We start from the raw sequence: 115343 nt of genomic DNA on the forward strand, positions 1-115343 counted from the left end.
GTTGTTTACGGAAAAGAGGATGTGATTGTTGTTTGATAGTGGAGAGGTAGTGATCTACTTCATTGAAATTCGTATAATGAACATTACCAAGTGCACGAAGGTAGATATCACTTTTCATACCATCATATTGCGTTCCATCAAAAATATCATTCCAATAATGACTGACCGTAATCAACTGTTCAGCTGGTCTGTAGTAAGAATGGAAAGCGAACTGAACTTCACTCTCTAGATGACTCAGTGTTTCCGCGAGATCAGATAAACTTAGATGAAGAAACGGATCAGTCTGATTCTCAGCAAAGTTTAGAAACTTCATTTATGATTTCTCCTGATAACGTCCGAAAATTGTTTCTGCGATGTTTTCCACTGCAGCTTTTTCACGCTCATCTTCAAGCTTATCTGTAATCGCTCGTTTAATCGCGCGTCTCGCTTCCATAAATGTTGTTAAGTCACAAGCGTCTAGAAGTGAACGAGGAGAGGCGGCTTCCTCTGAAATTTGACCATCTCTTACTTTTGATTGAAGGTCAGCAGATAACGTAACAAACTGATCCAGCTGTTTTGAATCATCTAAAAGCGATTGTTCACTTAACATTTCTTTTAAAGCTTCTCCCTGTAGGTAAGGTACTTCTATCACGATAAAACGATTTTTTAATGCTTCATTTAATGGTGCTGTTCCAATATATCCTTCATTAATTGCAGCAATGACGCCAAAGTTCTCTTTTGCCCGAACCGTTTCTCCTGTGAAAGGGTTTAGAACCATACGACGATAGTCAAGTACACCATTTAGAATGGGAAGTGTTTCTGCTTTAGCTGTATTAATTTCATCAATATAGAGAAGTTCGCCGTTTTTCATCGCGTTTTCTACTGGTCCAGGAATGAATGTAATATGAGCATTGTTTTGTTCGTCATATGTTAACGTTTTATACCCTAGAAGCGCTTCCGCATCAAGGTCAACAGAACAGTTAATCGAGTACATTGGCTGGTTAAAGAAGTAGCTAATTAGTTCGGCAAGTTTTGTCTTACCAGCACCTGTTGGACCTTTAAGAAGCACATTTTTACCTAGAATCAAAGCTGTGACGGCATCTTTTACGATCGACATATCTGGTGCTGTATAGCCTTCAGATCCGATGAGATAGTGCTCTGGATTGGAGTTTGCCTCGCGTCTTGCTTCAATACGGTCTTGTATTTTATCTGGAATATCAAACGTTTCATATAATTGCATCTTTCATACCTCCGAGTTTCGAATTCATGTCTATTCAAAAGTTAACTATAACGGAAAAAAACGGTCTCTGTCTAATGAAAGTCGTTCTAATGCCAACGTCAATCATTTTACCAGGCGGAATAGATGAGCTATACTAGTTCTAGCAAGTAGGCCTAAGAAAGAAGGGGGCATAAGAATGAAGCCTATTCAAATAGAAAAAGTACAAGAAATCCTTGAAACATTTGAGAACAAAGAACTGTATTTTCACTTAGAAACAACGAGTGGAGCCTATGCTGCTCAAGATAAAGAAAAGCTTGCGGTTGGAGCTTACATAAGAAATGGCTCAATCAAATTCACCAATGTCAAAATGGCAGGTAGCGGTCCATTCCGCGTTGGGTTTAAATTAAATGACGGTTGGATGTATGCTGAAGGCTTAACGGATTATCAATTGGATGATGGTCGTTTATTAATGGCAGGTCATGATTCGAGCGGCCGTTTAGCAGTAGCTGTTCAATTAAGCTATACACCATTCGACTAAGGAGGAAACGATTATGGAGAAACAAGTCCTCGTTGTTTTCCCGCATCCGGATGATGAAGCTTTCGGAACTGCAGGGTTGATAACGAAATTTGTAAATGAAGGCGTGCCCGTCACTTATGCATGTGCAACGCTCGGAGAAATGGGACGCAATATGGGGAATCCATTTTTTGCGACAAGAGAAACACTTCCAGAAGTACGAAAGAAAGAATTACAAGATGCCTGCAACGCTATGGGCGTAAAAGATCTTCGCATGCTCGGGTTTAGAGACAAGACGCTTGAGTTTGAAGACCCTGAACTGCTTGTTTCTACAATTGGAGAGCTAGTTGATGAATTAAACCCATCATTAATTATTACATTTTATCCAGAATACGGTATCCATCCGGATCATGATGCTTGCTCTGCAGCTGTCATAGAAACGTTAAAACGGATCCCGAAGGAAAAACGTCCAACGGTTTATGCTTTACCAATTACTCCGGACCGTGAAGTGGTACTTGGTAAACCTGATAAAGTTTTTGACGTAACGGATGTGTTAGAAACGAAGATCAAAACCATTGAAGCTCACCGCTCCCAAACAGAGGCGATGGTGGCAAGACTTGAAGATGGTTCAATGGATCCGAATTCTGAAATGATGTCGTTTATTAAACAAGAATCCTTCTGGATCTATCCATTTGATGAATAAGATCTGTTGGGTTCATATCTATTCCGTGTAGAACATGTTATAATTTGCACTATATTACGATAGATGGAGGAATACGACCTAAATGATTACAGTTACAGATGTCGGCTTACGATATGGTGATCGTAAGCTTTTTGAAGATGTTAATATTAAATTTACTCCAGGAAACTGTTATGGACTAATCGGTGCTAATGGTGCTGGTAAGTCAACGTTTCTTAAGATTTTATCAGGTGAAATCGAACCACAAACTGGCGATGTTCATATGGGACCGGGAGAACGACTTGCCGTCCTGAAACAGAACCATTTCGAATACGAAGAGTATGAGGTTCTTAACACCGTAATTATGGGACATGCACGTCTTCATGAAGTGATGCAGGAAAAGAATGCGATCTACATGAAAGAGGATTTCTCTGATGAAGATGGTATGAAAGCTGCAGAGCTTGAAGGTGAATTTGCTGACCTTAACGGGTGGGAAGCTGAATCAGATGCAGCTGTATTGCTTAGAGGACTTGGTATTTCTGAAGATCTTCATGATAAGAAGCTTGCAGACCTTACTGGTTCTGAAAAAGTGAAAGTACTTCTTGCACAGGCTCTTTTTGGTTCTCCTGATATTCTTCTACTGGATGAGCCTACGAACAACCTTGATCTTGGCGCAATTCAATGGTTAGAAGAGTTCCTTATTAACTTTGAGAATACCGTTATTGTTGTGTCCCATGACCGTCACTTCCTAAACAAAGTATGTACGCACATGGCTGACCTTGATTACGGTAAAATCCAAGTGTATGTGGGTAACTACGATTTCTGGTATGAATCAAGCCAGCTTGCTCGTACGATGAAAGAGGATGCGAACAAGAAAAAAGAAGAGAAAGTAAAGGAACTTCAAGCGTTTATCCAGCGCTTTAGCGCGAACGCGTCGAAGTCTAAACAGGCTACGTCACGTAAGAAGCTTCTTGATAAGATTACGCTTGATGATATTAAGCCTTCTTCAAGAAAATATCCTTACGTAGCCTTTACACCAAATCGTGAAATCGGAAACGACGTGCTTCACGTTGAAGGTTTAACAAAAACGATTGATGGTGTAAAACTACTTGATAACGTAAGCTTTATGCTAAATAAAGACGATAAAGTGGCACTCGTAGGTCGTAATGAAATTGCGAATACGGCGCTCATTAAAATCTTGATGGGTGAAATGGAAGCAGATAGCGGAACGTTCAAGTGGGGTGTTACCACTTCTCAAGCTTACTTCCCTAAAGATAACTCTGATTACTTTGAGGGTGTGGATACGAACCTTGTTAACTGGCTTCGTCAATATTCCCCAGAAGATCAAAGCGAAAGCTTCCTACGCGGCTTCCTTGGAAGAATGCTTTTCTCTGGTGAAGAAGTATTGAAGAAAGCGAGCGTTCTTTCCGGTGGCGAAAAAGTTCGCTGCATGCTTTCAAAAATGATGCTTAGCGGTGCGAATGTTCTTGTACTTGACGATCCGACAAACCACCTGGATCTTGAATCAATTACTGCACTCAACAACGGTCTTATGAATTTCAAAGGTGCAATGATCTTTACATCTCATGACCACCAGTTCATTCAAACGATCGCAAATAGAGTAATTGAAGTAACACCTAAAGGGATTATTGATAAAGAAGCAACTTATGATGAGTACCTTGAAAACACTGAATTACAAGCAAAAGCACAAGAAATGTACAAGTAATACAAAAAGCGGCACCCTTCTGGGAGCCGCTTTTTGTTTATATAATTCTTCCGACTCTTTGTACGTGACGGAGACGTAGGAAGAGCGTAATAGCAGCAACGAAAAGTCCCGCACTAAGCCCAACCCAGTAGCCGTATGGACCGAACGCTGTGTATTTCGCTAGTAAGTAGCCTGAAGGAAGGCCAATCACCCAGTAAGAAATGAGACTCATAACAAGCGTTACGTTAACATCTTTATATCCTCTGAGCGCTCCTTGTATGGGAGCAGCAACGGCATCGGAAAGCTGAAAGAAGATGGCGTAAATAAGGAATACTTTAATTAAATCAAACACTTCCATGTTGCTTGTATACCAACTCGCGACGGTGTCATTGAAGAGAAATAAACAAAGAGCTGATAGTAAGGCCATTAGAACAGCAAAGACAATGCCCATATAGCTGTATTGCTTTGCATCCTGTAATCTTCTTGCCCCAACCTCAAATCCAATAGCAATTGTTAACGCCATTGATATACTAAGGGGGATCATATATAGAAGAGAAGCAAAATTAATGGCTGCCTGGTGAGCAGCGATCGTTTCGGTTGTATACGTGCTCATTAAAAGTGTAACGGCCGCAAAAATACTGACTTCAAAAAAGATAGAAAAACCTATCGGAACACCGATTTTTAGCTGTTCTTTCCAGGTAGAAAAGGATATTGGATAAAAACGTTTGAAAATCCTATACGCTCGGAATGGCCTTACTCTAATGACAACAAGTAAGGCGATTAAAAGAATAAACCAATAAGTGATCGCTGATGCATATCCAGCACCAACACCTCCTAATTGGGGGAATCCCCATTTACCGAAAATCAAAACATAATTGAAGAATACATTGATTGGAAGAGACGTGAGCGTGACTAGCATCGTCGTCCTTGTTTCTCCAAGTGCATCAAAGAAACTCCTTAGAACGGAATAAATAAACAGTGGAATAATCCCGAAGGAAAGTCCGATGAGGTAATCTTTTGCAATTTGAGCAACTTTGTTATTAAGATCCATGGTGTTTAAAATAGGGTCTAATATAAAATAACCAACAACTAATATACTAACGGAGAGAGCAACCGAAAGATAAATGCCCTGAAGTACTGAAAATGAAACCCGATCTTCCTGCTTTGCACCGATATAATGCGAAACAATCGGAGTGATGGCAAGCAATATGCCACTTAATCCTGTAAATACAGGAACCCAGAGACTTGAACCAATGGCAACTCCTGCAAGATCATTTGCTCCAGCTCTTCCACTCATAATCGTATCTACGAAATTCATTGAGTAGAGACCAACTTGAGTGATTAAAATGGGATAAAGAATGATGACTAATAATTTGATCTTTTCCTTGATCGTTTTAGTTGGATACATGGTGCAACATCCTTGCTATGTAGAATACTGAACATGGAAATTATAGCATATTCCCCATCTTAGATTATAAGTTATGATATACTTAGTATGTGAAGTAATGAGCATGTTTTAAAACGAGGTGAATGGAACAGTGGATACAACCAGAGAATCGAAAACAAACGTTATTCTTTTTGATGGGGTTTGTAATTTATGCAATGGATTAGTGAAGTTTATGTTTAAGTATGACAAAAAAGCTGTATTTTCTTTTGCCTCCCTCCAATCGGAGACGGCTAAACATCTCCTTCATGACGCTGAACTAACAGACATTCCGGATAGTGTGATTGTCATTAAGGATGGAAAGGCACTCGTTAAATCAGATGCAGCTCTTTATATTGTAAAGCAGCTAGGAGGCTTTTTTAGTCTTTTTCTTGTACTCCGACTTTTACCATTAAGGCTAAGAGACAAAATTTATGACGGCATTTCGAAGCGCCGTTACAAATGGTTTGGGAAAAATGAAAGTTGTATGATTCCATCAAAAAAACAAAAAGAAAGGTTTCTATAATTTTAGGTCTAACTTTTTAATAGTTATTGTTAATTATCGTTAATTCCCATTAAATCTTTCTATATACTTCTCCAAAGCAATGAATGGCGAACGATTTTATTAAAAATATAGTTAATGTTCATGTTTTAGTTGTGATGATCAAGAATGTCTGTTATGGTATTAAAGTACTAACTTAATCATTTCTTACTCGTATATTCTCAGAAATATGGTCTGAGTGTTTCTACCCGGTTCCCGTTAAAGTACTGGACTACGAGTTGAAGTATGCATGTAGCTGACTTAACATTTAGTTTTACTAATAACTTTGGCAGGGATATTTGACGCATATTTTAACTTTCGTAGGTCTGGACGGTAGAACATCTTCTACAAAATCCTGGCCTATTTCTTTTGATTTTAATACGAGAATCACATTCTAGAAAGGGAGAATGACGACAGAAGAAAAGTTTACTATTGTCAGTCACAAATCACGTATTTGATGAAGAAGAGTGTCCGAACTTACATACTAGGGAGAGAAAATCGATGAGGAAACCATTTTTTAAAAAATACGCTACATCAGCTATGATGACTTTACTTTTGTTAGTTGTTTTGTCAGCCTGTAACTCTGCATCAGAATCTTCAGCTGAACAAGAGAAAACAGAAAGACCAATCATTGTACAGGGACCAATGCCAATTGAAGCAGAAGAGTTCGCACAAAAATTAGAGAACGTAACAGAAGAAAATTCAGGTTCATTCGTTTTTTACAAAGGAACGGTGGATGATTATCCTGTTATCGTTACAAAAACAGGTAAAGGAATGGAAAATACGGCAGCTGCCACTGCACTAGCAATAGAGAAGTATAACCCGATCGCGATTATCAATCAAGGAACATCAGGAGGACATGATCCTGAATTGGACGTATTTGATATCGTATTAGGGCAAAGAACCACAAACACGGGTTCATTAAAAACAACTAATCTCGAGGAGAATGAGGGTATTAAGCCAACGGAATGGAAACCAATGGACTTAATGGCGTCTGAAGGTAGCGCAGGAGAAGATCCAGATGCAGAAAATATCCGATACTTTGATGGAGATAAGGACTTACTTGCTGCCGCGAACGCCCTGAAGGATGAATATACAAAAGGAAAAGTTGTGGAAGGAACAATTGGTTCAGCGGATGTATGGAATAATGAAATTGATCGTATCAAGTGGTTTCATGAAAATTATGGTACATCCGTTGAAGAAATGGAAGGTGCTGCAGGAGCACAAATCGCTCAAGCTTTCGATGTGCCTTTCCTAGGGATTCGTATTCTTTCAAATAATAAAGTAAATGGAGGAGAATACAACCCAAATACTGCTGAAGCAAATCAGGAGTATGTTTATAAGGTCGTTCAACAATATATTAAGGATCAAAAAGATAACTAGCATCCATGAAGTGTCTAGTAATCGTAGACCATAAATACAACCATGGGATTTAACAAAAACAGCTTAAGTAGTAAGTGCGGAGAGAGCCGTACTTCACTTAGGCTGTTTTTTTGATCCATCTTCTTTTAAAGACTCGCGACAGAATGCTAGTTTTTTGTACATTTTATTTTACATTTTGTATAGTGCATGGAGGAAATGAATCTTCTACACTTTTATTAGAAAGAAAATTCAGTTAACTAATGTGAATAGGAGGGCATACATATGGCAGATTCAGTGAAAATTGGCCTAATTCAGGCAAAAAATGATGTGGAAGGTAGTGAATCAGTTGACCTTCACAAAGAAAAAGCCATTGAAAAACATATTCACCTTGTAAGAGAAGCAAGTGAAAAAGGAGCTCAAATTGTTTGTCTTCAGGAGATCTTCTATGGACCGTATTTTTGTGCAGAGCAGAACACAAAGTGGTATGACGCTGCAGAAGAGATCCCCGAGGGTCCAACGACAGTGAGATTTCAGGCGCTTGCTCGAGAACTTGGTATTGTCATTGTTCTACCTATTTATGAGCGAGAAGGCATCTCAACCTATTATAATACTGCTGCTGTTATTGATGCTGATGGTTCTTATCTTGGTAAGTACCGGAAACAACACATTCCACATGTAGCAGTTGGAGACAAAGGCCACGGATTCTGGGAAAAATACTACTTTAAGCCTGGTAATCTTGGTTATCCGGTATTCGACACGGCTTTCGCAAAGATAGGCGTGTATATTTGTTATGATCGTCATTTTCCAGAAGGAGCAAGACTGCTTGGTTTAAACGGCGCAGAGATCGTTTTTAATCCTTCTGCAACGGTAGCTGGACTTTCTGAGTACTTATGGAAGCTAGAGCAGCCAGCTCATGCTGTTGCGAACGGTTACTATCTTGGAGCCATTAATCGAGTTGGAACAGAGGGACCTTGGAACATGGGTGAATTCTATGGACAATCTTATCTTGTTGATCCACGAGGCAATTTTGTAGCGATGGGTTCAAGGGATGAAGATGAAGTGATTATCGGTGATGTAAATAAAAAGATGATTCGTGAAGTTCGAGATACGTGGCAATTTTATCGCGATCGCCGTCCTGAGACTTATGGGGAAATGACTTCACTATTGCCTTGATGGGAGTGAAAGCAGGTGTGGCTTCGCCGCCTGCTTTTTCATTTAAGGATCTATTAGTTTATCAAGCGGTAATGCGTAATTTAAACAGGGGGGACGAATATGAATACAAGCGAACCAGCGATCCAAAAGGAACTGCAGAAAAGGTTTACTGAAGTTGTTCCACCTCTCACGAATCAGGAAGCGTTTCAAGAATCTCAAAGATGTCTTTATTGCTATGATGCTCCTTGTATCAAGGCGTGTCCAACCGGCATAGATATACCAACTTTCATTAAAAAAATCGCTTCAGGAAACATGAAAGGGTCAGCAAAAACAATTATGACTGCAAACCCAGTAGGAGCGAGCTGTGCGAGAGTATGTCCGACAGAAGAACTATGTGAAGGTGCATGTGTGTTAAATCATTCAACAAAACCAATTTTAATTGGTAATCTGCAGCGCTACGCTACAGATTGGGCAATTAAAAATGATCAAGTACTATTTAAAGAAGGACAACCAAATGGGAAGAAAGTTGCCATTGTAGGAGGCGGACCAGCCGGTCTATCAGCTGCTCGCGAACTGGCGCTACTTGGCTATAGCGTCACAATCTATGAAGCTGAGAAACGGGCAGGTGGACTTGATACGTATGGTATCGTGTCTTTTCGGTTACCAAAAGCCATTTCACTCTGGGAAGTGGAGCAAATTGAAAGGTTAGGCGTCACCATTAAAACGGGTGTGAAAATAGGCGTTGATCTTCCATTTGAAGAGTTAGTTTCAACAAATGACCGCGTTATTTTAGCAATTGGTATGGCAAATGTTCCAGATCTTCAAATTTCAGGGGAAGAAGCTGAGGGTGTTTACGATGCCATTGAACTCGTCAAAATGACAAAGAATGCGCCATTTCCAACTCACTTAAAAGGAAAGAAAGTTGTCGTGGTAGGAGCAGGGAATACAGCGATTGATGGGGCCACCTGCTCTGTTCGACTCGGTGCAGAAAACGTCAAAATACTATATCGTCGATCTGAACAAGAAATGACTGCTTATGACTTTGAATATGAATTTGCCAAGCAGGATGGCGTTGAGTTTCGCTGGTTAACACAGCCGGTTGAAATAATGACAACTGAAACTGGCGATGTAGAAGGAATGAAATGCGTCAAGATGAAGCTTGGAGAACCGGCTGAAGATGGGCGAAGGAGGACAGAACCTATTCCTGATTCTGAATTCCTTATTGAATGTGATGCTGTGGTGAAAGCGATTGGCCAAAAGCGGCATCTTCCATTTATAGAAGAGCTTGGTCTTGCTCATAAAGACGGTGTCATTTTAATTAACCAAGAAACGATGGAAACATCGAATCCCAAAATCTATGCGTGTGGAGATGTTATTTTCGGAAAAGGACAGGGAGAAGCCATGGTTGTTTCAGCGGCTCAACAGGGGAAAACGGCTGCTTATCATATGCATGAAAGCTTAAAAGCAACGTACTCAGCGTAAGAGGAGAAAGGGGAATATCGATGGCAGATCTTAGAACGAATCTTGCGGGTATCACTTCACCGAACCCATTTTGGTTAGCATCCGCTCCGCCTACCAATTCCGGGTACCAAGTACAACGTGCATTCGAAGCGGGATGGGGAGGAGCTGTTTGGAAAACGCTTGGAGACCCGATCCTGAATGTTTCTTCGAGATACGCAGCCGTTCATTTCAATGGCCAAAGAGTAGCGGGTTTTAATAATATCGAGCTAATTACAGATCGGCCACTTGAAGTGAATTTGAAAGAAATCTATGAAACGAAGAAAAAATTTCCTAACCACGCCGTTGTCGCTTCATTAATGGTTGAGCCTAATCAGGAAGCATGGCATGAAATCGTTAAAAAGACGGAAGCAGCTGGCGTTGATGGCCTTGAGCTTAATTTTGGCTGTCCACATGGAATGGCTGAACGGGGAATGGGCTCTGCTTCAGGGCAGGTCCCTGAGCTTGTGGAGAAACAAACTTTTTGGGCAAAAGAAGCTGCAGAAACTCCAGTCATCGTTAAGTTAACGCCTAATATTACAGATATCACAGCGACGGCTGAGGCAGCTGTTAGAGGCGGAGCTGATGCGGTGAGTATGATTAATACAATTAATAGTCTTGCTGGGGTTGATATTGATACATGGCTACCGATTCCGCATGTTGGCGGAAAAGGAGCGCATGGAGGCTACTGTGGTCCAGCGGTTAAGCCGATTGCGCTAAATATGGTAAGTGAATGTGCGAGAAACAGCCGTATTAACGTGCCGATTTCTGGAATGGGCGGTGTATCTAACTGGCAAAATGCAATTGAATTTATGTTGATGGGGGCAAGCAATGTTCAAATTTGTACAGCCGCCATGCATCACGGCTTTCGAATTGTGGAGGATCTTATCGACGGATTGTCCTCTTACCTTGACGAACGAGGCATTCTTTCGGTCCAAGACATCATTGGGAAATCTGTTCCAACCTTCTCTGACTGGGGTAATCTTGATCTTAACCATAAAGTGGTGGCGCGTATTAACAATGACGTTTGCATCAATTGCAATAAATGCCACATTGCATGTGAGGACACCTCGCATCAATGTATCGATATGCTAAATGACCCAAATGGGCATGCGATTCTTCAAGTAAGAGAAGAGGATTGCGTAGGCTGCAATTTATGTTCCATTGTTTGTCCAGTTGATGGAGCAATCGATATGATTGAAGTACAAAATGATTTGCCACAAATGACCTGGAACGAACGTCAATCTCTTATCGGTTCGCTTAAAGATATCAAAATATCCAAATAAGTAGGGGGATTTTAAATGAAAAAAATCATTCGAAATGGGACCATTGTAACGGCCAGTGAAACGTACCACGCAGATATTCTAATATCTGATGGCATTATTTCTTCAATTGGTAAGAACATCGAAGAAGAAGGAGCTGAAATCATTGATGCGAGTGATCGTTACGTATTTCCTGGAGGAATCGATCCACATACACATCTAGAAATGCCTTTTGGTGGTACGGTCTCAAAAGATGATTTTGAAACAGGGACGATTGCTCCAGCTTTTGGAGGCACCACATCTGTCATCGATTTTTGCCTTACTGAGAAAGGAAAGCCTCTATCAACAGCGATTAAGACATGGCACGACAAATCAAAGGATAAATCGGTTATTGATTATAGTTTTCATTTAATGATTAGCGAAATAAACGACAGTGTTTTAGAGCAGCTTCCTGATGTGATCAATCAGGAGGGGATCACATCTTTCAAAGTTTTCATGGCTTACAAAAACGTTTTTCAATCAGATGATGAAACCCTTTATCGAACTCTTTTAGCAGCTAAAGAACTCGGAGCATTGGTCATGGTTCATGCTGAGAATGGTGATGTGATTGAATATTTAACGAAGGAAGCGCTATCGAAAGGTCAGACTGAACCTATTTATCACGCATTAACGAGACCACCAGAAGTGGAAGGAGAAGCAACAGGTCGTGCGGCCCAATTAACTGGTCTTGCTTCTTCTCAACTATATGTTGTTCATGTTAGCTGTCAGGAAGCGGCTGATAAAATTGCTGAAGCAAGAAAGAAAGGCTATGACATCCATGGCGAGACTTGTCCGCAATATCTTGTTTTAGATCAAACCTACTTAGAGAAACCGAATTTCGAAGGTGCAAAGTATGTATGGAGTCCGCCACTTCGTGAAAAGTGGAACCAGGAAGCTCTTTGGACGGCTCTTCGAACTGGACAGCTTGAGACGATTGGTTCTGATCAGTGTTCATTTGATTTTAATGGTCAAAAAGACCTCGGTCGAGATGATTTTACAAAAATCCCTAATGGCGGTCCAATGATTGAAGATCGGTTTAGTATTCTTTTCTCGGAAGGAGTACTGAAAAGAAGAATTTCATTAAACCAGTTTGTTGATATTACTTCAACAAAATCAGCGAAGCTATTTGGATTATTTCCTAAGAAGGGGACAGTATCAATTGGAGCAGATGCAGATTTAGTTATATTTAACCCTGAAACAAAACGCAAAATCTCTGCTGAAACACATCATATGGCTGTAGATTACAATGCTTTTGAAGGAATGGAAATTACAGGTGAGCCAGAGACAGTTCTTGTAAGAGGAGAATTCGTAATTAAAAACAAACAGTTTGTAGGTACACCGGGGTCAGGGAAGTATATGAAGCGAGCAAAATATGGCAAGCTAAAAAACGTCACTGATAAGCCGATGATGATTCAGTAACAGACCGAAAAAGGGGATAGCTGAATGAAAAAAGATGAAAGCTATTTAAAGTCACCGGATCTTTTGCCCATTGCTCATAAAGATAGAAAGATAGGGACGGGCGGATTTGCAATGATGTGGGTTGGGATGGCTGTTGTTCTTGCCGCGTTTGCAATTGGTGGAGCCGGTGTTCAATCACTGTCACTTACGTGGGTTGTAGCGGCAACGATTATCGGAACCCTTGGGATTGGTTTATTTATTACAGTTATAGGTGATATCGGTATTGAACATGGTCTATCCTTTCCGGTATATATGAGGGCACCTTTTGGTACGATCGGTACACACATTCCTTCCATTGTGAGAGGACTTGCTGCTTCATTTTGGTTTGGAATCAATACGTATTTTGGTGCAACGGCAATGAATGCAATTCTAAATGTACTTTTTGGATTTGATAACTGGTTTGTGTGTTTTCTGATTTTCGCAACGCTTCAGCTCGTAAACACTGCACTAGGTATCAAAGCAGTTGAACGATTCGCAGATCTCGCTGCACCAGTGATCATTATCATCTCTGTATGGATGTATGCTTCATTATCCGATCAGGCAGTTGCACAGGGGCGAGAAGTATGGGCGTGGATTGAAAGCCCTGTGACCGGTGGAGCGGCAGTTACTGCTTTTCTTGTCGTTATCTTTAGTAATATGGGATTTTGGGCAACCATTTCAGCGGACATTCCTTCTATATCAAGATTCATCAAGGCTCCTAAATTCGAGCGGAATTGGGTGAAGCGTAATAAAGGAACGTTAGTAGGTAGTATGATTGCGCTACCGATAACGCAAACCTTTATGGTTATTATTGGTGGTGTATCCTACATTGCTGTTTCGAATTATGATCCAGTCGTTGCACTGCAGGAAGCCGCCACTGGTTTAGTTCTCGGCATTTTATTATTAATGATCGTTCTTGCTCAATGGTCAACTAATGTATCTGCCAACCTAGTACCAGCTGCCACAATTTTCTCCAATGTAGGTGGACCTAAAGTTCCGTTCTGGGCAGGTGTATTTATTGCAGGTATTATAGGATCAGTTGTTCAGCCGTGGAGCTTATTTAATATTCTCATACCGATCTTGCTCATAGTTGGTGGGATCTTATCTGCGATTGTTGGAATTCTTTTTGCTGACTATTATCTTCTAAGAAAGCGTCGCGTCAACGTTCCAGATTTGTATGAGCAAAACGGTCAGTATCGTTATATGAATGGGGTAAATGCCGCTGGATTTATCGCCTGGGTTCTCGGAGGATTAGCTGCTTATTTTCTCTCAAACTATTCATTTCTTGTAGGCTTTATTGTAGGTGCTGGAACTTACTTTGTCTTAGCAAAATACTGGTGGTTTAAGAAATATGAACAAGCTGAAATGATAGACCCAAGTGATGAGAAATACCTTGGGATAACAGTTGGTCGTGATTGGACTATCATGAGTGACAGTGAATCTCATGCTGTTCAAGAAGTGGGGAGTGCACTTGACGAAAGGAGCTAAAGAAATGAGAGAACATCAGCATTATTTAATCGAACGCGAGAAGGTCGACTATTTTATTGACCGTGGATATCGAATCAATGGTATTACCGAGAATTTAAGTGGGGCATTTATAGAGTTTATTCATAAAGACATGAAATCTGATGAAATTACAAAGGAAATTCTTCATATTCAAACCGCTGATGGGAGAAAATACTTCTCAGCTCTTCTTTTAAAACAGATGCAATCCGTTACTTAGAGAGGAGGAAGCTCATGGAGTACACTTTATATTCGAAGGATAGCGCTTATCCATGCGAAGTAACGATTGATGAAGAAAATGGTCGTTATATGATAAGAAAGGCGGATACGAGCGGAGAGATTTTCAATTCAGCAGCTGAGTTAACGCTCTGGATTCGATCAAATTGGAAAGAGACGGACTTCCGGAGTAAGAAACAATATTATTATTTAATGGAGTTATTAGACGAATACGAATGGGAAGTAGACACTGGGCAGTAGTTGCCCAGTGTTTTTTTACTTTTCGTGTACTGATGCAAATGATACCATACGAAAAATTTCATATACCGTAATGTAATGTAAAATATTTAAGTAATTATGACTAATAATGTCATTATTTAGAGAATACCTAGAAATGATTTTCACGATGTAGTAAAGTTATCCTCACAATATGTAAGCGTTATCATAAATGATGATTGAAAGATTATGTGCCGTAAAACCCCTGAATAGCAAAACTTCATGATTAGATTAACCATATAATCTTCAGAAGAGGAAGTGGTAGGATGCTGCGAATGACTAGTTTAACGGTCCATGAAGTGTTAGAGAGAGAACATTTTCATCATGCTACTGTCTTAGCTGGAAAAAACGGATTAGATCGAAGAATTAAGTGGGTTCACGTTATGGAAGTAACCAGTGTAAAGCAGCTATTACACGGTGAAGAATTGATTTTATCCACAGGATTTGTTTGGAAAGATAACATAAGTGTTTTTCGCTCTATTGTGCAGCAATTGATACAAAGTAAAGCTGCTGGTCTTTGCATTGAAATAGGTACATACATGGATCATATCCCTTCAGAAATAATCGAACTTGCCGATCAGTATCATTTCCCCATTATTGCATTTACAAGAGAAGTTCGATTCGTTGATATCACACAGGACCTTCACTCCCTCTTAATTGCCCATCACTATCAAATGATTTCAGATCTGGAGCAGTTTTCACAGGAACTCAATAACCTTCTTCTTGTACCAGGATGTTTAACAAAGATTTTAACGCTACTTTCCATAAAAACAGGTATGCAGGTGATTTATAACCCTAAAGAAGCTGAGCCTATTTTTGCACCTGAAGCAACGGAAGAAAAAAAGGATACGTTTTTGCATTTTCTTACGATCCAACCAGAGGGTAAAGGCCTCGTGCTCCAACATGTTCGTGCAATGGATTATCACTTTGCGAATCTCATACTTGTCCCTGCGCAACATGCTTCGATTTCTGATTACGATATGCTACTACTTGATCGAAGTGCTACGGCAATCGCTCAATATCTTTTACGAGAATTATATATTGAAGAGAAGAAGCGAGCTCTTGAAACTGAATGGTTATACGATTGGATTGAAGGAAAGCATTCTGAAGAAAGAGTTTTATCCTATCTTGTAGATGTGGATGAAACACTTATTCCACGAGGTCTTCATGTATGCACGTGTAAATTCAAAAAACATCATGATACCTACACTTCTTCTCAGATGACATACTTTATGCTTCTCATGCGGTCTGTTTTTGAACAGGAAGGTTTCTTTGTATTATCGTTAACATCAAGGAATAAACTGATAATCATCATTCTAAATCGTCGATCTGAAGCAGATGTTGATCACCGTTTACGAGAGGCCTTTGAACGTTTTCTTCAAAGCGACATCTTACAAAAAGAGTCTGTACCAGAAGTGGAGAAAATAGGAGTAGGTAAACATGTCCACCTCTTAAAAGACATGCATAAAAGCTATGATTCATCTCTTGAGACACTTGTCATGAATGAGAAACTATTCTCACAATCATCTATAGTGACCTACTACAATGACTTCCATATTTACCGTATGATCTTCCAACTAGCTAAGGGGAGAGAACTTAATGAATTTATGTTTGATTATTTAGACCCCGTTATGCAATATGATTCGAAGAATAACAGCAACTTACTAAATACGTTGAAAGTCTACATGTGTTGCAATGGATCAAAAAAGGAAACGGCTGAACAGCTTTACGTTGTACGACAGACCCTTTATCATCGGTTAGAAAAATTGGAAGAGTTACTTGGGAGTGATTTTATGTGCTCTCCTAAGCGGCAAGCTATTGAATTCTCGTTACATGCATACGATTATTTGAAACAAAATGGATAAAATGTGCAACGTGTACAATAGGCTCCTCATCCATGTTACGTTTTGTCTAATGTATGAGTGCCATTACATCCCCTACAATAAAGATATGAACGAATCAAAGGAGGGCATGTAATGACAGTTGTAAAGAAGGAAACGGCCGTATTAAAAAACTTTGTTAATGGGGAATGGGTAAACGCCAAAAGTAAAGATACGCTTGACGTCCCAAATCCTGCAACAGAAGAGAACCTCGCATATGTGCCACTATCGTCAAAAGAAGACGTTGATCTTGCTGTTCATGCTGCGACCACTGCATTTGAAACATGGAGCAAAGTTCCTGTTCCAAAAAGGGCACGAGTATTGTTTAAGTATCATTCCCTTCTAGTGAAAAACCACGAGGAACTAGCTGAGCTCGTTGTTAAAGAAAATGGAAAGAGTTATAAAGAAGCATATGGAGAAGTGCTTCGTGGTATTGAATGTGTGGAGTTTGCGACTGGAGCACCTTCTTTAATGATGGGAGACAATCTGTCTACGATCGCTGAAAGTATAGATTCAGAGATGTTCCGCTATCCTGTGGGTGTTGTTGGGGGAATTACTCCATTTAACTTTCCAATGATGGTACCTCATTGGATGTTTCCTCTTGCCATTGCCTGTGGGAATACGTTTGTTTTGAAGCCTTCTGAACGTACGCCCATTCTTGCTAACCGTATGGCGGAACTGTTAACAGAAGCTGGTTTACCAAAAGGTGTATTTAATATTGTGCACGGTGCTCATGACGTTGTAAATGGATTGATAGAACATGAAGAAGTAAAAGCAGTGTCATTCGTAGGCTCTCAGCCCGTTGCTAAATATGTCTATGAACAAGCGGCATCACGAGGTAAAAGAGTGCAGGCGCTATCTGGTGCCAAAAATCATCATATTGTGATGCCTGATGCAGATATCGAAAAGGCTGTTCAACAAGTCATTAGTTCGACATTTGGTAGTGCAGGTCAGCGTTGTATGGCTTGTAGTGCCGTGGTTATTGTTGGAGACGGTGAAGCGTTTATTTCTGCTTTAAAAGACAAAGCAAATGAATTGAAGATGGGGAATGGATTAGATGAAGAGGTGTTGCTAACGCCAGTCATTCGAGCATCACATCGTGAAAAAGTTCTTGGATACATCGATAAAGGTTTAGAAGAAGGAGCAGCGTTAATTCGTGATGGACGCAGTGACATGAAAGAGCATGAGCAGGGGAATTTTATTGGACCTACTATCTTTGATGAAGTGACACCAGAGATGACGATTGCAAAAGAAGAGATTTTTGCACCTGTTCTTAGTTTATTACATGCTGATGGGATTGATGGAGCGCTTGGTATTCTCCGCAAATCTCGGTATGGTAACGGCGCAACAATTTATACGAAGGATGCAGGGGCGATTAGGAAATTCCGTGAAGAAGCCGATGCTGGCATGCTTGGCGTAAATGTTGGTGTTCCAGCACCTATGGCTTTTTTCCCTTTTTCAGGATGGAAGGATTCTTTCTATGGAGATCTTCATGCAAATGGAAAAGATGGTGTGAATTTCTATACAAAAAGAAAAATGATTACAACTCGCTTTGACTACTAGAGGGGAGTGAAGAGTATGCATACTGCTCACGAGAATCTTGCAGGAAAAGATGAGAAATACGTCTGGCATGCGATGCGTCCATATGATCCAAAGTCTACTATGGTGATTGAGAAAGCAAATGGCGCCTGGTTAACTGATTACGAAGGAAATCAATTTCTCGATGCTATGGCTGGACTCTGGTGTGTCAATGTTGGGTACGGTCGAGAGGAACTGGCTCAGGCAGCTTTTGATCAGCTTAAAGAGTTATCTTATTATCCGTTAACGCATACACACGCCCCGGCTATTAAGTTAGCAGAAAAGCTAAATGAGATGCTTGGTGGAGGGTACGTTATCTTTTTCTCTAATAGCGGGTCTGAAGCAAACGAAACAGCTTTCAAAATTGCGAGGCAATATCATGAGCAAAAGGGAGAAGGAAGTAGACATAAAATTGTTTCCCGCTATAGAGCGTATCATGGTAATACAATGGGTTCATTAGCTGCAACAGGTCAGGCGCAACGGAAATACAAATATGAACCACTTGGTCAGGGTTTTTTACATGTACAGCCACCAGATACGTATAGAGAGAATCAAGATCATCAAGGACAACTACCTTCGGTCAAAGCCGTTGATGACATTATGACATGGGAGCTTAGCCAAACAGTCGCCGCTATGATTATGGAACCGATCATCACAGGTGGAGGTATTATTATGCCTCAACAAGAGTACATGAAATCCGTGAAAGAAATATGTGAAAAGCACGGCGCTCTGTTAATTTGTGATGAAGTGATTTGTGGCTTCGGAAGAACAGGAAAAGCATTCGGCTTTATGAATTATGACGTAAAGCCAGATATAGTGACAATGGCAAAAGGTTTAACAAGTGGTTATCTCCCATTATCTGCAACAGCTGTTAAAGAAGAGGTCTACGAAGCATTTAAGGGGAAAGATTCTTATGATCATTTCAGACATATCAATACATTCGGCGGCAACCCAGCTTCATGTGCACTTGCCCTAAAGAATTTAGAAATAATGGAGCAGGAGCAGCTTTTTGATCGGTCACATACATTAGGTGATAAGCTAAAGAAGCAGTTAACAGAGCGGTTAGCCACTCACCCGAATGTTGGTGATGTTCGAGGGAAAGGATTATTGGTTGGCATCGAGCTCGTCGAAGACAAGAGCACTAAGAAGCCGTTAGAGGTCAGTGAGCTAAATAAAGTAATCGCCTATTGCAAATCGCAAGGTGTAATTATAGGGAAGAATGGTGACACGGTAGCAGGTTATAACAATGTTTTAACGATGGCTCCTCCTCTAACAATCAAAGAAAAGGATGTCGATTTACTTGTTCAAACCGTAATTGAAGGTCTCCTACATTTATAACAGTGCGCCGAGGGCGCACTTTTTATTGCGGGGGAAGTGGGATCAATTAAAAAAGATTGAATATTTGAATATCTTGTATTATAGTGAAAGTGTTACATACTGACTGGTTAGTTTAAAGGGAGGAATTATAATGAAAGCGATCCAACTGAAGGAATTTGGTGGACCCGAAGTTTTACAACTCATTGACATGGATGTTCCGGAACCAAAAGGTCATGAAGTATTAATTGAAATTCAAGCTATTGGAGTAAATTACGCTGATACAGCGAGAAGAGAAGGGCAATATGTTGTTGAAACTCCGCTTCCTTACGTTCCAGGCTCCGAAGTAGCAGGTATAGTGAAAGCTGTTGGAGAGAAGGTGACTTCCGTAAAACCAGGATCATCTGTTGTGACGTTACTAGGCACGAAAAATGCGACGGGTTATGCAGAATTTACGCTAGCTGATGAAAGAGGGTTGATTGCCATTCCTGAAGGTGTTGAACCTCAATATGCTGTTGCGTTACCGCTACAGGGCTTGAGTGCTTACCATACACTCAAAACAATGGGACGATTTGAAAATGGGGAAACTGTCTTAATTCATGCGGCTGCAGGTGGCGTTGGAACGATAGCCGTTCAACTCGCAAGACTATGTGGAGCTAAAACGGTTATTGGAACAGCGAGTAGTGAAGAAAAAAGAAACCTTGCTGCTGATATGGGTGCAGATCTCACTGTGGATTATACGAAAGAAGGATGGGAGCAAGAAGTTTTAGATGCAACAGATGGTAATGGAGTGGACGTTATTCTGGAAATGGCAGGCGGAGACGTTTTTAGAAAATCGTTGAAGTGTCTTGCTCCATTTGGACGACTCGTTATTTATGGCGTGGCGAGCGGAGAACAAAGCCGCTTCTATCCATCCTCTCTAATGGAGAAAAATCAATCAGTGGTTGGTTTTTTCCTGCCACAAATGATGCGCAAACCAGTCCTTTATCAAAAGAGTCTCGAAGAATTGCTACATTATATGCAAAGTGGAGAATTGAAATTAACAATTGGTGGTGTATTTAATTTAGAAGAAGCAGCTGACGTTCATCGTATGCTTCACGGGCGTCAAACGAAAGGAAAACTAATCTTAACACCTTAATTCAACATAAACAAAGCCGACCTATAAAGGTCGGCTTTGTTTAGTTATAGCTGATATTCGTTTAGGTAAGTAGTACTTCGCTTTTCCACATACAACTAATTTTTAACGAATCCTATAGGATGAATGAAATAAAATGGACCGCATTTCGCTCGTATGACACTAAAGAAATAAACCGCTGTAAATATTCATTGGTAGAAAATCGATATTAGCTATTCACTATGGTAACACTTTGTGGTAATTTAGTATTGCACTGTGTTAATATTCGAAAAATTTTTTAGCTTTTATCATTGTTCGTTGAAATTTTTTTCGAGAATTTGCTTGAAAGTTTTGTGAGCAGTCTAAAATTATGCTAAAATATCAATGTAAGCGTTTTTTTAAATTGAAGGTTTCAAATCGCGAAATGAGTGTAAAGAACAAGTAAGAAACCATGCTTAAAGTGGTGTGCAATTAGACCATTGCACTAATCGAGTTTAAACCCAGCAGGGAGGTAGCATGCTTTGAATACCAAACAGTCCAGAGTGGAACACCCATGGCAAGAATTTTATGGACCAAACCTTGGCTATGCCATTGAATTATATGAAAAATATCAAGAGGATCCTGAATCTGTTGATCCAGACATGCGTCAAAAATTTGACCAGTGGGGACCCCCACCTTCTTCACAAGAAGTAGTTGAAACTTCAGGTCAGCCAGCTAATCTCAAAAAGGTTATTTCTGCTGTTAAATTAGCCGACAATATTCGTACATACGGTCATTTAGCTGCGGCGATCAACCCGCTTTCTAATGAAAAATCTGATCAGGATTTCATGACACCACAGAAATACGGTCTCTCTGATGAAGACCTGAAAGCGATTCCTGCACAAGTGATTTGGGAAAATGCTCCTGATGAAGTAAACAATGGATTGCAAGCGATTCAAAAATTGCAAGATCTTTATACAAAATCTATGTCTTATGAGTTCACTCATGTTCATTCAGACGATGAGCGTAAATGGCTAGATGAAATGGTAGAAAACGACTCTGTAAGTCGTACACTTACGAATGATGATCGTAAGGAGCTTCTACGCAGATTAACGGAAGTAGAAGGATTCGAGAAATTCCTTCATAAAACATTTGTTGGTCAAAAGCGCTTTTCAATCGAAGGCGTTGATGCCATGGTGCCGATGCTTGACGATGTTATTAAGTGCGGGACAAGTGATGGTGCAAAGAACGTTATGATTGGTATGGCGCACCGAGGTCGTTTGAACGTTCTAACACACGTATTAAACAAGCCTTACGAGAAAATATTCTCTGAATTTCACCATGCACCAAATAAGGAACTCGTTCCTTCAGAAGGTTCAATGGGAATTAACTACGGTTGGACTGGTGACGTTAAATATCACATGGGGGCAGACCGGAAATTTGAAGAGTCTGATACTGCTAAAGCAACGGTAACACTAGCAAACAACCCGAGTCATCTTGAATTCGTCGATCCTGTTGTAGAAGGTTATGCTCGAGCTGCTCAAGAAACACGTGAAGAAAAAGGTGAGCCAAAGCAGGACTTCCGTAAATCGTTTGCTATCTTAATTCATGGCGATGCGGCCTTCCCAGGTGAGGGAGTGGTTGCTGAGACGCTTAACTTAAGTCAGCTGAAAGGCTATCATACTGGTGGAACGATTCATATCATAGCTAACAATCAGCTTGGATTTACGACTGAAAGCACGGATTCTCGCTCTACAAAGTACGCAAGTGATCTTGCTAAAGGCTACGAAATTCCAATTGTTCACGTTAATGCGGATGATCCAGAGGCGTGTCTCGCTGCTATGCACCTAGCATACGAATACCGCATGAAGTTTAATAAAGACTTTCTAATTGACCTCATCGGCTATCGTCGATTTGGCCATAATGAAATGGATGATCCGGCTGTAACGCAGCCGCATTTATATGAAAAGATTAAAAACCACCCTACTGTTCGAGCGAGCTATGCGAAGTATCTTACTGAGCAGAAAGTCATCGAAAGTGGTGATGGCGAGAAATATGATGAGGAAATTCTTGCACAGCTACAAGAGCAATACGATAAGGTGGCTAAGGGTGGCGAAGCTGATACAGATGTAAAAGAACTGCAGCCGCCTAAAGAAATCGTTAAAGGAATACCAACTATTGATACATCTGTTCAACTTGAAACATTGAAAGATATTAATGAGAAGCTTCTAATTCGTCCTGATGGCTTTAATGTATATCCAAAGCTTGAGCGGATTTTAAAAAGAAGACTTGATATGTTGGAAGAGGGCGGAAAAGTGGATTGGGCCCTTGGTGAAACGCTAGCATTTGCTTCTATTCTAGGTGATGGAACTCCAATTCGTATTACAGGTCAGGACTCACAGCGTGGTACATTCGCGCAACGTCATCTCGTTCTTCATGATAAAGAAACTGGAGAGACGTTCTGTCCGCTACACGAAATACCGCAGGCAGAGTCTTCCTTTGCGATTCATAATAGTCCACTATCTGAAGCGTCAGTTGTTGGATTCGAATATGGATATAATGTTTTTGCTCCAGAAACACTCGTTATTTGGGAAGCACAATATGGTGACTTTGCTAATGCTGCTCAAGTTATATTTGACCAATTTGTTTCTGCTGGAAGAGCTAAGTGGGGACAAAAATCAGGAATGGTTCTTCTACTTCCTCATGGTTATGAAGGTCAAGGTCCTGAGCATTCAAGTGGTAGAGTTGAACGCTTCCTTACTTTAGCTGCAGAAAACAACTGGACAGTTGCGAACCTTACTAGTGCGGCACAATACTTCCACATATTGCGAAGACAAGCTGCGATACTAGAGAAACAAGAAGTTCGTCCGCTCGTTATTATGACTCCTAAGAGCCTACTTCGTAATCAACGTACATCATCACCTGGTTTCGAATTTAGTCAAGGTCAGTTCCTAAGCGTTGTTGAACAAGCGGGTCTTGGTGAGAAGAAAACGAAAGTCGAACGTATTGTTTTATGTACTGGGAAAGTAGCTGTTGATCTTGCAGCTGAAATTGAGTCATCTGATGAAAAGTATGACTGGCTACATGTTTTAAGAGTGGAGCAATTATATCCATTCCCTGAGGATGAAGTGAAGAAGATTTTTGAACGGTATTCAAATGTGAAAGAAATCATTTGGTTACAAGAAGAACCAAAGAATATGGGAGCATGGAATTATATCGCATCTCGAATTCACGATTCAGCACCTGATGGAGTTTCCGTTACCTATGTAGGACGTCCTGATCGTTCAAGTCCTGCAGGTGGAGAGCCTAACGTGCATAAGAAAGACCAGGAAAGAATTATTCAAGAAGTATTAGAACCATCCAAAACTGTTTCCCATCAAGGAGGTAATCGTCGTGATTGAAGTTAAAGTACCAGAACTAGCAGAATCCATTACAGAAGGTACCATTTCTCAATGGTTAATCAAAGTAGGCGACAAAGTTGAAAAAGGTGACAACCTTGTTGAGCTTGAAACAGATAAAGTAAACATTGAAGTGAGCGCAGAAAATGATGGCGTGATTGAAGAACTTCTTAAAGAGCCAGGAGATAATGTTGAAGTAGGCGAAATTATTGCTTATCTTGGCAGCGGAAGTGGAGAAAATAGTTCTTCTGAAACAAAAGAAGAGAAATCCACTGAAAATGCGGAAGCAAAACAGGAAGAAAAAGAAACACCTGAGGATGCGAAGTCAGAGCAAGAATCTAAAGCACATACAACTGAATCAAGTGAAGAAAAATCCGAGAATGGTCGCACTGTTGCTTCACCTTCTGCGCGTAAGCTTGCCCGTGAACTAGGTGTTGATTTAAACAATGTTGAAACACGCGATCCATTAGGTCGTGTTCGTCCAGACGATGTGAAGGCACATGCAGATAAAGCGAACCAGAAAGAAGCACCTAAGCAAGAAAAGAAACAGGAGACTCCGAAACAAGAAAAGAAATCTCCTGATGCAAATGAAGGCAAGCCAGTAGAGCGTGTGAAGATGTCACGTCGTCGTCAAACGATTGCTAAGCGTCTTGTTGAAGTACAGCACACGGCTGCTATGTTAACAACGTTTAATGAAGTTGACATGACAGCAATTATGGAACTTCGTAAGCGTCGCAAAGACAAGTTTCTAGAAGATAATGATGTAAAGCTCGGATTTATGTCATTTTTCACGAAAGCGGTTGTTGGCGCACTGAAGAAATATCCACGTCTAAATGCAGAAATTCAAGATACTGATATTGTCTTGAAGAAGTTTTATGATATCGGTATTGCAGTTGGAGCAGAAGAAGGACTTGTCGTTCCTGTCGTTCGTGATGCAGATAAGCTATCTTTTGCTGGAATCGAACAGGAAATTGGTAACCTTGCAAAAAAAGCTCGTGATAATAAATTAAAGCTTGATGAACTTCAGGGTGGTTCATTCACTATTACTAATGGTGGGATTTTCGGATCAATGCTTTCGACACCGATTTTGAACGCTCCTCAAGTTGGTATTCTAGGAATGCACAAAATTCAATGGCGTCCTATGGCAATTGATCAGGAAAGAATGGAAAACCGTCCGATGATGTACATCGCCCTCTCATACGATCACCGTATTGTTGATGGAGGAGAAGCGGTTAGCTTCCTTGCTAAAATTAAAGACCTTCTTGAAGATCCAGAACAGCTACTTCTAGAAGGGTAATGTATTGAAGAACCTGAATCTTTCTGATTCAGGTTCTTTTCACATGAAGTTAGTTGGTGATTCCACGATTAACTTGTTTGAAAAGGAATAGATGATCTTCCTTTATCTTATTGGTTCTGTCATGTAAAATAAAAAGAAAGTTGAAAGGAAGTGAAACAAGATGATTCATCATTCATGGAAAGAAGCACCTACTATTAAAAATGTGAAGTGTGTACATACAGATGCAAAGAAGTATATGGTCAATCGCGTATTAACAGAAGGTAAAACATATGAAGTTAAGAATGAAACAGAAGAGTTTTTATTTGTAGTTGATAATAGTGGAAAAGTTGGCGGATTTTATAAAGAGTATTTTGAGGAAATCTAGTATTCCATATCGTTTAGACCAGATCGTTAATGACCTGGTCTTTTTATTATACGCAATGATTTTTCACCATTATGAAGGGCACTGGATATTATCCAGTGCCCAGTTACGTTAGCAAAATTGATCATCTTTTTTAGGATTTTTCAAACCGAATAGTGGTCTTAAATAAAGCGCAACATATGAACCTGCGAGAGCTACAATCATCCATACCCAGCCGTGAAGGCTAAAGGATGCAATCCCGCCAAAGTATGCCCCTATGTTACAGCCGTAGGCGAGACGAGCACCGTAGCCCATTAATAAACCGCCTATAATAGAAGCAGCAGCTAACTTCAATGGAACTCTTCTCATAACGAATGCGCCCCCAGCACCTGCTGCTACAAAAGCACCTAAAATGACACCGAAGTTCATAACGCTAGTTGAATCTGTAAGGATTGATTGTTCAAGAGCAGCAGCTTTTCCTCCAGACCAATAACCCCATTGCGTAACATCTATGCCAAGAAACAGCGCAATCTTAGATCCCCATAGAGCAAAAGCTGACGTAATACCCCAAGGATTTCCACGCGAGATAAGTGTTAATGCATTTAGGATACCGAGCGCAATGGCAGCTGTCCAAATCGGCCATGAGCCGCGGAAGATCCGTTTCCATCCAGTTGATGTCGGCAAAGGTTTCATCTTAGGGGGCTTTCGTTTCTTTGCAATGCTTCTTACAACAATGAATATGATAGCAAATAAGAATAGTTGGGCAATCCAAGCACCAAAATATCCTAAGCCTGTGTCTTCTGCTAACGAGATTGCCTCAAAGGATGGCATCTGATTTACCCAGAAATCAAAGTGCCAGGCACCAATGACAGATCCAACAATGAAACCAAATAACGTTAGCAGCATTTCAGACTTTCCCCATCCAACTGTATAGAGTGTCCCAGAAGCACATCCTCCACCGAGTTGCATGCCTATACCAAATAGAAAAGATCCTACTACAACACTAGTTCCCACTGGAAAAACATATCCTGTTGGATTTGTATCAAATAAACCAAAACCATTTGCGAGTATTGGCGCAAACAACGTACTAGCCACAGCTAACATAAGCATATGTGATTGAATAGCTGTCCCGTTGCCTACACTAAGAAGTTGTCTAAAGGCGGAAGTGAATCCAAATCTTGCATGTAAGAGGCAGTACCCAAGTAATAGGCCTAAACCAAATAGCACAAATTGTTGAATGCCTTGATCCAGCCACAGAATTAGTGCTAGTAAACCAATAACGATAAAGCCACCTGTTAACACAGGTTTTTGTGGCGCTTTTAAAAACGGTAATTGTAAATTTGTTTTTGAACGATGAATCGGCTGTTCCATAGCCATATATAATGCACCTCATTCCGATGTATTTAGTATGAATTGATTCGTACATCCTACATGATATTTCCCTTTCTGTAAACAAGTACGTGTTCTTTCCTAAAAGCTATCATAATGAACGGCTTCACTTGGATGAACAAAACAATGAGGTATTAACAATATAAAGAAACATCGCTTCTTAAAACCGATCGTTTGATATGTACCATTCGTCCTATATAGAAGGGGTGTGATATAATATTTCTGTGCAAAATGACGTCTTTTCATAGGATTAATAGAACGATATTCAGCTTAAGATCAGGTGTTACAACCGTCTCAGGCTATTGGAGGTTGAGACAATGGAAAAAGAACAATTATTAGATAGTGCTTATGACTTTGTCGATCAAGCTTATTATGAATTAAACAAAGATCCAGCCGAATTAATAAAACGAAAAACTGAAATAAAAAGAGAAATTACCGATACAGGATCCTATACTCATACATATGAAGAGTTAGTTCAAGGTGCAAAAATGGCTTGGAGAAATAGCAATAAGTGTATCGGTCGCCTTTTCTGGAATACGATGACTGTTTTAGATGCTCGATCGGCTTGTACTGTAGAAGAAGTATCTGAAGCATTAATAAATCATATTCGAATGGCGTCTAATGGAGGTAAAATTAAACCTTCCATCACCATTTTCGCACCTGGTAAAGTGCAAATTTGGAATCACCAACTCATACGTTACGCAGGCTATGAAACCGAGAATGGCATCATTGGTGATCCTGATTCAATATCATTTACTAAGAAAGTAATGGAACTGGGTTGGAGAGGTGAAGGGACGCAACACGACGTTTTACCGCTTGTTTTTTGTATAGATGCTGGAAGTCCAAACGTCGTCGAGATCCCTGCTAATGAAGTTATCCAGGTACAAATTAAGCATCCGGAATATGATTTTTCTCCTTTAAATGTTAAGTGGTATGGTGTGCCTATCATATCAGATATGCGATTAGAAATCGGAGGGATCCATTACAATGCAGCCCCATTTAATGGCTGGTACATGGGCACAGAAATCGGTGCTAGGAACCTTGCAGATAAGAATCGATATAACCTTCTACCAGAAGTCGCTAAAATCTTAAATCTCGATACTCTTTCGAATGCGACGCTTTGGAAAGATCGCGCTTTAGTTGAGTTAAATCGTGCTGTTTTGTATTCCTATCAAAAGAATGGCATTAGTATCGTTGATCATCATACTGCTGCAAAACAATTTCACAAATTTGAACAAAATGAAGCGAAAGCAGAACGAGAAGTAACGGGTAATTGGACTTGGCTCATTCCACCTGTATCACCTGCTACAACGCATATTTTTCACAAACCATATAAAAATAAAATTGTAACTCCTAACTATTTTTATCAAGACAAACCATACTAAAAGAGTCTTGAACGTAAATATGGGGCATTGATATTTGATGCTAACTTTAAAAACCACTTGTCGGTGGTTTTTTCTTATGAGCATTAGACTATACAAAAGTCTTAAAAAGCAGTATCCTTTAATATAAATATATTCCTATAAGAAAGGTTGGTATTAAATTGCCTTCATCTATACCTAGACCTCTAGTGAGACTAAATCAATCGTTTATTTTTATATTTGCTACGTCATTTGTCTTTTTTAATCACTGGTTATTTCTTATTATTCCTCTCATTGTTGGAATAATGGGGCTACTTATGAACTTTAATCCAGTTATGAAGGCGGGTAAACTTTTCTTAAAGAGGCCTGTTAATCAATATATTCCTGAAGATAAAGATCAACAGCAATTCAATCAAAAAATAGCTGTGACGTTGTTGTCTGTTTCATTAATCGCCTATTACCTTAACGTGAACTGGTTAGCGATCACGTCTGCCACTATGGTGGCACTTGCTTCACTAATTGCTATTCTTGGTTTTTGTATCGGTTGCTTTGTTCGCTTTCAATGGAAGCAGTATCAATATCGTCGTTCTCAACATTCTTCTTAAAAACAGCCTAATTAGGCTGTTTTTTTAGTTTTGAATGGTATGTTCAAATTGCTCATTAATCTCTCGCTTTTTAGAAAAAACAGATAATAGCATTTCTGGTATAATAAAAGGAGATAATAGATGCAAGAAGAGAAAGGATAGGATTGGATGAAACAGAAAGTATACGATTTAATTGGTGTTGGGATTGGACCATTTAATTTAGGGTTAGCTGCTTTGATGGATCCAATTAAAGAAATGGATACACTTTTCTTTGAGCAGAAAGAACAATTTAATTGGCATCCGGGAATGTTGATTGAAGGGACGCGGCTCCAAGTACCTTTTATGGCGGATCTTGTCACAATGGCTGATCCAACTAATCCGTATAGTTATTTAAATTATTTAAAACATCATAATCGTTTGTATCATTTTTATTTTCTACAGCGTCTTGAAATGCCACGTAATGAGTACAATCATTATTGTCAGTGGGCAGCCAATCAATTGGAAAGCTGTCAATTCGGCTCTAAAGTATTAGCTGTAGTTCCAATAGGTAAACCAGTCGAGCGTTATGAAATTACGGTTGAAAAGCTTACCACTGGTGAAACAGAAACATATGTAGCTAAAAATATTATCCTTGGAGTAGGGACTATTCCGTCATTACCTAAGGCGTTGCAGGATTTACCTGAAGAAGACGTTTTTCATTCTTCCACATTTCTAGATCACACAGAGCGGTGTAAACAGGCTAAGAAAATCACGGTTATTGGGTCCGGGCAAAGCTCTGCAGAGATTTTCCGTGAGTTGTTAAAAGAAAGACAAGAGTACGGGTATTCCCTTAATTGGGTAACAAGGTCTCAAGGATTTTTCCCAATGGAAGAAACGAGATTAAGTTTAGAGCACTTTTCTCCTGAATATGTTGATTATTTCTATGATCTACCTCAGGAGCAAAAAGATGATATCTTTAAAGGACAGCAGTTATTGTATAAAGGCATTAGTCCTCATACCATTACCGATATTTATAACCTTCTATATGAACAGTCCGTGGGAGGTAAAGATATGGATGTGATGCTAATGCCATTAACTGAAATCAATGGAGTTAGAGAAAAAGAAGATGGAACAGGGTATGAAGTAGTGTGTCGACAATGGCAAAAAGGAGAAAATTTCCTTTTGGATAGTGAAGTTATTATTGCTGGTACAGGTTATCGCCCGTTGATTCCTAAGTGCCTTCAAGATTTAGAAGAGATTATTGATTGGGATGAGAACGGGCGATACCATGTCTCAAAAGATTATCGCCTTAACTTAACATGTGAAGCTTCTTCTCACATTTATGTTCATAGTGGCATGCAGCATACTCATGGCGTGGGCTCAACGAATCTCGGACTTGCTGTAAATCGAAATAAAATCATTATTAATCAACTAGCTGAGAAAGAAATATATCCAGTTTTGGAAGGTAATATTTTCCAACAATTTGAACTATAAGATGAAAACCAGCCTAATTGGCTGGTTTTTTGTATGAAAATAACCTTTTGATAGAAACTAATGGAAAGGAGGAGTGCCATATGGAGAAAAATGCACGAGGTTATGTTCAAGATAGCTGTAGGGCTCTAAAAGAAGCGAGTAAATATTTAGAGGATGCTCTTTCGACAGTTGAAAAAGGGCAAAATCGTGATCGTATTCAGCAGTCTCTAGATGAGTTGATGACTGTTCAGACTCATTGTAACGAGACTGCAAACGTTCTAGAGCAGCGATAAAAAATTTTATTGAGTAAATTTGTAAATTATAGTTTTAGCTCAATTAAAATCGGAAATGGTGAACTAACGCTTTACACAAGGAGGGAAAACAATGAGTCTTTTATTTGGAAAAGGCATGCAGGCGTTCGAACAGGACGCTAAAGCAGAGAAGGAAAAAGTTCAAACGTCTCCTACTGCTCAATTTAACAAGAAGTCTAGATTGAAGCAAAAACCTACGAAAATATAGCCATCCTTTTGGATGGTTTTTTTTATTTCGCTTATTTCGTTTAAGCACGCATATCCATTTACATAAAAATGTGTAAGATTGAAAAAAATGGGGAACAGTTCGATTGTGATACAAAGTAAATTGGAGGAGATTTTAAATGGCTAAACAATGGACAACAACTACATTACACAACGGTATTAAAATGCCAACACTTGGCTTAGGTGTATGGAAAATGGAAAACAATGAAGAAGTGAAAAACGCGGTTAATGCTGCTATTGACGCTGGGTATAAAGCGATCGACACAGCAGCAGCTTATAAAAATGAGGAAGGCGTTGGTGCTGCGATTAAACAGAACGGCATCCCGCGTGAAGAACTCTTTATTACTTCAAAAGTATGGAATGATGATCAGGGTTATGAATCGACAATAAAAGCCTTTGAAGAAACTATTTCAAAACTTGGTATTGAGACGATAGATCTTTACTTAATTCATTGGCCGGTAGAAGGAAAGTATAAAGAAACGTGGAGAGCTATGGAGAAGCTTTATAAAGACGGTCGTATTCGCGCTATTGGCGTTAGTAATTTCCATCCGAATCACCTTGAAAATCTAATGAAGGATGCAGAAATTAAGCCAATGGTTAACCAAGTTGAATTTCACCCACTATTAAATCAACAAGAGCTTCGAGACTATTGTAAGCAACATGCCATTCAAATGGAAGCATGGTCACCACTTGCTCAAGGGAAATTGTTGGATCATGAGGTGGTTAAAGATATTGCTGAGCAGCATGGCAAATCAACTGCTCAGGTGATTATTCGTTGGGATCTTGAACATGAGGTCGTAACGATTCCTAAATCTTCGAATCCAGAACGCATTAAACAAAATTTTGATGTTTTCGACTTCGAATTAACAACAGATAATATTAGAGCTCTTGATGAGCTAAATCAAAATGAACGAATGGGACCTGATCCTGATAACTTTGATTTCTAAAATAAAGCCGGCCAAAGTGCCGGCTTTTTGTATGCAACCATTTCTTTTTGGCCTCGTCTACAATTAAAAGGGGGAGTAAAGAGTGGGGAAATGGATTATCGGAGCAACGATTATCTTATTAATTGTAGGTTTTTTTACAGGGGTTTGGTTTACAATGATTCGTAACTATTACCCAGAGGCAGAAACAACAGAGTCTGCTTTAATTCAGAAGATAGAAAAACCCTCGAATGGAAACGGATACAAAATAGGTGAGCCTTATGTTGAAAAAGATATGGATGGGAAGGAAATGTTTAGACTAGAAGTAAATGAAGTTGATCAAATTCCAGGACAAGAAGATTTACCTGAATTAGAAAAAGAAAAAGAATATATTGGATTTGAAATTTACGCAAAAAACTTCGATGATGCTGCAATTGATTTTAAGCCATATTACTCGAAACTAAAAGTAGACAGTTCTTACATAAAACCAGAGGAATTTGTCATTATTGATCAAGATGGCTGGAACAAATATTGGATAAAGGGAGGAGGTTCTTTTCGAATCGTCTTAATTTATGCAATCGACCGAAATGCTAAAGAAATGACATTAATCATTACACCAGAGTTTTCTTACAAAGACATCTTGTTTAAAGTAGACAATACGAGTTGACAATAATTTGGATTCAAGATAAAATTATCTCGAATTCGAGATAAACACAGGGTGGTGATCTATATGTTGATTCAGCGGTATAACGAAGAGCAACAAGGTGTAGGCCAATTTGACGGTGGAAAAATCACAGAACAGAAACCAATTGGTTTTCCAGGTGAAGGCTCTGAAGTGAAACGAGTAGGTCCTTTATTTTATTGGGCATGGGCGAAGTCTGAGCATGAAGGATACATCCCGCTTCATCCTCATCAAGGTTTTGAAATTATTACTTATGTGATCAGTGGGAAGGCGGAGCATGGAGATTCACTAGGTACGAGAAGTATCGTAGGTCCTGGTGGTTTACAAGTGATGCAGACAGGTTCTGGTGTATCCCATGAGGAGGGGTTTGTTGGACCCGATATGCAAGGGTTCCAAATTTGGTTTGAACCTCATTTGAGAGAAGCTCTTCGCCGGAAACCTACCTACCAACAATTTGAGCATGAAGAGTTCCAGATAGACGTTCACGATGGAGTACGTGTTAAGGAAATACTTGGTGACGACTCTCCTGTTGCTCTCGAAACAGACGTTCATATGTGGGATATCCATATAAGCAATCCATTCATTTATAAACAACACATTGGAAAAGGACGTTCAGTAAGCATCTTAGTTTTAGAAGGAAGAGGACGGATAAACGAGACTTCTTATGAAGGAAAGGAATTTTTTGTTATTGAAGCAAGCGAGTTAGAAGAAATGAACATTCAAGCAGAAGCAAAAACAAGGCTTATCGTGATCGAAGTACCGACTACTGTCACCTATCCTTTGTATCGAAAATAGAAAAATGCGCTTTTCCGATCGATTTACTGGAGATTAATTCCTCTTCTAGTGTACGATAGTAAGTACAGATTAATCGGAAAGGCTGGCGTTTGTTTATGAATCATCTTTATAACTCTTTTATTAAAAACGATCGACAAAAGCAGTTGTTTGAATTGGGAAGTAATCTTGCGAATTCATTTGCAACAAGGGCAGACCAAATTGATCAAGAGGGGCGCTTTCCTTTTGAGAATTTTGAGGAGCTGAAAGAATCTGGATATCTTTCGTTAACTGTACAAGAAAAATTTGGAGGTAAGGGCATCAATTTGTATGAGTACGTGATGCTTCAAGAACGACTTGCAACAGGTGATGCTGCTACAGCACTTTCAATCGGATGGCATCTTGGAATCATCCTTGAAATGAGAGAAGAACAAATTTGGACAGATCAAGTATTTGAAAGACTTTCGCATCTCATCGTTGAAGAAAATGCTTTGTTTAACCGGGCGGCTTCTGAACCTGCAACTGGTAGTCCGACCCGTGGTGGGATGCCTCAAACGAAAGCTGTACTTAAAGAGAATAAATGGATTATAAGCGGTCGTAAATCATTTACTTCAATGGCGCCAGGTCTTCAATATGCACTTGTCTCATCCCAAATTGGAGAGACAGGAGAAAAAGGCTTCTTCCTTGTAGATATGACAGCTTCTGGTGTTACGATTGAAGAAAAATGGGACACGATGTCGATGAGAGGTACGAGAAGTGATGATCTTGTCCTAGAAAATGTTGAATTACCGCAAGATGCCCTTATTGAGGGACCTAATACTGCCAAAAGTGAACTGCCAAAAGCCTGGCTCTTACACATACCAGCCTGCTATCTTGGTGTCGCGATTGCTGCTCGTAATGAAGCAGTTGCTTTCGCATCACATTATTCACCAAATAGTCTGCCGGGTCCTATTAAAGAAGTCCCTGAAGTTCAACGGAAAATAGGGGAAATGGAATTGGAGTTAATGAGAGCTAGAGAAATGATGTACTCTGTTGCGTTACGGTGGGTTTCAGAACCCGATAAGAGGAATGAAATGGGCCCTGAGTTAGCGGCTGTAAAACACGTCGCAACCAATAGTGCAGCAAATGTAGTCGATATGGCCATGAGAGTTGTAGGTGCAAGAGCATTATTTAAAGATAATCCTATGCAGCGCTATTATCGGGATGTAAGAGCAGGATTGCATAATCCTCCTATGGATGATGCAGTGATTTCGATGCTTGCTAGCAATGCCTTTTCAAAATTCGACGAATCTTCCTAATGGAGGGTTCTTTTTTAAACTCACTGAATTGTTCAGGTGGCGCGAGCTCAAATTCAAATCGTTCTAACTTTCGATAAAAAGCAGTAAAATAGACCCTTTATAGCCCTATTTCTTCCTCAATGCCTTCAAATAATACAGCATTCTAGGTCATTAGTTTTAAATTAGACAGAAAAGAAGGAAAAAGTCATTCGAATAGCGAAATAGATCATTAATAAGCGAAAGGAGGGGAGTATGGTGAGGGAACGTCAAACCTTTTCGTTAAGTGGAAGCTTGCTGTTAACGCATCCATGGGGTATTGATCTTAAAGATGAACAAAATCCTAAAGAAGACGGATCTTACGTAATCAATAATCACAAACAGCAGGAGTTGAAAGAAAACAAATGATGCTTATCCATTATATTCTTACAAAAGAAGTCTCATAGATCAGAGCCGTGCGAAATGTTCATCGCTTCGGCTCTATTTTAATTGGAAAGGTTGTGTAGAAGATCGGTATAAAGAAAAAACTAGCTTGTGGAGCCTTAATTTCTAGTTTGTTTTTAGGACGTCGATATCGCAAAAAAAGAAGTGGTAAAATAAATAACGGAAAGACATTGTCTCAATCTCTACATAGCATAGTAAATGATGAGCGTCTTTATGGCGCGATTGCTGGGATAAGCATCCGTAGTAATCATAGTGGAGAGCTTCTCTACGACCATTTTGGAGATTTAAGAATGACGCCCGCTTCAAATATGAAGCTCATTACAGCGGCGGCAGCTCTAGAGAAACTTGGTGCTGACTATCGATTCAGCACTGAGGTACAAACAGATGGAGAAATACAGGATGGTCGTTTAATGGGGAACCTTTATCTAAAGGGGAAAGGAGACCCAACGGTTTTACAGGAAGATTTAGATCAAATTGCTTTAGAATTGAAAGCTCTTGGGATTGAACGTATTCAAGGTGATGTTATAGGTGATTATTCCTGGTATGACGAGCAGTACCTATCAGAAGATATGGTTTGGAGTGATGAACATGAGTATTACGGTGCTCAAATCTCTGCCCTCACTATCTCTCCGAATATTGATTATGACGCAGGAACCATTATTGTTGAGGTTTCACCAGGAGAAGAAGGCGATTCACCTAAAGTAGTTATTTCTCCCACGGCGAACGATATACAATTAGTGAATAACGCTCTTACGACTTCACCCTCTCACGGGGAAGGGGAATTACATATCATTCGTCAGCATGGTACCAATACGCTTACAATCAGCGGTACCATTTCGAAGGATGCTCCACCAGAAAAAAAGTGGATTGCGTTATGGAGCCCAGATAGTTACGCCCTACATCTGTTTAAAGATTCCTTAAAAGGACTTGGTATTTACATAAGTGAGGAAGCCTTAAAAAATAAGTCAACTGAAATCAAAACGCTTTTAACTAAACAATCCATGCCTCTTTCTGAATTGCTACTGCCATTTATGAAACTAAGTAATAATGGGCATGCAGAAGTTCTTATAAAAGAAATGGGCAGGAAAGTTAGGGGAGAAGGAAGTTTTTCAGCTGGTCTCGAAGTTGTGAGAACATTTTTAAGAGAAGAAGGATTAGATCCTGATAACATGTGTTTAAGAGATGGTTCTGGTATTTCACAAATGAACTTGATACAGCCGAATCAGCTATCTTTGCTTTTATTCAAACTTCAAAGCAAACCCTGGTTCTCATCATTTATGAACTCACTTCCTGTAGCGGGAATCCCTGATCGGCTAGTGGGAGGGACTTTGCGAGAGCGTCTAAGGGCTACATCAGCAGAAGGCGTTGTTTTTGCTAAAACTGGCTCTCTAATTGGTGTTACTTCTTTATCTGGATATGTTAAAACGAATAATTCGCTCATTTTTTCAATTATTATTAATAAGTTTCTAGATGAAGAAGAAATGGAAAAGATAGAGGATGAACTGATGATCGTATTATCTTCTACCTTTATGTAATGGGGCATTAGTGGTTGGTAGAGTTGAAGGGTTGAAAATCGAAAAAAGAAATTTAACAGATTGAATTGTCGAATCGTGAAGCCGGTCATCTACATGACTGGTATAATAGTAGTAGACATTACTAATACGGAGGCAATTTAAAATAGCCATTCAGTCATAACTTCAAGCCAATCTATCAGCGATCAAAGCTGTTTATGACGACTTCAAAGTTAGATATTCATAAAGAAAGAGTAGCAAGGGAAGGGGGATTAAATGTTGAAGCGTTTGTATCAATATCTTTTATTTGTATGTGTGATTTTATCCGTTTCAACGATTTGGTATGAATCTCCCTTTCAACAGGCGATCCTCATCGGCACTTGGATCGTCTTTTTTATTGATTATACGGTCTTTCTTTATTTATCTGAAGATCGATGGGAATATATAAAAAAGCATCCATTTGATTTAATAGCTCTAATTCCGCTAGATTCAATCTTTCAAGGAGCTAAGCTTGCGAGACTTTATAGACTATGGCGAATTAAAACAATCGCCAAGCGATTTAGTAATCCCATTCTAGGTAAAGCGATGGGTATGTCTCCTCAAACGTGGTTTTTAACTAGTTTTGTATTTGTTATCGTCTCAACATTTCCATTCTATTTCTATGAACCTGTCGTGGATTCTTTTCAAGATGCAGCGGTTTGGTCATTAGGTTCGATCATTTTTGTTGGACGATTTTCAGTAGAACCAACTTCTTTTGTAGGTAAATTTGTGATTATTTTACTTACAATTGTAGGAATACTTCTTCATGCGCTTATTGTGAGAACTGTATTTCGTTACGTGGATTACCTTCGTAAAAAATGGTCATCCACAGAGGATGACCATTCAAATGAAGCCTAGTAAAACCATTTTACGATGAAGAATGTAAAAATGGAAAGAGCAACTGATACAATTGTAATAATGGCCATTGGCTTTAGTGCTTTATCTTTCAAATCCTTCAGACTAACACTCAATCCTAGGCCTACCATAGCAGCCGTCAAACACCACGTTGTTATTTCGGTTACTACATTTGTTGCAGATTCAGAAAAGGGAATAATGGGTCCTAGGAGATAAGTTCCTGCGAGACTCATTAAGATAAACCCGATTAAAAACCATGGAAAAGCAACTTTTTGTTTTGTGCCCGCGTTTTTGCGTTTCATTAGGTACATGAAAAGAAAACAAACTGGCACGAGGAGAAAGACTCTTCCTAGCTTTGCAAGGAGCCCCATTGCAAGAGCTGTTTCTCCTCCTGGCGCTGCTGCTAATGCAACGTGAGCAACTTCATGTAGTGAAATACCTGACCATACTCCATATTGACTTTCAGTTAATGGAAGGAATGGGCGAAGAATCGTATATCCGATTGAAAATACCGTTCCAAATAGAGCGATAATCCCCACTCCAATTGCCGTATCCTCTTCTTTAGATTCCACGATCGGCGCAATGGCTGCAATGGCTGCAGCTCCACAAATCCCTGTACCAGCACCAAGTAAAAAGGTTATGGATGTATTAGCTTTCATCACTTTAGAAAGCCAAACAGACGATAAGATAGAAAATACGATGATAAGCGCGCCTAATAATAATATGGGTAATCCATCTTGAAGAATCAGGCTTACATTTAGTTTAATTCCATATAAAATGATGGCGAACCTAAGTATTTTTTTAGATGAAAAAGTGATTCCTCTTCTTAACCATTCGGGATACCCGGCTACTTGCCGATAAACGATTGCGATCAGAATGGCTGATGCGAGTTGTCCTGTAAGACTAAAGCCTGGCACCATAGCAAGGAAATAACCTAATAGTGCAATAAAAAAGGTAAATGCTATGCCGAGGAAAAATCGTATGTTCTCAGGTATAGTTTGTTGTTGTCTTAAAGTATTAATCATCATGTCCCCCCCGTTTCTCTTTCTTTAGTCTACTTCAGCTATTGCTATAAGTGAAATAATTAAATAGAATATGTACTATAAGTATTAACTTATAGTAAGGGGTGATGACGTGGATCAGCAGTTACACGTTTTCGTTACAGTCGTAGAAAAACGCAATTTCTCTCGAGCGGCAGAGGAGTTACACATGACTCAACCTGCGGTTAGTCAATATATCAAAAGCCTGGAAGAGGCGCTTGGTACTAAACTGTTAGAAAGAAACAACCGATCTGTGGAAATGAACAAGGCAGGAGAAATTGTCTACCACCATGCGAAAGAATTCTTAAATCTTTATTCAAAGATGACGTATCTTTTGGATGACCTAACAAACCGAGCGAGTGGGAAAATTACAATTGGTGCAAGTTATACATACGGTGAATATGTCCTTCCACATGTGATTGCAGCTATTAGAGAAAAATACCCATTAATTACACCATCTATAACGATTGGGAATTCAAGAGAAATTGGTGATCTTGTCTACTCACACCAACTTGATGTTGGCATCATAGAAGGTGACTATCCTGCTAGGGACATGCAAGTGGATAGCTTCACTGAGGATGAAATGGTTATCGTAGCATCACCAACACATCATCAAGTGAACAGTGGAAAGACACTTGAACAAGAGATGTGGGTTGTGAGGGAGGAAGGGTCTGGGACGAGAGAAGCTACAGAGAAGATGTGGAAGCAGCTCAATATAGAGCCTACTCAAAAACTAGCCTTTGGGAGTACGCAGTTAATTAAAGAATCTGTCGAAGCTGGAATTGGTATAAGTATCTTATCGAAGTGGACAATACGGAAAGAGTTAGAACTTGGTACACTACAAATTCTGGAAATACCGAATTTCACCTATTCAAGGACGTTTTCAATTTTGATGCGCTCTCCCTTTCAAACAAAAGTACTTGAAGTTTTTCTAGACTATGTTCATTCTCATCATAGAACGTAGCACATATATAGAGAGTTTTTCGTTAGCGTGATATAGTTAGGGAATTGAAAAAGGAACGGATAAAAGGAAGCGATGTAAGATGAAAGAATTAATTGATGAATGGCAATTAGCGCTTCGCGCTGAAATTGCACACCTTAAAAAATTTGGTAGCAGACCAATTAGAGTTGTCAATGGAAGGCTGCTGTCTTCAGGTGACGATTTTAGGTATTACTTTGATGCACGTACCCCAATTCAAATCCCAACTGGATCAAAGGTTCGGCTTGAGATGAAACATATTAAGCGCGAAGGCAGGGTACTGTCTTCAGAAGGAAAGAATGTCATTCTAGCTCTTGAAGCTGGTTTTGGAGAGCGAATTGGAGAGGCAGATCTCTATCATGACCCATGGGAACTGCTAGATGAACTGCATGAGCGTCTTGAAGAAATAAAAAAAAGCAAAAGAAGGTTAGCTAGGGTTAATCGAGTAATGAATCCTCCCAATTCTGTGAAGCATCCTGATGATAAGATCAAGAGCCGGCTTCATGAGCTGATTCTACGAACCAAATATAACCCAGTGACGTACGTGTGGGGACCTCCAGGGACTGGGAAAACCCATAATCTAGCAAGAGCCGCTGCAAATCACTTTTTCAAAGGAAATAGCGTCCTGATCTTATCTCATAGTAATCAAGCTGTTGATGTATTAATGCGTGAAACAGCCTCATTTGCTGAAAATAGAGAGAAATTTGAAGAAGGAAAAATTGTGCGGTATGGACAACAGCGCGATGTTTCATCAAATCTGCCGCTTTTTACAGATCAATTGCTTATGACGAAGCATCCAGACCTTGCCAACGAGAAAGAGAGTATTCTTGATGAACGAAAAAAACTGAAGGAGGACTTATCTAATTCCTTTAGTAAACGCGATTCTGATCAGTTATTAAAGCTTGAATCAAAATTAGGAAATGTTTTAGAGCAGATTCGTCGGAAAGAAACTCAGTTTGTAAAAGAAGCAACGATTATAGGCACAACACTAACAAAAGCCGCTATTGATGAGAATATCTATCGGAAGAGGGTAGATGTAGTGATCATCGATGAAGCGAGTATGGCCTATGTGCCCCAGGCAGCATTTGCTGCTTCACTTGGAAAACGCGTTGTTATATGTGGCGATTTTAAACAGCTACCTCCTATAGCGTCTGCACGGCACCCGCTTGTTTCAAAATGGTTGAGAGAAGACGTATTTCACTGTTCGGGAATTGTTGAAACTGTCGAAACCGGTAAACTTCATCCTCAACTCTTTCTGTTAAATGAACAAAGACGAATGCACCCGGTTATTTCAGATTTTACAAACAATAAAATTTATCATTCACTTGTAACAGATCATCCGAAAATTGCCGTACTTAGAGCACCGATATCAGACCAAGCTCCTTTTAAAGGTATGGCATCTGCTCTAATTGACACAAGTCATACTGGATATTTTTGTATGACGGGACATTCATCGAAGTCACGAATGAATTTATGGCAGCTTTTTCTAGCTTTTCAGGCAATTTACGAAGCGTTACAAGCGGGGATGTCATCAATTGGTTATGTTACCCCTTATCGCGCTCAAGCGAAGATGATGAATTTATTAATAGACGATCTTTTAAAACATTCTTTTGTTGAGGCTGACATTCTCTCAGCCACGGTTCATCGTTTTCAAGGAAGTGAGCGAGATATGATGGTGTTTGATACAGTAGATGGAGAACCAGAATCACGTCCTGGCATGTTATTGAGCGGTCACAATAGTGAAAGACTGATCAATGTTGCGATGACGAGAACGAAGGGGAAATTTATACAAATTAGCAATGTTGATTATATACAAAAACGGATGTCTCCATCAAAAACACTACGACAATTAGTTGATCATCAGCTATTAAAAAAAGAGAGAATTTCTCCTACGCATATAGGAAAGTGGGTAAAGAATCAGCATCCCAAATTGAAGTGGCACCACGCACTAAATACTGACATGATTTTTCAAGATATTCAAACTGCGGAAGAAATCGTTATTTCAATTCCTAAGGGAACAAGGTTAACAGCCGAGTGGGTGAACGTATTAAAAAAAGCAAAAGGTAAGCTGTCCATTATTTCACCAGAGATCGTTCAGTCAGTCCCGATTGCTCACCATGTCGACCATAGTCTGGCATTCCCATTTATAGCGCTTGATCGAAATGTGTTTTGGCTTGGTGTTCCATTTGAAGGGATGAAAGATGTCCTTCCACCCGCAGTTGCCTTGAGACTTGAGTCTACACTTTTTACTGGAGAAATATTGAATCAAATTGTTCCCCGAGATTAATAGAATAATGTTCCTTTTGCTTTTCTTCGTTTACGTTACTGTGATAAAGTTACAGAGAATAACGATATGAAAAGAAAGCTGGTGACTTATGGGGATTCAAAAACTGGAACATGTCGGGGTACAAGTAAGAAATATTGAAGCTTCGAAAGGTTTCTATCAAGGGATTATTGGATTAGAGTTACTTGATGAATTCGATCATCCTGATGGTGATAAAAAGCTAGCCTTTCTTGGTTTAAACGGGCAAATTTTAGTAGAGCTAATAGAAGGTTATCATCCTGATTTACCCGCAGAAGGAAAAGTTCATCACATTGCCTTTACGGTTGAAAATATCGAACAAGAACGCACTCGTCTTCATGACCTTGGTGTAACGTTTATCGATGAAGAAATCAATACATTACCAAACGGTGCAAAATATTTGTTCTTCGCAGGACCTGATGGAGAATGGCTTGAATTCTTTGAATCTGCTACTTATTAACTACGAGTGAAATGACTAAAAACCAGCGTCCCATTCAGAAGGATGCTGGTTTTTTCTGTTCAAGAGCTCCAATCCATTCGTTTCTAACCGCTCGTCTTCGCTTTTTGTTGTCTAGCTGCGACTCGCAGAAACTACTGGATTTCGCTCTTTCACAAAACACAGAAGGCGTGTTTCTGTTCAAGAGCTCCAATCCATTCGTTTCTGACCGCTCGTCTTCGCTTTTCGTTGTCTGAGCAGAAAACTCTTAATCAAAACAGTGATGTTGTAAGATGGTAGAGAACTTATGTGAGAGAAAGAAGGAATATGTATGGCGAAACAGCAAGGTCTTCAAAAAGAGAAGATCTGGACGCGGGACTTTATTTTTATATGTATGGCAAACTTTTTTATTTTTGCAGGATTCCAAATGACCCTCCCAACGCTGCCTTTATTTGTGAATGAACTTGGTGGGAGCGACCAGCTTATCGGTTTTGTTGTTGGTATTTTCACATTATCTGCTTTGCTTATACGACCGTGGAGCGGTCATGTATTAGAGTCACTCGGAAGAAGAATTATCTTTTTAATTGGCTTAATCGTTTTTGTCATTTCCGTTGGCTCTTATGCGTTTACAGGAAGTTTGATTCTTTTGTTTCTTATGAGAGTAGTACAAGGCCTTGGCTGGGGAATGTCTACAACCGCGGTTGGTACAATTGCAACTGACTTGATTCCTCAAAAGCGAAGGGGAGAAGGCATGGGTTATTTTGGCCTTGCTGGGAATTTAGCGATGGCATTTGGACCAGCTCTCGGTTTATTCTTAATCGCTCTTTCTGGATTTCAAACGATGTTTTTGATTGCCGCTTCTGCCGGTTTACTTTCATTCATCATCGCTGCCTTTATTCGCTATAAACCTGCAAATAAAACACCGATTGAAAAAAAGAAATGGGATATATTTGAGAAGACAGCTTTAATGCCTTCTATTCTTCTTTTCTTTATTACAATGGTCTTTGGAGGAATCGCTACTTTTCTTCCGTTGTATGCAGAACAGCTAGGAATTGATGGAATTGAATGGTACTTTGTCGTATTTGCTGTTTCGCTTATGCTCGTACGTGCTTTCGCTGGACAAATCTATGATCGAAAAGGTCATAAAGCTATATTTCTTCCAGGTGCATTTTTGATTTTACTGGCTATGGTAGATCTAACTTTATTAGCCAATCAATTTATGCTCATTCTTGCGGCTGTGTTATTTGGCATAGGATTTGGCTCCGTTCAACCTGCTCTTCAAGCATGGGCTGTTAATGAAGCACCGCTTCACAGAAAAGGTATGGCTAACGCAACCTTTTTCTCCTTCTTCGATTTAGGTGTAGGACTTGGTGCGATGTTTTTCGGTCTAATTGCTTCTACTTTTGGATATGCTGATATTTATTTAACAGCTGGAATATCTGTCATCATTTCTATGGTGATCTACGTCATTTACTTAAAAAGAAGTGCAGCTGTTCATAAACATAGTGAAGCTGTTCAATGGAAGTAAGATTAAAAAAGGAACACAAACGTGTTCCTTTTTTTTGCTATCGACTAGCCGGAATGATCAAGTCTTTGTTTACTTCAGTTAGGTCTCGACAACCTGATAAGGCCATCGTTAGATCAAAATCTGCAACAAGGTTGGAAAGCACTTGTTTCACACCATTTTCACCACCAACCGCAAGGCCGTACATACATGGTCTGCCGACAAGCACCGCTTCGGCACCAAGCGCGATGGCTTTAAATACATCTGCTCCTCTTCTAATCCCGCTATCCATTAATACCGGAATGTGATTCTCAACAGCTTCAACAATAGCCGGAAGTGCATTCAGTGCTGCGATCGCACCATCCACTTGTCGTCCACCGTGATTCGAAACGATAATTCCATCTGCTCCATATTTAATCGCAAGCTTAGCATCATCTGGATGAAGAATTCCTTTTAAAATGATAGGAAGAGATGTGTATTTTTTGAGTTCTGCTAAATCCTCCCATGTTAATCCTGCATTCCCAAAAACGTTTGTCCAGTGCATAATCGCACCCATAGCGTCTTTTTCAGGCGGAACGTGAAGTCCTGCTCGAAAGGCAGGGTCAGTTAAATAGTTGCCAATACCTTCTCCAATAAGAAAAGGCAAGTAGACATTTTGAAGATCTAATTCTCGCCAGGCCATCATTGGTGTATCAAGCGTTACAACAATCGCAGAATATCCAGCATACTCTGCTCGCTGAACAAAGCTTTTGGCAATCTCAGGATCGCGACTCCAGTAGAGCTGAAACCATTTTGGCGCATCGCCCATCGCGTCAGCAATCTCTTCCATAGAATGACTTGATGCTGAGCTTGCAATGTAAGGTATTCCCATTGAAGCTGCAGCTCTAGCAGAAGCAAGCTCACCTTCTTGGTGGATAATCGATTGAACTCCTACTGGAGCAACCATTATTGGAGAAGGGAGCATCTGACCGAATAAACCTACCTTTAAATTTCGTTCTTCAACGTGACGGAAAACGCGAGGAACTATGTTCCAACGTTTAAAGGCGTCTCGATTCGAATTTTTCGTATCTTCAGCACCAGACCCTCCAGCCACATAATCATAAGGACCATCCTCTAGTACTTCTCTCGCTCTTTTTTCCCAATCTTCATATCTTGTTGGAAGGCGATCAGGATCAGGCGCATGCATCTGCTTATATATGCCAAACTGTATCTTATTACCAATATTACCCATGATAACGACTCCTTTAACAATATGATTAAGTGAATCTTCTTTTCTTTCAAGCCAATTCCTTCTTAAAAAGGAAAAGTTTATTAAAGTTAAAGGCTTAATAGGAGGATTTCGCTCATTAGTTTCGAAATAGTAGATTGGCACTAAATTCGTTCATTACGAACATAATGGGGGACAATCATGAAGCTTTCGATCATACATACGAACGATATTCATAGTCATTTTGAGAATTTCGCAAAAGCGACATCACTTATTAGGGATTACGCAGATGACCACACACTAATTTTGGATGGTGGTGACTTTGCTGATTTTAAAAGTATAGAGCTTCAAGGAACGCAGGGGATCGCGGCCGTGAAGATGCTTCAATCTGCCGGTTATGATGCGATTACGATTGGAAATAATGAACTGTTTAATGGAAATGAAACGCTAGAGCATATGGCGGTACATAGCCCTGTTCCTTTCATTAGTTGTAATCTTCTTAAAGCAAACGGTGTGTCATTCAAAGGGGTATTTAGTAGTACGATCATTCAAAAGCAAGGGATACGTATTTTGATTACAGGTGCTTCACCGGATTTGCAGGAATTTAATGATTTGATGGGTTTTCAAATTTTAGATTACATAGAAGCGATTCAGAAAGAGATAGAAAGCCAAAAAGGAAACTATGATATTTGTATTGTGCTAAACCATGTTGGCACTGAAGGTGATATTGAACTGGCCGATGCAATTGATGAGATTGATTTGATTCTTTCCGCACATGACCACGTTCTCTACGATGAAGCTAAAGTAGTGAATGGCACCATTCTGAACTCAGCTGGTATGTACGGGGAACATATTGGTATTGTAGAAATAGAGGTTACAGAGGATGGTTTAACCTTATTAGCCTCCAGAGCGATCTCAACAGCAAAAGCGGTAGAGGATGAAGAGATTAAAGATATTTTACTTTCAAGTAAGAAAGAAGCGATCGACAATTTGAGTAAACCACTTTTCACAGTTAGTAAAACGCTCTGGCATGATGTACTTGAAGAAAACCCTATGGCGAATTTAATTGCGGACGGTTTAAAAAATCGCTTTGAATGTGACCTCGGACTAATTAACAGCGGCATCACTAATGGGGGAATCGTTGATTTTGTGTCTAATAAAAAGCTCATTGAAATATGTCCTTCACCATTAAATCCGACTTATTTTGAAATTCAGGGAAAGCACTTATATGCTGCTCTTGAAAGCTCGTTAGATAGTTCGGTTTGTATGTCAGATGGCAGGGGGCCAGGCTTTCGAGGTAAATATGTTGGGCGACTTCATGTATCAGGTGCAGTGATCCAACATGATCAAAAGAAAATACATTCTATTACGATTAATAATGAGGTGTTAGATCCAGAAAAGTGGTATCGAATTGCCTCTTCTGATTATTTGTTAAGGGGCTCTGGGTATCCGGACTTAGCATTTAACCGGAACTTCTCCTATCAATCTGATGAAATAAAAGATGTGATAAGAGAATATGCCGAAGATCAAACCTTCGTAGAAAATGCATTTAAAAAGCGCTGGGTGGTTCCAAATGGAGTAACGTTAGACGTTCATTAATGAACTCACTTATAATAGAACATAAATCTTTTCCTAATAAAGAGATTACTAAATGGTCAACTTAAATGGTTTTTTTGATAAACAACAGAATATGTTTTGAACAAATGGGGAGCGCTTGCTTAATAAAAAGTAAGCGCTCTAAGTCGTTTTAGGGCAGTAGATGGGAAGAGTGAGCATATGTTCATCATCGTATTCAATACGAATCGCTCACCATGATCAAGAGATTTTTCACAAAATGTTCACTTACGTAAAAAAATTGAAATGACTATACTATTCACTATGCTTGAAAGAAGGGAGGAGTATTTTTCAAAACGAAGTAGAAGAGTGATATTCTGGCCTAATGATGTACTTTGGGATCGTAGATCGTATGCAGGGAAACATTTTATAATTTATCTATGAACAAGCTAATTTGAGAAAGGGCTCTTATGGTAGGGCTCCTGAATCTAATGATTTACCTTGTTCTAGAAAATTTTAGTGGTAGCTCCAATTGCGATGAAGACCACGTACGGTAATACATACATATGTTCATAATTAGGAATCAGAGGAATAATGTGGACTACCCTAATATCTTTGGGGGCGCAATGTAAAGATGCACACGTTTAAAGGAGGTATTTGATATGTCAAATGCTAAGGTGAAGAAAATAGTGATCGTTGGCGGAGGAATTGGTGGACTATCAGCTGCTATTGCTCTAGGTGAGATAGGAATTGAAACAGAGATTATTGAACTAAAACAAAAATGGGAAGTATATGGCGTTGGAATATTTCAACCACCGAATGCACTTAGAGCTTTAAATGAACTAGGAGTAGCAAATACATGTATGGAATGGGGCTATAGCTTTGATGGAATGGAATATTGTGATGCGGAAGGGAACCGATTTGCAGAACCTCAATCTCCAAAAATTGATGGGTATCCTGGGCTAAATATTATTTCTCGAAGGACGTTGCACTCCATTTTATATGAGAAAGCAAAGTCTGTAGGAACAAAATTTAGGATGGGAACAACTATAGTAGATATTCATCAAGGTGATGACCAAGCTCAAGTAAAATTAACCGATGGATCTATGCTCGCAGCGGATTTAGTTATTGGTTCAGATGGTCAGAATTCCAAAGTGAGAAATTTGATGTTTGGAAAGGTTGAACAAGAATATCTCGGGCAAGCGGTATGGCGTTATACGTTACCTCGGATGGAAGACATAACAAGAAGTACTTTGTATTACGGTCCGAATGCAAAGGCAGGTTTGGTTCCAATGTCTGAAGATGAAATGTATCTGCTGTTAACAACTTCTGAACCCGGAAATCCAAGAATGCCAGAAGATCAGTTAGATCAAATTTTACGTAACAGATTGGGAGATTTTGGTGGAAAAATAGCTGAAGTTAGAGAGCAAATTGTAGATCCTAAAGAAGTCGTTTACCGTCCGGTTTTTAGTTATTTATTACCGTCTCCTTGGTATCAAGGTCGAGTATTGTTAATAGGAGATGCTGCCCACTCCACCGCCCCACATCTTGGACAAGGTGCGTCTCTTGCAATTGAGGATGCTGTTGTTCTAACTGAACTTATTCAACAAGGACTAAATGTGACTCAATTGTTAAAAGCATTTAATGACAGACGTTATGAAAGGTGTCGTATGCTTGTTGAAAGCTCGAATCAACTTGTTAAGTGGGAGTTTTTAGAGTGGGAAGGAAAAATGCCTGATGATGTTAATGTTCCTAAATATGCTTATGAAACGTTAGCAAATATGAATGAAGCTATATGATCCGGGCAACTCTATGAAAAAAGCGGAAAGACTTATGCATCTATAAGGAGAACTACTTTTATATGAAAAATAGATTGGAATATTTCAACCGATCATAAGAGAAAAATTTTATTATTTCATAACATCATAAATGTTGAAGTTCGAGCTTTATTAATCAGGCGTAATTTCGTACTAAGAAATTACGCCTTTTCTATGTAGAAATGGTTAAGTAAGTGGGGGAATTTCAATAGAAACTAAATAGCGGGGTTTATTTATACTTTTTGAAGATTAAATGGTTTGCGATTGTTACCAATAACTCTCTGGGTAAATAGGAGTGAGTGCTTTCGGATTGCACAATTGTCCTAATTGTTGTACATTTGTGCAAAGGGGAGAATGCGATGGAGGAAAGAAAGGAAATTAATACGCTATATCAAGTTGCAGAAATGTACTACGAGCAAGATATGACGCAAAGTGAAATAGCGAAAGAACTCGGGATCTATCGAACAACCATTAGTAGAATGTTGAAGAAGATAAGAGAAAAAGAAATCGTACAAATCCGTATCAATTATGATGTCTTCAAAGATGTTACCATCGGGAGAAAACTAAAAGAACAGTATCAACTGAAAGAAGTCATTCTCATCCCCGAGAAAAAAGGTGCCTCTAGTGACCAAAATTTGAAGGCTATGGGGCAAGCATGTGCAAAGTTCTTAGATGGAGTAGTCAAAACTGATGATGTTATAGGATTTTCATGGGGAACATCTCTTGCCGCCGTTGCAGAGGAATTGAATCCTCAAAGAACTCAAGAAGGAATCATGTGTGTCCCGCTTATAGGTGGACCGGACGGTAAACTAGAAAGTCGTTATCATGCTAACACCATCGTTTATGAAATAGCTAAAAAGTGGAAAGGAAATTCTAAATTAGTTGATGTTCCCGCAATCGTTCAATCAGAAGCGTTAAAAGAAGCGTTGATGGATTCTGAACACTTTCGTGAGGTTGAGGATTTATGGGGAAAGTTGACAATTGCCATTGTAGGTATTGGGTCCCCACTAATCAGCGACGGTCCAAACTGGCTCGCTTTTTATGGAGAAAGATTCCAGGGTGAAATGGAAAAGAGTAAAGTAGCAGGGGACATTTGCTCAAATTTCTTTGACAAATCCGGAAAGACTCTAGATACGAGACTCTCAAATCGCACAATTTCAGTTGATATGAATAATCTTCATAAGGCAAGGTACACCATTGGAGTAGCTGAATCTAAGGAAAAGGTTGAAGCAATCCGCGCCGCGCTAGTATCTGGTCACCTTAATGTTCTTGTCACAACGGAAGAGACGGCAAGTGAGTTATTGAATGATGAGCTAGGTTAAACATGAACATTAAGCTGAACTCGAATTTAAGCTTTATGACATGATTTTACGACGGGATCACTTAGAAAAATCGCCTCATCTAAAAATATATTTGTATGAGCAAAACGAGGTGTACCTTCATAACAGTTAACTTCAGCTATTGGACAAGCCTATTTATTCTTAAAAAATTATCAGTTTGAAGAAAGGTTAATAAGATTGGAAGCGGCTAGATGTATCTTTATTTACCCCTATTGTAACTAACGTGTTCATACTGTCGAAACAAGAGTTAGAAAAATCACGTTAAAAGGAGAGGTTTGAAATGAAGCAAGTGAATTGGGGAATTGTTGGACCAGGAGGGATTGCTACAGATTTTGCACAGGCGATTAATGAGGTTAATGGGCAAATCTTTGGGGTCTGGGGAAGAAATGTAGAAAAAGCTAGGGAATTCGCTGATCGTTATGGAGTAGAGCACGTATATGAGAAAACGGAAGATATGTTTAAGGATGATCGCATTGATATCGTATATGTAGCAACTCCACACAGTATTCACTATTCTTTCATCATTGATGCTTTGGATTCTGGAAAGCATGTTCTATGTGAGAAGGCAATCACAATGAACGGTGAACAGCTGCAAGAAATTATTAATTTAGCAGAGTCCAAGAAACTAATCGTAGCGGAAGCGATGACGATTTATCATATGCCTCTATACAAGAAGTTAAAAGACATTATCCAAGAAGGTAAAATTGGAAAAGTCAATATGGTCAATGTGACCTTCGGTAGTTGCAAGGAAGATGATCCAACCAATCGTTTTTTCAATCCAGACCTTGCTGGTGGTGGGATGTTGGACATTGGTACTTATGCTCTTTCATTCACAAGGTTTTTCCTATCCAGTCAGCCAACGGAACTTCATACAACTGTTAAGAAATATGAGACAGGGGTAGACGAACAATCCGGAATTGTGTTGAAAAATGATCAGGATGAAATGGCAGTTGTCTCATTGGCGATGAGGGCTAAGATGCCTAAGCGAGGAATCGTAGCTGGAGATGAAGGGTTCATCACAGTAGATAATTTTCCAAGAGCTGATAAAGCAACAATTACATATACATCTGATGGTTCTGTAGAAACAATTGAAGCTGGAGAAGAAAGAAGAGCCCTTATGTATGAAGTGCAGGCAATGAATGACCTGATTTTGAATAACAAAGAGAATTGGACCTTACCACTTTCACGTCAGGTAATGTATTTAATGGATGAGGCCCGTCAGAAGTGGGATCTTACGTATCATTTCGAATAAAAAATACTTTTACAGTTCTAATGTGTGACATGATTCAATTCTATTCTTAGGTTTCTTAAATCTGCTCAATTCAAGGAAGGAGAGAATAAGATGTATAGAGGTATTGACCATATAGGGATGACCGTACCAAATATAGAAGTAGCAACTAATTTTTTCCGGGAAGCTTTTGACGCTAAAGTTTGTTATGATGTGCAGCGACCCGAACATGATCCGATGAAAGGAGAAGAAGTAGAGAAACAATTGGGGTTACCATCTGGAAAAATAATTATTCATATGCGTCTATTGAGAATCGGTGAGGGACCAACTATTGAACTTTTTCAGCTAGGAACAAAAGCAGACAAGGATCCAGCGAAAATATCTGATTTGGGTCTACATCATTTTGCTTTATATGTTGACGATATTAAAGAATCTTCTAAACGTTTCGAAGCTGCAGGTGGCTCTCTTTTGTCGGAACCCCACCCACTGGCTGGAGTGGAAGATGGACCACGTAATAGTGGAGTATATGGGACAACCCCTTGGGGAAGTTTGATAGAATTAATAAAGTATCCTGATGGTATTGATTACCCGAGTGAAAGTGAAGCAAAGAGATGGAGCCCTCCAAAGCACTAGAAATTGATCCTGTTCTTTATTGAACTTTTGAATGGAACAAGTTATGTTTCCTATGTAAACAACACTTCAGATTTAAGTCAGCATTTATGCTGACTTTTTTTATAGTTTAAGCATGGAAAAGGGTTTTGCAAAAAAAAGCGACTCACACCAACAAGAAAGCGAAAAATCTCCTCTGCAATCTGATGTGCAATTGTAATGAACAATTTAGTAGAAGGACTATGTTTTCAATCTACATAATATCAATATTTTAAACTATTATATTATTAAAAGGAGAGGGTAAATTTGATACACCACATCGAGCTGTATGTATCAGATCTGAAAGAAAGCACAGAATTTTGGGGATGGTTATTAAAAGAACTTGGTTATACACCATTTCAAAATTGGAAAAAAGGGAGAAGCTGGAGAGATAAAGAAAGCTATATCGTATTTGTGCAAGTTGAGGAGAAATACAAAGAAGTGGGATATCATCGTAAACGGATTGGTATAAATTATCTCGCATTTCGTGCTCATTCAAAAGAGCAGGTAGAAAATATTCGATTAATGCTCGTACAAAAACAAACTTCTATTTTATATAACGAGCTATATCCTCATGCGGGAGGCATTAATCATTATGCGCTTTATTTTGAAGATCCAGATCGAATAAAGGTAGAAATTGTATCACCTAACATATAATAAATTTCAATTACCGTACTGTATACACAAAATTTAAAAATAATAGTCTTTAAAATTATTGCAAATCACGAGCGACGTCAATACAAAAAACAGGCCAATTTGGCCTGTTTTCTTTATCCCTTATAAGTCTTTCCAATATACTGAACGATCTTACGTAACTCTGTAACAGTAGGACGACCAAATGGACTTGTTTGTCTTTGTTGATAAAGCAATTCGCCCTTATCATCAATAAGGAAGTAGGCTGGCTCACCATGAGCGCCATGATCTTCATATGGATCATCTTCTCTATGATAGTGAACATCATATGCTTCAAGTGCTTTTAAATCCTCATCAGCTAATACTGGAAAAGAAAGATTCTTTTCTTCAGCCATTGCTTTTAAATCATCAAATTTATCAGTTGATATAGTTGTAATATGAACATTTTTCCCTTCAAAGAAACCAGTACTTTCTTCTAGACTTTCAAGATCACTCACACAAACGGGGCACCAGGAACCTCTAAAGAAAATGACGAGGTGCCATCCACCTTTTTCTTTACGGTATGATTCAAAAGAATATTCTTCGCCGTTTACTGCAGGAAGTGAAAAATTAGGGACTGCGTCTTTCAATGCAAATTTAGACAAAACTATTTCCTCCTTTGAATAAAAACAATCTCCTTATAATGTAAGGCAGTTGTTATGATACTCTAATTCAGAAATAAATGATGTAAGATACCTTACTCTATTTTGAGACTGAATAATTGACAAAGATAATTGTCGTTATAGCCTTTTTATTGGGAATAAAAACGAATTGGCTATCATACGTTCAGAACAAACTAATTGCACGTATTCCAACACAATGATACAAAACATATATTGTGTATCATTATGAAAATGAATGAAAGCTTATTTTTAGGGGGTTTTCTCTTTTCGAACAGAACCAAGAAAGGTATAATGATACATATTAATCAAATGTTTATCATTAACGATACATATTAAATAGAGAAAGAAGGATGCCCTCATGAACACGGTTCAGCCGATTCGTGATCCTCAGAAGATCAAATTAGTAAAAAAACATCTACGAAAGCGAAATTCCAGAGACTGGTTTTTATTTAATATGGGAATTAATACTGGTCTGCGGATTAGTGATTTACTTCCATTACGTGTGGGGGACGTTCGAAATCAAACACACATTATTATCAAGGAGAAAAAAACAGGGAAAGCCAAACGATTTCCGATCAACTATTCTCTTAAGGAACTCATTGAGTCGTATACGTTTGATATGGAAGAACGTGATTTTTTATTTCCATCGAATAAAACCGATTTACCGATTCAAAGAGGACAAGCTTACAAAATATTAAATCAGGCTGCAGCGGAAGCAGGGCTTTCCGAAATTGGAACACATACTATGCGTAAGACGTTTGGTTATTTTTACTATAAACAAACAAAGGATGTGGCAATGCTTCAGAAGATCTTTGGACATTCTGCACCATCGATTACATTAAGGTATATTGGAATAGAGCAGGAGCAAATGGATGAATCATTGTTCAACTTTAGTTTATAAGTGAAGCAATGATAGACATGTTATAATTTATAAAAGAGGAGGGAGGAGTTGAAGGTATAAATATGGTTTTGCTTCGAGAAAAAAATTTAATGCTGCAAAAGCATATTAATGAAGAAACTCATTTGAATTTCAGTTTTTGTAACCGATTACAAACAAGAAGGAGGTTATCCCTTTGGATAAAAAAGATCACGTTGATCCTACTGAATCATCTATACATACGGATTTTAAAAACAATATGACTTACGGAGAATACTTAAGTCTCGATCAAATACTCTCTGGGCAAAATAGACTTTCAGACCATCATGACGAAATGCTCTTTATCATCATTCATCAGGTTAGTGAATTGTGGATGAAGTTAATTTTGCATGAACTTAAAGGAGCCATTGAAGCAATTGAAAATAATGAACTTTCGTCTGCCTTTAAAATGCTTGCACGTGTTTCAAAGACCCAAACCCAAATTATTCAGGCTTGGGATGTTCTTTCAACATTAACCCCTTCAGAATATATGGAGTTTCGGGATTCGCTCGGACAAGCATCTGGTTTTCAATCTTATCAATACCGCATGATCGAATTTTCATTAGGATACAAAACATCACACGTGCTTAAAATCTATGAAAAGGATGAAGAACTTCACGCACAACTGAAGAATGCTTATCAAAAACCCGGCATTTATGATGTCGCCATTAAAGCTCTATCCAGGGCAGGTTTACCGATAGATCAGGAAGTTCTTCAGCGCGATGTAACCAAAACTTATGAGAAGAATGATTCTGTGCTGCAGGCATGGCTGACGGTATACCGGAATGTCGATACATACTGGGATCTTTATGAGCTTGCCGAAAAGCTCGTCGATATTGAAGATTGGCTGCAGCAATGGAGATTCCGTCATATGAAAACCGTTGAAAGGATTATTGGCTTTAAGCAGGGTACAGGAGGCTCATCAGGGGTCGGTTATTTAAAGAAAGTACTTGATCACCGTTTCTTCCCAGAGCTCTGGGATATTCGAACTGCTCTGTAGGTGATTATAATATCATTATGTAAACTTATGTGAAAAACGCTCTCATTTGGGAGCGTTTTTTTATATGAGTAGTTCATTTAGTTTTGCATCACTTTCTAGGAAAGAGAGCGCCTTCCTTTGAAAATCTTCATCATGAAGGTACGTATATCGATGGGGCTTAACAGAAGGAGCCTTTAAAATAGCTTCAGCCAGGTCAGATTTCTGCATACGTTCTTTCTTAAGGTAATCAAAGAAACCAGTACGTTCAAATACTTTCCTCATCCGTATCGCTCTGTGGTTCTGCACATTAGCCATAATATAAGTTGCGATTCCGACCTGTATGCCGTGCATGTGCGGATTTGATAATTGTTTATCGAGCGCATGGGAAATTAAATGCTCTGAACCACTAATTGGTGCGCTATTGCCGCTAATAACCGTTGCCACACCGCCCATTGTTAACGAGCTTACAAGTTCTTTAATAAAGATCGGATTTTGAATATCTGACATCGGCGTTCGAATGAAACTGTTAACAGCCTTCTTACTTAGCATCGCTGCAAAGGCATTTACGTGCCCTTTCCCATTCTTTTCTTCAAATTCCCAATCATAAAGAGCCGTTATATTACTCATTAGATCACCAACTCCTGCAAGCAAGAAGTGAGAAGGGGCTTGTTTAATCACTTCGAGGTCAGCAATGATCCCATAAGGTACCTGTGCAGGAACAGTAGTTTTTTTGTGATTCACAATAAGAGAGCAGTTGCTACTAGCAAAACCATCATTTGAGGCAGAAGTCGGCATGCTTATAAACGGTAGTTTTCTAGAGAACGAAATATATTTCCCATAATCTATAACCATACCACCGCCCATAGCAATCACAACATCATAAGAATCAAGGGAAAAAGCATACCCGATCAGATCATGAATGGTTTTCCCAGGTTCCATCTTTTGAAGATCGATGGAGACATATTTCATATTCTCCTGAAAGGACTCGCCATAAGTCTCATATGTAAATTCATCGAATAAAAATAGGGCATGATGAAAGCCGTGCTTTTGGAGAATCATATCAAGCTGATGGCGGATACCAGAACGAATCTCCAAAATGGCAGGGATCGGAATATTCGTTAATGGATGCATGGTCAAATCGTTCCTTTCTCATGCAGGAAATCTTCAATCTGTTGAAACGATTCAACGGCTACGAATGGCACGTTATTTTCTTTTAGTAGTTCTTGCAGTGCGTCTTTAGCAAAAGTAAGATCAGCAACTTTTGCTGGATGAGAATCTGGTTCGCTATCACCAGCAAAATAAACCACTTCATACTTTTCTTTCAGATCTGAGATCACCTTTGATTTATCAATACCATATCTTCTCGAATAATGTTTATGATTCTCATCAATCGACAAATGGACATTTTTATTCTCGTAATAGCCTTTGTTCGAGAAAACAGGGACATTCTGAATGCCATAATGATTCAAAATGTGGTGAATGTAATAATCAGTCCCAGCACTTAAAATGTAGAAATCCCCGCCGTTTTCTTGAATCTTCTTAATAAAGGAAGGAACATGCTCATCAATCGGTAAGGAGAGAATATCTTGAATAATTTGCTCCTCGTGCCGATCAATGGATTGAAATATCTGGCTTAGAAAATCAATATCTTGCATTTCCCCAGCTTTCCACTTCTTATACAACCCTTTACCTTCAGGATAATAAGTTTCTATTACAAGCCAGTAGAAATCTTTTTTTGAAATGGTTCCGTCAAAATCAGATACAAATGCCCACTTTTTCATTGATATTTCCTCCTTCATATAGTCGTTGATCTATTAAAATTGTAGCATGCTTTCATATTCAAAAGAAATCTGATTCTTTTAGAACAATAACGTACAGCCGCACTAAATTGTGTTAAAATGAATTTTAAAAAGTTAAACAATTCAATTTAATCTGAAGGAGTGCGAGAATGAGTAAAACAATCAGTAAAGTCCAGGTGGAAGATATCATTATCGCAAACCAGGTTTTAAAAGAAGTCGTTGTTCATACACCGTTACAGCGGAATGATATTCTTTCTGATCGATATAATTGCAATGTGTATTTGAAAAGAGAAGATTTACAAAGTGTTCGTTCTTTTAAAATTAGAGGCGCTTATAATTTGATTCAAGGTTTAACGATGGAAGAGAAAGCAAATGGAATCGTATGCGCAAGTGCAGGGAACCATGCCCAGGGCGTAGCATTTTCTTGTAAAACCCTTGGCATTCAAGGACATATCTTTATGCCTGCTACGACGCCCCGTCAAAAAATCTCGCAAGTTGAATTGTTTGGTGGATCGTTTGTGGAAGTCATTCTAACAGGCGATACGTTTGATGATTCCTTTCTAACCGCTAAAGAATTTTGTAACAAACACGACAAAGCATTCATTCATCCTTTTGATGACTATCGTACGATTGCAGGACAGGGAACAGTAGGACTTGAAATTATGAATGATATTGATGAAGTCGACTTTGTTATGCTCAGCATTGGAGGAGGAGGTCTTGCCTCAGGCGTAGGGTCTTATATCAAAAGCATTAGCCCACACACGAAAATCATCGGTATAGAGCCTGAAGGTGCCCCAGGAATGAAAAGTTCCATTGAGAAGGACGAGGTCGTACCGCTTGATTATATCGATAAATTTGTAGATGGAGCTGCTGTGAAACAAGTTGGAAAGCTAACACTCGATATTTGCAAACATATCCTTGATGATGTCGTACTTGTGCCAGAAGGGAAAATTTGTACAACCATCTTAGAGCTATACAACCAGAACGCCATTGTGGCTGAGCCAGCCGGCGCTTTGTCCATCGCCGCTCTCGATTTTTATCGTGATCAAATAAAAGGAAAGAATGTGGTGTGCGTTATTAGTGGGGGAAATAACGATATTAATCGCATGCAGGAAATCCAGGAACGTTCTTTAATTTATGAAGGGCTAAAACATTATTTTATTGTACATTTCCCACAACGAGCTGGTGCGTTAAAAGAATTTATGGCTGATGTTTTAGGTCCAACAGATGATATTACCCGCTTTGAATACACGAAAAAGAACAATCGTGATCGAGGACCCGTTCTAGCAGGAATTGAGCTCAAACACAAAGAAGATTATGAACCTTTGATTGAGCGTTTAAATCGAAAAGGATTTTCCTACATTGAAATTAACAAGGACCAAGATCTCTTTAACCTACTCATTTAAAACGCCTATAGCGGGCGTTTTTCTTTTGAAGTCGTTCGAGTATAAATGGGGCACTTTTTTCTATATGATAAGGAGAGATTGTATTAAAAGAGGTGCGGAATGAAATTAAGTATACTTGATCAAACACCAGTCTTTCATGGAGAAACGACAGCTGAGGCACTACAAGCTTCAAAAGAGTTAGCTATTCTCGGAGATCAACTTGGCTATGTTCGTTACTGGGTTACGGAACACCACGACCTAGATCACTTAGCGTGTCCCACCCCTGAGGTACTCTTAAGCTATATCGGAGCACATACTAGACGAATTCGACTTGGAGCTGGAGCAATACTACTTCCTCACTATCAACCATATAAGATAGCAGAAATATTTCATACACTAGCAACCCTTTTTCCAGGTCGCATCGACCTTGGATTAGGCAGAGCACCAGGGGGATCCGCCGAAGCGACTACAGCTCTATCTCCGCAATTTTTAGAAGAAGTTCGGAAGATGCCAGAGAAAGTAGATGAACTACTTCGCTTTATCAAAAATGGCTTTGCAAAGGACCATTTGTATCATAATCTTCAAGCAAAGCCTGTTCCTAACCACGTTCCCGAGCCATGGCTCCTTGGAACAGGAAAGAAAAGTGCGCTGTTAGCAGCAGAAAACAGTATGTCCTATGCGTTTGGCTATTTTATGAGCGATCAAAAGGGGAAAGAGCTTCTCGACACATATCGAACAAACTTTGCGGGAGAATCTCCTTATAGCATTCTAGCGGTGTCCATTATTTGCAGTGAGACACAGGAGCGTGCAGATGAGCTTGCTCACTGGACTCACGTAGTCAATGAATTTCGAGCTAAAGGGAAAACAACACTCCCAAGTGTTGAAGAGGCACTTACCGTATCACCTCCTAATGATCACAACTCTAAGCTTATTAGTGGAACACCTGAAATCGTCCAAGAAAAGCTGCAGAAACTAAAAGAACAGTATCAACCAGATGAATTCTTAATCACAACGATTACGCCACATCGAAGGGAAAGGCTGACTTCTTTTCAACTTCTTGGTGAGCGGCTTATTCAAGGATAGATCTTTTTTCACTAATAGAAGGAAATCTGTTATGATAGAGTTTGGTTTCTTTTGTTTTTTATAGGATTAAATTTTTAACTGTATCCATTTAACAGTGCCAATAGATATGAAAATAAAAGGACGGATCAAGCTAGAAGAGGAGACCGTACATGACTCAACCATTACCTTTTGAAATCACAAAGGAAGATTCCTTTTTCGAGAAACTCGGCGACTATGTTGGCGACGTATTCTACGACATTTTACCGGAGCATGGATATGAGCTTCGAGATGAACAAATCTTTATGGCTTTTCAAATTGAACAGGCCTTTAAAAATAAGAGCGTGGTGTTTGCTGAAGCAGGCGTTGGAACAGGGAAAACGTTTGTATATTTGTTGTATGCCATTTGCTATGCGAGGTATACAAGAAAACCTGCGATTATTTCATGTGCGGATGAAACACTTATTGAGCAGCTAGTGAAAGAAGGCGGAGATATTGAGAAGCTTGAGAAAGCACTTGGTTTAACTGTTGATGTTCGTCTAGCGAAGGCTAGAGAGCAATATGTTTGTGTGAAAAAGCTAGACTATCTTTCTCATCGTACTGACGATGAAGACATCTTAAGTGTGCACGATGAAATACCAGAGTTTGTTTATGAACCAGCTGCATCAATGAAGTCTTTCCATCGCTATGGCGATCGGAAAGAATACCCTTGGGTACCAAATGATAAATGGGAAAAAATTGCGTGGGATCCACTGCAACAATGTTCAACATGTGACTGGCGTCATCGCTGTGGCCAAACGTTAAATCGTGAATATTATCGTCATTCAAGCGATTTGATTATTTGTTCTCATGATTTCTATATGGAACATATCTGGACGAAAGACTCACGTAAACGTGAAGGACAACTTCCTTTACTCCCAGAAGCTAGCACAGTTGTATTTGATGAAGGCCATTTATTGGAATTCTCAGCACAAAAAGGCTTGACGTATCGTTTTCATTCGGAAACTCTATCCAGTATTCTTACAGGCTACATGGACCAGGATGTAAGAGAAGAATCGCTTACATTAGTTGAAGAGATCCTGGAGCTTCACGATAACTGGTTCGCTCATCTTAGTCAGTCCGCGATCGCTGTAGAAGGTTCGATTCGAAAAGATGTCCCACGAACTGAAACGATGATAGAAATTGCAAAAGCGATTGCTGAGAAAGTTGATGCTTTGTTAGAGCAGCTTGTTTTCGATTCAGAGCTTTATGTAATGGAAGACTACCATGTCAAGATTATGGAAGAATACCTCGAGTTCTTCTCATATGGCTTAAGAACGCTACTCCAGGATGGAGAGGGCATTCATTGGCTTGAAGAAACTGAAACCCAGACTTCTCTTGTCATTATGCCAAGACTTGTAGAAGACATTTTGCGAAAAGAAGTATTTTCACAAAAGATCCCATTTGTTTTCTCATCAGCAACGCTTTCGCAAGCTGGAGATTTCTCTTATATAGCAAGCAGCTTAGGCATTCAGAAACATGCTTCCTTCTCTGTAAATTCGCCGTTTGATTATGAAGCACAGATGAAAATGAATGGTTCTGTAGCTGAAAATGAACATCAAAAATGGGAAGAGATGGGCCATTCCCTTCACCTGAATAAAGGTCATTCATTGCTGCTATTCTCTTCGCTAGAAGAAATGAATAGGTTTAGAGAGTGGGCAGACCAACAAAGCTGGACGTTTAACCTAATTTATGAAGGAGACCGTGAAATAAGCGAAACGGTCAAGGCATTTCAACGAGATCATTCTGCTGTTCTTTGCTCGTATCATCTATGGGAGGGACTTGATGTACCGGGTGAATCACTTACTCAGGTTCTAATCTCGTCATTACCATTCCCTCCAAATGACCCTGTTTTCCAGGCGAAACGAAGTCATTCAGAAGATCCAGTAAGCGACGTGGATCTTCCCTACATGTTACTTCGCTTACGACAGGGAATTGGTCGTTTAATTCGAAGTAGTGCAGATCATGGTGTCGTCTGTATTTGGATGACAGAAGATCAAGTGATAAAGTATGAACAACAAGTCCAAGATGTTTTACCTTTACCAATCAACTGGAAATAATAAAAAGCTCTTTCTCAAACGAGAAAGAGCTTTTTTATATTGAAGTTGTTATGATAGATAAAGGGAGGTGTGGCATGAAAACAAATTGGGAAAGACATCATTCGATCATTCATTTACCTGATGAAGCGATAACATCAATCGTAAAAAGCTATCAGCCACATCTAAAGGTAAATACCACGACCCAGCTTTCTGGAGGTTTAAGTCATACGAATTATAAAATCGATATTGCTCATCATAGCTCTGTTGTTATCAGAGTGGCTAGAAACCAGGAAAGCTTGAAACGGGAATATGAAGTTCACAGATCCTTGCCAAAAGATGTGCGAGCACCAGCTTTTCTTCATATCACAAAGTGGAATGGATATCATATTGGTATTCTTGAATGGAAAGAAGGCTCCTTGCTGCGAGACCATCTATCTACTTCGTCTCAACAACATATGAAAGCAATGGGGCAATCCATTGGAGAACAGCTTGCCTCAATGAGAGAACTGCGTTTTAATACATATGGTTTTCTTGATTCAACGCTTGAAGTAAGAGATGAATTTCAATTAACACCAACCTCATTCATCTCAACCATTGAATCCTTTTTTAATCATCATGCTTCCAAATGGTTATCTCTTACTCTAACTGATAGAGTGATGTCATTTGTAAGGAACAATGCCTATTTGCTTGAGCAAGATTAAAGCGAATCCTGCCTTGTTCACGGGGATTATAATGGACTTAATGTACTAATGGACGGAACAGAAGTAAGCGCCGTTCTAGATTGGGAATTTGCCTTATCAGGTAGCATTTATTTTGATTTAGGTAACATGATTCGATACGAATTTGATCACATGACATCATTTAAAGAAGGAATTCAGCAAGGATTATTAAACAGAGGAATCACCCTGCCAAAACAATGGCAAAAGCTTGCCAAACTGGCAGACCTCGTTGCGCTTTGTAGCTTGCTTGATCGACCAGTATGTGGGGAAAACAGGGTAAGGGATATCACTCACCTTATTACTAAAACGATAGAATCTTATTAAGTAGGAACAAGCGAGAGGGGAATATACATGAGGATTGGATTTATACGCCACGGGAGTACAGCATGGAATAAAGAGAAAAGAGCTCAAGGTAGCTCAGACATTCATCTTGACGATCAAGGTCGCAGTGACGCAGCGAAGCTTGGAGACTGGTTAAAGAACGACAAGTGGGATGTGGTCTTCTCAAGTGATCTTTCACGAGCTAAAGAAACAGCAGAGATCATCGCCAAAAAGCTCAACCTGAAAGTGATAACCGATCATCGCTTACGAGAGGCCGGCGGTGGGCAGATTGAAGGAACTACAGAGCAAGAACGTATTAAGAAATGGGGAGAAAACTGGCGCGAATTAGATCTCGGTATTGAAAAAGCTCATCTTGTTGTTGAACGCGCACATGCGGCAGTAAATGATTTTCATGATAAATACTCCGGTTTAAATGTGCTAGTAGTTAGCCACGGTTCTTTTCTTAGACATTTCTTTAAAAGCACCCTACCTGAACTAAATCATGAAAATCATATTGTAAATACTTCTTTAACGATTCTTAAAAGAGATGGAGACAAATGGTTAAATGAAAAGTTCCATTCCACACGCCATCTTAATTAATAAACGAATCAATCCATATCCTGACTCTTTATTTAGAGAGGATTTTTGATAATGATCGAGAAGACCTTCAATATAGAACGTTACCATTCATTATTGGAGGGAAAAGCCATGAACGCAAAACCCGAAATGATAAGGGAAGATTTATCTCTTATTGATCTCTATGACCTCTCCCTTGAACTAAGGACGGGTTCTTATGTCCTGCATGAGGAAGAACTTACAATCATTGAAACTAGCGCGAGTCCTTCGATTCCTTACTTAATTAGCGGGTTAGAAAAACTCCAAATCAATTTAGAAGAGGTTCGCAACATCATTGTCACTCATATCCATCTCGATCACGCTGGAGGGACAGGGCTATTTCTTGAAAAATGTCCCAATGCTCGTGTTTTTGTTCATCCAAAAGGGATTCGCCATTTAGAAAACCCATCTCGCTTAATTGAAGGAGCAAAAGCTGTTTATAGGAATAAATTCCAGGAGTTATTCGAACCAATAATTCCGATTCAAGAAGACCGGCTAATCGCCATGAATGACATGGACACGATGCGAATTGGGCCGAATCGAATGTTAACTTTCATGGATACTCCAGGACATGCCAAACACCATTTCTCGATCTATGACTCAAAAACGAACGGGGTGTTTGTAGGTGATACGATGGGAGTTTATTATCCGCAGCTCGATGTTGAACTTTATCTTCCATCAACATCACCAAATCAATTCGATCCAGACGCAATGCTAGCATCTGCTGAAAAAATCGTGTCCTATGAGCCAGACGCCATTTATTTCGGTCATTATGGAAAAACATCTAACCGAGATGAGGTAATGGCTCAATTAAAAGGCTGGTTATCCGATTTTCTGAGAATAACAAATGACCTCATGCAAAAGAAAGAGGCGCCAATTACTGAGCATCTTTCAAAAGCGCTATTAGCACATGTGGCAAGTAAGCTTTCAATAAAAGGAGTACCTTCCGATCATCCTGTATATGATTACATAAAAGTAGACTTACAAGTATGTGCTCTTGGCCTAATCGATTATTTGAAACGAAAATCAGTTCGAACCACTTAGATTCTGCTTAAGTGGTTTTCTTGTGAATAATACGCAAAGGCTTTTTTTCATGTTATATTGAATGAATCATTTAGATCAACAGTACGGAGAGATGCTATGCTAAAAAATAAATCAACGATTCAATCCTTCCGCTATATTTTCTTAATGTATGTCGGTACTATTATTTTATTTGCGACCTTTTATATGCTGCCGTTTTCCCACTATGGCTCATTACAGGTCGTTGACTCTCTCTTTATATCAACTAGTGCGCTCAGCGTTACAGGATTATCTTCCGTTGACATCTCGTCTGACTTTACACGAGTTGGACAGGTCTTATTGATTATTGAAATGCAACTAGGAGGCATTGGAATCCTCGTACTCGTCAGCTACCTATTTTTAATGATGGGTAAGAAACTAACAATGTCAAGTATGGTCCTTCTATCGAAAGACCAAAACCAGTCGCAGTTAAGAACCATTCGTTCATTAAGTATTTCCGTTTTAATGATCGCGTTAACGGTAGAAGCCATTGGTTTTAGTCTCATGTTCGATGGGATAAGTGAGCAATATAGCTCAGTTAAAGAAGCTGTTTTTGTTACTGTATTTCACAGTGTAGCGAGCTTTACGAATGCTGGGTTTGATTTATTTGGAAATAGTTTGATTTCTTATCAACACAATTGGCTCTTGCTGTTGACTTCAGCAACGATGATCTTTCTAGGAAGCCTCGGTTTTCCTACTATTGTAGAATACATACTCGGCTTTCGAAAAAAGAAAAGCTTGTTTACAAAAGTGAACATCCGTCTTCATAGTTCGCTGTTTCTTGTGGGGGTTGTCATATATTTCACTTTAGAACAAAATGGCGTTTTTGGCCATTTGCCAATATGGGATAAGTTCGTAAACGTGATTTTTCTATCAGCTACATCACGGAATGGCGGCTTAACAACGGTAGACATTTCAACACTTAATATCACAACTGTTCTCATACTAATGACATTAATGTTTATTGGTGGGGCATCTTCAAGTACCGGCGGGGGTCTTCGCTTAACAACCTTTGCGGTTCTTGTAGCAAAAATGGTGTCAGTAGCAAAATCTGAAGAATATACCACGCTATTTAAGAAGACCATTTCGCAGGACTCGATTAATAAATCTTTTTTGATCTTTTTAAGCTTTATCTTTTTATTTGGATTTTCAACCATAATTCTGTCCATATTTGAGTCTCAAGAAATCATTTTAGTTGCATTTGAGGTTATATCTGCTTTAACAAACACTGGTTTATCGATGGGGATTACGAGTGAACTTGCAGGAGTTTCAAAGTTGCTATTATGTATGCTAATGATTATTGGGCGCATTGGTGTATTTAGCTTCATATACGCTGTATTTAAAATAGAAAAATCAAAAACGCGCTATATTAAAGAAGATTTGGCCGTAGGTTAAGGAGTGAGAAGTCATGCGAAAACAATTTCTAGTGATCGGTGCTGGTCGATTTGCGAAAGGCATTATTCGTGAACTATATGAGCAAAAATGTGATGTTGTCGTTTGTGATAAAGATGAGGGACCGCTAGAAGATATAGATGACTACACAACACATTCAATCGTTGGTGATTTAAGAGAAAATCGAGTGATGGATGATTTAAACGTAGAACAGTACGATGCTGTTTTTGTAGCTATAGGAACTGATGCCTATTCAGCTATTTTAATTACAAATCGTCTTCGTGACCGAAAAGCAAAGAAAATTATTACTAAAGCAGTGAGTCGAGAAATAGGAGAAATCCTGTCTAACTTAGGGGCTGATCAGGTCATATATCCTGAGGAAGAAGCAGGGATGAAAGTGGCCAAACAAATCATGATGCCTAACGTCCTTGAATACATTGAAATTACGAAGAATGTATCAGCTATTGAAGTAGAGGTACCAGAAGAACTGATTGGAAAAACATTACTTGAACTTGATTTCTCTAGAAAATACGAGTTAAACATTTCTCTCATCTTGCGAAAAGAAGCCCCCATCTTAAGTCGCTATGCCGAAGTGGCTTTCCAAAAAGGGGATGTGATTTTGATGGTAGGAGAGAATAAAAAAATAGAACGTTTTAAACATAAGTTTTCTATTTAGTAACAGGGGTAACCATAAGCATATAAACACCAAAAAATCCGCATACTATTGCGGATTTTTTTATGAAAATGCAAAAAAATAAAAAAATATTTGTATCCGTTTTCATTCCTTTATTACCAGTACTAAGGCCTTATATCCATTCCAAAAAACGGTGTCATAAAAGATGACAAGAATAAAATTTCTTGTTTATAATAAGTTTATTGAAATATTTTTAATATTTGGTATTAAGTTATTAGAAGAAAAAGAAAGGTTGATCGGACATGACAATTGATACGGCACATTCAACTCAACAAAGTCACCACGTTGCCCTAAGGCGTGACATTAACATGCTGGGAAGCCTACTCGGTGACGTTTTAGTGCAGCATGGCGGCAAAGAACTTCTAGATATGGTGGAATCCATTCGCGAGAAAACAAAATCTCTTCGGAATGTTGCTGATTTGGAAACTTCTCAACAATTAAAAGAAACGATCCAAACGCTCCAACCTCCTATGAGAAAACAGGTTATTCGAGCATTTGCCCTTTATTTTCATCTTGTCAATATTGCGGAACAAAATCACAGAATTCGCAGACGTCGAGATTATCAAATGTTAGAAGAAGAGCAGTCGCAACCTGGTTCAATTCCTCATGCTATTGCCTTACTTAAAAAGAATAATGTTCCTGGGGAATTGATTGAAGATACGCTATCTTCCATTTCATTGGAATTAATCCTTACAGCACATCCAACTGAAGCGACAAGACGATCTGTGCTAGAAATTCATAAAAGAATTGCAACATCACTTAAACAGCTAGACAATCCTTTACTTACAAAACGAGAGCAAAAGGCATTAAAGGCTGATCTATTGAATGAAATCACAACACTATGGCAAACGGACGAGTTACGTCATAAGAAGCCTTCTGTGATGGATGAAGTGAATATGGGACTGTTTTATTTTGAGGAAACGTTATTTGAAGTGCTTCCTCAAATTCATCAAGAGCTTGAAGAGTGTTTGCGTGACCATTACCCTGATGCTAAATGGGAAGTACCTAACATTTTGAAATTTGGTTCATGGATAGGTGGGGATCGAGACGGAAATCCATTCGTTACCCCTGAGATGACATGGAATACGCTCGAAAGACAACGGGATGTAGTCATTACAAAATACAAAGACTCAGTGAAAAATTTAATGCGGCAGCTAAGCCAGTCGACGAACCGCATCGCCATTTGTCCAGAATTGACAAAATCAATTGAAGAAGATCAAAATCGCATACCTGATACGAAAGAGTGGGGCGTTCCACATGAAGCTTATCGCGTAAAGCTTGCTTATGTATTAGAAAAACTTCAGCGCGTTAATCGTGAGAACGGATACAAAAACTCAGAAGAATTTATAACAGATCTGAAGTTAATAGGAAATAGCTTGAAACAGCACTTTCCTGAAGGGTCCCACTTCACAGAGTTGAATAAGCTTATTCGTCAGGCATCTCTTTTTGGTTTTCATCTCGCTACTTTAGATGTTCGAAACCATAGCGGTGAACATGAGGGGGCTATCGCAGAAATTTTAAGTCGTGTAAATCTGGCTGAGAATTACGCCGAATTAGATGAAGAAGAAAAGGTTCAGTTACTCAATCGTCTTCTTGAAGACCCACGACCAGTTCTTTCTACCTATGAGGATTATTCGGAGAAAACACAAAAAATACTCGATATCTTTACGATGATTAAAAAAGCTCACAAAGAGTTTGGTCCTCAATCAATTTCTGTATACTTAATCAGTATGACCGAATCAGCTAGTGACCTTCTTGAGGTACTCGTTCTTGCTAAGGAAGCAAATATTTACCGTCTACACGCAGACGGTAGCGTTGAAAGTGATTTAAATATTGCTCCTTTACTTGAAACAATCGATGATCTTAAAGCTGGTCCTGCTATTATGGAGAAGCTCTTTGATCTTCCAGTCTACAAACATCACTTAGAAAAGCATGATCAACATCAGGAAATTATGCTGGGGTATTCCGATGGAAGCAAGGATGGTGGAACACTAACAGCTAACTGGAAGCTATATCAAGCTCAACAAGAAATTAGTCGGATCGCTTCTGACCGTAACCTTCGACTTAAATTCTTCCATGGTCGCGGTGGAGCGCTTGGCCGTGGTGGCGGTCCACTACGAAGAAGTCTATTGTCGCAACCTCCTGAAACATATACGGCTGGTGTAAAGATTACGGAGCAAGGAGAGGTTCTATCTTCTCGTTACTTGCTTTACGATATTGCTTATCGAAGTCTAGAACAAGCGACGACAACCTTGTTATCATCTGCCGTATCAGGGATCGAAAAAGATGTTAGACAAGAGAAGTGGCATGAAATTATGGAAGAAATTTCGGCTGTTTCCCTTAAATCTTATCAATCCCTCGTATTTGAGGATGATGGGTTCCTGGCTTACTTTAAACAAGGAACGCCATTACCAGAACTTGGCGCATTAAACATTGGTTCCCGTCCAATGAGCAGAAAAGGTACAGACCACTTCGATGACTTACGTGCAATCCCATGGGTATTCGCTTGGACTCAAAGTCGCCAGTTAATGCCAGCGTGGTATGCGTCAGGTACCGGTCTTACCGAGTTCGCTGCAACAGAAGAAGGATTAAGCAGTCTAAAAGAAATGTATGCGAATTGGCCGTTCTTTGCATCTCTTATCGATAACTTGCAAATGGGATTAATGAAAGCAGATCTCGCTACAGCAGAAAAATATATGTTCTTAATTGATGATGAACACCTAGCGAACCGCATCTTCGGAAAAATCGTCGATGAATACCATCGTACAAAAGATGTCATTTTAACGATTACCGGACAGGAAGAATTACTTGATGGTACGCCAAACATTAAAGATTCGATCCGTTTACGAAATCCGTATGTTGATCCACTAAGTTCTCTCCAAGTGGAACTTATCTCAACGTATCGATCCAACGGTAGTGAGGACGACGAGCTTCTGAAAGAAATTCTCCTCACAATCAATGGAATTGCGGCTGGCCTACGAAATACAGGCTGATCGTACAGTCCTCCTCATTATTATGAGGGGGATTTTTTACATGTTAAATGCTCTCGGTATTCTCGATTTTTACCACAAATACTTTGCCCTCTAATAGAAAAACTAAGACGGTAACAAAAGAATCAAAGGAGGGCAACGTATGTACAAAAAGTTAATGCCGTTATTATTGCCGGGTTTATTGCTTCTTGGAGCATGTAATGCGAATAATAACGATGAAGCGTTAAATATCAATAAAACTAGTTCACCTACAGAGGGTATTCAGCGAATAAACAGTGGTCAGCTAACGATCGATCCTAATTCATATAGCACTGAAACACCAAGTGGTAAATTCCCTCATGGTGAAATGGTTCAGGATGGTCAGTTCGAATTCAATGAAGCACTTCCTAATGTTGATCCAAGAGAATATTTACCTGAAGGATTCCCAGAGCAATACGGAATCGGTGGCAAGGAAGAACAACAGCGTCAACAAAAAATGAGACCTGATCAAAATACAGGTCAATCAGAGTCAAATCAAAAAGCCGCACCGAATCAAGAGAAGTCTCCAACCTCCGAACCATCAGGGGAAATCACGAAAGAAGTCCAGCAAGTGATCGATTTAACAAACAAAGAACGAAAAAAGCAAGGGCTTTCTGCACTAAAAGCAATGCCATCATTAAGCGATGTCGCACAGGAAAAATCACGCGACATGCAGCAAAAAAATTACTTTTCTCACACAAGCCCTACGTACGGATCTCCATTTGATATGATGAGGGACTTCGGCGTAGATTTTAATACGGCTGGAGAAAACATCGCACAAGGTCAGCAATCACCAGAAGCCGTGGTTGATGCTTGGATGAAAAGTGAAGGTCACCGTAAAAACATCATGAACAGCAGTTTTACTCACATTGGGGTGGGACTTGCTCAGGATGGTCATTATTGGACACAGATGTTTATTGGAAAATAGTACAGCAGGTGAAAGGGTCATGTACGTGACTCTTTCGCTTTTTTATTGAAAAAATTTCAAGAATCTACATAATGAAGAAGGAGGTCTCTTTACTTTGTCGAATCAAGATACTAACCGGTTAGTAAGTAATCGTCTAAATATGATAAACTCACAAGGAGAGATGACCGATGGATTTACGATTAACTGACGAACAAGTGATGGTTCAAAAAACGATTCGGAAATTTGTAGAAAATGAGTTAATCCCTTTAGAAAATGATGTACTTCGAAATGAACGTGCAGGAAAGCCAGGCGTATCCGCCGAAAAGATGGAGGAGCTTCAGCAAAAAGCGAAAAAAGCAGGATTCTGGGGAATTAATACACCAGAGGAATATGGTGGCGCTGACCTTGGTCAAATGATGCTTGCCATTGTGATGATGGAAGTTTCTAAAACATTTGTCCCGTTTCGTTTTGGTGGATCAGCAGACAATATCTTGTATTACGCCAATGAAGAGCAGAAGGAAAAGTACCTCCTGCCGACCATTAATGGTGAAAAAAAATCATGCTTCGCTATGACAGAACCCGGCGCGGGATCAGATACGCGCAACATTAAAATGACTGCAGTACGGGATGGGGATAATTGGGTTCTTAACGGAGAGAAAACGTTTATCACTGGCGGAAATGAAGCAGATTTTGTGATGGTTATTGCCATTACAGATAAAGAAAAACACGCAGCTACAGGTAGAGATGGTGTCACGTGTTTTATTGCGGACCGAGAGATGGGATGGAAATCTGAATACATCCACACAATGGGAGAATGGGGACCTGCTGGCCTAGTCTTTGACAATGTACGTGTGCCACACGAAAATATCCTTGGTGAAGTAGATGGAGGATACAATCTCGGACTTGAGTGGATCGGGTTTGCTCGCTGGATTGTTGGTGCGACAGCGGTAGGAGCAGGCGAAAGATTGTTGAAAATGGCGATTGACTATGCAAATGAAAGAGAAACATTTGGAAAGCCCATCGCAGAACGTCAAGCGATTCAATGGCAAATCGCCGATTCAGCTGTTGAAATAGAGGCCGCTAAATGGCTGGTGCTTAACGCAGCGTATACACTTGATGAAGGGAAAGATAATCGACAACTTGCATCGATGGCGAAATTATATGGATCTAACATGGGGAATCGCGTTGTAGACCGCGTTTTACAAATTCATGGTGGTATGGGCTATACGAAAGAGCTACCAATTGAACGCTGGTACCGAGAAGCTCGCCTTTGGAGGATCTATGACGGAACGGATGAAATTCAACGATTAATCATTGCTAGAAACCTGCTGAAAGGGCATGTGAAAGTAGGACAATACGCTTAGGAGGGTATTTATGTTTGAATCGCTCATTGGGACCCGGTCCAATCCTGTAAAAAACATTGTTGAGCGCGGTTCGTTGAAAGCGTTCTCAAAAGCAATTGGAGATGAATCGCCTATTTATATCGATGAAGCAGTAGGAATGCGCTCAAGATACGGAGCAAACATCGCGCCGCCTACATATCCAAGAGTATTTGACTATGGAGAAATAAACGGATTTGATTTACCAAATGTCGGATTGATTCACGGAAAACAATCATTTCACTATGAGCGTCCACTTCTAGTTGGAGAAACGGTGATGTGCTCGACATCACTTGAAAACTATTATGAGCGAAAAGGAAAGAGCGGCTTGCTTGGTTTTCTCATACTAAAACGATACGGAGAAGAGCCAAATGGAAAACTCATTTTTACAGAAGAGCAAGTGGTTATTATTACTGAAGCAGTGAGAAAGGGGATGAAATCATGAAGATGGCTAATGACTTTGAAGTGGGGACACAGCTAGAAATCACTCTCCCTCCTGTTTCAAGGTTAGATCTTATTAAATATGCCGGGGCATCCGGAGATTTCAACCCAATTCATACGATTGACGAAGAGGCTGCAAAAGCAGGGCTCCCAGGTATCATTGCTCACGGAATGTGGACGATGGGAAACCTATCAAAGCTATTTACTCCCTATTTTGAAGAAGGTTTCCTAGAAGATTATTCTGTTGCTTTTAAAGGAATGGTTTTCTTAAACGATGATATTACTCTTCAATCATCACTCGTTTCCATTCAAAATGATCGGTATTATTTTGATGTGCTCGCTATTAATCAAAATGAAGAAACAGTTGTGAAAGGATCAGCGACACTTAAAAGATACCAATAAAACTAAATAAATAACTCTCCATTTGAAACGAACCATTCACGGGTTCGTTTTCTTTTTGCAATAAAATCGTTAATTCGATTAATTCTGAAACTTTATTTGTTCCAAATCGTAGAAATTAAGGAAGGCAGTTACATAGCAACCTTTACAATTTTTCGAAAGGATGATGCAAGCATGATGGAATTTATCGGATTAATCATCTCCGGTATCATTTTGTTTATATTATTAGTGGCTGGTGGGATTGGCTTTTTTATTTTCAAAAGAAGATACAAAACCGCTAGCTCAAACCAAGCGCTGATTATTACAGGACCAAAACTAGGCGATGCTGAAAAAGACAATCGAATCTTCGTAGATGACAACGGCCGCAGTATGAAAATTGTACGCGGTGGCGGGATACGATTAAAGCTATTCCAAACAAGTACACCGATTGATCTAACATCATTTCAATTAGAAATTGCTTCACCAAAAGCCTATACTTCAGAAGGTGTTCCAATTAGAGCGACAAGTGTCGCAGAGATTAGTATTGGAAGTAAACTTGAAATTGTCGCGAACTATGCAGAAAAATTTCTAGGTAAGCCTCAAAAAGAAAAAGAACGTGAATTAAAAGAAGTTCTTGAAGGACACCTTCGCGCCATCATTTCTTCCCTTACAGTCGACGAAATTTACAAAGACTTCAATTCAGTGAACAAAAAAGTGAAAAACATTGCTGAAGAAGATCTTAAAAATCTTGGTTTTGAAATTACGTCGTTTGCTTTAAAAGAATTAAAAGATGACGATGAAGAGAATGGATATCTAGAAGCGCTTGGGCGTCCAAGAATTGCGGAAGCACGAAAAGACGCTGATATTGCGGAAGCAAATGCAAGACGTGAAACCCGTATGCATAAAGCCAAAACAGATCAAGAAGCAGAAGAAGATGAGATTAGACGACAAATTGAGATTGCACGCTCTCAAAAAGACAAAGATGTGAAAGAAGCCGAGTACAAAGCTGAAATTGAACAGGGGCGCGCACGTTCTGAACAGTCTTACAACCTAGAACAGGCGAGATTAAATCAGAAAGTAAAAGAAGAAGAGATGCAAGTTCAGTACATTGAACGTCAACGTCAAGTGGAATTGGAACAAGAGGAACAGAAGCGTCGAAAAACTCAGGCTGATTCAAATGCATACGATATTCGTGCAAATGCCGAAGCAGAAGCAGAGCGCGATCGTATTGATGGACAAACAAAAGCTGATATTGAAAAGCAAAAAGGACTAGCTGAAGCGGAAGTTATTAGAGAACGTGGCCGAGCGGAGGCAGAAGCAAAAGAATTAATGGCTCAAGCAATGGAAAATTACGGTGATGCTGCGATTATTGAAATGCTTGTTGACATGTTGCCGAAATATGCACACGAAATTGCTCAGCCGCTATCTCAGATTTCAGAAATGAAAGTGATTGATCTAGGAGGTAGTAATAGTAGTGGTTCAACCAAAATAACCGATAACGTCACGAAAACAATGACAGGTCTTCAAGCAAGTCTGAAGGAATCAACGGGAATGGATTTGAAAGCTATGTTAGAAAGCTTTGTTTCTAGAGGGCAATACGACTCTTTCTCCGCTAATGATCAAGTTAATGATCAAGACTCTAAAGATGAGAAAGAAGAGGACCCCAGCACATATGATAGCCAATATGAAGTCGCCACCGCTTATGAAGAAGAGAATGAAAAAGAAGCACAAGAAAATATTGAACAATCGGAAGAAGAAAACAAGTAACACTGTTAAAGTCTGGCAAAAGCCAGGCTTTTCTTTTTGACTTATTGCTATAAGAATTGACGTTATGAAAACAGTAATGATAAAGTAATGAGAGTATTATCAGAAAAGTGTTAATTTTACATAAGAGTGGAGGAAAGCTATATGAAAATCGTATCTTTGCTTTCAACATTTATAGACGACGATCAAATTAGTGTTAATGCAACGATTCTCGAACAACATAGCAAAGATGAATCTTATCATACGCCACACGATCCGGACGTTGTTGTTTTCCCAAGAACAACCGAGCAAGTAAGTAAAATTATGAAAGCGGCCAATGAGCATAGGATTCCCATCGTGCCATTTGGCTTGGGATCTAGTCTTGAAGGGCATGTGATTCCATATCATGGCGGTATTTCAATTGATTTTCAATTGATGAACCAAGTTCTCGAAGTTCGACCAGAAGATTTTCTAGTACGCGTCCAACCAGGTGTCACACGTTCACAATTAAATAAAGAATTGAAAAAACACGGTCTCTTTTTCACAGTAGATCCAGGTGCGGATGCAACGTTAGGTGGCATGGCCTCAACAAATGCAAGCGGAACCACTTCAGTACGGTATGGTGTAATGCGTGATCAGGTTCGAGACATGGAAGTTGTTCTTGCCGATGGACGGGTCATCCATACCGGTAGCATGACTGCAAAGTCTTCATCAGGTTACCATTTAAATGGCCTTTTTGTAGGCTCAGAAGGGACACTTGGGACATTTACAGAATTAACACTCAACGTAAACGGCATACCAGAAGCTACGCTTGCAGGGCGAATCGTTTTTCCAACTGTAGAGCGAGCTGTAGCCACCGTTACTAATATTCTTCACGCAGCCATTCCGGTCGCTAGAATCGAACTAGTAGACGCACGCTCAGTACAACAGGTGAACAAAACAAATGAAACCAACTATATCGAAAAACCAACGTTATTTGTTGAATTTCATGGTAATGAAGCGGGGTTAAATCAAGATGTTACCTTTGCCAAAAGCATCGCAGAAGACAATGATTGCGAAGAATTTATATTTGAGCACGATACGAAGAAAAGAGCGCTTCTTTGGGAAGCGCGACATAATCTTGCTTACTCCTTTAGTCATGGTTCTCCAGGAAAAAAGATGATGGTAACAGATGTATGTGTTCCCATTTCAGAGTTAACTGGCGCCATTCTCGATGCACGAAAAGCCATCGAGAAATTTGATTTAGACGGAGCTCTACTGGGGCATGTAGGGGACGGGAATTATCATGCTATTGTGATGATTAATCCCGATGACCCCATTGAACTTGAAAAGGCAAACAAGCTAAACCAACACCTAGTGCACTATGCTCTAGATCGTGGCGGAACTTGCACTGGTGAGCATGGGGTAGGTACTGGCAAAGCTCAGTATCAGCAAAAAGAACATGGAGGTTCTCTCGAAGTCATGCTGGCATTGAAGAAAACGCTTGACCCTAATGGGATCCTAAATCCGGGGAAAATTTTCGTGACTGATCAAGTTTCATTCTAGATATGAAAGACCGTTCAAACAACTGAACGGTCTTTTTAATTTGAATCCTAAAAGGAACTAGTTGTCTTCTTCGAGAAGTAAGTGTAGTACAAAATGTAAGCGATTTCACTTATGTGTTTTTTAGGAGGACGAGAAATGACGATGACGAAAATTGCTGTTGTTGGGGCAGGTACAATGGGAAAAGGGATTGCTTTCTCAGCTGCAGCTGCAGGGCTTTCAGTGAAAATGCACGATGTTAGTGACGAGGCTTTGAAGCAAGCACAGATCTATGTAAAAGACCAATTTGAACGTTTGGTCAAGAAAGAGAAAATAACAAGAGAGCAAGCAACAAAAAGATTCAAAGGAATACAATTCACACACGAATTGAAAGAAGCCGTCTACGATTGTGATCTTGTGATCGAAGCAGTCCTTGAGGTAATGGAATTAAAAACAAGCATTTTTAAACAACTAGATGAGTTTGCTCCAGCTCACGCTATTCTTGCAACAAACACTTCGACAATGAGTCCAACCGAAATTGCCGCACAAACCATGCGCCCTGATCAATGTCTTGCTCTTCATTTTTTTAATCCGGTACCAAAGATGAAGCTCATTGAAGTCATTTGTGGGCTAGAAACATCTGAAGATACCATTGATAAAGCGATGCGGTTTGGAGAAACCATTGGAAAAGAATGCGTAAGAATCAATGAGTTTCCAGGCTTTGCAGTTAGTCGTATGAATTGTCTAATTGGCAACGAAGCGATGAATATGGTGATGGAAGGTGTAGCTACACCCGAAGACATTGATAAAGCCATGAAACTTGGTCTAAATCATCCAATGGGGCCTCTTGAACTAGCTGATCTTGTTGGTCTTGATACTCGACTACGCAATATGGAGTACTTATACAAAACACTAGGTGAAAAATATCGCCCCTGTCCCATTTTAACAAAGTACGTGAAGGCAGGAAGACTTGGGCGAAAAAGCGGAAGAGGCTTTTATACATATTAATAGAAAGAAGGGTTAAGATTGGACTTTCAGCTCGATCAAGACATCGAATATTTAAAAACGACTGTCCGAAACTTTGTAGAAAACGAAGTAGAAAAAGTAGCCATGACCATTGAGCGTGAAAATCAAATACCAGAACACATTATCGAAATGTCAAAAGAATTAGGTCTATTTGGTCTTAGTATTCCAGAAGAATATGGCGGACTTGGAATTGGAATGGTTGGAAAATGCGCTCTATATGAAGAATTAGGTAAAACGCATAACGGGTTTACTACTTTAATTGGAGCACATACGGGAATTGGTTCGGTTGGAATTGTTGAACTCGGTAATACCAAACAAAAGGAATATTATTTACCCGAAATGGCACGAGGAAACATGATAGGAGCCTTTGCTCTTACTGAGCCATCTGCAGGATCAAATGCTTCTAACTTGAAAACGACAGCCGTCAAACAAGGTAATAAATATATTCTAAACGGTACGAAGCATTACATTACTAACGCGACAGAAGCGAGCGTTTTTACCGTTATGGCTGTAACAGATCCTTCACAAGGTGCGAAGGGGATTACATCCTTTATCGTTGAAAAAGATTTCCCTGGCTTTCAAGTTGGTGCAGTGGAAGAAAAAATGGGGTTAAAAGGGTCACATTCAGCTGAGCTTATCTTTGATCATTGTGAAGTGCCAGAGGAAAATGTTCTTGGAAAAGTAGGAGAAGGGTATGTTAATGCATTAAAAATTTTGGCAAATGGTCGTGCAGGCCTTGCTGCTCGTAATCTTGGATCTTCCCAAAAGCTATTGGACTTATGCATGTCTTACGTGGAGGAGCGCATCCAATTTGACGTGCCGATCATTGAACACCAAGCTGTTGCCCATATGGTAGCTGAAATGGGAGTTGAAATTGAAGCACTTCGATCTTTTACTTATCGTGTCGCATGGATGGTTGAAGAAGGAAAAAAGGTCATTAAGGAAGCGGCAATGTTAAAGCTGTATGGATCTGAAGTATACAATAGAATCGCCGACAAGGCTCTACAAATTCACGGAGGGCTCGGTTACATTTCAGATTATCCGATTGAGCGATTTTTCCGTGACGCTCGGATCACCCGTATTTATGAAGGTACATCAGAAATTCAGAAAAACATCATTGCAGGTCAACTTCGTAAAGAATACAAATGAGGAGGTAAAAAGGAGTGGAAAACATCGTTATCGTAGAACCAGTTCGAACACCAGTAGGACGCTACGGTGGTGTCTTTAAAAATCTAAACTCTGGAAAGTTAGCTACCTATGCCATACAAGAAACACTAGCTCGATCAGGTCTTTCCCCTCACTTAGTAGAAGAAGTCATTTTAGGAGAAGTAAGACAAACAACCGAATCATCTAATGTAGCGAGAGTCGCTTCATTACGTGCTGGCATTCCTGAAACCTCTCCTGCATTTACAATCAATCGACTTTGCGCATCAGGTATGCAGTCTGTCGCCTCAGCAGTCCAACAAATTCAATCAAAGCAGGCATCTATTCTGATCGCAGGCGGAACAGAGAGTTTAAGTCAGGCTCCCATTTATTTAAGAAATAGCCGTTTCGGAGGAGACAAAACGCAATTAGTTGATTCTAATTCAGAAGCTGGACAACAGCCTGTTGAACAATATGGTTCTCATCTTGGCATGGGTATTACAGCAGAAAACGTAGCCGAACGTTACAAGATATCGCGGGATGAACAAGATGCTTTTGCAGCAGAAAGTCAGCGACGAGCAGCAGAAGCGATTGAAAAGGGTAAATTTAGAGATGAAATTGTTCCGGTCGAAATTCAAAATCGTCGTCAAACGAATCTTGTCGATCAAGATGAACATCCTCGTCCAGGCACAACAATTGAGAAACTTGGCAAATTAAAACCAGTATTTAAAGAGAACGGAACGGTGACAGCTGGCAATTCTTGCGGGAGGAATGATGGAGCTGTTGCCATGCTTGTGATGACTGAAATAAAAGCAAAAGAATTAGAGCTTCAACCCATTGCTAGAATCGTTGATTGGGCAACTTCTGGGGTTTCTCCTGAGATAATGGGAATCGGACCAATTCCAGCCTTTCGGAAACTTTTAGAACGCACAGGGAAAACGCTCGAGGAGATCGGTTTAATAGAGCTCAATGAAGCCTTTGCTGCTCAGGCACTCGCTGTTATTCGAGAACTTGAATTAGACATGAGCAAGGTAAACGTAAATGGAGGAGCTATAGCATTAGGTCATCCGCTCGGTGCTACAGGTGCTCGCATTCTAACCTCTTTGGTATATGAAATGAAGAAGAGAAACGAACGCTTTGGAATCGCAACATTATGCGTTGGCGGTGGACAGGGCATGGCCATGATGGTAGAAAGTATGAACGGATAGACTCTTATCGGAGGCGGCATCTGCCGTCTTTTTTGATGCGTTGTTTGCACTTGGGTTCTATAATAAAAAGAAAGAGAATCACGGAAGGGGAATGGCATGCATATCAGGCCTTTTAAAGAAAACGATTTAATAGAAATGATTGATCTTTTTTATGACACTGTTCATTCTATTAACCGGAGAGACTATACAAACATACAGGTAAATGCCTGGGCTAATAAAACTGAACTTAATAGGCGTCATGCATCATGGGGAGAGGAATTCGAACGAAACTTCACTTATGTTGCTACCTTAGACAAACAGATCGTAGGATTTTGCGATTTAACCTCTTCAGGACTGCTTGACCGTTTATATGTTCATAAAGACTACCAAAGAAAAGGAATCGCTTCCGAGCTCTTAGAAAAAGTGCAACAGACCGCACGTTTGAACAATATGGAACAGCTTCATACGGAAGCAAGCATAACGGCAGTTCCGTTTTTTAGAGAGCAAGGATTTTCACTAGTAAAAAGTCAGCTAGTTGAAAAAAACGGTATCCAACTTAAAAATTTTCTCATGGCGAAGGAGTTATAGGCAATAGTGATGTTAAAAACTAGTTCGTATAGTTTTTAAATGTAACTAATATGTTAGTGAAAAAAGGATGATGGTGATGTCTCGAGAATTCACTACGCCTCAATACCCTAACGAGATGCTTAATATCATTAAGAATGGATTGAAAAAATCGTCTTCACCAACGAACGTTATTGTTGTGGGAGCTGGCGTTGCAGGACTAGTATCAGCATCCTTGTTAAAGAAGGCCGGTCATCGAGTTACCATTCTAGAAGGAAACGATCGTGTTGGCGGGAGGGTTTACACTCTTAGAAAACCATTTACAGATGATAATTATCTTGATGTTGGCGCTATGCGTATTCCTACAACTCACAAATTAACGTATGAATATATCAGAAGATTTCAACTTAAAATGAATCGCTTCGTGAATTCCTCTCCAAGAGATATCATTTATGCTAATGGAGTTAGAACTACAAGAGAAAAATACGAAGCAGACCCTGATATCCTTCAATTTCCCGTTGAACCTCACGAAAAAGGAAAAACCGCTACGGAATTATTTTTATCAGCAGTTAATCCATTTTTACTGCTTTATAAAGAAGGTGACGCTCAACAAAAGAAATTCATTCGTAAAAAATTTGATCAGTATTCAATGGAGAATTTTCTTCGCTTCAATCCCATTGGTCCTTCGCTATCTCCAAATGCTGTTCGAATGGTTAAAGTACTTTTAGGCATTGAAGGATTTTCGGAACTATCCTTTATCGACATTCTAACCGATATCGTAAATACTGTTTTTAATACTGACATGGAATTTAACGAAATTACTGGTGGAAATGATCAATTGCCTCGGTCTTTTCTACCTGAGCTAGAAGAGAATCTCTTGTTAAATCAAAAAGTACACCGCCTCATTCAAAGACCACAAAGTGTTCAAATTCAGACGAGGAATCAACAAACAGGAATTATTGAAAAGTTTAACAGCGATTATGTTCTTATGACTGTGCCTTTTTCAGTGTTTCAATTTATAGAAGTTTATCCGTACCGTTCTTTTTCATTTGATAAATGGAAAGCGATCCGTGAGTTGCATTATGTAGCTTCTATTAAAATTGGGATTGAATTTAAAGACCGATTTTGGGAAAAAGAAGGGTTGAATGGTGCAAATACCATTTCGGATTTTCCTAATCGCTATACGTATACACCTAGTCGCACAGGTAATGAGCCAGGAGCTGGAGTCTTACTAGCAAGTTATAGCTGGGAAGATAACGCGATGTTATGGAATAGCTTAAATGATGATCAAAAAATCACACAATCCCTTGAAGATCTTGCAAAAATACATGGACCTAAAGTATTTGATGAGTACTTGACGAGCGCATCATTTAGCTGGAGTCAAAATCAATTCTCAGGAGGTTGCTTTACACTCTTTAAACCGAATCAAATTACCGAATTTGAAAGCATCGTAAAAAAACCTGAAGGAAGAGTTCACTTTGCAGGTGAGCACACATCAGATTTCCACGGGTGGATTGAAGGAGCAGTTGAATCTGGTGTTAGAGCGGCATTTGAAATCAATGAGCGCACGTTATAAATCCTTTTAATCTCATTTAACAGATCGCTCAATGTTCATAATACTCTTTTGTGAAACCAATGGCTGCAATGGCTGCCCCTGCAGTTTGACCATAACTTCCAATGGCAAGAATCTGTTGTCCCATCTTCTTATTTCCATTCTTCACATACAGAAGCCCAATAGCTTCAATAGCAATGGCAAACGATTGAATCGTTTGCCCGGTTGTGATGAGCTCTGCATAGAAGGCTTCACTTATACTCGAGCTTTTTGCTTCGAAAGCAGCTCCAGCTGATTGAATAATATCTCCCATAATGTCAATATTCAGCGCTTCTTCATCAGTCCCCGTTACAATTCCTGATCCACCAAGAACATTTGCAATATTACCAGCAGACTGTAACCATGCTCCGAGCGTTCCAAACGTTTCATTCTCATTAGAAGTCAAGCTGCTTCTTCCGATAGCTTGAAGAGAGTTCCCCGTTGCTTCGACGCCATTCCCAATTACATAAAGGTCTCCTCCGATATCCTCCATAAGTGAGTCAGCTTCATTTGCTGCAACAATTGTATTCCCAATAGAGGCAATAGCTGCACCTATCGTCTGGATCCACGCTCCCGAAAGAATGAGGAATTCTCCGTACACCTCCAATACTAAACACGCTCCTTTTCATACTTTTATCCTATTCGTTTGATTTGCATTGTGACCAAAGTCGATCGTCTAATTTAGACCACCAAAGAAGGTGGGACTCCCACAATCCGCTTTCCATTATTAGGGATTAAAACCAATCGATCTACCTAGAAAACCGACTTTATTTTTAAGTGAGAATGGTTCTCAAGTATCATTGACTATGATAATCATTCTCACTTATCATGAATAGTGTAAGATAATGAAAATCATTATCAATTAGTAAAGGAGTTCTCAACATGATGATTCAAGAATTAAATACAAATCAAACACTACTCGACCAACAAATGAAAAGAGAGTCCAATGCAAGATCTTATCCAAGAAGAATACCAATTGCCATTAATGAGGCAGAAGGGATTTTTGTTACTGACATGGAAGGAAAGCGATATTATGATTGCTTAGCTGGTGCTGGTACTTTAGCTCTTGGTCATAACCATCCCGTTACTATAGAAGCCATGCAGAAAGTCCTTCATGATAAAAGGCCTTTACATACGTTAGATATTACAACACCAATAAAAGAAGAGTTCGTGAATGAAATATTTTCAAATTTACCCGGAGATTTCGCAGAGCGTGCCAAAATACAATTTTGTGGACCAACAGGAGGCGATGCGATAGAAGCCGCCTTAAAATTAGTGAAAACTGCGACAGGGAGAAGTAGTATCCTTACGTTTCAAGGAGGATACCACGGTTCAACACATGGAACAATGGCGATTAGTGGTAATCTCGGTCCCAAAAAAAACGTCCAAGGTTTAATGCCAGATACTCATTTCATGCCATACCCGTATTCGTATCGTTGTCCATTTGGTATGAAGGAAAGCAAAGGACACAAAATTTCTAGTACTTATATTGAAAATCTATTAGATGATCCGGAGAGCGGCATTTTACCCCCGGCCGCTATGATTCTAGAAGTTGTTCAAGGCGAAGGTGGTTCCGTACCTGCACCAATCGAATGGCTACAGGAAATGAGAAGAATAACAAGCGAGCGAGGTATTCCTCTTATTATTGATGAAATCCAAACGGGAATAGGACGAACAGGAAAAATGTTCGCATTCGAACATGCAGGGATCGTACCAGATGTCATTGTCCTTTCTAAAGCAATTGGCGGCAGTCTCCCACTTTCGGTTGTTATTTACGATCGTGAACTCGATAAGTGGGAGCCTGGTGCTCACATTGGTACATTCAGAGGAAATCAAATGGCAATGGCAGCCGGAACAGCCTTATTGAAATTTATTAAAGAACAGAGACTTGATATTCATGCAGCAACGATGGGAGAAAAAATGCTTTCTGCCTTACAAAAGCTCCAGGTGAATTTCCGTGAAATTGGAGACGTAAGGGGAAGAGGGCTAATGATCGGTGTTGAAATAGTAGATCCTACACAGCCCCAGTCTTCATCAGGAAGCTATCCTTCTCAACCTGCGTTAGCTAGCAGGATTCAGAAAGAATGCTTTGACAGAGGATTGATTTTAGAAGTTGGAGGTCGTAACGGAAGTGTAGTAAGGTTCCTCCCGCCACTGATAATAACGAATGAACAAGTTTTAGAAGTACTCAGCATTTTTGAGGAAGCAGTTAACGCTGCTGTTAAAAGTTTATGATAAATGCAGTTGAAAAGAATCCTCCTGATATTTCAAAAGAGAAAATGTATGATTCCCTTTTCCTTCACAACAGTGAGAAAGGGCAAGAAGCTTTCCGGGCACAAATGCACGAAATGACGAACATAATTTGCGAGACTTTTCGTAAAGAAAATGAGCCGTTCACCAGAAAGGAGCCACAAACGATTGAAAAGGAAGTTGAAGAACTTTTCGATTTTCATAGCTCAAATCAAGATTTTACTGCATTACTAAACGAGCTTAAGGCTCCTCTATTCAAAAATAACCTGCAAATTTCTCATGAAAAAAGCCTAGCTCATTTGCAATGCCCACCGCTTATACCTGCCATAGCTGCTGAACTCGCAATAAGTGTGTTCAATCAATCACTTGATTCATGGGATCAAAGTCCTTCTGCTACGTACCTTGAAGAGGGAATGATTAAGTGGCTCGCAGGTCAATTTGGTTATTCATCAAATGCTGACGGCACATTTACAAGTGGAGGGACACAATCGAACTACACTGGTCTTCTTCTAGCTAGAGATGCATGTTGTTTAAGCTTATGGGGGCAAAATGTTCAGAAAGATGGATTACCAGAAGAGTTTCATAAATTAAGGATTATTTGCTCAGAGGAGGCTCATTTTACTGTACAGAAATCAGCTGTACAGCTTGGATTGGGAGAAAAAGCAGTAATAAAAGTTAAAACAGACAAACATCACAGAATGTCGGTATCGCATTTACAGTACCAATTAGCTGAATTAAAAGCTCAACACCTTGTTCCTTTTGCACTCGTTGGGACTTGTGGCACCACTGATTTCGGAAGCATAGATCCGATAGATGAATTAGCCGCAATCGCTCATGAGGAAGATTTATGGTTCCATGTGGATGCAGCTTTTGGAGGTGCACTTATTCTTTCCGAATCTCATAAGTCAAAGTTAAATGGGATTTGTTATGCCGATTCGCTCACAGTCGATTTTCATAAGCTTTTTTATCAGCCCATTTCATGTGCGGCTTTCCTAGTGAAGAACAAAGAATCGTTCCGGTTTTTAAATCACCATGCTGATTATTTAAATCCACTAGAAGATGTTGAAGCGGGGATTCCTAACCTGGTGAACAAATCGATTTTAACTTCCAGAAGATTTGACGCCTTTAAGCTCTTTCTTTCATTAAAAACGATAGGTACAAACCTGTTCGGAGAAATGATTGATTATACTTTTATCCTTGCTCAAGCAACTGCGGAATACCTTTCATGTCAGGATGATATAAAAGTTGAAAACCTTTCTCCAGAACTCAACACTGTTATCTTTCGTTATGAACCTCAAGATTTCAGTACTGATCGATGCAAATTAAATCGTAAAATACAGCAAGAATTGTTGTATGAGGGCAGAGCGGCCATAGCCAAGACTTCTGTTAATGGCCAAACCTTTTTGAAGTTCACCATACTAAACCCTAGAACCAAAATGAAGCACATCCAAGAGATCGTGGATGACATTCGTACACTCGGAAGGAAGTGGAGGGAACACACGTGATCAGCGCTAAAAAGATCGCAGAACAGGCGACTATGCAAAGCTTTCTGAATTGTTATTTACGTGAAACAGGAAACTACTCAGAAATACCAAAACCTGAAGATTTATCTACAACCTTATCTCAGAAATTCATTTCCTGCCTACTAGAAAATCAGGGCATAGAGATGATCTTCCCCGTTTCTTATTGGTCCTTAACAGAGCGGCATATTTTTCAGTTCCCATTATATTACCGGTCATTAAATGGTACTTTTCATACTCTTGACTATGTGACATTAACAACACTGATTGTAAAGGAACTACTAATTGACCAAAACCGAACGGATGCAGAAGATGAATTGGTTCTGCGAGTGATGTTGAGCTGTCAAAGCATGACAACTTACATTGGAAAGCGATTCGAAGACAGAGGAAAATTAAAGGATGAAGATTTTGATTACATTGAAGCAGAACAGTCTTTACTTTTTGGTCACTTAATGCACCCGACGCCGAAAAGCAAACAAGGTTTAACACACGAGGAGGATGAATTGTTTTCTCCAGAACTGAAAGGTGAATTTCAGCTTCACTATTTTAGTGTTCACCCTTCATTGATCAATGAAGATTCCAGTTTGCAGCTACAAGCAAGCGAGCTTATTAAAGAAGAGTTAAAAAGTGGAGAAGTAGATCCAGAATGGCTCCATCAATTTAAGGAGCGTGTTCTAGTGCCAATGCACCCTCTTCAAGTAAACTCTCTTCTAAAAAAAGAAGAAGTGCTTGAACACATTCAAAAAGGATCGCTTGATTATCTAGGACCAGTAGGGCGCATGTATACAGCAACATCTTCCTTTAGAACTGTGTACAGCTCTTTATCTAGATTCATGTTTAAATTTTCAGTTCCGGTAAAAATCACAAATTCACTACGACTAAATCAACAGAAAGAGCTAGATCGTGGCGTAGAGGTTTCTAGACTCTTACAAACACAATTAGGTGAAAAATTAGCAAATAATTATCCTGACTTTAAAATTATCCAGGATCCAGCTTATCTCAATATCAACATACCTAATCTTGAATCTGAATTCGCCGTGATGATTAGAGAGAATCCTTTCTACGAAAAGAGCGAAAATACAAGCCTCGTAGCAGCACTATGTCAGGATCATGCTTATGGTGGCAAGTCACGTATTTATTCCATCATTACTGCTATTGCTAGAAGAGAGGGACGTGCCATAGAAGAAGTCAGTGTAGAATGGTTTGATCGTTATCTGGACATATCACTTGATCCGATGCTATGGCTTCATCAACATTATGGCATTGCACTTGAAGCACACCAGCAGAATGCTGTTGTTAAGCTTAAGGAAGGGTATCCATCTACATTCTATTATCGAGACAATCAAGGATATTATTTCAGTGAGTCCAAGTCTGAAGAACTAGCAATGCTCATGCCTAATTTGAATAAGAAGAGCGATACAATCTGTTCCGATGACGTAGCAAATGAACGTTTTCGCTATTATTTCTTTTTTAACAACTTATTCGGATTAATCAACGCATTTGGTGTAAACGGATTAATTGAAGAAAAACACCTTGTGACCATACTGAGAGAACGCCTCTCTCAGTATTTAGCCATACAGCTATCACCTCTCATTAAAAGTTTACTTGAGGATCCTGTTCTTCCTTGTAAAGCGAATCTCTTAACTCGCCTCTATGATATGGATGAGCTTATTGGATCAATGGCTACACAATCAGTGTATACGATGGTCCGAAATCCGATCGCTCAGGAGGTTACAGTTAGACATGGCAATGGACTTTAATGTATTCGATCAAGAATTACAGAAAACGATCTCTTTTACTAAGGTGAGCTTCGAACGCGATATCGAAATGATTCACTCTTGGATGAACAAAGAGCATGTGCATCCATTCTGGCAATTAAATATACCGATTAACTCATTTCGAAATCATTTACAAAAGGCACTAAAAGAGAAACATCAGACGCTGTACCTAGGTTTTATCAATGAAGTGCCCATTAGCTACTGGGAAGCTTATTGGGTAAAGGAAGATATAATAGAAGGATTTTATGAAAACAAACCTTACGATCAAGGCATTCACCTTTTGATTGGTAATACTGACTACCTTGGTCGGGGGTTTTCCCTTCCCCTTCTACGTGCAATGGTTTCTTTGCAATTAAGAGAAACAAGAACAGAAAGAATCATTGCAGAACCAGATATACAAAACAAAAAAATGATTCATGTGTTTGAAAAATGTGGTTTCACTCCACAAAAACCGATTATTCTACCGGATAAAACAGGCTTATTAATGATTTGTGAGCGGAAGCAGTTTGAAAGGAAGTGGGGAAATGCCTGAATACGTCTACGATGCAATTGGTATCGGTATTGGACCATTTAATTTAGGTCTAGCTGCTTTAACAGATGAAATGGACGATTTGGATATTCTTCTATTTGACCGTAAAAAAGAATTTGATTGGCATCCAGGTATGCTCATCGAAGGAACCACATTGCAGGTGCCATTTTTCGCGGATCTTGTAAGCATGGCTGACGTTAAAAACAAATATAGTTTTCTTAACTACCTGCAGGTTCATGGTCGTATGTATCACTTTTATTTTTTAGAAAAGTTTCATATTCCGAGAAAGGAATACAATCACTACTGTAAATGGGTGAGTGATCAGCTAAATTCATGCCGATTTGGATATGAAGTCACTGAAGTTTCATCATATGAAGCATCCGAGGAAGAATTTATTTATGCTGTTCACGTCCAGGATGTGAAAACGCTAGAAACCGACACGTTCTTGGCCAGGCATCTGGTCATGGGAATAGGCTCAGTACCTGCAGTACCAGAACATTTTAAACCTGCGCTTGGAGAAACCGTCTTTCATTCATCAGAGTTCATGGAGAAGAAACCAAAGGCTTTACAAGGAAAATCCATTTCAGTCATTGGATCAGGCCAAAGTGCAGCTGAGATTTTTTTAGATCTAGCAAAAGAACAGGAGCATCATGACTACCATCTTAGCTGGTACACAAGATCAAACGGTTTTTTCCCAATGGAGTACTCCAAACTAGGACTTGAATATTTTTCACCAGATTACACCGAATTCTTTTACGATCTTCCGCAAGAAAAAAAAGACAAAGTGATTGAAAAACAAGACTTACTTTACAAAGGGATTAGTGCAGAAACGATTTCAGAAATCTATGACGTATTATATGAACGATCTATTGGTAATCAACGCTCCCCCTTACACTTACAGGCTATGAGTGAGGTAAATCAACTAGAGATGAAAGGGGAGGTGTGTTTTGGCAAGGGACGCCACACGATTACAAATGAACCATTTGATTTCGAATCTGAAATCATAGTGCTTGGTACTGGATATAAACAGACCGTTCCAAGTTTCTTACCCGAATCTTTTTTACTTAGGGACGAGAATGGCCGCCCGACGATTACGAAAGATTACCGCTTAATGACGAAAGATTCCAATCAGAACAATATATTCATTCAAAACGGAGAGCTACACACTCACGGAGTTGGTGCGCCCGACCTTGGTCTCGGAGCACACCGTAATGCTGTCATCATCAATCAAATCTCCAATAGAGAAAAATACCCAGTGCAGTCACATAACGTCTTTCAATCTTTTGGAATCGCCAAACAACCTGCTCTTACAACAAACTAGAAGGAAAGTGGTGAACGTATGTATTCTCAAAACGAACTAGATACTGTTCTTACTAAACAAAACTGGACACTTGTTAATACAAAACTCTTAGCAAAAATGATTTCAGAATTTATGTACGAAGATATGATCTCACCTCAACTCGTTCAAGAGAAAGATAGCTATACCATCTATGAACTTCGAGTTTCAGACAAGAAATCATACTCATTCCATGCGATTCCCCGCCAATTTGATAGCTATGATGTTGACTGCAAATCCATTCGCATACTAGATAATGGGAATGAGGTAGAAGGGAGTGCCGTTGGCTTCCTCCTTGATATCAAACCCTTAATAGGCATGTCATCGGAAACAACAGCTCATTTAATAAAGGAAATTAGTCAAACTCTCATTGCAGATGCTCATCTGTTAAATAAGCGAGTTTCATCAGACAAATTGATTACTGAAGACTACGCTAATCTTGAAGGCTACATGACTGGACATCCCTGGATCACGTATAACAAAGGGAGAATTGGGTTCGGGTATGATGATTATTTAGCATATGCTCCTGAACACCAAAACGAAGTAACACTTTCATGGATTGGCGTTAGTCGACACATTAGCTCATTTCAATCTATTGAGAAATTTACCTTCGAAAAACTAGTAAACTATGAATTAAGTGATCAGGATCGTTCTACATTCCACAATATATTAGAAAAAAAGATTGATGATCCTAATCAATACTTCATGATGCCTGTCCATGAGTGGCAGTGGAAAAACATTTTGGTTCAGAATTTTGCAGAGGAGATTGCAAACCAAACGATCATACCGCTTGGTCAATCCAGTGATCGTTATCTCCCACAACAGTCCATTCGGACATTTGTTAACAAATCCAATCCAAACAAGCATCATGTAAAATTACCGATGAGCATACTAAATACACTTGTATATAGAGGATTACCCGCAGAACGTACTCTTATTGCTCCGAAAATAACTGAATTCATTAAAGGCATCTATGATAAAGACTCCTTTTTAAAAGATGAATGTAGAGTGATTTTACCAGGTGAAATTGCGAGTATTAATGTGAATCATTCCTATTATAATCAATTGGAGAATGCCCCATATCAGTACAAAGAAATGCTTGGCGTTATTTTTAGAGAAAGTATCTATACTTATCTCGAGGACGGTGAACAGGCGATTACTTTAGCAGCACTTCTATACGAAGACCATGATGGGAAGCCCTATGTAAAGAGCTTGATTGAGAAATCTGGAATGTCTACAGAAGAATGGATGACGCAATTTTTTGATGTCACTATGAAGCCATTGCTCCATTATTTGTACCAATATGGAACAGTCTTTTCTCCTCACGGCCAAAACACTATTCTTGTTCTAAAAGATTCCAAACCATCACGCCTTGCAATTAAAGATTTCGTAGATGATGTCAATATTAGTGATCAACCATTCGAGGAGCTTAATTATCTTACAGAGGAATTAAAAGATGTGCTTCGGAGTGAACCACCTGAGGGACTGATCCAATTTATATTTACAGGCTTATTCATCTGTCACCTCCGTTATTTATCGAACATTTTAGTAAACGGTGAGTTAATGGAAGAACAGAATTTCTGGGAAAAACTAGCGGAATCAATTCTTTCGTATCAATCAAGGTTCCCACAACTAGAGAAGCGTTTTGAGCTATTTGATTTCTTTAAACCTACATTCACTAAGCTTTGCCTTAATCGAAATCGCATGGTTGATGAGGGCTATTCAGTAGGAGAAGATCGACCCCATGCATCTGAATTTGGGGAAGTTAGAAATGCACTAAGTCACTATAAAAAAATCACAAAATAACAGAGAGACGGGGCCCGCCCCCGTCTTTTTTTGGAAGTGAGAAGAGTGACATACGTATGGTGTAGAGATGATTTGAAAGGTTGAACAATTTCGTTCCAATCATTGAATGATCAAGCTATAGAGCAACTTCATTTAGAGAACGTTACATTCAAAAACAAATATGAAAGCGGTTTAAACAACGATTTAAAGGGAAATTACCATGTAATGTCAACTCGAGTTAATGGAGGCGAAAGAATGAAATATCGACAGTTAGGTCATACAGACTTGCAAGTAAGTGAAGTTAGTTTCGGAACGTGGGCAATTGGCGGAGCATGGGGGAAAACAAATGACAAAGAAGCGCTCGATTCTCTACAACATGCTATACATGCTGGCGTGAATTTTTTTGATACAGCAGATGTATATGGAGATGGACATAGTGAAGAACTCCTTGCTAAAGCAACAAAAGGGATGGAAGATAAAATTCACATCGCAACGAAATTTTGTCGTGCAGGAGACATATACGATTCTGTCAACTATTCAGAACAAAGTGTTCGTGCTTATTGTGAAGCGAGCTTAAGGCGCTTGGAACGAGATCAAATTGATCTTTTTCAAATTCATTGTCCACCAATCGACATCCTTAAGGAAGGTCAGGTGTTTGAGGTATTGGACAAATTGAAAGCCGAAGGTAAAATACGCTATTATGGTGTAAGTGTTGAAACAGTTGAGGAAGGACTATTATGTCTCAAGTATCCTGGCGTAAGTACTCTGCAGGTTATTTTTAATATATTTAGGCAAAAGCCTTTAGAGGAACTTTTTCCAAAAGCTTATGAACAAGGCGTTGGCATTCTTACGCGGGTGCCGCTGGCCAGTGGTTTATTAACTGGGAAATTCAAGAAAAACACTTCCTTTGAAGATGATGATCACCGAAACTTTAATCGGAATGGAGAAGCCTTTAATGTAGGTGAAACGTTTGCGGGACTTGAATTTGAAAAAGGTGTAGAGCTAAGCGATGAAATCAATTGGATTGCTCGCGACCGAGAGAGTATGACGACTGCTGCGCTAAAATGGATTCTTGAACATAAAGAAGTCTCTTGTGTTATCCCTGGTTTTAAAAACATTCAACAAGTAGAACAAAACCTCAAAGCTACAGAGGTTCCTAACTTTTCCAGGGAAGAAATGCAGAAGCTTGCTAGCTTCTATCAACAAGAAGTGCATGAAATGATTAGAGGGGCTTATTAATAACCGAAAGGAGTTCAAACGATGGACAAACCAATCGAAATATCAAACATTCGTATTGAGCAAGATAAAGATAAAAGCCGTCGCGCATATATTGCGGATTTCAAAGAACCGATTCACTACGGCATGCATGGTGGGGTGAAAGATTTTTATCAAGAGTCACCTGAGGTGGAACAACCGTCAACCCTTGATCACATCGTTGCTGCTGCAGGCGGCTGACTAACAGGGACATTGTCCGGTGCGCTGGAGGCGCGCCAAATACCTAGTTTTCCAAACAAACTATCTGGTCAATTCAAAGGATTGATCGAAGCGCCTGAGGGTGTCCTCAAAATCACTAAAATAAAATGTCATTATAAATTAATCATACCAGAAGGGAAAAGAGAAGCTGCAGAAAGGGCACTTCATGTATTTGAGCGTGGTTGTCCTGTTGCACAAACGCTCAAGGGCTGTGTTGCTTTCGAGCATGATTGGGAGATTATAGAAGAATAAGAAAAGAGCTGATGAAGAAGTCCTTCATCAGCTCTTTTCAATTTGTAGAATCATAGAAGCATTTCCTAAATTAAAACACCTGCTCTGAAGGATTCAACTCACTTCAATTGAATCTGCGAGGTTAATAAACTCTTTGACCGCATAAGGCAAGTATTTATTCTTTTTCCAAATCAGCCCAAGTTCGAGGCGAAGATTTGAGTGACGAAGCCTAATTGACGTAATGGAATCGTTTGGAATTGAAAGAGCGATTTTACTAGGTAGAAGGGCAAGGCCAAGCTTTGCTTCTACCATCTCGATCATAAAATCTTTCTGCGAACTGTGGCAAACGACATTCGGATGAAACCCCTGTTTCGAGCATTCTTCTACAATTCGATCATGTAACGAAAAATCATCACGAAATAAAATAAATGGCTCTGATGCAAGATCCGTTATATCGATTTCAGTCGATTCCGTTAAATGATGTTCATTGTGAACAACTACCATCAATGGATCAGAAATAACTTGAACCGTTTCCAAAGAACTGTTTTTTAATGGGGTATTGCAAATTAGGCCAATATCGAGTGAGCCATCCTCAATCCCTTGCTTTATCGATTTTGATCCTACTTCCGTTAATAGAATTTCAACAAAAGGATATTTCGCCTTAAACTGACTAATTAACTTTGAAAAAAACGCAGCCCCGATAATAGGAGGAATACCTATTTTAATTTCACCCTTTTTAAGCTCTGTGAGGTCGGTTAATTCTGTTGTTAGATTACGAAAAGCACTTAGTACGTGATGCGCATTAATAAGGACAGCGTGACCCGCATCGGTTAATTCCAATTGCTTTGAACGATAGAAGAGCGGCACTCCAAGTTCTGCTTCCATATTTTTAATGGCTTTACTAATAGAAGGTTGGGACACGTGAAGACTAGTAGCAGCTTTTGTGAAACTTAATTGTCTAGCGACTTCAGAAAAATATTCCAAGTGACGAATTTCCATCAAAATACCTCCACACAGAGATTTTTTCAAAGGCTATGTTAGTGAACGCTGTTTTATTGGCTTATTTCTGATCGATCAAAACGATGCTATTTGAAAGAGCCAAAGTAGAGAATCATATATATAGCCAATGCGAATTTCGAAAATTCTGAATTATAACCTGAAAGCATACCTAATATGCGATATATGTATTATATAAATAGCTTACTTTATTATAAGATAAGATATAACGAATGAACAGCACCATATAAGGTTCTGTCAAGCTTATGAGGGGGACAGGTAATGGAAAATTATAAGTCAATTGGTACTTTGCATGTTGCAACGGAACTCTATGAATTTATTAATGAAGATGTTATTCCTGGAACTGGCACTTCTTCTAGACAGTTTTGGAGTGGCCTTGGTGACATGATCACTGAACTGTCACCTATCAATAAACAGCTTCTACAAGTTCGAGAAGACCTACAACAAAAAATCAATGCTTATCACCTGAACAAACGAGCTAGTGACCTAGAAAGCTATAAAACGTTTCTTAAGGATATCGAATATCTTGAAGAAGAAATAAAGGATGTTAAAATTAGCACTCAATCAGTAGATGAGGAAATTGCCATTCAAGCTGGTCCTCAGCTAGTTGTCCCAGTCAATAACGCTCGGTATGCGATTAATGCAGCGAATGCAAGGTGGGGGAGTCTCTATGATGCATTGTATGGAACTGACGTTATTTCAGAAGACAAAGGAGCATCTAAAAGTACGGAATATAACCCAATCCGTGGTGAAAAAGTGATAACTTATGCAAAGCATTTCCTAGATTCGGTCGTGCCATTAAAGGAAAGAAGTTACTCAGACATTAAACGATTTACTATACAGCAAGGGATGCTTAAGGTACACTTTACTGACAACGATGAAAGCGCTTTAATTAATAGAGAACAATTTGTAGGATATCTAGGTAGTGAAGAAAACCCTGAAGTCATTTTATTGAAAAACAATCAAATCCACCTTGAAATTCAAATTGATCGTTCTCATCCAATAGGTAAAACAGATGAAGCAGGAATTAAAGATGTGTTTGTTGAATCTGCTATTACAACGATAATGGACTTTGAAGACTCTGTTGCAGCTGTTGATGCAGAAGACAAAGTCCTCGTCTATCGGAATTTTCTTGGCTTAATGAAAGGTGATTTACAATCATCTTTTTCTAAAGGTTCTAAGAAGATCGTTCGATCGTTGAATCCTGATCGCGAGTATACATCACCTGATGGAAAGATACTTTCTCTTCCTGGTCGATCCTTGATGTTTGCTCGAAATGTTGGACATTTAATGACAACGGACGCGGTTCTTGATCAATCAGGAAATGAAGTACCTGAAGGAATTATCGATGCCGTGATTACAGGATTAATCGCAAAGCACGATCTGAATAGAAATGGTCGATACCAAAACTCTTCCAAAGGATCCATCTATATTGTAAAGCCTAAAATGCACGGATCAAAGGAAGTTGCATTTGCTAATGAACTATTCAATCGAACAGAAGATTTACTTGAATTAGAGCGTTATACAATCAAAATTGGCGTGATGGATGAAGAACGACGTACTACCCTTAACCTCAAAAACTGTATAAACGAAGTAAAGGAACGCGTCGTATTTATTAACACCGGCTTCCTTGATCGAACGGGTGATGAGATCCATACGTCGATGGAAGCTGGAGCTGTTATACCGAAAGGCCAAATGAAAAACGCGACCTGGCTTCAAAGTTATGAAAAAGCAAATGTGGCTCATGGTTTAAACACAGGTTTCAGAGGAGTCGCACAGATTGGAAAAGGCATGTGGGCTATGCCAGATCTTATGGGTGAAATGATTGCACAAAAAGGTGCACAGCTTCAAGCTGGTGCGAGTACAGCTTGGGTACCCTCTCCAACAGCTGCAACCCTTCACGCCTTACATTACCATCAAACAAATGTAAGGGAAATTCAATATGAACTAGAGAAAAGGACAGCAAATTATTTAAATGATCTTTTAGAAATTCCAGTTAATAGAGAGAAGAAGTGGAGCGACAAAGAAATTGAGAAAGAACTCGATAATAATGCTCAAGGTATCCTAGGATACGTGGTTCGATGGATCGAATATGGTGTAGGCTGTTCTAAAGTGCCAGATATCCATAATATTGAACTTATGGAAGACCGAGCAACGCTTCGAATTTCTAGTCAGCATATGGCCAACTGGCTTCATCACGGAATTTGTTCCAAGGAACAGGTTCTAGAAACAATGAAACGAATGGCAAAAGTAGTTGATAAGCAGAACGCAGGTGACCCGACTTATCATGCAATGGCTGATAACTTTGAAAAGTCGATTGCGTTTCAGGCTGCATGTGACCTTGTCTTTAAAGGCTTTAATCAACCTTCTGGTTATACTGAACCAATACTTCATAGTCGACGAAAAGAAGCGAAAGCAAAAGTTTATTCAAATAAGTAATTTATGTTGCAAAAGTAGCCCACAGGCTGCTTTTGCTTTGACTTACATAATAATACAGATATGCTTTCAACCCACCTCGTCTACTGTGCTATTACGTATAGGGGGTTTTACAATGAAACTTAGACGCATTTCTTCAGAAGAATTATCCCAAAAAGTTGAGAAACAACTATTAGGTTTATTGAAAGAAAGGAAATATGATAAAGGAGATAAAATCCCCTCCGTTTTGGAACTCTCGCAGTTTTTTGGTGTTTCACGGTCCACTATATTAGCTGCATTAAAAACGCTGAGTGGAAGAGGTGTTATTGATTTATTGGCAGAAGAAGGAGCTATTGTTACAGGCTATACACCGAAACGGTATTTCCAATATATGCCGATGCCTCAACATGAGAATTTGGAATCATTATTCCAAACACTTGTAATGTTAGAAACAACGTTGGTCAAACTGGCAGCGGTTAATCGAACAGAGCAAGACCTCCTAACAATGAGTCATACGCTCGAACTTCTAGAACGAAGTGAGCGTTATAGGGATAAGAGCATTCAAGACTCTCAATTTCACTTGGACGTTGCAAAAGCTTCGGGCAACCCTATTTTACTAGAGTTGTTCCAATCACTATCTGCAAAGATAAGCAAGTCAATGGATCATTACCATTGCTTAATCGCAACAGACCTGGAACGCATTCAAGACACAAATCAACAACATGAGTTAATTATGGAAATGATACTTTGTGAAGATCCAAGTGGGGCTTCAGAAGCAATGATGCTTCATTTAACTTATGCTAGAAAGCTAATGAGAAAAGGTTTCTCGATTCGTTCAGAGTTCATTGAAACTGACTGACGAACCTGTATATGAAAACAATTACTAAAGAGAGTAAAGTCGAAGCTCGACTTTACTCTCTTACTTGATTAATATGATAGAATAAAGAAAAATTCACTTTGAAACCACAATGAATATTAAGGTACAAAATGAATGAGGTAGATACAACTATACACAAAAGAAATGGGGGATATTATGAAAAGAGAATTAGATCAGCATAGTGTTATTCCTCTCTATCACCAATTAAAGGAGATATTAAAGGAGAATATTGAACGAGGTGACTGGGCTCCTGGCGATAAAATTCCATCTGAAAACGAGTTGAGAGCTGACTATAATATAAGCCGAAACACAGCTAAAAAAGCGATTGAAGACCTCGTCCAAATTGGCGTCTTGAATCGAATTCAAGGGAAGGGGACTTTTGTTTCGCAGCCGAAGCTCGAGCAACCACTAATGGGCTTTTATAGCTTTAGTAAAGTGATGAAAGAAATGGGCATGGCACCAACAGATATTATTTTGCATATGAATGAAACGACTGCTTCACCACGAGTCGCAAGTAAGTTAATGGTTGATGAAGAAGATACTCTAATCGAATTAAAGAGGTTACGCTGCGCAAATGACGAGCCTGTTATTCTTGAAACATCATATATACCGCAATACCTCATACCCGGTATTAAGCAGGAGCATGTGATGAATACCTCCTTATATGATGTAATGGAAAGTGATTTTGGTATTATCGTTACAAAAGCAAAAGAGGTGTTTGAACCTGTCCTCATAAGAGATTATGAAAGTGAATATCTCCAGGTAAAAGAAGGTTACCCCGCATTGTTGTTAGAAAGAACAGCCTATGATCGATCAGGAAAACCCGTGGAATTCTGTCATTCTATCGTAAGAGGAGATCGCTGTCGTTTCTACACAGAATTAATTTAATTAAAGAACAGGTTGACCCAACAACCTAATAACAGTACAATACCATTAAAGACCTGGTGACGTTATGTTGCCAAGGTACAACCCAACTTGACCCAACAACCCGTTGACTGGTTGAATCACTTTAAGGAGATGATTGAATGCCATTAGTTTCTAGTAAGCCGTTACTCGATGATGCGTACAAAAATCATTATGCGATTGGGGCCTTTGCTGTTCATAATCTTGAAATTATGAAAGCGGTTATTTCAGGTGCTGAGAAGATCGATACACCGGTTATCTTTCAAACGACTCCAGGAACAATTAAATATGTGGGAATCGAAAACATCAAAAATATGGTGAATTCGGTAGCTGAGAAAACCTCGATTCCAATTGCATTGCATTTAGACCACGGAGATAGTTTCAAAACGGTTCTACAATGTTTGCGGGCAGGTTATACATCAGTCATGATTGACGGATCAAAATTACAATATGAAGAGAACGTAGCGCTCGTCCAAAAGGTTGTGGAAGCTGCTCACTATGTTAATGTTCCCGTAGAAGCTGAACTCGGAACCATTGGAGGCGTGGAAGACGATCTTAGTGTAGACGAACAGGACGCTCAATTGACAGATCCAGACCTCGCAAAAGATTTTGTCGCACGAACGGATATCGATTCTTTTGCCCCTGCTTTTGGAACAGCACATGGCTTATATAAAAAGGAACCAAGGCTTAATTTTGAGCTTGTACAAAAAATTTCAGAATCGACAGGACGGCCAATTGTTATGCACGGTGCCTCTGGTGTACCAGAAGAAAAAGTTCGTGAATCGCTTCAATATGGCGTAAGTAAAGTGAATTTCTCGACTGAATTAAAGGTTGAATTCGTGGCTAGATTACGAGATTACTTGAATGAACATCCACATACAGATGATCCGAGAAAGTATTTCGTCCCTGCTCGAGAAGCTGTTGAGGAAATTGTTAAGAAAAAAATCTTAATGCTGCAAAGTCAGCAAACTTACGCTTAAGTCTATGATCACTACTGTTACGTTAAATGCAGCGATTGACCGTACGTACTATATGGATCGCTTTTCTATAAATGAAGTAAATCGGACGAAAAGAATCATAAGCGAACCTGGAGGTAAGGGCATTAACGTCTCAAAAATACTGAAAATTTTAAATATAAACACAGTATCGACAGGTTTTTTGGGGGGCTTAAATGGTCAATTCATTAAACGGTTAGCAGATGAAAAAGGAATTCATTCCGATTTTGTAATGATTGAAGGCGAATCACGTATTTGCCTTAATATCATTGATGAATTCACAAATCAAACTGAAATTCTTGAGTTAGGTCCAACCATTTTAGAAAGAGAATGGATTGAATTTAAACGAAAACTATTGGAATTGGCCAATAAAAGCACTTATGTCATTCTATCTGGGAGCTTACCTAAGGGCCTTTTAACGACGGCTTATCAAGAACTTGTTGAACTTGTTCAGCAGAATGGTACAAGAGCAATTGTTGATACGAGCGGACAACCGCTTAAGGAAGCTCTGAAAGCGAAACCCTTTATGATAAAACCAAATATTGATGAGCTAAGTGAAATCACCAATCGTCCGTTGCAAACCGATGATGAAATCATGAATGCTTTAATGGAATTAAGCCATACAGGAGTCTCCGTTGTGGCAGTCTCTAGAGGAAGCGATGGAGCGATGGCTGCTTATGACAATTGCATTTATACAATTTCTATTCCTAAGTTATCTGTTGTCAATCCTGTAGGAAGTGGCGATGCCTTTGTTGCTGGATTAGTATCTGGATTCTATGATAGAGAGCCTTTTGAGAAATCATTAATAAGAGCCTCAGCTGCTGGCACAGCCAATGCACTGCAAGAAAAAGCAGGAGACCTTTCCTTAGAAGATCTTAAATCGCTAGAAAAACAAATGAGTGTCAATCAATTTTCATTTACTAAATAAGGAGTGATGTAATTAGTGGATACGTATACATTGAAGGAAATCATGTCTCAAGGAAACGCTTCAGAAAAAACCTATCAGATCGTCAGCAATATGAATATTCCTAATGATAATGTCGAAGTCAATTATGTATTTACAGGGTGCGGCACATCCTACTACATTGCAATTTCAGCTGCTAGATACTTTCAAGAAATCACTGGAATTCAAGCCAACGCGGTGCCGGCTTCAGAAATTTTTCTTCATGAAAAGCAGGTATTCACCCCCCATAAACGATATAGAGTAGTAAGTATCTCTCGCTCTGGAACCACTTCTGAAATTATTACGGCTTTAAAAGCCATTACGGCTAGAGAGAATATATCCACTCTAGCCGTAACATGCAACAGTGATGCTGAAATGGCACAACTAGCTGACGATCAAATTAGTCTTGATCATATAAGTGAAAAAAGCGTTGTCATGACTCAATCCTTCACTAACATGCTTTATGCAATTCAACTATATGCTGCAAGATTTGCCGAGAATAATGAGGCATTAAAAGAACTGAAACAGGTGCCTGAATTGTTAAATGAGAATGTAAGTCATGCACATGTTATGAAGGATATAGTTCAAGGTGCAAAAGCGGAGCGGTTTATCTTCTTAGGCGCAGGTATTTATAATGGATTAGCCAAAGAAGGTACACTGAAACTCAAAGAAATGACGCAAACGGAATGCGAAAGTTATTCGAACCTTGAATTCCGTCATGGTCCGATTTCCATTGTGGATGAGGAAACCGTTGTGGTGCTGTTTTCTACAACGAAAATGAGCGAGATCGACCACACATTACTTCATGATATTAAAAATAACGGTGGAAAAACGATTGTGATTGGAGATCTTGGGACAGATTTAACGGCTGATCATGTGATTAATATAGGAAGCAATTTATCAGATGAAGCGAGAGCGGCACTCTATATTCCTTACTTTCAGCTTCTAGCTTATTATCAGTCAATCAAACTTGGCTTAAACCCAGATCAACCTCGTAATCTTAATCAAGTCGTGAAAATATCTCTGCCTTAATAACAGGAGGTCAACATGAATCTTTCACTCGGTATTGATGTAGGGGGGACCAAAATTGCCGCTGCGCTCATTACAAAAGATGGGCGCGTGTTATTTCGAAAAGAAGTCCCAAGTATAACAACGGATAAAGACAAGATGTTTCAGCAATTAAAGAACTGTATTGATCAAGTATTAGAAGAGTCTGGTTACAAACCAGAACACCTACTTGGTATCGGAATTGGTGTCCCTGGAAAAGTCGATATTGAAAAAGGAATAGCCATCTATCAAAACAATCTACCTTGGTCTCATTTTCCAATTGGTCCAAAATTGGAAGAACTTTATCCTACAAAGTCTGTCATCCTTGATAATGATGTTCATATGGCAGCATTTGCGGAATGGTATCAAAGAGGATGTAAAAAAAATGAAACGTTTGCTTATTTAACTATTAGTACAGGGATTTCTTGTTGCATTCTTCATAATGGAGCCATTTTACGTGGTGCTGGTTTTGCAGGTGAAGTAGGCTTAATGTTAACAAGTGCTTCGAAAGAAAATCCAGTGGCTACTCTTGAAAATGTAGCATCCGGTCCAGCTATTCAATCAAGGGCAGTAACCAAAAGAGCAAGACTTCAAATGAAAGAGACTGAACAAATCACAACAGCTACAGTCTTAAGAGATTACTTTCATGGGGAGAAATACGCCTGTTATGTCATGACTGAAGTTTTAAATGATATTAGTAAAGGAATTCACGGCATGATTTGCATGCTCGACCCTCACCAAATTGTTCTTGGTGGCGGGGTCATTAATCATAATCCAGAGTTAATAGACCATATTAAAGCGACAATAAAACCTCTCTTGATTGCTGAACAAAGCAGTGCCGTTCATCGAATATCTGTTAGTCAATTGAAAGGAGACTCAGGACTTGTTGGAGCCGGTTTAAGACTTCACAACTCATCTGATGGAGGTGCAAATGAAGATTAAAACAAATACACAACGTGTACTAGATGAAGGGATTCAACTAAAAGATCGCTATCAAAAACAGCCTACGATAAACCGCACGTACGTCGATCAAGCGATTCACCATGTTCTTCAGAAAATTGATCAAAATCTTGAAACTTTTACTAACTCTTTTCCTGATTCAAGTAGCCAAGATGGAGTGTACCCGTCCATTGAGAACAATGAATGGACAACGAGTTTCTGGACCGGAATGTTATGGCTTGCTTATGAAGAAACAGGAGATCAGAAATACCGCAGTGTAGCTGAAGGACATCTAACTAGTTTCAAACAGCGTTTAAAGAATCGAATTGCTGTAAATCACCATGATCTCGGATTTCTTTATACGCTTTCCTGTGTTAGTGCTTATAAATTGACTGGTAATGAAGAAGCCAAAAATGTAGCTATTGAAGCAGCAGACTTGCTCATGACGCGTTTTCATGAAAAAGCAGGCATCATTCAAGCATGGGGAGACTTAACGGACCCGTCACAGCGGGGAAGGATGATTATTGACTGTAATATGAATCTACCTTTACTCTATTGGGCTACAGAAGAAACTGGAGATCAGAAGTATAAGAGCGTAGCCGAAAGCCATATCCAAAAGGCAGCACAATACCTTGTGAGAGAAGATGCATCTACGCACCATACTTATTACATGGATCCAGACTCAGGAAATCCACTGTATGGTGACACACACCAGGGATATGCGGATGACTCTTGTTGGGCTCGCGGGCAAGCATGGGGAATATACGGCTTCCCTCTAAGTTATGCTTATACGAAAGACTGGAATTTAATCACGTTAACTAAGAAACTTACAAATTACTATTTAAATCGTTTACCTAAAGACTATATTTGTTATTGGGATTTAATTTTCACAGATGGCAATGAAGAAAGAGATAGCTCATCAGCTGCTATCGCACTCTGTGGATTACTTGAATTAGTGAAACATTTACCACTTACAGATGAAGAGAGACCTTTCTATGAGAACGCTATCAATAATACAACCGAATCACTAGTTAAACATTACACGACAGATGTGCACTCAAATGAAAATGGATTGTTGCGCCATGCCGTTTACTATAAAGGTGGTAACCGCGGAGTAGATGAAAGTTGTATTTGGGGCGATTATTATTATTTCGAAGCGCTTGTTCGTCTCTCGAAAGACTGGAATTTATATTGGTAATCTGGAAAGGAGTTCGATTATGGGACAAATCGGTGTATGGGAGTCAGTAGAAGACGGTGTTAAACGAAATATCTTAACAAGTGGTGAAGATCTAATGATTATGGAAGTTCGCTTCAAAAATGGAGCGATCGGAAATAAACATCAGCATCCTCATGAACAGATTTCCTATTGTCTTGATGGGCAATTTGAATTCACGATTGGCACAGCTCATACGATCATTGAAAAAGGAGAGTCACTTTATATCCCACCAAATACACTTCATGGCGTTAAAGCACTTTCAGATGGTAGTCTTTTAGATTCCTTTAGTCCAGTAAGAGAGGACTTATTAGAAGGAAAGCATTCATGAGTTCTCGTTTGTCAGATACGATTTACTTAAACGCTCAACATAAAAAAACACTACATGCGAAAAAAAAGCTAATCGCCGAGGCTGATGAAGCGCTACAAATACCATTTAGACCTTCAAAGACAGATATCGCAGACTGGGGGCACTATTTTCACTGCCCATATGATGGAGCTGCACTCAATTTCAGCTGGACGAATAATAAGAAATTTGATTGTCCTTCATGCAGGAGAGTCTTTGAAGACTCTCCATTTCTAGGTGGCTGGATGGGAATGGCTCACGGAAAACTAGGAGAGGCAGTTAAACATCTTTCGTTTGCCTATGCAGCTACTAAAAGAGAGGATTGTTTATTGAAAGCAAACAAGATCCTTTTGGATTATGCAGAGTGCTACCCTCATTACCGAACACATGGAAAGATCCCTTATAATGGGCCAGGTAAACTTTTCGCTCAAACGCTTGATGAAGCCAATTGGATGATTAATCTTTGTTATGCCTATCACATTGGTAAAGAACATTTTACCAAAGAAGAATTGGAAATTGTAAATAATCAGCTATTTCTTAATGCGGCTACCTTTTTATCTACATGGAAAGAACAACAGATTCATAATCATGCTGTCCATATAACTGTTGCTATTTGTATGATCGGTTCAATATTGGGTAATGATCACTTAATTGAACAAGGGTTTAATGGAGATTATGGATTAAGAAATCAGATTCGTAAGGGCGTACTTGAGGATGGTTTATGGTATGAAGGGTCCTTCTCCTACCATTTTTATACACTTGAATCGATCGTTCAATTAGCACATATCACAGATGATACTCGTCTTTGGTCATTCCCAGAAATCAAAAAGATGTTCGATACGCCCTTATTATTTATTGATAATGAAGGGTTGCTCCCATCTTTGAATGACTCATCCTCATCTATTTCCTTATCTAAATATGCACATCTCTACGAGTTCGCTTTTTCTAGTTATGGGGAAGAGCAGTATCAAATGATATTAAGAAGCTTATACGGCATGCAACCATCAAAGTTTAAACGCGTTCCGCAAGATTCTTATTCATTGTTCTTCATTAACCAATTCGTTTTAAATGATACCAATTGTATAGTCCCATGCTGTAAGAACAATCAAAATAAGACGTTAACTTCAAGTTCTAGCTTAACAAAAATTTCCTGTGAAAATGGATGGCAGGTCTTTCAAAAGCATGCGCCATTTGGTGGTGAACACGATCATCTCGATCAACTAGGTTTATCGCTTAGCTTAAAAAACAAACCGTTTATACGAGATCCTGGCACAACACGCTATAGTGTTCCTGTACACTATGACTGGTTCAAGCATACGTATTCACATAACACCGTTAGTATAAATGGAAGTGATCAACCACCAGCAGATGGGAAGCGTATCAAAGCTGAACAATGCGAATGGGGAAGCTGGGTAGAAAGCGTCGTAGACTGGAAAAGTGATACCTATCTTTTTCAAAATTTAATTCAGTTACCTGAGTCAATGAGTTCCTGGGATGTTGAGAGTTACAAAGATTGTTCTATCCAACGTTTCAATGCTATTACTGATCGATTGTTTCTTGACATCGTTACGGTAAACGTACCAGAAAAAAGAGAAGTGGATCTCTTATATCACGTCGACGGCCAAATACTTCACACCCAAAACTGGGAAACATCACAAGCAAAATTAAGCAAATTAAATCAAGATTTATTCAACAATAAGAGAGAAATGATGACGAATGGTTCTACATTTTTACAGTGGAAGGCGAACGAAGAAATTGTAAATCAACATAGCTGGTGTTCATCAAAAACGATGCTTTATTTAGCAAACACTCCCGATAATCCTCCCGTTTCTGATCGAGCCACTCTTATACAAAGAAGTGAGCCACATCAATCCATCACGTTTATTAACGTCTTTCAAATAGCTACGGATTTACCAAATAGAGAAGTTGAAAATATAGAAGTATTACAAAGCGAATCCGAGATAAAAATATTTGTCTCGACTCATTCCTCTATATGTGGTGAATTCCGATTAACTAAGGGAAAAAACCACCATTCATCGACCCTTGCCTATTATTCAAGCTAAATAAACGATAAAGGAGTGGTTAATCATTATTGAGACGAAATTAGTAAGCTCGCTCACCAAAGTTTTTGCTGATGAAGATTTAACTGAGCCATATGTTTCATTTGCATCTGCTTTATTAGGTGAAACATATTCCTTTCAAGTAGCGTATCGGTCAGATAAATTAGTAAAACAAATGAAGGTCGAAATTCACTCTCAGTTAAATGTAACAGCACGAGTAGTTGGACTGGTGCCTTCTGAGTACCCATGTCACTTTGATTACGATGATCATACCCTGCGTCATACACCAGGATTATACCCTGATCCCTTATTTCCAATTATAGAAGAAGAAGGGCTTACTGCTTTTCCAAATCAGTGGCGATCCATTTGGATAACAGTGGCCGTAGAACAAGACGCTACACCAGGCGACCACCAAATTGAAATCGCCCTCATTTGCACAGATGGTGATTACGTTAAAGATACTTTTCAATTAAACGTCATTGGTGCAAACCTTCCAGAGCAAGGAGTGATTCACACCGAGTGGCTACACACGGATTGTATCGCTTCAATTTATCAATTAAAGATCTTCAGTGATAAATACTGGGACACAGTAGAGAAGTATGTAAAGACTGCTGCTGATCATCACATTAATATGATTTTAACCCCTTTATTCACCCCTCCGCTAGATACTGAGATTGGTGGAGAGAGACCGACTGTACAGCTTGTTGATGTAACAAAAGAAGGAGAGAAGTATACATTTCATTTCGAAAAGCTTCTCCGATGGTTTAAAATGTGTCAGAATAACGGCATTCGCTATTTCGAATTCTCTCACCTTTTTAGTCAGTGGGGTGCAAAGCATTCACCTAAAATTATAGGTGATGTAAATGGGAAAAAAGAAAAACTATTTGGCTGGGAAACAGAGGCTATGAGTCAAGCCTACCGTTCATTTCTAGCACAATTCTTACCTGCGCTTATTCAATTACTAGAAGAATCCAATCTAACAGATTATTGTTACTTTCATATTTCTGATGAACCGCGAATGGAGCATTTGGAATCTTATAAGAATGCAAGTCGTGTTATGAATGATTACCTTGGTGACCTACCAGTAATCGACGCACTTTCAGATTATACTTTTTACGAAAAAGGTCTTATTAAAAATCCAGTATCATCTAACGATCATATTACTCCATTTCTTGAAAACAACGTTCCCGATTTATGGACTTATTACTGTACTTCTCAATACAAAGAGGTTTCCAATCGTTTTTTTAACATGCCTTCCTCTAGAAATAGAATACTAGGAATGCAATTATATAAGTTTAATATACAGGGCTTCCTTCATTGGGGATTTAACTTCTGGTACTCTTCTTTTTCAAAAAAATTAATTGACCCGTTTCGGAACACGGATGCGAATTACTCTTTTCCATCAGGCGATGCTTTTCTCGTTTATCCCGGGGAGGAAGGGCCAATTGAGTCACTTCGTTTAGAAGTGTTAATGGAGGCTTTTCAGGATCATTCTGCATTACAACTTCTTGAAAGCTATATTGGGCGTGAACAAACGCTAGGTCTACTAGAAAACGATTTGAAACAAGAATTAACATTCACCCATTATCCAAAAGATGCTGCTTGGCTTCTGTCCAAAAGAGACGAAATAAATGAACGAATTAAGCTTGAAATAAATGTTCATACTCATAAATAAACCGCCTGAAAGGCGGTTTATTTGTATTACATTTGGTGAATTTTTTTAAATTCTGATGGGCTTTTCCCTTCTTTTGTTCGAAACGCACGGCTAAAGTAATACCGATTTTCATAGCCTGAATGTCGTGCGATTTCATCCATTGTCCAATCCGTGTTGGCGAGTAATTTTTTCGCTTCTTCTACTCTTAGTGAAATCAAATATTCCTTTGGCGTCATCCGAAAAGCTGCTTTAAACCTTCTAGTAAGTTGAACAGGACTAAGTCCTAATTGAATAGAAAGGTCATTCATGCTAAATAGAGACATTAAGCCTTTCTCTTGAATAGTATTTTTCGCATCAATCATCAGCTTATCTTTTTGGCCGATTTGTTTCACATGCTTTTCTTCAAGCTCCCAACAAAACACATTCCAAATATCTCTCAGTATGTAATTAATACGGGACATATTCTGAGAGTGAGTATGATTCGAATACAAAGCCAAATATTCGAAATTAGAAGAAAGTCTTTTAAAATCTCTTAACGTCCATTTTCCACTAATAATGGATTCATCTTCTTCCAATGGCTTTAGTAACGACGGATCTGATAAGTACTCTTTTTTTAATTCCCATTCGAAAATAAATGCAAAAAATGACAAAGGCTCAATTAACTTCCTTTTAAAAGGTGTGTTAGGTGGACAAAACACGAGGTCACCAACCTGTGCTACACCTTTCTTATCACCGATTGAAAATTCGAATTCACCTTTTTCGACCGCAAATAACACCCACTTAGGGTGGACATCTTCTTCAAATACAAATCGCTGCTTTTCTTTCCAATGAGCTAAATAAATGACCGATGGAACATAGTTTTGCAACGTTTTAGAGTCCAGGATTAATTTCACCACCTTATGAAATAAAGTATAAACAAATGACTCTATATTACATTTTAATAGAAGTTGGCAAGCGATACAATTATATTTAGAAAACTTAAAAAATTATCGAAGGTAACATCAAGGAGGATGTTCATCGCATGAAGTATGAAACAGTCGAATCTGATATTACGGTAATTGGGGGAGGTCTTGCTGGAGTTTGTGCAGCCGTATCGGCCGCTCGATTAGGTAAAACCGTTTTCCTTATCCAAAACAGGCCAGTACTTGGCGGTAATTCAAGTAGTGAAGTAAGAGTGTGGGTAAGCGGTGCTAACGCAGTAGGAACACAAAGATATGCCAGAGAAACGGGCATCATGGGAGAAATGCTTGTTGAAAATCAATATCGGAACCCTGAAGGAAACCCATACTACTGGGACCTGATCGTTTATGAAACCGTGTACAACGAACCAAATATTACACTTCATCTTAATACAGATGTTCATGAAGTAGAAGCCACTGGAGAAAATGACAATCGTGTTATCCAATCGGTTACAGGCTGGATGATGGGATCAGAGCGGAAAATTACCTACAAGAGTGAGGTATTCCTTGACTGTACAGGAGATGGATTAGTTGGTTTTCTCGCAGGGGCCGAATTTAAGTTAGGTAGAGAAGCAAGACATGAGTACGACGAAGAGTGGGCACCAGAAGAAGCTGACAACATCACACTTGGAAGTACCATCTTATTTTATACAAAGGATATTGGAACACCAGTGAAATATGTCGCACCAGCATTTGCAAGAGACATTACCCAAACTCTCATTCCAGAAAAAAGAATCATTCGAACTGGGGACTCTGGCTGCTATTATTGGTGGATTGAATGGGGCGGCGAAATGGATACCGTACATCAAAACGAAGCAATACGAGATGAATTATGGGCAGCCATTTACGGAATCTGGGACTACATTAAAAATTCAGGGAAGTTTGATGCTGACAACCTAGTTCTTGAGTGGGTAGGGTCTGTTCCAGGTAAAAGAGAGTACCGCCGATTTGTAGGCGATTATATGCTAAATCAAAATGATATTATTAGTCAGAGACCATTTGATGATCGAATTGCTTTTGGTGGATGGTCAATTGACCTTCATCCCCCAAAGGGCATGTATACTGGAGAAAATGCATCCAAGCACCTTTTCCCTGATGGTCTATATCACATTCCATTCCGCTCTTTATACTCACGCAACGTTTCGAACATGTTTATGGCGGGGCGGAATATCAGCGCAACCCATGTAGCATTCGGAACTACTCGAGTGATGGCAACTTGTGCGGTTATGGGGGAAGCTGCTGGAGTAGGCGCCGCTCTATGTGTGGACAAACAACTGACGCCACGTGAACTGTATGAAAATCATTTCAAAAGTGTGCAGCAAACTTTGCTCAAACAAGATGCTTCAATTATTGGAGCTAGAAACGAAGATGAAAGGGATCAAGCTAAACTTGCAACGATCAGCGCATCAAGCACATATCAAAAGATTGCCATTAACACACCAGCTGAACTGTACTCTTTAAAAAATGATGTGGGTATCTTGTTTCCAGTTGATCAGAAGCTCACTTCAATTGAACTTTTAGTCGATGCTACTATAGAAACAGAAGCGATTATAGAAGTATGGGATACAGGTAGAGGTGAAAATTACATTCCTCGTACATTGCATAATGAGAGGAAAGTAACCATTCCAAAAGGTGAGAAGCAGTGGATCACAGTTAGCATTCCCTGGACACCAAACGGTGAACAAAATGCTTTTATCGTGATTAAGGAAAATGAACAGCTAGCTTTATGGAAGTCAAAACAGCCACTATCCGGGGTGTTAACTTTTGAAAAAGGAGATATTCCGATCGTTGACCCTAACTTGTCCCAACAACCCGAGCAGTTAGTCGTTCAGTGGTCAATGAAAAATCTTACACGACAGCCGTTTTGTTTTAAAGTAAGTGATCCAATCGGAACTTACTTACCAGATAAAGTCATTAATGGTTACCACCGACCATTTGGATCTCCACATATGTGGATGTCTGAATCCACTGGAGGGGAAGAGTGGATCGAGTTAACCTGGGACAAGCCGGTTCAAATGAATGAAATCCACTTAACCTTTAATGATGATGTGAACGAATACTTAATTAACCTTCACTTTTTGAAAACAGAATTCGATATTATGCCAGAGCTAGTTGCCAACTATCGTATTGAAATGAATTTAGATGGTCAGTGGCAAACGGTAGATTCAATCAAATCTAACCGAAAAAGAAAGCGCGTCCATCATTTAGAAACCTTTACTACTGATAAAATACGTATGGTTATCGAGGAAACCAATGGTTCACAGCACGCTGAACTGATCGAAGTGAGAGTCTACTAGTATCTAAATTAATAAACTCTCACAGGTGAACAGATATGCTATTGTAATAATATCTCAAAAGAAATCGAATTTTCAGGTAAGAAAGTCTGTCACCAAAGAACAGTCTAGGAGGGAATTCATGAATGCAAAAACAGCTGTAGAGTCAGAGAGGTCACTTTATACGAAATCGGAAACAAAGAAGAAAACGCTGATGACAAACTTATGGAAGTACAAAAGCTTCTACATTATGCTTGCACCGGGGTTAATTTGGTTTTTCATCTATAAGTATCTACCAATGTACGGCGTTATTATCGCGTTTAAAGATTACAACGTGATGGAAGGCATCACGGGGAGCAACTGGGCTGACCCATGGTATAAATATTTCCAAATTTTCTTTGATTCCCCTTATTTCTACCAACTATTATCCAACACATTGATCATTAGTTTATACAAAATTCTTTTTGGAATGGTTCCGAGTATTGTACTCGCTATCTTTCTAAATGAATGTAAAACAATGTGGTTTAAAAGATGGATACAAACGCTAAGCTACATGCCACACTTTCTATCTTGGGTAATCATTTATGGAATTTGTATCGCTTTCTTGTCAGAAAGCACAGGGTTATTTAATCGTTGGTTAACAGAAGGGGGAGCATCAAGCATTCCTTTCTTAACATCAACAGACTGGTTCCGTTCGATATTAGTAGGATCTGAAGCATGGCAAAGTCTCGGATGGGGAGCCATTATTTATTTAGCAGCGATAGCCGGAATTAATCCTTCTCTCTATGAAGCAGCAAAAGTAGATGGGGCGAATCGCTTTCATATGATCTGGCACATTACACTACCAGGAATACGTAACGTTATCATCCTTTTGTTTATTTTAAAGCTAGGACATATGCTTGATGCTGGTTTTGAACAAGTTTACATCATGTATAACGTCCAAGTATATGAAGTGGCTGACATTATTGATACGTGGGTTTTCCGAACAGGACTTGAACAGATGAACTTCAGCCTTGCTGCATCAGTAGGATTATTTAAGTCAGCAATTGGCCTTATTCTTGTCATCGGAGCGAACCAAATTGCGAAGAAATGGGGCGAAAACATATGGTGAAAAATAAAGGAGACCGCGCCTTTGATCTACTTGTAACGATATCTCTCATCCTAGTTGGTGTACTATCCGTTTTCCCTTTGCTTTTCGTCGTTGCAGTATCTCTAACCCCGATCGAAGAAGTATTGAAAAATGGTGGATTTGTTCTGATTCCTGAAGCGATTAACTTTGATGCGTATACTCACCTTTTATCTCAACCCAAAATACCAAAATCGTTTATGGTCACCATTTTTATTACAGTTGTTGGAACGATCATTAACTTGATTCTTACTACGTTAATGGCGTATCCATTAAGTCGTAAAAATTTACCTGGTCGCAACATTTTCATTTTCCTCGTCGTCTTTACACTCTTATTTAACGGCGGGATCGTACCAACATACTTAATTGTAAAAGCAACTGGTTTACTTAATTCGGTGTGGGCAATGATTATTCCGAATGCGATTTGGAGCTTTAATGTTCTGATCATGAAAAGCTTCTTTGAAAACTTACCAGAAGATATTTTCGAAGCAGCTCGAATTGATGGTGCAGGCGAATTTAGAATTCTCGGGCAAATTGTACTCGCTCTTTCGAAACCCGTTATGATTACAATTGGGTTATTCTATGTCGTTGGTCACTGGAACGAATTTTTCCAGGCTGTTATGTACATTACAGACCCTGCCCTAAATCCTCTCCAGGTTGTGGTTCGAGATATTCTTGTACAAAATCAAGACCAAATCGAGAACGTGGATGCAGTTATACCGACAGCTACCATTCAAATGGCAGCCGTTATTATTGCAAGCTTACCAATCATTGTGATTTATCCATTTGTTCAGAAGCATTTAACAAAAGGTATGCTACTAGGTTCGATCAAAGGATAGAAAACGATCATGTCAGAAGCAGAACATAGAATGAATGCCATACTCGTAGGGGAGAAACAATGAAACAAGTAAGAATTGGATTAATCGGTATTGGATTAAGAAGTTCTATTGCAAAATATTGGCATCAGCCGGATGGAGAATCTGTTGTTGTAGCAGCAGCAGATCTATCCATCTCTAGATTAAAAGCCTTTCAAGAAGACATAAACAAAGAAACATTTATTACGACAAATTATAAGGAACTTTTAGAACGACAAGACGTGGATGCCGTTGTTATTACAACACCTGATCACTTACATGAGGAACATGCCATTGCAGCATTTAGAGCAGGAAAACACGTGTATTGCGAGAAACCATTAGCCATTTCAGTGGAGGGGTGCGATCGTATTCTCGATGAGTGGGAGAAGTCAGAGAAGCATCTTATGATCGGGTTTAATATGAGGTACATGAATATGTTTCGAACGATGAAAGGAATTGTTGACTCTGGTGTAATAGGTGACATTAAAGCCGTTTGGGTTCGCCATTTTGTAGGGTTAGGTGGAGAGTATTACTACCATGACTGGCACGCTAACTCTGCAAATACGAATTCTCTTTTACTCCAAAAAGGTTCTCATGATTTAGATATTATCCACTGGATAACAGGAAGTTACACCAAAAAAGTCTCAGCATTTGGTAGCCTTGATTTCTTCGGAGGAGAAAAAGATAACAATCTTACGTGTCCCACTTGTGATCAAAAACATGACTGCACGGAATTTAGCACTACTCCATTGAATCAATGCGCTTTTCGCAATGAAGTGGATGTAGAAGACAATAACATGGTCATTATGGAATTAGAAGGTGGCATTAAAGCTTCTTATTTACAGTGTCATTTTACCCCAGATTATCAACGCAACTATACGTTTATTGGCACAAAAGGAAGAATTGAAAACTCCGAACCGGATGGAAAAGTATATGTGAAGACGAGAAAATCTAACACCTGGCATGAATATGCTGATCAAACGTACGACATAAAGACGGCAGAGGGAAGTCATGGTGGGGCCGATCCTGTCATATGCCAGGATTTTGTAAATCTTGTTCTTCATAATAAACAACCGCTCACAACTCCTTATGCTGGAAGAATGAGTGTCGCCGTTGGCTGTGCGGCGTCAGAATCCATTCGGGCTGGAGGAAAAGTGGTACAGGTCACTCAGCGAGTTGGATCTGAAAAGTCACAAAGCACAGGTATTACTTAACTAAACATCACGAGAAAAAGAAGGATAAAGAGGTGTATCTGAATGGTTGAATTAAATGGCTTATGGGGCAAATTTTATCGCATTACAGAATGGGTCGCTCGTCTTGTATACGTTCAATGTCTATGGCTCGTATTCTCGATTGTTGGGCTTTTGGTCGCAGGAATTTTCCCTGCAACAATGGGCATGTTTGCAGTCGTACGCCGCTGGCAACTCGGAGAGACAGATGTTCCTGTTTTCCCTGAGTTTTGGACTACCTATAAACAAGAATTTATAAAGGCCAATCTTGTTGGCTGGTTGACGACGATCGTGGGAGGGTTATTGCTCTTTAATTTAACCCTGTTCAGAGGCTATGAAGGAGTATTTTTCCTCATATGCTACCTCTTTACCTTAACAATCATATTTTTGTATAGCTTGACAGCGCTTTTTGTTGCTCCTGTTTTTGTTCAATATAAATTATCAGCCCTTAAAGTTATCAAATACACGGCCATCATTGCATTATCTTATCCGTTACATGCTTTGATGATGGGGGCAATCATGATTGCCTTCTATTATGTCCTTTTATTAGTTCCAGGGTTATTACCGATTTTCAGCTTTAGCTGGCTTGCCTTTCTACTCATGTGGGTAGCGAATCTTGTTTTTCGTAGAATGGATCAAAAAGAAGTTCAAAAATAACATTTATGGGAGATGAAAATATGGAAATCAGACATGCAACAAACCCGACAGAAGCCAAACACTATACAACAGATCAATTAAGAGAACGGTATATGATGGAGAGGGTTTTTACTGAAGGGGAAATCAATATGCTTTATGCTCATGACGATCGTATGGTGATCGGAGGAGCTATTCCAACAAGTCAGGAAGGACTTTCGCTATCCGCAACAGAGACATTAAAAACATCTTATTTTCTAGAACGTCGAGAAATCGGGATCATTAACATCGGTGGGCATGGAACTGTTCAGGTTGATCAAGAAACGTTTGAACTCGATAAGCGTGATTGTCTTTACATAGGAAAAGGCAAGGAAAACGTTACGTTTTATCCTGGTAACGCCGAGAGTGCAGCGAAGTTTTATTTTGTCTCTACACTAGCTCATAAAGAATATCCTACTCAGAAATTAGCGATTAAAGACGCGGAGCCTAACCACCTCGGTTCTATTAAAGAGTCAAATGAACGAACGATTTACAAATACGTTCACGCAGAAGGAATTCAAAGCTGCCAACTCATGCTAGGGATGACAATGCTAGAGCCTCATAATATGTGGAACACAATGCCAGCTCACATTCATGATCGCCGAAGTGAAATCTATTTGTATTTTGATATGCCTGAAGAAGGACGTGTTTTTCATTTCATGGGAGAGCCAGACGAAACAAGACATTTGCTCGTTTCTAACGAACAAGCTGTTATTTCACCATCCTGGTCCATCCATAGTGGAGCTGGAACTTCAAGCTATACGTTTATTTGGGCTATGGCAGGAGAGAACTACACGTTTACGGATATGGACTTTATTGATATGAAAGACTTAAAATAGGAGGCCTATGATGGGATACTTAGATCGGTTTTCATTAGAAGGGAAAACAGCACTCGTCACAGGAGCAGCTGGAGGAATTGGTCAAGCAATCGCAGTGGCTTATTCAAAAGCAGGGGCAAAGCTCATACTACTTGGTCATCGAAATAACTTAGATGAAACAACGCAACTGATTGAGGAAGGAGGTGGGAGTGCTCATCAAGTGATTATTGATTTAGAGGATGTTGAATCACTTCCAGCATATTGTGAAGATCTATTAAGTCAATTCCAGATCGATATTTTGGTTAATAACGCTGGGATCATTAGACGAGAAGAGGCTTCTAATTATTCAATAGACAACTGGAATGCTGTGATGAACACGAACGTCAATGCCTTATTCCTTCTTACTCAACATCTTGCTCGTCCGATGCTTGAACGAAAGGAAGGGAAAATCATTAATATTGCGTCTTTACTATCATATCAAGGAGGTGTGTATGTACCAGCATACACAGCAAGCAAACACGCTGTTAACGGTTTAGTAAAAGCGTTTTCGAATGAATGGGCAAAGGATGGAATTCAGGTGAATGGCCTTGCGCCAGGCTACATTGCCACAAATAATACAAAAGCCATTCGAGAAGATGAGAAACGCAACCAATCTATCTTAGAGCGCATCCCTGCTGGAAGATGGGGAGAAGCGGAGGACTTAACAGGCGCAGCCATTTTCCTAGCTTCTGAGGCTTCTAATTACATGAACGGACATACATTAATTGTTGATGGCGGTTGGATGGCTCGGTAGTAAGTTGCTCTAAACGGAAGGGGGTGAAAAGTTGCAACGCATCTTACTTAGAGGAGGAAAAGTTTACACTCCTAATCCAAATCGTCAAGAAAATACTATTCTCATTGAAAATGATAAAATCACCGGTATCGGTTCAGATATTTCAAGAGATTTACCGGTTGATCAAGTGATAGATCTCCCTTCCCAATACGCTATTCTACCAGGTATGATCGATGTCCACATTCATGGTGCAGCAGGTTCAGACGTCATGGATAGTACCCCTGAAGCCTTAACAACGATTGCCAAGACTCTTCCCTTAGAGGGTACGACTAGCTTTCTAGCTACAACGATGACGAACCCCTCTTCAAATATTGAACATGCATTAAGAAATGCTGCTACTTATCATCAAAAAAATAACCATCCTGGCCAAGCTGAAATGATTGGAATTCACCTAGAAGGCCCATTTATTAATCAAAACCGTGCGGGTGCTCAACCTACTTCCTCCATTATTAGACCTGATGTTTCAACATTCAAACACTACCAATCTCTC

At 39.4% G+C, this 115343-nt stretch carries 103 protein-coding genes, 1 pseudogene and 1 riboswitch (2 of these 105 only partly in view); of the genes and pseudogenes, 92 read left to right on the forward strand and 12 right to left on the reverse strand.

Features of this window, described 5'->3' with window-relative positions; translation table 11 throughout:
- Positions 1-313 carry the 5' portion of a vWA domain-containing protein gene (locus AC0VYO_RS11140; protein ID WP_475369000.1) on the reverse strand. 1571 nt of this gene lie to the left of the window's left edge, so 313 of the gene's 1884 nt are visible here — the first part of the coding sequence; it begins with the start codon at positions 311-313; its stop codon lies beyond the left edge, outside the window.
- Positions 314-1219: an ATP-binding protein gene (locus tag AC0VYO_RS11145; protein WP_430246428.1), complete on the reverse strand. Its 906-nt coding sequence runs from the start codon at positions 1217-1219 to the stop codon at positions 314-316. It abuts the gene before it with no gap.
- Positions 1220-1394: 175 nt separating this feature from the next.
- Here AC0VYO_RS11145 and AC0VYO_RS11150 point away from each other — a divergent pair, with 175 nt between their 5' ends.
- The 3 genes from AC0VYO_RS11150 (at position 1395) to AC0VYO_RS11160 (ending at position 4117) form a co-directional block, all read left to right on the forward strand.
- Positions 1395-1736: a YojF family protein gene (locus tag AC0VYO_RS11150; protein ID WP_160919492.1), complete on the forward strand. Its 342-nt coding sequence runs from the start codon at positions 1395-1397 to the stop codon at positions 1734-1736.
- A gap of 13 nt (positions 1737-1749) precedes the next feature.
- Positions 1750-2415 carry a bacillithiol biosynthesis deacetylase BshB2 gene (bshB2, locus tag AC0VYO_RS11155; protein ID WP_194221648.1) on the forward strand — a complete coding sequence of 222 codons (666 nt, stop codon included), beginning with the start codon at positions 1750-1752 and terminating at the stop codon, positions 2413-2415.
- Positions 2416-2497: 82 nt separating this feature from the next.
- Positions 2498-4117, forward strand: a complete 1620-nt coding sequence (locus tag AC0VYO_RS11160; RefSeq protein ID WP_475369001.1) for an ABC-F family ATP-binding cassette domain-containing protein — start codon at positions 2498-2500, stop codon at positions 4115-4117.
- Between the two features lie 37 nt (positions 4118-4154).
- On the opposite strand, the gene AC0VYO_RS11165 is transcribed toward AC0VYO_RS11160, so the two are convergent.
- Positions 4155-5504, reverse strand: a complete 1350-nt coding sequence (locus AC0VYO_RS11165; RefSeq protein ID WP_430246431.1) for an MATE family efflux transporter — start codon at positions 5502-5504, stop codon at positions 4155-4157.
- Between the two features lie 130 nt (positions 5505-5634).
- On the opposite strand from AC0VYO_RS11165, the gene AC0VYO_RS11170 reads away from it, so the two are divergent.
- From AC0VYO_RS11170 to AC0VYO_RS11245, 16 genes are all read left to right on the forward strand, one after another.
- Complete coding sequence (locus AC0VYO_RS11170; protein WP_475369002.1) at positions 5635-6045, forward strand: thiol-disulfide oxidoreductase DCC family protein; 411 nt, start codon at positions 5635-5637, stop codon at positions 6043-6045.
- A gap of 167 nt (positions 6046-6212) precedes the next feature.
- A riboswitch (purine riboswitch) is annotated at positions 6213-6315 on the forward strand.
- Between the two features lie 246 nt (positions 6316-6561).
- Positions 6562-7443, forward strand: a complete 882-nt coding sequence (locus tag AC0VYO_RS11175) for a 5'-methylthioadenosine/S-adenosylhomocysteine nucleosidase (RefSeq protein WP_475369003.1) — start codon at positions 6562-6564, stop codon at positions 7441-7443.
- Between the two features lie 261 nt (positions 7444-7704).
- Complete coding sequence (locus tag AC0VYO_RS11180; protein WP_475367408.1) at positions 7705-8595, forward strand: nitrilase-related carbon-nitrogen hydrolase; 891 nt, start codon at positions 7705-7707, stop codon at positions 8593-8595.
- A gap of 99 nt (positions 8596-8694) precedes the next feature.
- On the forward strand, positions 8695-10056 hold the full coding sequence (locus AC0VYO_RS11185) for an NAD(P)-dependent oxidoreductase (RefSeq protein ID WP_475369004.1): 1362 nt from the start codon (positions 8695-8697) through the stop codon (positions 10054-10056).
- A 20-nt stretch (positions 10057-10076) separates the two neighbouring features.
- Positions 10077-11357, forward strand: a complete 1281-nt coding sequence (preA, locus tag AC0VYO_RS11190; protein ID WP_194221655.1) for an NAD-dependent dihydropyrimidine dehydrogenase subunit PreA — start codon at positions 10077-10079, stop codon at positions 11355-11357.
- Between the two features lie 15 nt (positions 11358-11372).
- Positions 11373-12791, forward strand: a complete 1419-nt coding sequence (hydA, locus tag AC0VYO_RS11195; protein ID WP_475369005.1) for a dihydropyrimidinase — start codon at positions 11373-11375, stop codon at positions 12789-12791.
- A gap of 24 nt (positions 12792-12815) precedes the next feature.
- Positions 12816-14297, forward strand: coding sequence for an NCS1 family transporter (locus AC0VYO_RS11200; RefSeq protein ID WP_194221657.1), 1482 nt, complete (start codon positions 12816-12818; stop codon positions 14295-14297).
- Positions 14298-14301: 4 nt separating this feature from the next.
- On the forward strand, positions 14302-14532 hold the full coding sequence (locus AC0VYO_RS11205; protein ID WP_475367412.1) for a hypothetical protein: 231 nt from the start codon (positions 14302-14304) through the stop codon (positions 14530-14532).
- 14 nt (positions 14533-14546) lie between these two features.
- Positions 14547-14789 (forward strand): hypothetical protein, encoded by a 243-nt coding sequence (locus AC0VYO_RS11210; RefSeq protein ID WP_194221659.1) that lies wholly within the window; start codon positions 14547-14549, stop codon positions 14787-14789.
- Positions 14790-15079: 290 nt separating this feature from the next.
- Positions 15080-16669 carry a PucR family transcriptional regulator gene (locus AC0VYO_RS11215; protein WP_430246446.1) on the forward strand — a complete coding sequence of 530 codons (1590 nt, stop codon included), beginning with the start codon at positions 15080-15082 and terminating at the stop codon, positions 16667-16669.
- Positions 16670-16780: 111 nt separating this feature from the next.
- Positions 16781-18247 carry a CoA-acylating methylmalonate-semialdehyde dehydrogenase gene (locus tag AC0VYO_RS11220; protein WP_283152100.1) on the forward strand — a complete coding sequence of 489 codons (1467 nt, stop codon included), beginning with the start codon at positions 16781-16783 and terminating at the stop codon, positions 18245-18247.
- A 15-nt stretch (positions 18248-18262) separates the two neighbouring features.
- Complete coding sequence (locus AC0VYO_RS11225; protein WP_475367414.1) at positions 18263-19600, forward strand: aminotransferase; 1338 nt, start codon at positions 18263-18265, stop codon at positions 19598-19600.
- A 130-nt stretch (positions 19601-19730) separates the two neighbouring features.
- Entirely contained in the window at positions 19731-20714 is a 984-nt protein-coding gene (locus AC0VYO_RS11230) for a quinone oxidoreductase family protein (protein WP_475369006.1), read from the forward strand.
- A gap of 497 nt (positions 20715-21211) precedes the next feature.
- Positions 21212-24070 (forward strand): 2-oxoglutarate dehydrogenase E1 component, encoded by a 2859-nt coding sequence (locus AC0VYO_RS11235; protein WP_475367415.1) that lies wholly within the window; start codon positions 21212-21214, stop codon positions 24068-24070.
- Complete coding sequence (gene odhB, locus AC0VYO_RS11240; protein ID WP_475369007.1) at positions 24063-25364, forward strand: 2-oxoglutarate dehydrogenase complex dihydrolipoyllysine-residue succinyltransferase; 1302 nt, start codon at positions 24063-24065, stop codon at positions 25362-25364. The genes AC0VYO_RS11235 and odhB overlap by 8 nt, the downstream gene beginning before the upstream one ends.
- 160 nt (positions 25365-25524) lie before the next feature.
- Positions 25525-25728: a DUF6501 family protein gene (locus tag AC0VYO_RS11245; RefSeq protein WP_194221665.1), complete on the forward strand. Its 204-nt coding sequence runs from the start codon at positions 25525-25527 to the stop codon at positions 25726-25728.
- 108 nt (positions 25729-25836) lie between these two features.
- Here the strand turns inward: AC0VYO_RS11245 and AC0VYO_RS11250 are convergent, their stop codons facing one another.
- Positions 25837-27075 carry a YeeE/YedE family protein gene (locus AC0VYO_RS11250; protein WP_475369056.1) on the reverse strand — a complete coding sequence of 413 codons (1239 nt, stop codon included), beginning with the start codon at positions 27073-27075 and terminating at the stop codon, positions 25837-25839.
- Between the two features lie 335 nt (positions 27076-27410).
- Between AC0VYO_RS11250 and AC0VYO_RS11255 the strand changes: the two genes are divergently transcribed.
- The 12 genes from AC0VYO_RS11255 (at position 27411) to AC0VYO_RS11310 (ending at position 37528) form a co-directional block, all read left to right on the forward strand.
- The gene (locus tag AC0VYO_RS11255) at positions 27411-28478 is read left to right on the forward strand and encodes a nitric oxide synthase oxygenase (RefSeq protein WP_475367417.1); all 1068 of its coding nucleotides are present in this window, start codon (positions 27411-27413) and stop codon (positions 28476-28478) included.
- Between the two features lie 158 nt (positions 28479-28636).
- On the forward strand, positions 28637-29059 hold the full coding sequence (locus AC0VYO_RS11260) for a DUF4395 domain-containing protein (RefSeq protein WP_475369008.1): 423 nt from the start codon (positions 28637-28639) through the stop codon (positions 29057-29059).
- A gap of 147 nt (positions 29060-29206) precedes the next feature.
- The gene (locus AC0VYO_RS11265; protein ID WP_475369009.1) at positions 29207-30511 is read left to right on the forward strand and encodes a lysine N(6)-hydroxylase/L-ornithine N(5)-oxygenase family protein; all 1305 of its coding nucleotides are present in this window, start codon (positions 29207-29209) and stop codon (positions 30509-30511) included.
- A gap of 80 nt (positions 30512-30591) precedes the next feature.
- A complete protein-coding gene (locus AC0VYO_RS11270; protein WP_430246461.1) occupies positions 30592-30783 on the forward strand; it encodes a hypothetical protein in 192 nt (63 codons plus the stop codon).
- 91 nt (positions 30784-30874) lie between these two features.
- Positions 30875-31009 (forward strand): hypothetical protein, encoded by a 135-nt coding sequence (locus tag AC0VYO_RS11275; protein ID WP_255622435.1) that lies wholly within the window; start codon positions 30875-30877, stop codon positions 31007-31009.
- Between the two features lie 136 nt (positions 31010-31145).
- Positions 31146-31973: an aldo/keto reductase gene (locus tag AC0VYO_RS11280; protein WP_475369010.1), complete on the forward strand. Its 828-nt coding sequence runs from the start codon at positions 31146-31148 to the stop codon at positions 31971-31973.
- An 82-nt stretch (positions 31974-32055) separates the two neighbouring features.
- On the forward strand, positions 32056-32616 hold the full coding sequence (locus AC0VYO_RS11285) for a hypothetical protein (RefSeq protein ID WP_475367422.1): 561 nt from the start codon (positions 32056-32058) through the stop codon (positions 32614-32616).
- Positions 32617-32679: 63 nt separating this feature from the next.
- Complete coding sequence (locus AC0VYO_RS11290; protein WP_475369011.1) at positions 32680-33426, forward strand: pirin family protein; 747 nt, start codon at positions 32680-32682, stop codon at positions 33424-33426.
- Between the two features lie 95 nt (positions 33427-33521).
- Positions 33522-34700 (forward strand): acyl-CoA dehydrogenase family protein, encoded by a 1179-nt coding sequence (locus tag AC0VYO_RS11295; protein ID WP_475369012.1) that lies wholly within the window; start codon positions 33522-33524, stop codon positions 34698-34700.
- Between the two features lie 234 nt (positions 34701-34934).
- Positions 34935-35084 (forward strand): hypothetical protein, encoded by a 150-nt coding sequence (locus AC0VYO_RS11300; RefSeq protein ID WP_475369013.1) that lies wholly within the window; start codon positions 34935-34937, stop codon positions 35082-35084.
- 206 nt (positions 35085-35290) lie between these two features.
- The gene (gene dacB / locus AC0VYO_RS11305; RefSeq protein ID WP_475369014.1) at positions 35291-36655 is read left to right on the forward strand and encodes a D-alanyl-D-alanine carboxypeptidase/D-alanyl-D-alanine endopeptidase; all 1365 of its coding nucleotides are present in this window, start codon (positions 35291-35293) and stop codon (positions 36653-36655) included.
- A gap of 252 nt (positions 36656-36907) precedes the next feature.
- Positions 36908-37528, forward strand: a complete 621-nt coding sequence (locus tag AC0VYO_RS11310; protein WP_430246475.1) for a hypothetical protein — start codon at positions 36908-36910, stop codon at positions 37526-37528.
- Here AC0VYO_RS11310 and AC0VYO_RS11315 read toward each other — a convergent pair.
- Positions 37525-38553: a YeiH family protein gene (locus AC0VYO_RS11315; protein WP_475369015.1), complete on the reverse strand. Its 1029-nt coding sequence runs from the start codon at positions 38551-38553 to the stop codon at positions 37525-37527. The genes AC0VYO_RS11310 and AC0VYO_RS11315 overlap by 4 nt on opposite strands.
- 106 nt (positions 38554-38659) lie before the next feature.
- Here AC0VYO_RS11315 and AC0VYO_RS11320 point away from each other — a divergent pair, with 106 nt between their 5' ends.
- From AC0VYO_RS11320 to AC0VYO_RS11335, 4 genes are all read left to right on the forward strand, one after another.
- Positions 38660-39529, forward strand: a complete 870-nt coding sequence (locus tag AC0VYO_RS11320) for a LysR substrate-binding domain-containing protein (protein ID WP_475367428.1) — start codon at positions 38660-38662, stop codon at positions 39527-39529.
- Between the two features lie 79 nt (positions 39530-39608).
- Entirely contained in the window at positions 39609-41831 is a 2223-nt protein-coding gene (locus tag AC0VYO_RS11325; protein WP_475369016.1) for a DEAD/DEAH box helicase, read from the forward strand.
- 88 nt (positions 41832-41919) lie between these two features.
- A complete protein-coding gene (locus AC0VYO_RS11330; RefSeq protein WP_430246483.1) occupies positions 41920-42306 on the forward strand; it encodes a VOC family protein in 387 nt (128 codons plus the stop codon).
- A gap of 307 nt (positions 42307-42613) precedes the next feature.
- The gene (locus tag AC0VYO_RS11335; protein ID WP_430246484.1) at positions 42614-43810 is read left to right on the forward strand and encodes an MFS transporter; all 1197 of its coding nucleotides are present in this window, start codon (positions 42614-42616) and stop codon (positions 43808-43810) included.
- Between the two features lie 37 nt (positions 43811-43847).
- On the opposite strand, the gene AC0VYO_RS11340 is transcribed toward AC0VYO_RS11335, so the two are convergent.
- Positions 43848-45017 (reverse strand): lactate 2-monooxygenase, encoded by a 1170-nt coding sequence (locus tag AC0VYO_RS11340; RefSeq protein ID WP_475369017.1) that lies wholly within the window; start codon positions 45015-45017, stop codon positions 43848-43850.
- A 177-nt stretch (positions 45018-45194) separates the two neighbouring features.
- On the opposite strand from AC0VYO_RS11340, the gene AC0VYO_RS11345 reads away from it, so the two are divergent.
- The 6 genes from AC0VYO_RS11345 to AC0VYO_RS11370 all read left to right on the forward strand — a co-directional run bounded on the left by AC0VYO_RS11345 (position 45195) and on the right by AC0VYO_RS11370 (position 52237).
- A complete protein-coding gene (locus AC0VYO_RS11345; protein ID WP_475369018.1) occupies positions 45195-46592 on the forward strand; it encodes a bifunctional metallophosphatase/5'-nucleotidase in 1398 nt (465 codons plus the stop codon).
- A 617-nt stretch (positions 46593-47209) separates the two neighbouring features.
- Positions 47210-48346, forward strand: a complete 1137-nt coding sequence (locus AC0VYO_RS11350; protein ID WP_475369019.1) for an FAD-dependent monooxygenase — start codon at positions 47210-47212, stop codon at positions 48344-48346.
- A gap of 377 nt (positions 48347-48723) precedes the next feature.
- Complete coding sequence (locus AC0VYO_RS11355) at positions 48724-49686, forward strand: sugar-binding transcriptional regulator (RefSeq protein WP_475369020.1); 963 nt, start codon at positions 48724-48726, stop codon at positions 49684-49686.
- Between the two features lie 298 nt (positions 49687-49984).
- A complete protein-coding gene (locus AC0VYO_RS11360) occupies positions 49985-50956 on the forward strand; it encodes a Gfo/Idh/MocA family protein (RefSeq protein ID WP_475365208.1) in 972 nt (323 codons plus the stop codon).
- 90 nt (positions 50957-51046) lie between these two features.
- On the forward strand, positions 51047-51565 hold the full coding sequence (locus AC0VYO_RS11365) for a VOC family protein (protein WP_475365209.1): 519 nt from the start codon (positions 51047-51049) through the stop codon (positions 51563-51565).
- A gap of 282 nt (positions 51566-51847) precedes the next feature.
- On the forward strand, positions 51848-52237 hold the full coding sequence (locus tag AC0VYO_RS11370; protein WP_475369021.1) for a VOC family protein: 390 nt from the start codon (positions 51848-51850) through the stop codon (positions 52235-52237).
- A gap of 113 nt (positions 52238-52350) precedes the next feature.
- On the opposite strand, the gene AC0VYO_RS11375 is transcribed toward AC0VYO_RS11370, so the two are convergent.
- Positions 52351-52857, reverse strand: coding sequence for a peroxiredoxin family protein (locus AC0VYO_RS11375; RefSeq protein ID WP_430246499.1), 507 nt, complete (start codon positions 52855-52857; stop codon positions 52351-52353).
- A 376-nt stretch (positions 52858-53233) separates the two neighbouring features.
- On the opposite strand from AC0VYO_RS11375, the gene AC0VYO_RS11380 reads away from it, so the two are divergent.
- Both AC0VYO_RS11380 and kynA read left to right on the forward strand, forming a co-directional pair.
- Positions 53234-53776: a site-specific integrase gene (locus AC0VYO_RS11380; RefSeq protein ID WP_283154238.1), complete on the forward strand. Its 543-nt coding sequence runs from the start codon at positions 53234-53236 to the stop codon at positions 53774-53776.
- A 172-nt stretch (positions 53777-53948) separates the two neighbouring features.
- Entirely contained in the window at positions 53949-54791 is an 843-nt protein-coding gene (gene kynA, locus AC0VYO_RS11385; protein WP_430246501.1) for a tryptophan 2,3-dioxygenase, read from the forward strand.
- Between the two features lie 60 nt (positions 54792-54851).
- On the opposite strand, the gene AC0VYO_RS11390 is transcribed toward kynA, so the two are convergent.
- The gene (locus AC0VYO_RS11390; protein WP_475365212.1) at positions 54852-55901 is read right to left on the reverse strand and encodes an iron-containing alcohol dehydrogenase family protein; all 1050 of its coding nucleotides are present in this window, start codon (positions 55899-55901) and stop codon (positions 54852-54854) included.
- Between the two features lie 2 nt (positions 55902-55903).
- On the reverse strand, positions 55904-56551 hold the full coding sequence (locus AC0VYO_RS11395) for an MtnX-like HAD-IB family phosphatase (protein ID WP_475369022.1): 648 nt from the start codon (positions 56549-56551) through the stop codon (positions 55904-55906).
- 167 nt (positions 56552-56718) lie between these two features.
- On the opposite strand from AC0VYO_RS11395, the gene ilvA reads away from it, so the two are divergent.
- The 21 genes and pseudogenes from ilvA (at position 56719) to AC0VYO_RS11500 (ending at position 80764) form a co-directional block, all read left to right on the forward strand.
- Positions 56719-57975, forward strand: coding sequence for a threonine ammonia-lyase IlvA (gene ilvA, locus AC0VYO_RS11400; RefSeq protein ID WP_430246507.1), 1257 nt, complete (start codon positions 56719-56721; stop codon positions 57973-57975).
- A 99-nt stretch (positions 57976-58074) separates the two neighbouring features.
- A complete protein-coding gene (locus AC0VYO_RS11405) occupies positions 58075-59037 on the forward strand; it encodes an LLM class flavin-dependent oxidoreductase (protein ID WP_475369023.1) in 963 nt (320 codons plus the stop codon).
- Between the two features lie 149 nt (positions 59038-59186).
- Positions 59187-61112, forward strand: coding sequence for an ATP-dependent DNA helicase (locus tag AC0VYO_RS11410; RefSeq protein ID WP_475369024.1), 1926 nt, complete (start codon positions 59187-59189; stop codon positions 61110-61112).
- A gap of 74 nt (positions 61113-61186) precedes the next feature.
- Positions 61187-61792: a phosphotransferase gene (locus AC0VYO_RS11415; RefSeq protein ID WP_475369025.1), complete on the forward strand. Its 606-nt coding sequence runs from the start codon at positions 61187-61189 to the stop codon at positions 61790-61792.
- A 15-nt stretch (positions 61793-61807) separates the two neighbouring features.
- Positions 61808-62134, forward strand: a pseudogene (locus AC0VYO_RS11420) (phosphotransferase); the annotation flags it as partial.
- Between the two features lie 27 nt (positions 62135-62161).
- Positions 62162-62731, forward strand: coding sequence for a histidine phosphatase family protein (locus AC0VYO_RS11425; protein ID WP_475369026.1), 570 nt, complete (start codon positions 62162-62164; stop codon positions 62729-62731).
- 108 nt (positions 62732-62839) lie between these two features.
- A complete protein-coding gene (locus AC0VYO_RS11430) occupies positions 62840-63790 on the forward strand; it encodes an MBL fold metallo-hydrolase (protein ID WP_475369027.1) in 951 nt (316 codons plus the stop codon).
- 96 nt (positions 63791-63886) lie between these two features.
- Positions 63887-65200: a TrkH family potassium uptake protein gene (locus tag AC0VYO_RS11435; RefSeq protein WP_475369028.1), complete on the forward strand. Its 1314-nt coding sequence runs from the start codon at positions 63887-63889 to the stop codon at positions 65198-65200.
- 13 nt (positions 65201-65213) lie between these two features.
- A complete protein-coding gene (locus AC0VYO_RS11440) occupies positions 65214-65873 on the forward strand; it encodes a potassium channel family protein (protein ID WP_475367544.1) in 660 nt (219 codons plus the stop codon).
- Positions 65874-66133: 260 nt separating this feature from the next.
- On the forward strand, positions 66134-68884 hold the full coding sequence (gene ppc / locus AC0VYO_RS11445; RefSeq protein ID WP_475367545.1) for a phosphoenolpyruvate carboxylase: 2751 nt from the start codon (positions 66134-66136) through the stop codon (positions 68882-68884).
- A 139-nt stretch (positions 68885-69023) separates the two neighbouring features.
- Positions 69024-69827, forward strand: a complete 804-nt coding sequence (locus tag AC0VYO_RS11450; RefSeq protein WP_430246527.1) for a CAP domain-containing protein — start codon at positions 69024-69026, stop codon at positions 69825-69827.
- Positions 69828-69994: 167 nt separating this feature from the next.
- On the forward strand, positions 69995-71170 hold the full coding sequence (locus AC0VYO_RS11455; protein ID WP_475367546.1) for an acyl-CoA dehydrogenase family protein: 1176 nt from the start codon (positions 69995-69997) through the stop codon (positions 71168-71170).
- Between the two features lie 10 nt (positions 71171-71180).
- The gene (locus AC0VYO_RS11460; protein ID WP_475365219.1) at positions 71181-71630 is read left to right on the forward strand and encodes a MaoC family dehydratase N-terminal domain-containing protein; all 450 of its coding nucleotides are present in this window, start codon (positions 71181-71183) and stop codon (positions 71628-71630) included.
- Positions 71627-72028, forward strand: coding sequence for a MaoC/PaaZ C-terminal domain-containing protein (locus AC0VYO_RS11465; protein ID WP_475367547.1), 402 nt, complete (start codon positions 71627-71629; stop codon positions 72026-72028). Before AC0VYO_RS11460 ends, AC0VYO_RS11465 begins: the two co-directional genes overlap by 4 nt.
- Before the next feature lie 171 nt (positions 72029-72199).
- Entirely contained in the window at positions 72200-73771 is a 1572-nt protein-coding gene (locus tag AC0VYO_RS11470; protein WP_475367548.1) for a flotillin family protein, read from the forward strand.
- A gap of 141 nt (positions 73772-73912) precedes the next feature.
- The gene (locus tag AC0VYO_RS11475) at positions 73913-75292 is read left to right on the forward strand and encodes an FAD-binding oxidoreductase (RefSeq protein WP_475367549.1); all 1380 of its coding nucleotides are present in this window, start codon (positions 73913-73915) and stop codon (positions 75290-75292) included.
- A gap of 111 nt (positions 75293-75403) precedes the next feature.
- Positions 75404-76276: a 3-hydroxyacyl-CoA dehydrogenase family protein gene (locus AC0VYO_RS11480; protein WP_475367550.1), complete on the forward strand. Its 873-nt coding sequence runs from the start codon at positions 75404-75406 to the stop codon at positions 76274-76276.
- Between the two features lie 18 nt (positions 76277-76294).
- A complete protein-coding gene (locus AC0VYO_RS11485; protein ID WP_475367551.1) occupies positions 76295-77443 on the forward strand; it encodes an acyl-CoA dehydrogenase family protein in 1149 nt (382 codons plus the stop codon).
- 14 nt (positions 77444-77457) lie between these two features.
- A complete protein-coding gene (locus tag AC0VYO_RS11490; RefSeq protein WP_475367552.1) occupies positions 77458-78645 on the forward strand; it encodes a thiolase family protein in 1188 nt (395 codons plus the stop codon).
- A 96-nt stretch (positions 78646-78741) separates the two neighbouring features.
- On the forward strand, positions 78742-79212 hold the full coding sequence (locus AC0VYO_RS11495) for a GNAT family N-acetyltransferase (protein ID WP_194221706.1): 471 nt from the start codon (positions 78742-78744) through the stop codon (positions 79210-79212).
- Between the two features lie 76 nt (positions 79213-79288).
- A complete protein-coding gene (locus AC0VYO_RS11500) occupies positions 79289-80764 on the forward strand; it encodes a flavin monoamine oxidase family protein (protein ID WP_430246543.1) in 1476 nt (491 codons plus the stop codon).
- 28 nt (positions 80765-80792) lie between these two features.
- On the opposite strand, the gene AC0VYO_RS11505 is transcribed toward AC0VYO_RS11500, so the two are convergent.
- Complete coding sequence (locus AC0VYO_RS11505; protein ID WP_430246583.1) at positions 80793-81380, reverse strand: DUF6944 family repetitive protein; 588 nt, start codon at positions 81378-81380, stop codon at positions 80793-80795.
- 281 nt (positions 81381-81661) lie between these two features.
- Here AC0VYO_RS11505 and AC0VYO_RS11510 point away from each other — a divergent pair, with 281 nt between their 5' ends.
- The 9 genes from AC0VYO_RS11510 to AC0VYO_RS11550 all read left to right on the forward strand — a co-directional run bounded on the left by AC0VYO_RS11510 (position 81662) and on the right by AC0VYO_RS11550 (position 91702).
- Complete coding sequence (locus AC0VYO_RS11510; RefSeq protein ID WP_475367553.1) at positions 81662-83014, forward strand: diaminobutyrate--2-oxoglutarate transaminase; 1353 nt, start codon at positions 81662-81664, stop codon at positions 83012-83014.
- Positions 83011-84534 (forward strand): pyridoxal phosphate-dependent decarboxylase family protein, encoded by a 1524-nt coding sequence (locus AC0VYO_RS11515; protein WP_475367554.1) that lies wholly within the window; start codon positions 83011-83013, stop codon positions 84532-84534. Before AC0VYO_RS11510 ends, AC0VYO_RS11515 begins: the two co-directional genes overlap by 4 nt.
- Positions 84531-86309, forward strand: coding sequence for an IucA/IucC family protein (locus tag AC0VYO_RS11520; RefSeq protein ID WP_475367555.1), 1779 nt, complete (start codon positions 84531-84533; stop codon positions 86307-86309). Before AC0VYO_RS11515 ends, AC0VYO_RS11520 begins: the two co-directional genes overlap by 4 nt.
- A complete protein-coding gene (locus AC0VYO_RS11525) occupies positions 86293-86859 on the forward strand; it encodes a GNAT family N-acetyltransferase (protein WP_475367556.1) in 567 nt (188 codons plus the stop codon). The genes AC0VYO_RS11520 and AC0VYO_RS11525 overlap by 17 nt, the downstream gene beginning before the upstream one ends.
- Positions 86852-88177 (forward strand): lysine N(6)-hydroxylase/L-ornithine N(5)-oxygenase family protein, encoded by a 1326-nt coding sequence (locus AC0VYO_RS11530; RefSeq protein WP_475367557.1) that lies wholly within the window; start codon positions 86852-86854, stop codon positions 88175-88177. The genes AC0VYO_RS11525 and AC0VYO_RS11530 overlap by 8 nt, the downstream gene beginning before the upstream one ends.
- A gap of 18 nt (positions 88178-88195) precedes the next feature.
- Positions 88196-89998: an IucA/IucC family protein gene (locus tag AC0VYO_RS11535; RefSeq protein WP_475367558.1), complete on the forward strand. Its 1803-nt coding sequence runs from the start codon at positions 88196-88198 to the stop codon at positions 89996-89998.
- Between the two features lie 234 nt (positions 89999-90232).
- On the forward strand, positions 90233-91216 hold the full coding sequence (locus AC0VYO_RS11540; RefSeq protein WP_475367559.1) for an aldo/keto reductase: 984 nt from the start codon (positions 90233-90235) through the stop codon (positions 91214-91216).
- A gap of 21 nt (positions 91217-91237) precedes the next feature.
- Positions 91238-91432 (forward strand): hypothetical protein, encoded by a 195-nt coding sequence (locus AC0VYO_RS11545; RefSeq protein WP_475367560.1) that lies wholly within the window; start codon positions 91238-91240, stop codon positions 91430-91432.
- Between the two features lie 12 nt (positions 91433-91444).
- Positions 91445-91702, forward strand: coding sequence for an OsmC family protein (locus AC0VYO_RS11550; protein WP_475367561.1), 258 nt, complete (start codon positions 91445-91447; stop codon positions 91700-91702).
- 93 nt (positions 91703-91795) lie between these two features.
- Here AC0VYO_RS11550 and AC0VYO_RS11555 read toward each other — a convergent pair whose 3' ends face one another.
- Positions 91796-92680, reverse strand: a complete 885-nt coding sequence (locus AC0VYO_RS11555; protein WP_475365233.1) for a LysR family transcriptional regulator — start codon at positions 92678-92680, stop codon at positions 91796-91798.
- A gap of 279 nt (positions 92681-92959) precedes the next feature.
- On the opposite strand from AC0VYO_RS11555, the gene AC0VYO_RS11560 reads away from it, so the two are divergent.
- The 11 genes from AC0VYO_RS11560 to AC0VYO_RS11610 all read left to right on the forward strand — a co-directional run bounded on the left by AC0VYO_RS11560 (position 92960) and on the right by AC0VYO_RS11610 (position 106111).
- Complete coding sequence (locus AC0VYO_RS11560; RefSeq protein WP_475365234.1) at positions 92960-95137, forward strand: malate synthase G; 2178 nt, start codon at positions 92960-92962, stop codon at positions 95135-95137.
- 112 nt (positions 95138-95249) lie between these two features.
- Positions 95250-95972 carry a FadR/GntR family transcriptional regulator gene (locus AC0VYO_RS11565; protein WP_475365235.1) on the forward strand — a complete coding sequence of 241 codons (723 nt, stop codon included), beginning with the start codon at positions 95250-95252 and terminating at the stop codon, positions 95970-95972.
- 174 nt (positions 95973-96146) lie between these two features.
- Positions 96147-96878: a GntR family transcriptional regulator gene (locus AC0VYO_RS11570; protein ID WP_475365236.1), complete on the forward strand. Its 732-nt coding sequence runs from the start codon at positions 96147-96149 to the stop codon at positions 96876-96878.
- A 137-nt stretch (positions 96879-97015) separates the two neighbouring features.
- Positions 97016-97873: a class II fructose-1,6-bisphosphate aldolase gene (gene fba / locus AC0VYO_RS11575; RefSeq protein WP_475365237.1), complete on the forward strand. Its 858-nt coding sequence runs from the start codon at positions 97016-97018 to the stop codon at positions 97871-97873.
- A gap of 4 nt (positions 97874-97877) precedes the next feature.
- On the forward strand, positions 97878-98816 hold the full coding sequence (gene pfkB / locus AC0VYO_RS11580) for a 1-phosphofructokinase (RefSeq protein ID WP_475365238.1): 939 nt from the start codon (positions 97878-97880) through the stop codon (positions 98814-98816).
- A 15-nt stretch (positions 98817-98831) separates the two neighbouring features.
- Positions 98832-99863 carry an SIS domain-containing protein gene (locus AC0VYO_RS11585; RefSeq protein ID WP_475367562.1) on the forward strand — a complete coding sequence of 344 codons (1032 nt, stop codon included), beginning with the start codon at positions 98832-98834 and terminating at the stop codon, positions 99861-99863.
- A gap of 15 nt (positions 99864-99878) precedes the next feature.
- Complete coding sequence (locus tag AC0VYO_RS11590; RefSeq protein ID WP_475367563.1) at positions 99879-100820, forward strand: ROK family protein; 942 nt, start codon at positions 99879-99881, stop codon at positions 100818-100820.
- The gene (locus AC0VYO_RS11595; protein WP_475367564.1) at positions 100810-102015 is read left to right on the forward strand and encodes a glycoside hydrolase family 88 protein; all 1206 of its coding nucleotides are present in this window, start codon (positions 100810-100812) and stop codon (positions 102013-102015) included. Before AC0VYO_RS11590 ends, AC0VYO_RS11595 begins: the two co-directional genes overlap by 11 nt.
- 19 nt (positions 102016-102034) lie before the next feature.
- Complete coding sequence (locus tag AC0VYO_RS11600; protein WP_048309430.1) at positions 102035-102361, forward strand: cupin domain-containing protein; 327 nt, start codon at positions 102035-102037, stop codon at positions 102359-102361.
- Positions 102358-104439, forward strand: coding sequence for a heparinase II/III domain-containing protein (locus AC0VYO_RS11605; RefSeq protein WP_475367565.1), 2082 nt, complete (start codon positions 102358-102360; stop codon positions 104437-104439). Before AC0VYO_RS11600 ends, AC0VYO_RS11605 begins: the two co-directional genes overlap by 4 nt.
- 172 nt (positions 104440-104611) lie before the next feature.
- Positions 104612-106111 carry a DUF4091 domain-containing protein gene (locus tag AC0VYO_RS11610; protein ID WP_475365242.1) on the forward strand — a complete coding sequence of 500 codons (1500 nt, stop codon included), beginning with the start codon at positions 104612-104614 and terminating at the stop codon, positions 106109-106111.
- Between the two features lie 26 nt (positions 106112-106137).
- On the opposite strand, the gene AC0VYO_RS11615 is transcribed toward AC0VYO_RS11610, so the two are convergent.
- Positions 106138-106956, reverse strand: a complete 819-nt coding sequence (locus AC0VYO_RS11615) for a helix-turn-helix domain-containing protein (protein WP_475365243.1) — start codon at positions 106954-106956, stop codon at positions 106138-106140.
- Positions 106957-107111: 155 nt separating this feature from the next.
- On the opposite strand from AC0VYO_RS11615, the gene AC0VYO_RS11620 reads away from it, so the two are divergent.
- The 8 genes from AC0VYO_RS11620 to nagA all read left to right on the forward strand — a co-directional run.
- Positions 107112-109346 (forward strand): FAD-dependent oxidoreductase, encoded by a 2235-nt coding sequence (locus tag AC0VYO_RS11620; protein ID WP_475365244.1) that lies wholly within the window; start codon positions 107112-107114, stop codon positions 109344-109346.
- A 190-nt stretch (positions 109347-109536) separates the two neighbouring features.
- On the forward strand, positions 109537-110433 hold the full coding sequence (locus AC0VYO_RS11625) for an ABC transporter permease (RefSeq protein WP_236690353.1): 897 nt from the start codon (positions 109537-109539) through the stop codon (positions 110431-110433).
- A complete protein-coding gene (locus AC0VYO_RS11630) occupies positions 110427-111287 on the forward strand; it encodes a carbohydrate ABC transporter permease (protein WP_048309424.1) in 861 nt (286 codons plus the stop codon). Before AC0VYO_RS11625 ends, AC0VYO_RS11630 begins: the two co-directional genes overlap by 7 nt.
- A 59-nt stretch (positions 111288-111346) precedes the next feature.
- The gene (locus AC0VYO_RS11635; RefSeq protein WP_475367566.1) at positions 111347-112516 is read left to right on the forward strand and encodes a Gfo/Idh/MocA family protein; all 1170 of its coding nucleotides are present in this window, start codon (positions 111347-111349) and stop codon (positions 112514-112516) included.
- A 42-nt stretch (positions 112517-112558) separates the two neighbouring features.
- A complete protein-coding gene (locus AC0VYO_RS11640; protein ID WP_475367567.1) occupies positions 112559-113188 on the forward strand; it encodes a YesL family protein in 630 nt (209 codons plus the stop codon).
- A gap of 20 nt (positions 113189-113208) precedes the next feature.
- Positions 113209-114042 (forward strand): 5-dehydro-4-deoxy-D-glucuronate isomerase, encoded by an 834-nt coding sequence (gene kduI, locus AC0VYO_RS11645; RefSeq protein ID WP_430245344.1) that lies wholly within the window; start codon positions 113209-113211, stop codon positions 114040-114042.
- A gap of 10 nt (positions 114043-114052) precedes the next feature.
- Entirely contained in the window at positions 114053-114814 is a 762-nt protein-coding gene (gene kduD, locus AC0VYO_RS11650; RefSeq protein ID WP_283154206.1) for a 2-dehydro-3-deoxy-D-gluconate 5-dehydrogenase KduD, read from the forward strand.
- 31 nt (positions 114815-114845) lie between these two features.
- Positions 114846-115343 carry the 5' portion of an N-acetylglucosamine-6-phosphate deacetylase gene (gene nagA / locus AC0VYO_RS11655; RefSeq protein ID WP_194221734.1) on the forward strand. The gene runs 690 nt beyond the window's last position, so 498 of the gene's 1188 nt are visible here — the first part of the coding sequence; the start codon lies at positions 114846-114848; its stop codon lies off the right edge, out of view.

It is taken from the genome of Anaerobacillus sp. 63XJN7_4_ISO-PGPR-S23-413 (assembly GCF_056173725.1).

Coding starts and splice junctions, on each gene's coding strand:
- AC0VYO_RS11145 (WP_430246428.1), bottom strand. CDS start 1,219: ATGCAATTATATGAAACGTTTGATATTCCAGATAAAATACAAGACCGT.
- AC0VYO_RS11150 (WP_160919492.1), top strand. CDS start 1,395: ATGAAGCCTATTCAAATAGAAAAAGTACAAGAAATCCTTGAAACATTT.
- bshB2 (WP_194221648.1), top strand. CDS start 1,750: ATGGAGAAACAAGTCCTCGTTGTTTTCCCGCATCCGGATGATGAAGCT.
- AC0VYO_RS11160 (WP_475369001.1), top strand. CDS start 2,498: ATGATTACAGTTACAGATGTCGGCTTACGATATGGTGATCGTAAGCTT.
- AC0VYO_RS11165 (WP_430246431.1), bottom strand. CDS start 5,504: ATGTATCCAACTAAAACGATCAAGGAAAAGATCAAATTATTAGTCATC.
- AC0VYO_RS11175 (WP_475369003.1), top strand. CDS start 6,562: ATGAGGAAACCATTTTTTAAAAAATACGCTACATCAGCTATGATGACT.
- AC0VYO_RS11180 (WP_475367408.1), top strand. CDS start 7,705: ATGGCAGATTCAGTGAAAATTGGCCTAATTCAGGCAAAAAATGATGTG.
- AC0VYO_RS11185 (WP_475369004.1), top strand. CDS start 8,695: ATGAATACAAGCGAACCAGCGATCCAAAAGGAACTGCAGAAAAGGTTT.
- preA (WP_194221655.1), top strand. CDS start 10,077: ATGGCAGATCTTAGAACGAATCTTGCGGGTATCACTTCACCGAACCCA.
- hydA (WP_475369005.1), top strand. CDS start 11,373: ATGAAAAAAATCATTCGAAATGGGACCATTGTAACGGCCAGTGAAACG.
- AC0VYO_RS11200 (WP_194221657.1), top strand. CDS start 12,816: ATGAAAAAAGATGAAAGCTATTTAAAGTCACCGGATCTTTTGCCCATT.
- AC0VYO_RS11205 (WP_475367412.1), top strand. CDS start 14,302: ATGAGAGAACATCAGCATTATTTAATCGAACGCGAGAAGGTCGACTAT.
- AC0VYO_RS11210 (WP_194221659.1), top strand. CDS start 14,547: ATGGAGTACACTTTATATTCGAAGGATAGCGCTTATCCATGCGAAGTA.
- AC0VYO_RS11215 (WP_430246446.1), top strand. CDS start 15,080: ATGACTAGTTTAACGGTCCATGAAGTGTTAGAGAGAGAACATTTTCAT.
- AC0VYO_RS11220 (WP_283152100.1), top strand. CDS start 16,781: ATGACAGTTGTAAAGAAGGAAACGGCCGTATTAAAAAACTTTGTTAAT.
- AC0VYO_RS11225 (WP_475367414.1), top strand. CDS start 18,263: ATGCATACTGCTCACGAGAATCTTGCAGGAAAAGATGAGAAATACGTC.
- AC0VYO_RS11230 (WP_475369006.1), top strand. CDS start 19,731: ATGAAAGCGATCCAACTGAAGGAATTTGGTGGACCCGAAGTTTTACAA.
- AC0VYO_RS11245 (WP_194221665.1), top strand. CDS start 25,525: ATGATTCATCATTCATGGAAAGAAGCACCTACTATTAAAAATGTGAAG.
- AC0VYO_RS11250 (WP_475369056.1), bottom strand. CDS start 27,075: ATGGAACAGCCGATTCATCGTTCAAAAACAAATTTACAATTACCGTTT.
- AC0VYO_RS11255 (WP_475367417.1), top strand. CDS start 27,411: ATGGAAAAAGAACAATTATTAGATAGTGCTTATGACTTTGTCGATCAA.
- AC0VYO_RS11265 (WP_475369009.1), top strand. CDS start 29,207: ATGAAACAGAAAGTATACGATTTAATTGGTGTTGGGATTGGACCATTT.
- AC0VYO_RS11270 (WP_430246461.1), top strand. CDS start 30,592: ATGGAGAAAAATGCACGAGGTTATGTTCAAGATAGCTGTAGGGCTCTA.
- AC0VYO_RS11275 (WP_255622435.1), top strand. CDS start 30,875: ATGAGTCTTTTATTTGGAAAAGGCATGCAGGCGTTCGAACAGGACGCT.
- AC0VYO_RS11280 (WP_475369010.1), top strand. CDS start 31,146: ATGGCTAAACAATGGACAACAACTACATTACACAACGGTATTAAAATG.
- AC0VYO_RS11290 (WP_475369011.1), top strand. CDS start 32,680: ATGTTGATTCAGCGGTATAACGAAGAGCAACAAGGTGTAGGCCAATTT.
- AC0VYO_RS11295 (WP_475369012.1), top strand. CDS start 33,522: ATGAATCATCTTTATAACTCTTTTATTAAAAACGATCGACAAAAGCAG.
- AC0VYO_RS11310 (WP_430246475.1), top strand. CDS start 36,908: ATGTTGAAGCGTTTGTATCAATATCTTTTATTTGTATGTGTGATTTTA.
- AC0VYO_RS11315 (WP_475369015.1), bottom strand. CDS start 38,553: ATGATGATTAATACTTTAAGACAACAACAAACTATACCTGAGAACATA.
- AC0VYO_RS11325 (WP_475369016.1), top strand. CDS start 39,609: ATGAAAGAATTAATTGATGAATGGCAATTAGCGCTTCGCGCTGAAATT.
- AC0VYO_RS11330 (WP_430246483.1), top strand. CDS start 41,920: ATGGGGATTCAAAAACTGGAACATGTCGGGGTACAAGTAAGAAATATT.
- AC0VYO_RS11335 (WP_430246484.1), top strand. CDS start 42,614: ATGGCGAAACAGCAAGGTCTTCAAAAAGAGAAGATCTGGACGCGGGAC.
- AC0VYO_RS11340 (WP_475369017.1), bottom strand. CDS start 45,017: ATGGGTAATATTGGTAATAAGATACAGTTTGGCATATATAAGCAGATG.
- AC0VYO_RS11345 (WP_475369018.1), top strand. CDS start 45,195: ATGAAGCTTTCGATCATACATACGAACGATATTCATAGTCATTTTGAG.
- AC0VYO_RS11350 (WP_475369019.1), top strand. CDS start 47,210: ATGTCAAATGCTAAGGTGAAGAAAATAGTGATCGTTGGCGGAGGAATT.
- AC0VYO_RS11355 (WP_475369020.1), top strand. CDS start 48,724: ATGGAGGAAAGAAAGGAAATTAATACGCTATATCAAGTTGCAGAAATG.
- AC0VYO_RS11360 (WP_475365208.1), top strand. CDS start 49,985: ATGAAGCAAGTGAATTGGGGAATTGTTGGACCAGGAGGGATTGCTACA.
- AC0VYO_RS11365 (WP_475365209.1), top strand. CDS start 51,047: ATGTATAGAGGTATTGACCATATAGGGATGACCGTACCAAATATAGAA.
- AC0VYO_RS11380 (WP_283154238.1), top strand. CDS start 53,234: ATGAACACGGTTCAGCCGATTCGTGATCCTCAGAAGATCAAATTAGTA.
- AC0VYO_RS11390 (WP_475365212.1), bottom strand. CDS start 55,901: ATGCATCCATTAACGAATATTCCGATCCCTGCCATTTTGGAGATTCGT.
- AC0VYO_RS11395 (WP_475369022.1), bottom strand. CDS start 56,551: ATGAAAAAGTGGGCATTTGTATCTGATTTTGACGGAACCATTTCAAAA.
- ilvA (WP_430246507.1), top strand. CDS start 56,719: ATGAGTAAAACAATCAGTAAAGTCCAGGTGGAAGATATCATTATCGCA.
- AC0VYO_RS11405 (WP_475369023.1), top strand. CDS start 58,075: ATGAAATTAAGTATACTTGATCAAACACCAGTCTTTCATGGAGAAACG.
- AC0VYO_RS11410 (WP_475369024.1), top strand. CDS start 59,187: ATGACTCAACCATTACCTTTTGAAATCACAAAGGAAGATTCCTTTTTC.
- AC0VYO_RS11415 (WP_475369025.1), top strand. CDS start 61,187: ATGAAAACAAATTGGGAAAGACATCATTCGATCATTCATTTACCTGAT.
- AC0VYO_RS11425 (WP_475369026.1), top strand. CDS start 62,162: ATGAGGATTGGATTTATACGCCACGGGAGTACAGCATGGAATAAAGAG.
- AC0VYO_RS11430 (WP_475369027.1), top strand. CDS start 62,840: ATGAACGCAAAACCCGAAATGATAAGGGAAGATTTATCTCTTATTGAT.
- AC0VYO_RS11435 (WP_475369028.1), top strand. CDS start 63,887: ATGCTAAAAAATAAATCAACGATTCAATCCTTCCGCTATATTTTCTTA.
- AC0VYO_RS11440 (WP_475367544.1), top strand. CDS start 65,214: ATGCGAAAACAATTTCTAGTGATCGGTGCTGGTCGATTTGCGAAAGGC.
- ppc (WP_475367545.1), top strand. CDS start 66,134: ATGACAATTGATACGGCACATTCAACTCAACAAAGTCACCACGTTGCC.
- AC0VYO_RS11450 (WP_430246527.1), top strand. CDS start 69,024: ATGTACAAAAAGTTAATGCCGTTATTATTGCCGGGTTTATTGCTTCTT.
- AC0VYO_RS11455 (WP_475367546.1), top strand. CDS start 69,995: ATGGATTTACGATTAACTGACGAACAAGTGATGGTTCAAAAAACGATT.
- AC0VYO_RS11460 (WP_475365219.1), top strand. CDS start 71,181: ATGTTTGAATCGCTCATTGGGACCCGGTCCAATCCTGTAAAAAACATT.
- AC0VYO_RS11465 (WP_475367547.1), top strand. CDS start 71,627: ATGAAGATGGCTAATGACTTTGAAGTGGGGACACAGCTAGAAATCACT.
- AC0VYO_RS11470 (WP_475367548.1), top strand. CDS start 72,200: ATGATGGAATTTATCGGATTAATCATCTCCGGTATCATTTTGTTTATA.
- AC0VYO_RS11475 (WP_475367549.1), top strand. CDS start 73,913: ATGAAAATCGTATCTTTGCTTTCAACATTTATAGACGACGATCAAATT.
- AC0VYO_RS11480 (WP_475367550.1), top strand. CDS start 75,404: ATGTGTTTTTTAGGAGGACGAGAAATGACGATGACGAAAATTGCTGTT.
- AC0VYO_RS11495 (WP_194221706.1), top strand. CDS start 78,742: ATGCATATCAGGCCTTTTAAAGAAAACGATTTAATAGAAATGATTGAT.
- AC0VYO_RS11500 (WP_430246543.1), top strand. CDS start 79,289: ATGTCTCGAGAATTCACTACGCCTCAATACCCTAACGAGATGCTTAAT.
- AC0VYO_RS11510 (WP_475367553.1), top strand. CDS start 81,662: ATGATGATTCAAGAATTAAATACAAATCAAACACTACTCGACCAACAA.
- AC0VYO_RS11515 (WP_475367554.1), top strand. CDS start 83,011: ATGATAAATGCAGTTGAAAAGAATCCTCCTGATATTTCAAAAGAGAAA.
- AC0VYO_RS11525 (WP_475367556.1), top strand. CDS start 86,293: ATGGCAATGGACTTTAATGTATTCGATCAAGAATTACAGAAAACGATC.
- AC0VYO_RS11530 (WP_475367557.1), top strand. CDS start 86,852: ATGCCTGAATACGTCTACGATGCAATTGGTATCGGTATTGGACCATTT.
- AC0VYO_RS11535 (WP_475367558.1), top strand. CDS start 88,196: ATGTATTCTCAAAACGAACTAGATACTGTTCTTACTAAACAAAACTGG.
- AC0VYO_RS11540 (WP_475367559.1), top strand. CDS start 90,233: ATGAAATATCGACAGTTAGGTCATACAGACTTGCAAGTAAGTGAAGTT.
- AC0VYO_RS11545 (WP_475367560.1), top strand. CDS start 91,238: ATGGACAAACCAATCGAAATATCAAACATTCGTATTGAGCAAGATAAA.
- AC0VYO_RS11555 (WP_475365233.1), bottom strand. CDS start 92,680: ATGGAAATTCGTCACTTGGAATATTTTTCTGAAGTCGCTAGACAATTA.
- AC0VYO_RS11560 (WP_475365234.1), top strand. CDS start 92,960: ATGGAAAATTATAAGTCAATTGGTACTTTGCATGTTGCAACGGAACTC.
- AC0VYO_RS11565 (WP_475365235.1), top strand. CDS start 95,250: ATGAAACTTAGACGCATTTCTTCAGAAGAATTATCCCAAAAAGTTGAG.
- AC0VYO_RS11570 (WP_475365236.1), top strand. CDS start 96,147: ATGAAAAGAGAATTAGATCAGCATAGTGTTATTCCTCTCTATCACCAA.
- fba (WP_475365237.1), top strand. CDS start 97,016: ATGCCATTAGTTTCTAGTAAGCCGTTACTCGATGATGCGTACAAAAAT.
- pfkB (WP_475365238.1), top strand. CDS start 97,878: ATGATCACTACTGTTACGTTAAATGCAGCGATTGACCGTACGTACTAT.
- AC0VYO_RS11590 (WP_475367563.1), top strand. CDS start 99,879: ATGAATCTTTCACTCGGTATTGATGTAGGGGGGACCAAAATTGCCGCT.
- AC0VYO_RS11595 (WP_475367564.1), top strand. CDS start 100,810: ATGAAGATTAAAACAAATACACAACGTGTACTAGATGAAGGGATTCAA.
- AC0VYO_RS11600 (WP_048309430.1), top strand. CDS start 102,035: ATGGGACAAATCGGTGTATGGGAGTCAGTAGAAGACGGTGTTAAACGA.
- AC0VYO_RS11605 (WP_475367565.1), top strand. CDS start 102,358: ATGAGTTCTCGTTTGTCAGATACGATTTACTTAAACGCTCAACATAAA.
- AC0VYO_RS11610 (WP_475365242.1), top strand. CDS start 104,612: ATGAAGGTCGAAATTCACTCTCAGTTAAATGTAACAGCACGAGTAGTT.
- AC0VYO_RS11620 (WP_475365244.1), top strand. CDS start 107,112: ATGAAGTATGAAACAGTCGAATCTGATATTACGGTAATTGGGGGAGGT.
- AC0VYO_RS11625 (WP_236690353.1), top strand. CDS start 109,537: ATGACAAACTTATGGAAGTACAAAAGCTTCTACATTATGCTTGCACCG.
- AC0VYO_RS11630 (WP_048309424.1), top strand. CDS start 110,427: ATGGTGAAAAATAAAGGAGACCGCGCCTTTGATCTACTTGTAACGATA.
- AC0VYO_RS11635 (WP_475367566.1), top strand. CDS start 111,347: ATGAAACAAGTAAGAATTGGATTAATCGGTATTGGATTAAGAAGTTCT.
- AC0VYO_RS11640 (WP_475367567.1), top strand. CDS start 112,559: ATGGTTGAATTAAATGGCTTATGGGGCAAATTTTATCGCATTACAGAA.
- kduI (WP_430245344.1), top strand. CDS start 113,209: ATGGAAATCAGACATGCAACAAACCCGACAGAAGCCAAACACTATACA.
- kduD (WP_283154206.1), top strand. CDS start 114,053: ATGGGATACTTAGATCGGTTTTCATTAGAAGGGAAAACAGCACTCGTC.